This window comes from Kitasatospora sp. NPDC058063 (assembly GCF_042885395.1).
GTDB classification, from domain to species: Bacteria; Actinomycetota; Actinomycetes; order Streptomycetales; family Streptomycetaceae; genus Kitasatospora; species Kitasatospora lactacystinica.
Genome location: NZ_JBHVSD010000007.1, coordinates 184,105 through 283,047, shown reverse-complemented (window position 1 = coordinate 283,047; position 98,943 = coordinate 184,105). Strand labels below are relative to the sequence as shown.

The window sequence follows — 98,943 nt, the reverse complement described above, 5'->3', positions numbered from 1 at the left end:
CTGGCCCAGCAGGAGACCACCCAGCAGCGCGAGACCGCCGAGGCCTACGCCGACCGCGTCCGCACCGAGGCCGAACAGCACGCCACCGACCTCACCGAACGCACCGCGGCCGAGACCGCCGAGGTCCGCGAAGCGGCCGACCAGCACGCCGCCGAGGTCCGCGAGGCGGCCGACCAGCACTCCACCGAGGTCCGCGAGCAGGCCGACACCTACGCCGACGAGCAGCGCACCACCGCCGACACCTACGCCGCGCAGACCCGGACGGAGGCCGAGCAGGCCGCCGCGGAGCTCCGGGCCCTGGCCCAGCAGGAGACCACCCAGCAGCGCGAGACCGCCGAGGCCTACGCCGACCGCGTCCGCACCGAGGCCGAACAGCACGCCACCGACCTCACCAAGCGCACCGCGGCCGAAACCGCCGAGGTCCGCGAAGCCGCCGAGCAGCACTCCACCGAGGTCCGCGAGCAGGCCGACACCTACGCCGACGAGCAGCACACCGCCGCCGACACCTACGCCGCCGACGTCCGCGAGCAGGCCGACGTCTTCGCCGCCGAGCAGCGCACCGCCGCCGAGGAGTCGCTGGAGCGCGCCGAGGCCACCGCCGAGCAGCGCCGCGCCGAGGCCGCCAAGGACGCCAAGGCCACCCGCGAGAAGGCCGCCGCCGAGCTGGCCCTGGCCAACGAGCAGGCCTCGACCGTCCGGGCCGAGGCCGGCCGCGAGCTGTCCGAGGCCCGCGCCACCGCCGACGGCATCCGGGCCGAGGCCACCGCCGAGCTGGAGCAGGCCAAGGCCGACCGCGCCGAGCTGATCTCCGCCGCCAAGGCCGAGGGCGCCGAGCTGGTGGCCGTCGCCGAGGAGGAGGCCGCCGAGGTCCGCCAGGCGGTGGCGGGCATGCACGAGGCCGCCGCCGAGCAGATCGCCGCGCTCAGGGCCGCCGCCGGGCAGGAGGCCGCCGAGGTCCGCGAGGCCGCCGAGCAGGACGCCACCGAGTTGCGCGTCCTCGCCGAGCGGGAGACCACCGAGCAGCGGGAGCTGGCCGAGCGGGAGACCACCGAGCAGCGGGAGTCCGCCGACGCGTACGCCGCCGAGCTGCGCAGCCTGGTGGAGCGCGAGAGCGCCGAGCAGCGCGAGCTCGTCGACCGCGAGACCGCCGACCTGCGGGCCCGTACCGAGGCCGAGACCACCGCCCTGCGCGAGCAGACCGAGCTGGAGCTGGCCGCCGAGCGGGAGGCCACCGAGAACGAGCTCGGCCGGCAGCGCGCCGAGGCCCTGGCCTACGACGACCAGCTGCGCGCGGACGCCGAGGCCGAGCTGCGCGCCGCCCAGGAGGCCGCCGAGCAGCTGCGCGCCGACGCCGGGGCGCAGGCCGCCCGGACGGTGGCCGAGGCCGAGGCCCAGGGTGCCCGCGGCATCGCCGACGCCGAGGAGCTGTCCGCCGGTCTGCGGGCCGAGGCCGAGGAGTACGCCCTCGCCACCCGCACCCTGGCCGACGACTACGACTCCGCCACCCGCTCCCGCGCCGACGACTACGACGCCAAGACCCGGGAGGCCGCCGAGCAGTTCGACAGGGCCACCCGCGAGCACGCCCAGTCCGTCCTGGAGAAGGCCTTCGCGGACGCCGAGGCGCTCGGCGAGGACGCTCAGACCACCGCGCTGGCGACCACCGCCGCCGCGGAGGAGCAGGCGGACGCGATGGTCGCCGCCGCCCGCAAGGAGGCCGGCCGGCTGGTCGCCGCCGGCGAGGCGGCCGGTCAGGCCGAGGTGGAGAAGGGCCGTTCCGACGCGGACGCCCTGCTCGCCGAGGCCCGCCGGGACGCGACGGCGATCCGCGAGCGCGCCGAGGAGCTGCGCGAGCGCACCGACGCCGAGGTCGAGGCCCTGCACGAGCGCGCCCGCAAGGAGAACGCGGCGGCCATGAAGTCGGCCGGCGAGCGGGTGGACGCGCTGGTGACGGCCGCCCAGGAGCAGCTGACCGAGGCCGAGGAGCAGGCGGTGGCCACCGTCGCCGAGGCCGAGGACCGCGCGGCGGCGCTGGTCGCGGCGGCCGAGGACCGCGCGAGCGAGCTGACCTCGGAGGCGTCCGCGGAGGCCAGCAAGGTCCGGCTGTCGGCCGTCCGCAAGGCGGAGGGCCTGCTGAAGGAGGCGGAGACCAAGCTCGCCACCTCCACGGACCGCGCCGAGTCGCTCATCGAGAAGGCCGAGGCGAAGCTGCGGTCGTCCGAGAGCGAGGCCGAGGAGCGGCTGGACCGGGCCTCCACCGAGGCGGAGAAGCGACTGCGGGACGCCGACGAGGCCGCGGACGAGCAGATCGAGCTGGCGAAGGCGGAGGCCGAGCGGCTGCTCGCCGAGGCGACGGCCGAGGCCAAGCGGGTCACCGACGAGGGCCGGCGCGAGCTGGACGAACTGGTGCGCCGCCGCAAGGACATCAACACCGAGATCTCCAGGGTCCAGGACGTGCTGTCCGCCCTGGAGGCGTTCGAGGCGCCGGCGCCGGTCGCCCAGGCCAACGGGGGAAGCAGCACCAAGAAGGACGGGGGCGCCAAGGCCGGTGCCGGAGTTGGCTCCCCCCGGTCGGGTGGCAATCGCTCCAAGAGCGCACCACCCGATTGAGCGGACATTGGCGGTCATTGTCCGTGAGAGAACGGCATATCGCCGTCGACACTCCGGTACCGTGTCAGGATTCCCTCAACCACCTCAGCGGTTTGACGACAGGAAGCCCAGAACCCCATGAGCGACAGTCACTCCCCTCACGGCTTCGACCTGGTGCGCCGTGGGTACGAGCGCGCCCAGGTCGACGAGCGGATCACCAAGCTGGTGGCCGACCGTGACAGTGCCTTGACCCGGATCAGTGCGCTGGAGAAGCGCATCGAGGAGCTCCACCTGGAGACCCAGTCCGCCCAGGCGGCGGTCGTGGAGCAGGAGCCCTCCTACGCCGGTCTCGGCGCCCGGGTCGAGAAGATCCTGCGACTCGCCGAGGAGGAGGCCAAGGACCTGCGCGACGAGGCGCACCGCGCCGCCGAGCAGCACCGCGAGCTGGCCGAGGCCGCCGCCCAGCAGGTCCGCTCCGAAGCCGAGAACTACGCCAAGGACCGCAAGGCCAAGGCGGAGGACGAGGGGATGCGGATCGTCGACAAGTCCAAGAGCGACGCCGCCCAGCTCCGCGCCGAGGCCAACAAGGACGCCCAGAACAAGCGCGAGGAGGCGGACGCCCTCTTCGAGGACACCCGCACCAAGGCCGCCCAGGCCGCGCTGGAGTTCGAGACCAACCTGGCCAAGCGCCGCGAGCAGTCCGAGCGGGACCTGGCCGCCCGTCAGGCCAAGGCCGAGAAGCGCCTGGCCGAGATCGAGCACCGGGCGGAGCAGCTGCGCCTGGAGGCCGAGAAGCTGCGCACCGACGCCGAGCGCCGCGCCCGCCAGACCGTCGAGACGGCCCAGCGCCAGTCCGAGGACATCGTGGCCGACGCCAACGCCAAGGCGGACCGCATCCGCAGCGAATCCGAGCGCGAGCTGGCGGCCCTCACCAACCGCCGCGACAGCATCAACGCCCAGCTGACCAACGTCCGCGAGATGCTGGCGACGCTGACCGGCGCGGCCGTGGCCGCCGCCTCGCTGCCGACCGACGACACCCTGGGCGTGCCCGCCCAGCAGTCGCGCTGACGCACGCAGGCCCCGGCAGCACCGCAGGCCCTCACCCGCCCGGGTGAGGGCCTGTCGGCTTTCGCGCCGTCATCATCCCGGGCGCTTCGGGGCCGGTGGGGCACGGGCCCTCACCTCGGATAGGCGCCGTCCGGCCGCTGGTAGCCGCTGCTGAGCTGGTTGCCCTCGTCGTCGGAGACGGTGCCGAACCAGGAGGTGCACCAGACCGACACCGAGTCCGGCCAGTACTGCACCTCGAAGGGGTGTCCGGGCCCGTAGTCGCCGTACGAGGTGACGATGAAGGTCTCCCCCGGGCGCATCCAGTAGTCCTCGCCGAGCGGTTCCAGGGTGAGCTCGACCAGACCCTCGCCCCGGTTGGTCACGGGCATCCGGCCGGTGACCTCCAGGGCGGAGAAGTCCCAGGCCGCCGCGTCCTGGCTCTCCTGGCTCATCCGGCGGCCACCCGGGCGAGCAGGGTGCGCACGACGGCGTCGAAGGCCTCGGGCGCCTCCAGGGCGCTCAGGTGGCCCACCCCGGGCAGGACGGTCAGCTCGGCGTCCGGCCGGGCCCGCAGCATCGGCTCGGCCTCCTCGGGCGCCACCAGGGCGTCCTGGGCGCCCGCCACGACGGAGACCGGCACCCGCAGGGCGGCCAGGACGTCCAGGGCGTCCGGTCGGGCCGCCATGGCCCGCTGGGCCCAGGCGACGGCGGCCGGCGGCGCGGCGGCGACCATCGCCTGCACCCGCTCCACCAGGTGCTGCGAGTCGGGCCCGAGCTGCCCGGCCGCGACCTGCTCGTCGAGCAGCAGCCGCACGCTGTCCCGCGCGGTGACGGCGGCGGCGATCCGCTCCCGGTTGGCCCGTACCGCGTCGGTGTCGGCGGTGGCCCGGGTGTTGGCCAGCAGCAGGCCGGCCAGCCGGTCGGGGTGGCGGCGGGCGAAGGCCAGCGCCACGTAGCCGCCCATGGAGAGCCCGCCGACCACCGCGCGCTCGATCCCGGCCGCGTCCAGCAGCAGCGCGAGGTCGTCCGCGACCGGGTCCAGCGAGGGCTCGTCGGCGCCCAGCACAGTGCCGCCGAACCCCCGCTGGTCGGGGGCGAGCACGCGCGCTTCGTCCCCGGTCAGGCCGGGCAGCGTGTCCAGTTGGGACGACCACATCGAGGCGTTCAACGGAAAGGCGTGCAGCAGCACGAGTGGTGTTCCGGTACCGCTCTCGCGGACCGACACTGCGGAGGGGAGCTGGGTCATGCGTCCAACCTATTCCGGCACGCCCGGCGGGCCCACTCAGCGGGCCGCGATACCCCCTTTGTCCCAAGGACATGTCCGACAATTCCCGCCGGGTGCGCGGCGTTGGGGCACGCACCTCGCCGCGTTGTCGTCGGTCGCCAATGGCCCCCAGCCTCCGGCCGGGAGGTGCCCCCACCGCAGTGGCTCCCTCCTCCGCCTTGCGATGCACGCACCCCAACGCCGCGCGCTGATCCGCCGCCAATTGTCGGACATGTCCTAGCCTGGCAAGGAACTGAGGGAGCGCGAATGATCGAGTTGCACGACCTGACAAAACGTTACGGCAAGACGCTCGCGGTGGACCGGCTCAGCTTCCAGGTCCCTCGGGGTGTGGTGACCGGCTTCCTCGGCCCGAACGGCGCCGGCAAGTCCACCACCATGCGCATGATCCTCGACCTCGACCGCCCGACCACCGGCCGGGTGACCATCGACGGCAGACGGTACGGCCAGCTCAGCGAGCCGCTCAAGTACATCGGCGCGCTCCTGGAGGCCAAGGCCGTCCACCCCGGCCGCACCGCCCGCGACCACCTGCTCTGGCTCGCCCAGAGCAACCGCATCCCCGTGCGCCGGGTGGACGAGGTGCTCGCCCTGGTCGGCCTCACCCCGGTCGCCCGCAAGCGGGCCCGCGGCTTCTCCCTCGGCATGGGCCAGCGCCTGGGCATCGCCTCCGCCCTGCTCGGCGACCCGGAGATCGTCATGTTCGACGAGCCGGTCAACGGCCTGGACCCGGAGGGCATCCTCTGGATCCGCAACCTGATGAAACGCCTCGCCGCCGAGGGCCGGACGGTCTTCGTCTCCTCCCACCTGATGAGCGAGATGGCCGTCACCGCCGACCACCTGGTGGTCATCGGCCGCGGCCGGCTGCTCGCCGACCTGCCGATGCCGGAGTTCATCCGGCGCAACTCCCGCTCCGCCGTACGGCTGCGCACCCCGGAGCCCGAGCGGCTGCTCGACGTGCTGACCGAGGCCGGCCTGCGGCCCGAACCGGGCCCGGACGGCTCCTACGAGGTGGTCAACGGGGACATCGCGCGGCTCGGCGAGCTGTTCGCCGGGCACGGCGTGGTGCTGCACGAGCTCAGCCCGCAGCAGGCCTCGCTGGAGGAGGCCTTCATGCAGATGACGGCCGACTCGGTGGAGTACCACGCGGGCGACGGACCGGGCCGGGACGCGGCCGGCGCGCCCACCGAGTGGGGCGCCGGCTGGAAGGCGGACGGCGCCCGGCAGACCACCACCGCACGGCAGGAGGAGAACTGAGATGGCGTCCTTCCCGGCGATCCTCCGCTCCGAGTGGACGAAGATCCGCAGCGTCCGCTCGACGGTCTGGACCCTCGCGCTGACCTTCGTCGTCACGGTCGGCATCGGCGCGCTGCTGTCCCTGCTCACCAACAACAACTTCACCGAGTTCCGCCGCGACGACCAGTCCCCGTTCGACGCCACCGGGACGTCCTTCTCCGGCATCATGCTCGGCGAGCTGGCGATCATCGTCTTCGGGGTGCTGGCGATCGGCAACGAGTACAGCAGCGGCATGATCCGGGTCACCCTGGCCGCCGTCCCGCAGCGCGCCACCCTGCTCACCGGAAAGGCGGCGGTGCTCGGCGCCCTCGCCCTCGCGGTCTCGCTGGTGACGGCCTTCGTCACCTTCTTCGTCGGCCAGTCGCTGCTCGGCACGCACTCCACCACGATCGGCGAGCCCAACGTGCTGCGGGCGGTGTTCGGGGCCGCCCTGTACCTGACGATGCTCTGCCTGTTCTCGGCCGGCGTCACCACGATGCTGCACAACCAGACGCTCGCGCTCGGTGTGCTGGTGCCGTTCTTCTTCCTGCTCTCGCCGATCCTCTCGGCGGTGCCGAAGGTCAAGACCCTGGCCCACTACTTCCCCGACTACGCGGGCTCGCGGATGCTGCTGGTGTACGAGCAGCACGGCCAGCCGTACGGGCCGTGGACCGGCTTCCTGATCTGCCTCGCCTGGACGGCCGCGGCGCTGGTCGGCGGTGCGCTGGTGCTCAAGAAGCGCGACGCCTAGCAGGACGCCCGGCGGGCCCCGGCCGGACCCGTCAGTACCGCGGAGCGCCGCGGCCTCGCAGGACGTTGGAGGCCCGGCGCTCCCGCGCTCCCCAGCAGGCGCGGTGCCAGTGCCGCCGGTCGTCCACTCCCGCGCCGTACTGCGGCCAGGCCACCACGTGGCCCACCCCCGGCGGGATCTCCTGGTCGCAGCCCGGGCAGCGGTAGAACCGCCCCGCCGTCCCGGCGACCGTCTGAACCACCCAGTCCTCGCCCTGGTAGCTCTCGGTGCGGCGCAGCGAACCGCCGACCGGGGCGGTCGGCTCTGCGCTCTCGTGCGGGGCGGCGCTCTTGATCCGGTTGCGGCGCGGCGACACGGCGGACTCCCTCTCCTCCTGGGCTCTGGATCGTTCCAGCCTACGGCCGGGCGGGCCCCCCGCACGGCCACTACCACGGCTCCGTCCGGCACTTCGGCGTTTTTGCCGAGATCCACCCGATCATCGGGGAAATCGGGAGTTCCGCGTGCCATTGGCACATGACATCGGATACCCACAAGGGGAGAAGGCGGGGCCCGCAGACCCTGCGCGCACCCGAGGAGGCCCAACGATGAGCAAGACCAGCGCCCGCGCCGAGAGCGGCCGGCCCGTCGGGGTCCGGCCGGTCGCCCCCGGTCCGACGCTGACGTCCGTCCCCCCGGTCACGGCCGTCGTGGGCCGGCCACTGCCGGCGCCCCAGCGCGCGGGCGCGCTGCCGCCGTCCACCGGTCCGGTGCGGGTCGGCCTGTTCCTGCTGTCCGCGCAGTTCCCCGGGCAGAGCCACGGCGAGGCGCTGGAACGCACCGTCGAATCCGCCGTCGGGGCCGAACGCGCCGGGCTGGACAGCGTCTGGCTGGCCGAGCACCACTTCGTGCCGTACGGGGTCTGCCCGGACGCCGCCACGCTCGCCGCGATGCTGCTCGGCCGCACCCGCCGGATCGGCGTCGGCACTGCGGTCAGCGTGCTCTCCACCCGCCACCCGGTGGGGCTCGGCGAGCAGGCCGCGCTGCTGCACCTCACCTCCGGCGGACGGTTCACGCTCGGGGTGGGCCGCGGCGGGCCGTGGATCGACCTGGACGTGTTCGGCGGCGGCGTGGACGCCTTCGAGAAGGGCTTCCCGGAGCGGCTGGACCTGCTGCTGCGCTGGCTGCGCGGCTCCCGGGTGGGCGCGGACGGCCCGCAGTTCGCCTTCCCCGAGGTCGCCGTGGTGCCGCGGGCCACCGAACCGGTGCGGCGGCCGGGCCTGAGCAGCTGGCTGGGCCTCGGCGGGCGGACCGGCCCGGTGCGCTTCCCGCGCCAGCGCCGGGACGACGAGGGCCTCGGCGAGGAGCTCACCGCCTCCGGACGGCCGGTGGCCGGGCCGCCCGTGGTGGTCGCCTGCACCTCGCCGGGCGGGGTGCGGCTGGCCGCCGAGCGCGGCCTGCCGATGCTGCTCGGCATGCACTCCGGGGACGACGACAAGCTGCGGATGCTGGAGCTGTACCGGACCGCCTGGCTGGCCGCCGGACGCGGCGAGGAGCAGCTGCGCCGGATCGGCCGACAGCACGTCGCGGCCGGCGTGGCCCAGGTCGACGACCGCGCCGCGGCGGCCCGGTCCACGCTGCTGAACGCGATGCCCGGCTGGTTCGAGTACGGGCTCGGCGCCCACCGCACCGTGGACGGCCGCGAGCGCAAGATGCGCGATCCGCGCCAGTACACCGAGCTGCTCTGCGACCTGCACGCGGTGGGCACCCCGCGGCAGTGCGCCGACCGGCTGCTGGCCACCGCCGAACGCACCGGCATCCGGCGCTTCGCCCTGCTCGCCGAGGGCAGCGGCGACCAGGAGGCGACCCTGCACAACATCGCCCGGCTCGGCTCGGAGGTGCTGCCGCAGCTGGGCTAGCCGTGCCCGGCGGGGGGACAGGCCCGGCGGGGGGGCGTACCGGACGGGAGGAGGTACCGGGCGGGCGGACGGGCCCGGGCCGCCGCCCCTCCCCCCGCACCGGGGGACGGGGGCGGCCGGCGCCGCAGCGGGCTGCGGCGGGGTCAGCAGTCCCGCAGTTCCTCGGACTGGTTGAGCAGCTGCTCCCGGACCGAGGTGAAGCGGTCGTACCGCGCCTCGTTGGCGTCCGACGGCAGGAACACCGCGACCCGGTGACAGTTCTGGAAGGCCAGCCGAACCCCGAAGTGGCGCTGGAGAGCGCCCCGGATGGCGTCGCTGGCGAGCGCGCGCAGCAGCTGGCCGCGGGCCTGCTCGCTGGGCGGCGGCACCTGGTTGTCGGCGAAGTCGGTGCCGTCGACCTTCGCCTGGGCGACCAGCGAGCTGATCAGGTCCCAGGCATAGGGCAAAGAGACGCGGACGCAGTCGACGAATTCCCGCTCGTCGACCTCGCCCCGCTCGGCCTTCTCCAGCAGGGCCGGTGAGACGTCGAGCGACATGGATTCTCCTCTCGCGGTCCACCCGCGCGGCGCCCGGGTGGTCGTGCGTAGGTCAAGCTCACAGTGAGGGTGGCGGATTCGCATGGGGTGTCCGGAACACCGAGGGACAGGGGTTTCCGGCACCTTCGCGACAGCGGCGGCACCACGGGACGTGACGTCCTGGACACCGAACGCGCTCAGAACAGCGTGGCAGTCAACGGCGCGGCAGGCCGGTCATTCCTGCGGATTGCTTCGGAAATATGTTGCGGTGCACCGGATTGGCCGGATCCCGTCGGATCGTTCATCTGAAGTCTCCATCCCCGTTGACAGCGATCCCGCGAGCGTGCCGTCACACACCGTAGCGACTTGACGGTGGGGGCGCCAGACCTCGACGGGGCGGTGGCGGGACCGCCGGACCTCCATGTTGGCCGGGTTCGCGCTTTCTTCACCCAGCCGTCGCGGAATCGCATCAACTGGCCCCGGTGGGCTAGCGTGGTCGACCGTGCGTCTCGTAATTGCCCGCTGCTCAGTCGACTATGCCGGTCGGCTCTCCGCCCATCTGCCCTCCGCCACCAGGCTGATCCTGGTCAAGGCCGACGGCAGCGTCAGCATCCACGCCGACGACCGCGCCTACAAGCCGCTCAACTGGATGTCCCCGCCGTGCGCCCTCAAGGAGGCCGACGGGGTCTGGACGGTGGAGAACAAGGCCGGCGAGAAGCTCATCATCACGCTGGAGGAGGTGCTGCACGACTCGTCCCACGAGCTCGGGGTCGACCCCGGCCTGATCAAGGACGGCGTGGAGGCACACCTCCAGGAGCTGCTCGCGGACCGGATGGAGGTGCTCGGTGCCGGCTGGTCGCTGATCCGCCGCGAGTACCCCACCGCGATCGGCCCGGTCGACATCCTCTGCCGCGACGCCGACGGCGCCACGGTGGCCGTCGAGATCAAGCGCCGCGGTGAGATCGACGGCGTCGAACAGCTCACCCGCTACCTCGAACTCCTCAACCGGGACCCGCTGCTGGCCCCGGTCAAGGGCATCTTCGCCGCGCAGGAGATCAAGCCGCAGGCCCGCGTCCTGGCCACCGACCGCGGGATCGGCTGCGTGGTGCTGGACTACGACGAGCTGCGCGGCATCGACGACGACAAGCTCAAGCTGTTCTGACCGCTCAGGACGAGCCCGGGTTGGTCGGGCTGGGCGTGCTGCCCGGAGCCGTCGGTGACCCGGACGTGGTCGTCGGCGAGGCCGGGGTCGTCGCCGGGGACGACGGGCCGTGGCTCGTCACCGGCGGCGACGGCTGCCCGGTCTGCTGAGGCGGCTGCGGCTGACCCGGCTGCGGCCCCGGCGGCTGCTGGCCCGGTACGGGCGGCTGCTGCGGGGCCTGCGACCCGCCCGCCCCCGGCGAGGAGCTCGGCCTCCTCGTCGGCGAGGCGCTCGGCGAGTGCGAGGCACTGGCGCTCGCGGACGGCGCCGGGCTGCTCCCCTGCGTCGGCGCACCGCCCGGTCCGGCACCGGCCGTCGTCGGCCCGGCACTGCCGGACTGCTGCGGGAACGGCGGGTCCTGGGTGCCGCCGCCGTCCAGCCGACCGTTGTTGTGCGGGTCCTTCCCCCTGACCTCCTCCGGCCCGCTGAAGCTCATCGCCACCGCCGCGCCGAGGACCCCCAGGGTCAGCACCGCGGTGGAGACCACGGCCGCCCGCCGGCGCCTGCTGGACTTCAGGCGGGCCGGCACCCGGGCCGCGATCTTGCGGATCACCGGGGCGCGGCCGGGCGCCGCGGCGGGCGCGGCGGCCGGCAGCTGCCGGCCCTCGGCGCGCAGCAGGTCGAGCATCCGGCCTGCCGCGGCCACCCCGCGCTGCTCGCCCGCGGCGGCCCGCAGGGTGAGCGCGGTCTCCAGTTCGGCGACGGCCCGGGAGGGCTGCCGGACGCAGATCGCGTGCACGCCCGCCTCGTGGTGGAACCAGGCCTGGTCGACCGCCGAACCGGTGCGGCGGGCCGCCTCCAGACCGAGCTGGAGTACCCGCTCCCAGGCGCCCCAGCGCAGCGACAGCGCCAGCGCGGGCGCCGCCGCCCGGGCGAGCCGGACCACCGCGTCGTGCCGTCCGGCGGTGCGGTCGGCGAGCAGCACGCCGACCATCACCTCGGCCTCGGCGGCGACCTGTTCCAGCGTCACCGAGCTGTGCCCCACCCACCAGGCGAAGTGCTGGGCGGCCCCGTCGACGGAGCCCCGGGCGGGCCAGTGCGGGACGAGCAGGTCGAGCGCGCCGGCGGTCAGCCGGTGGTGCCCGCCGATGGACACCGCCAGTCCGGCGTCGGCGAGTTCGGCGAGGGCGGCCTCGCCCTGCCCGACGTCGATCAGCGCCGGCAGGTGCGGCGCGGTGGGGCACTCGCCGCCGAGCGCGACGGCGAGCCGCAGCACGGCCTGCGCGGGCTCGCTCAGCCCCTCGGCGAGCCGGACCGCGGGCGAGGCGGTCTCCGCCACCGAGGGCAGCGGGACGGTGAGCCGCAGCGCGTTCTCCCGGATCGCCGGGTCCTCGTCGTGGACGGGCTCGTCGACGGCCCCGAAGACGTCCATCCGGTCGTCCTCGGCGGCCACCAGCGCGTCCACCGAGACGTCCCGCTGGCGCAGCAGCGCGGCGGCCTGGACGAAGCGCAGCGGCAGGCCCTCGGACTCGAACCAGAGGTCCACCGCCCAGGCCTTCTCGGTGACGTCCAGCGGCCGCCCGGCCAGCCGGGCGGTGAGGGCCAGGCAGGCGGAGCGGGAGAGCCCGGCCACCAGGTGGTCCTGGAGCCGGGAACCGGGGGGCAGCGGCGGGCCGTCCGGGGCGGCGGAGATCAGGAAGGCGCAGCCGGGGGCGGCGGCGAGCAGCTCCTCCAGCTCGGCGCCGGAGGGCTCGGCGGCGTCGATCACCACGATCGCGCCGACCTCGGCGAGGTGGACGGCCAACTGCCCGGGGTCGGGGCGGTATCCGGGGGCGTGGTGGGTGGCCGCGAAGAGGTCCTGGAGCAGGTCGGCGCCGGTGCGGCGGTGGCCGCAGAGCTGCACCACGCCGCCGGGGGCGAGGTCGGCGGCGGCCTCGGCGACGGCCGACAGCAGCGCGCTGCGGCCCGAGCCGGCCTGGCCGACCAGGCGTATCGAGCGGCCCTCGGCGAGCAGGGCGAGCAGTTCGGCGGTGTCGGTCTCGCGGTCGAGCATCGGCAGATCGGCGGGCCCGGCGCCGAGCGCGAGCGGGCCGACCGCGCGGCCGACGCCGCCGACCGGACCGCGGGCGGGCTCGCTGCGTCCGGTCCGGCGCGGACGGGGCCGCCACTCCTCGGGACAGGTCCTGGCCTCGGAGCCGTCCGGGGCGCCGACGCCCACCAGCAGGGCGCCGGAGACCAGTTCGCCGCCGCGGGTGCGAACGGCCTCCTGCCGGAACTCCCCGGATGGCTGTGCCACGTTCTGCTCCGCATCGTGCTCGGCCGTCGGCGCCCCGCGCCGCCCGGCTGACGTCCCGGTGGCGGCCGCGGCCGGGCTGGAGGCAGCCCCGGCGGCCGTCTTCTGACGGGCAGACTCTTGCACATCCGGCCCCGGCCGTGCAGAGCGGTCCGTGGCCGTCGGCCGGTCCGCGGCGCTGACCAGGGGCGTTGCGCGGACGGACCGGGGGTGCGCAGGCGCACGGTCCCGGCGCGCGGCGCGGTGGGGGCCGTGGGGCCGCGGGAGTTAGAGAGCGACCCCGTGCGCCTCGGCGGCGCCGTCGACGGCCAGGATGCGGTGCAGCTTGGTGGCCACCAGCAGCCGCTGCAGCTGGGCCGGGACGGAGCGCAGCACCAGCCGGCGGCCGATCCGGCCGGCCCGCCGGTGGGTGCCCATGATCACGCCGAGCCCGGTGGCGTCCCAGAACTCCAGCCGGCCGAGGTCGAGTACGAGGTCGCCGAGGCCGCCGTCCACGGCCTGGTGCAGCCGGGACCGCGCGTCGGCGGCGGTGCGCACGTCGAGGCGGCCTTCGATGGCCAGCGCCGTGTGGTCGCCGGTGATGCGCATGCTCTCCTCCTTCGCCTGGACGGCCTGGTGCGGGGCGGGTCCGCCCCGGCCGTGCCGGGAGCGGGAGTGGGGGGTGCATACGGGCGGGCCGAAGCCCCACACCCGGACCCGGGCGGAATGCCGGGTTCCCTCATCTGACGGTGAACCGGCTCCGCAGGTTGCTGGTTTTGGCCAGATCTGAAGCAACTTCACCCGTCCGAGGGAATATACGCAGGTCGGCCCCACACCTACGCTCGATTACCGCCCAAATCACCCGTCTGCGGCACCCGGCGTGAGGAAACTCACCCGGCCCTGCGGGGCGGGCCGTACGATGCTCCGATCGCACGGCCCGGCCGGTCGTTCAGCCCTGCCGGCTCACTTGCCCTCGTACGGGTAGAAGCCGCGGCCGCTCTTGCGGCCCAGGTCACCGGCGGTGACCATGCGGGCCATGATCTCCGGCGCGGCGAACTTCTCGTCCTGGGTCTCGGTGTAGATGTTGCGGGCGGCGTGCAGCAGGATGTCCACGCCGGTCAGGTCGGCGGTCTGGAGCGGGCCCATCGCGTGGCCGAAACCGAGCCGGCAGGCGGTGTCGATGTCCTCGGCGGTGGCCACGCCCGACTCGTACAGACTGGCGGCCTCGACGACCAGCGCGGTGATCAGGCGGGTGGTCACGAAGCCGGCCACGTCGCGGTTGACCACCACGACCTCCTTGCCGACGCCCTCGGCGTAGGCGCGGGCGGTGGCCAGCGTCTCGTCACTGGTCTTGTAGCCGCGGACCAGCTCGACCAGCTTCATCATCGGGACGGGCGAGAAGAAGTGGACGCCGACGACCGACTCCGGGCGCCCGGTGGCGGCGGCGATCCGGGTGATCGGGATGGCGGAGGTGTTGGAGGCCAGTACGGCGCCGTCCTTGGCGAGCTTGTCGAGCTCGCGGAAGACGCCCTCCTTGACCTCCAGCTTCTCGAACACGGCCTCGACCACGATGTCGGCCTCGGAGACGGCGCCCAGGTCGGTGGTGGTGGTGATCCGGCCCAGCGCGGCCTCGGCGTCCTCGGCGCTCAGCCTGCCCTTGGCGACGAACTTCTCGTAGGAGGCGCGGATGCCGGCCAGGCCCCGCTGGAGCGCCTCCTCGGTGACGTCCCGCAGCACCACCGGGTGACCGGCCTGCGCGGACACCTGGGCGATGCCGGCGCCCATCAGGCCGGCACCGATCACGGCGATCTGCTTGCTGGACGCATTGCTCATGGCTGGGTCTCCCGATGCCGTCGCCGCCCCGCGGGCGGGCCCTGAAGGCGGCTCAGGGCAGGGGTCGCCGCCAGAGAGCCGCATCGCTCGTTTTTCCGGGACTCTAATGCCCAAATCCGCCGTGCAATAGCAATCGGGAGTGTGATCTGCAACCGACCTAAAACAGGTGATCAGACGGTCAGTCCGAGGTCCTGCGCCAGGATCGCCGCCTGCACCCGGCTGCGCAGCCGCAGCTTCGCCAGGATCCGGCTGACGTGCGTCTTGGTGGTCGCCTCCGCCATCTCCAGCCGGGCCGCGATCTCCCCGTTGGACATCCCGGCCCCGATGCAGGCCAGCACCTCCCGCTCGCGGCCGGTCAGCGTCCCCACCGCGGCCCGGGCCTCCGGTCCGACCGGCCGCTCGGGGCGGGCGAAGGCCCCGATCAGCCGTCTGGTCACCGAGGGCGCCAGCATCCCGTCCCCGCGCGCCACCGTGCGGATGCCCTCGATCAGGGTGTCCGCCTCCAGGTCCTTGAGCAGGAACCCGGACGCGCCGGCCCGCAGCGCGCCGTAGACGTACTCGTCCAGGTCGAAGGTGGTCAGCACGAGCACCTGGCCGGCCCCGGCGGCGACCACCTCGCGGGTCGCCGAGACGCCGTCCAGCCGGGGCATCTGCACGTCCATCAGCACCACGTCCGGCCGCAGCTCCAGGGCCAGCCGGACGGCCTCCTCGCCGTCCGCGGCCTGCCCGACCACCTCGAACTCCGGCTCGGCGCGCAGGATCATCACCAGCGCCGCCCGTACCGCCGCCTGGTCCTCCGCCACCAGCACCCGGATCGTCATGCCCGCCCCTCGTTCCCCCGGGCGCGCGGCAGCACCGCGCGCACGCTCCAGTACCCGCCCTTCGGCCCGGCCTCGAAGCTGCCGCCGAGCAGCCCGGCCCGTTCCGCCATGCCCACCAACCCGGCCCGGGCGCCGGGCAGTTCACGGCCCGGACCGCCCCGGTACGGGCTGTCGACCGAGATCCGCAGTTCCTCCGGCGCGAACTCCAGCCGCAGGCTGACCAGTCCGGGCCCGGCGTGCTTGAGGGCGTTGGTCAGGGACTCCTGGACGATCCGGTACGCGGCCAGCCCGACCGGCACCGGCACGTCCCCGCGCTCGCCGCGCTCGTCCAGCGCGAAGTCCAGCCCGACGTCCCGGCCGGCCGCCCGGGCCTTGGCCAGCAGGGCGTCCACCGCGGCCAGGTCGGGGGCCGCGTACGACTCGTCCACCTCTCCCCCGCCGCTGTCCCGGAGCAGTCCGATCATGCGACGCATTTCGGCCAATCCCTGGACGCTGTTCTCCCGGATCACCGCCAGCACCTCCACCAGGGGATCGTCCTGGGGCAGGTTCCGGCGCCGGGCCACCGACTGCGCACCGGTGGCGTGGATCGCGATCGCCGACAGGTGGTTGGCCACCACGTCGTGCAACTCCCTTGCCATCCTGGCCCGTTCGGCGCCGATCGCCTCCCGCCGGTCCATCTCCGAGAGCAGCGCGGTCTGTTCCGCCCGCAGCCGCTCGGCCTCCGCCTCCTGCCGGTGCTTGCGCACCACGTCGCCGCTCCACACCGGCCCCAGGAAGACCAGTGTGCTGACCACCACGATCAGCAGCGCCAACGAGGTGCCGCCGTAGACCGCCGCCAGGGTGGACAGCGCCAGCACCGTGGCCCCGCCGGACAGGTGCAGCACCCGGGACATCCGCGGGGTGCCGTAGATCACCGCCGCGTACAGAAGGTCGGTGTACATGATCAGCGTGGCCACCAGGTTGCCGGCGAACACGCTCGCCGCGAAGGCCAGCCCGCCGAGCGACACCGCGAGCACCGGCCTGGTCCGCCGGACCAGCTCCAGCCCGGCCATCACCAGCAGCGTCGGCACCACCGCCCACGGCGGCACCCGGTCGGCCCGGTCGTACACCCCGAAGGCGATCAGCACCGCACCGCCGAGCAGCCCGGCGAGGGCGATCAGCTGGTCCTGTCGGCGTGGGGGGAGCGCGGGGAACGGGAGCGGCACGTCCCCATCTCATCATCCCCGGCGGCCGGCCCGGCTCCGGTCCACGAAGGAGCCCGCTACATCGAAAGGTGCAGGCCGGTACGGCACCGCGCGACGACGACAGCGGCACGCCCCCGCACGAGGCTGGAAGCACCACCGAAACGTCCGGGAGCAGAACGTGATCGTCACCCTCATCGTCGCGGCCGAGATCTCCTTCTGGATCCTGCTCGGCCTCGGACTGACCGCCCGCTACCTGCTCCGGTGGCGCCGCACCAGCACCGCGCTGCTGGTCGGCCTGCCGGTGGTGGACCTCACCCTGTACGCCCTCACCGTCCTCGACCTGCGCGGCGGCGCCACCGCGAGCTGGACGCACGCCCTGGCCGCGAGCTACGCGGGCTTCTCGATCGGCTACGGCCCCTCGCTGGTCCGCTGGGCCGACCGGCACTTCCTGCACCGCTTCGCCGGCGGCCCCAAGCCGCTGCCCTCACCCAAGTACGGGCCGGAGCGGACCAGGTACGAGTGGCAGATCGCCGGCCGGACCGTCGTGTCCGCCGCGGTCACGCTGAGCCTGATCACCCTGCTCGTCCCGCTCTCCGCGGGCTCCGCCCACTTCGGCACCTTCCTCCAGTGGTACCTCAAGCTGGGCATCGCCGCCGTGGTCAACGTGATCGTGGCCGGCTGCTACTCGCTCTGGCCCAAGCAGCCGCCGGCCGGCGTGGTGGTCGAGGACGGTCGGGTGGTCACCGGGAAGACCCTCGCCGGCAGCGCCCCCGACCGCACCCCGGCCGACCGGCCCTGAGCCGTCGAGGGCCCGTCCTCGGACTCCCACGGGGGAGCAGTCCGAGGACGGGACTTCGGCATGTTCCTAGCGGTTCTCGCCCGGGACCCAGAGCACGTCCCCGCGCTCCTTGTTGGCCACCCGGGCCAGGATGAACAGCAGGTCGGACAGCCGGTTGAGGTACTTCGCGGTCAGCGGGTTGACGCTGTCGCCGTGCTCCGCGATCGCCGACCAGGTCGAGCGCTCGGCCCGCCGCACCACCGTGCAGGCCAGGTGCAGGTGGGCCGCCCCGGGCGTACCGCCGGGCAGGATGAAGCTGCGCAGCTTCTCCACCCGGGCCAGGTACTCGTCGCAGTCCGTCTCCAGCCGGTCGATGTAGGACTGCAGCACCCGCAGCGGCGGGTACTTCGGGTCCTCCACCACCGGGGTGGACAGGTCGGCGCCGACGTCGAACAGGTCGTTCTGGACCCGGACGAGCACCGCCGTCATGTCCTGCGGCAGCTCACCGACGGCCAGGGCCACGCCGATCGCGGCGTTGGCCTCGTTGGCGTCCGCGTACGCGACCAGTCTCGGATCGGTCTTGCTGGTCCGGCTCATGTCGCCGAGCGCGGTGGTGCCGTCATCGCCGGTACGGGTGTAGATGCGCGTCAGATTGACCATGCGGCCAGAGTAGCCGCCGGGTTAGGCGCCGTTAACCCCGCCTCGGAAGGTCCCCGGGCGTGTCGGCAGGCCGCTACGCGACGTTGACCCTCCCCCAGCCTCCGGCCGGGGGCACCCCCATCCGAGGGTCCCGTCGCTACGCGACATTGACCCTCTGGCCGGGCGGGGCGGCCTCCAGCCAGGCCAGGAAGCCGGTCAGCGCGTCCTCGCTCATCGCCAGCTCCAGCGGCGCCCCGTTGTGCAGGCACCGCAGCACCACCGAGCCGGACAGCAGCGCCAGCTCCTCCTGGCCCTCCGGGTAGCGCCGGCCGAGCACCTCGATCTCCCGGCGCGGCAGCACCTTGCGCGGACGCGGGGCGTACGAGAAGACCCGGAACCACTCGATCGAGTCACCGCTGTACCGGCCGATACCAAAAACCCACCCCTTGCCGTCGGTCGGGGGGACCGGGGCTGAGGTGGGTTTGCCGTTCTCGTCGAGGTCGGGCTGCGTCGAGGCGTCGGCCGGCATTTTGAGCCGGTAACTGCAGTCGAAGGTGCCGCCGACCCGCTGGATCAGGCGGCGCCGGACGGCGAAGGCCATCAGCCCGATCACACCCAGGGCCACGACCGCCGCACACACCACAAGCGCGAGGACCATGCTCACCCACCTCCTCGCTACCCGCGTTCCCCGTAGCGGTCGTATCAAGCGACCGCGCTGACCTACCAACTACGACGACAGTCCCGGGGTCACGCTCACGCGTCCCCGGGACCGTCGGTCGACCCCGCCAAGCCGGGGTCCGGCGCACTCAGGCGTGGGCCTTGAGGCCGCGCGCCGCGAACAGACGGACCTCGGCGCGCCGCTCGGCGTGCTCGTCCAGGCCCGACTTGGCCTTCTCCAGTGCGCGCTCGGCACGCGCGACATCGATCTCGTCCGCCAGCTCGGCGATCTCCGCGAGCAGAGACAGCTTGTTGTCGGCGAAGGAGATGAAGCCGCCGTGCACCGCGGCGATCACGGTGCCGCCGTCCACCGTGCGGATGGTGACCGGACCGGTCTCCAGCACGCTCAGCACCGGGGTGTGGCCCGGCATGATGCCGGTGTCACCGGAGGCCGTACGGGCGACGACGATGGTGGCCGCACCGGACCACACCTTGCGGTCGGCTGCGACCAGCTCGACGTGCAGCTCAGCCAACGTGGGCTCCTAGGCTCATGCAACGCCCGATTACTCGGGAGTTTCGGTAAGAATAACGGCCCCGCGCCTCCGGCATGAAACCGGCGGCACGGATTTGACCGGAATCACAGCCGATGTGCCGCGAGGGGTGGTCCCCAGGCTCGGGGGCCACCCCTCACGGTCACGCACAGCTGCTACCGGCCGCGATTACTTCTTCGCCAGCTCGGCGGCGTTCTTCTCGAGGTCCTCGATGCCACCGCACATGAAGAAGGCCTGCTCCGGGACGGAGTCGTACTTGCCGTCCGCGATCGAGTTGAAGGCCTCGATGGTCTCGGACAGCGGCACGGTCGAACCCTCGACACCGGTGAACTGCTTCGCCACGTAGGTGTTCTGCGAGAGGAAGCGCTCGATGCGGCGGGCACGGTGCACCGTGACCTTGTCCTCCTCGGACAGCTCGTCGATACCGAGGATCGCGATGATGTCCTGGAGGTCCTTGTACTTCTGCAGGATCCCCTTGATACGGATGGCCGTGTCGTAGTGGGTCTGCGCGATGTACCGCGGGTCGAGGATGCGGGACGTGGAGTCCAGCGGGTCGACGGCCGGGTAGATGCCCTTCTCCGAGATCGGGCGCGACAGAACGGTCGTCGCGTCCAGGTGGGCGAAGGTGGTGGCCGGCGCCGGGTCGGTCAGGTCGTCCGCGGGGACGTAGATCGCCTGCATCGAGGTGATCGAGTGACCGCGGGTCGAGGTGATGCGCTCCTGCAGGAGGCCCATCTCGTCGGCCAGGTTCGGCTGGTAGCCCACCGCGGAGGGCATGCGGCCGAGCAGGGTCGACACCTCGGAACCGGCCTGGGTGAACCGGAAGATGTTGTCGATGAAGAGGAGCACGTCCTGCTTCTCGACGTCACGGAAGTACTCCGCCATGGTCAGCGCGGACAGCGCGACGCGCAGACGGGTGCCCGGCGGCTCGTCCATCTGGCCGAAGACCAGCGCGGTCTTGTCCAGAACGCCCGAGTCGACCATCTCGTCGATGAGGTCGTTGCCCTCACGGGTGCGCTCGCCGACACCGGCGAACACCGACACACCACCGAAGTTCTCGGCGACGCGGTAGATCATCTCCTGGATCAGAACGGTCTTGCCGACACCGGCACCACCGAACAGACCGATCTTGCCACCCGTGACGTACGGGGTGAGCAGGTCGATGACCTTGATGCCGGTCTCGAACATCTCGGTCTTGGACTCGAGGTCCTTGAACTCCGGGGCCTTGCGGTGGATCGGCCACCGGACCTGGACCTGAGACTCGAACTCGTCCTTGTCGACGTTCAGCACGTCACCGAGGGCGTTGAACACCTTGCCCTTGGTGATCTGGCCGACCGGGACGGAGATCGCCGCACCGGTGTCGGAGACCTGCGAACCACGGACCAGGCCGTCGGTCGGCTGCATCGAGATGCCGCGGACCATGCCGTCGCCGAGGTGCTGGGCGACCTCGAGGGTCAGGGTCTTCTTGCCCGTGCCGTCGGGGTTGTCCACCTCGACGTGCAGGGCGTTGTACATGTCCGGAATCGCGTCGACGGGGAACTCCACGTCGACGACCGGGCCGATGACCCGCGCGACGCGGCCCGTCGCCGTGGTCGGCTCAACAGTGGTGGTCATACTCATTCGCTCCCGCGGCTAGCGTCGGCGAGGGCGTTGGCACCGCCGACGATCTCGCTGATTTCCTGGGTGATCTCGGCCTGACGGGCCGAGTTGGCAAGCCGCGTGAGCGACTTGATGAGCTCGCCGGCGTTGTCCGTCGCGCTCTTCATCGCGCGGCGGCGGGCGGCGTGCTCGGAAGCGGCCGACTGCAGCAGCGCGTTGTAGATCCGGCTCTCGACGTACCGCGGCAGCAGGGCGTCCAGGACGCCCTCCGCCGACGGCTCGAAGTCGTACAGCGGGAAGATCTCCGACTTGGCCGGCGTCTGGTCGCTGAGCTGGACCTCGTCCAGCTTCAGCGGCAGCAGCCGCGCCTCGACCGCGTTCTGCGTCAGCATCGACACGAACTCGGTGGAAACCAGGTGGAGTTCGTCCACACCGCCGGTCTCGGCCGTGAAGGCCTCGATCAGGTCGGCCGCCACGGTCTTCGCGTCACCGTACGTCGGCTTGTCCGAGAATCCCGTCCACGAGCCCTCGATCGCCAGACCGCGGAACGTGTAGTACGAGACGCCCTTGCGGCCGATGATGTACGCCACCACGTCCTTGCCCTCGGACTTCAGGCGCTCGGCGAGCACCAGCGAAGCCTTGATGGCGTTGGTCGAGTAGCCGCCGGCCAGGCCGCGGTCCGCCGTGATCAGCAGGACCGCCGCGCGCTTGGCGTTCGGGTTCTCGGTGGTGAGCGGGTGCTTGGCGTTGGACCGGGTGGCCACCGCCGTCACCGCCCGGGTGAGCTCATCGGCGTACGGAGTGGAGGCGGCCACCGCGCGCTGCGCCTTGACGATGCGCGACGCGGAGATCATCTCCATCGCCTTGGTGATCTTCTTCGTCGCGGTGACAGAGCGGATCCGGCGCTTGTAGACCCGAAGCTGTGCTCCCATGGGTCGTTACGTCCTTTCCCTCGCTACCGGACTCAGGCCTGCTCGGAGAGCAGCTTGCCGTCAGCGGTCTGGTACCCCTGCTTGAAGGCCTCGATCGCGCTGGTCAGCGCGTCGACAGTGCCGTCGGCCAGCAGACCGGTCTCGACGATGCCGGCGAGCAGGTCCTTGTGCTGCAGGCGCACGTGGTCCAGGAACTCGCGCTCGAAGCGGCGGATCTCGGCGACCGGGACGTCGTCCAGCTTGCCGTTGGTGCCGGCCCAGATGGAGACGACCTGCTCCTCGACCGGGAACGGCTGGTACTGGCCCTGCTTCAGCAGCTCGACCATGCGCGCACCGCGCTCCAGCTGGGCCTTGGAGGCCGCGTCCAGGTCAGAACCGAAGGCGGCGAAGGCCTCCAGCTCACGGTACTGGGCGAGGTCCAGACGCAGGCGGCCGGCGACCGAGCGCATGGCCTTGATCTGGGCGGAGCCACCGACGCGGGAGACCGAGATACCGACGTTCACGGCCGGGCGGATGCCGGCGTTGAACAGGTCGGACTCCAGGAAGCACTGGCCGTCGGTGATGGAGATGACGTTGGTCGGGATGTACGCCGAGACGTCGTTGGCCTTGGTCTCGATGATCGGCAGACCGGTCATCGAGCCGCCGCCCAGGGCGTCGTTCAGCTTCGCGCAGCGCTCCAGCAGGCGGGAGTGCAGGTAGAAGACGTCGCCCGGGTAGGCCTCGCGGCCCGGCGGGCGGCGCAGCAGCAGGGAGACGGAACGGTAGGCCTCGGCCTGCTTCGACAGGTCGTCGAAGATGATCAGGACGTGCTTGCCGTCGTACATCCACTCCTGGCCGATGGCCGAACCGGTGTACGGGGCGAGGTACTTGAAGCCGGCCGGGTCGGAGGCGGGAGCGGCCACGATGGTGGTGTACTCCAGCGCGCCGGCCTCCTCCAGGGCGCCGCGAACGGACGCGATGGTGGAGCCCTTCTGGCCCACGGCGACGTAGATGCAGCGGACCTGCTTCTCCGGGTCGCCCGAGCGCCAGTTGTCGCGCTGGTTGATGATCGTGTCGACGGCCACCGCGGTCTTGCCGGTCTGGCGGTCGCCGATGATCAGCTGGCGCTGGCCGCGGCCGATCGGGGTCATCGCGTCGATGGCCTTGATACCGGTCTGCAGCGGCTGCTTGACCGACTTGCGGGCCATGACGCCGGGGGCCTGCAGCTCAAGGGCGCGGCGACCGGTGGCGGCGATGTCGCCCAGGCCGTCGATCGGGTTGCCCAGCGGGTCCACGACGCGGCCGAGGTAGCCGTCGCCGACCGGAACCGAGAGGACCTCGCCGGTGCGGCGCACGGTCTGGCCCTCTTCGATGCCGCCGAACTCACCGAGGACGACGACACCGATCTCGCGGGTGTCGAGGTTCAGCGCGAGGCCGAGCGTGCCGTCCTCGAACTTCAGCAGCTCGTTCGCCATGACCGAGGGCAGGCCCTCGACATGCGCGATGCCGTCCGCCGCGTCAGTGACCGTGCCGACCTCTTCCACAGAAGCGGCGTCCGGCTGGTACGACTGGACAAAGTCGGCCAGCGCGTCCCGGATCTCCTCCGGACGGATCGTAAGCTCCGCCATCAGGCTTCCCTGCTCTCCTAGTTTGCGATCCTCGGCCCGCCATTGAGGGCCGCAAGTATTCGACTCTCGGCCGGGTCTTCCGAACCGGCCGTACGATGTGCCGGCTCCTTGGGGAGCCGGTTTCCCGACCGAGGGTCGGATGTGCTGCTTCGGTGCTCAGCCTTCGAGCGACTGGCGAGCGCCTTCGAGGCGGCTCGACACGGTGCCGTTGATGATCTCGTCGCCGATCTGCACCTGGACGCCGCCGACGACCTCGGGGTCGACGTCGATGTTCAGGTGGACCTGGCGGCCGTACATCCGGCCCAGAGCACCGGACAGGCGCTCCTTCTGGGTGTCCGACAGCGGCACCGCGGTGGTGACCAGGGCCACCACGCGGCCACGGCGTGCGGCGGCGAGCTTCGAGTAGGACTCGAGGCCCTGCTCCAGGCTACGGCCACGCGGCGCGTTGACGAGGGCGGTGACCAGCCGGACGGTGCCGGCGTTGGCGCGGCCGCCGAGCAGCTTCTTGATCAGCTCGGCCTTCGCGACGGCTCCGGCCTTCGGCTCGGTCAGCGCGGCGCGCAGCTCGTGCGCGCCGCTCACCACCCGGCCGAAGCGGAAGAGCTCGTCCTCGACGTCGTCCAGGGCGCCGGCCTTGTCCGCGGCGATGATCTCCGCGTACGCGGAGAGCTGCTCGGTCGCGTCCACCAGGTCGCGCGAGCCCGACCAGCGGGAGCGGACCAGGCCGGAGACCAGGTCGACGGCCTCGCCGGAGACCTGGCCGGTCAGCAGCGAGGTGACCAGCTGGGCCTTGTCCTGGCCGGACCGGGACGGGTCCGTCAGGACTCGGCGCAGCGACACCTCACGGTCCAGCACGGCCGTGACGGCGGTGAGCTCCTCGGCGAGCTTGGCCGCGTCCACCGAGGTGGAGTCGGTCAGGCTCTCCAGGTTCTGCCGGCCGGCAGCGAGGGCCTCACGGCTGGCGCCGATCACTTGGCCGCACCCTGAGCAACGGCGGCCTTGGCCTCCAGCTCGTCCAGGAAGCGGTCGATGACGCCGCTCTGCCGGGCGTGGTCCTCCAGGGACTCGCCCACGATGCGGGACGCCAGCTGGGTCGCCAGCGAGCCCACGTCCTGACGCAGGGCGGCAGTGGCCTGCTTCTTGTCCGCCTCGATCTGGGCGTGACCGGCGGCGACGATGGCCTCGCGCTGGCGCTGGCCCTCCTCGCGCATCTCGGCGAGCTGGGCGGCACCCTGCTCGCGAGCCTGCTCGACGATGCGGGCAGCCTCGTGGCGCGCCTCGGCGAGCTCGGCGCGGTACTGCTCAAGCAGGGCCTGGGCCTCCACCTGGGCGGCCTCGGCGCGCTCCATCCCGCCCTCGATCGCGTCCCGGCGCTCCGACAGCACCTTCTCGATGCTGGGGAGGAGCTTCTTGCCGAGCAGACCGAAGACGATGAAGAAGCAGAGCAGGCCGATGATGATCTCGGGCCACGCGGGGAGGAGAGGGTTCATCTTCTCCTCGGCCGCGAGCTGGACGATCGCCATGCTCATATCTGGACCTTCCTCAGAAAGGGTCTACGGCGGGATTACTTGTTGCCGAAGACGAACGGCATGACGATGCCGATGAGGGCGAGCGCCTCGGTCAGCGCGAAGCCGATGAACATGTTGGAACGGATGAGACCGGCGGCCTCGGGCTGACGGGCCATGGCCTGGACACCGTTACCGAAGATGAGACCGACGCCGATGCCGGGGCCGATGGCGGCGAGGCCGTAGCCGATGGAGGCGACGGAACCGTAGACAGTGCCCTCAGCGAGGATGCTCATTGACGTTGTCCTTTGCAGGGTGGTGAACCGGTGGTGATTGGCCACCGGGCGATCCGGGAGGTTGGTTCAGGGTGGGGCCGAGGCCCCCTGGCTCAGTGCGACTCTTCGAGGGCACCGGCGATGTAGCTGCTGGCCAGCATCACGAAGATGTAGGCCTGCAGGAACTGGACCAGCAGCTCGAAGGCGGTCAGCGCGACGGCGACGATGAACGAGGCCGAGCCGTACAGCGCGCCCAGGGTCGGGCTGAGCAGGTACCAGGAGGCGATGGAGAACATCACGATCAGCAGGTGACCGGCGAACATGTTCGCGAAGGCTCGGACCGCGAGCGTGAAGGGGCGCACGAAGATGTTCGAGAAGAACTCGATCGGCACCAGGATGAACATGACCCAGCCGGGGATGCCCGAGGGCCAGCAGAGGTTCTTGAAACCGCCGACGAAGCCGTGCTTCTTGAAGGTCAGCGTCATGTAGGTGACCCACACGACCGCCGCGAGGCCGGCCGGGAACGCGATCGCCGCCGTCACGGGGAACTGGGCGAACGGGATGACCGACATGATGTTCATCAACCAGATGAAGAAGAACATCGAGACCAGCATCGGGACGTACTTCTCGCCCTTTTTGCCGATCGTCTCCAGGACGATGGAGCGCTTGACGAAGTCGTACCCGATCTCACCGACCAGCTGCAGCTTGCCGGGGACCAGGCGCGGCTTGGCGAAAGCGGCCCAGAAGAACACGACGACCAGCAGCGCGACGATGATCGACAGCAGCATCGGCTTGTTGAACTCGATGCTGCCGATCGTGAAGATCGGCTCGAACTGGAACTCGTTCAGGCCCGGGGCCGGGAAGCCGCAACCAGCGTCCCCGAAGTGGCAACTGCCTGAGGCGAGGGACGTGAGTTCAGCACTCACCACGGACTCCTTCGTCGTGACGCATGGATACGGCAACCTCGGTGTGTCGGCGTGGCCTGCGGCCACGGAGCGGCACTGGAACTTGATGGGTTTCTCGCCGACCCCGCGCGCCGGCGCACAGCACCACAGCGGGATCATCGAAGACTGCGCGGATCCGGGGGGCGATCGGTCCGCTGTCCGGACAGACCTGGCCTCTTCCCGTACTCCGTTGTTGCGACGGACGATAGCAGCCCGTCAGCGCGGCATAAACACCGCCCCCCTCGTTGGGGGGACAGTTGGGCCTCGTCACTGTTGACGCCCCTTGTCGGAGGGCTTGTCGCCCTTCTTTTCGGAGGCGTCGGGGTCGACGTAGAAGGTCTTGGCCTTGAGCGCACCACGCACCTGGAAGCCCGTCCAGATCAGGGCGCAGCCGAGCAGGGTGAAGGCGAAGGCCTGCCGGTTGAAGAGATCGGTGTTCTTGAAGACCGCGAGCACGATGCCGACCAGCAGGATCTGCGTGGTGTACACCAGCAGCGCCGCGGCCATCATGATCTGCGGGTTCGACCTGGTCAGCCGGTCGAGCGCGAACTGGCCGGAGGCGAAGAAGGCCATCACGAGCAGCGCGCCGAAGAGGGCACCGAGCAGGCCCTTCCCACCGGCGACGGCGAAGGAGATCGCCATGGCGATGATCCCGGCGGCCGCAGTGGGAATCGCGGCGCCTCGGAGGATCCGGGCGTCGGTGGACGGCATGTCGGCAGCTCCGGCGGCATGTCGATGTGGCGGGGGACGGGCACAGCGGTGGCGGGTGACACCGGACCGAGGCATCGCCGCGGGCCGCCCATCGGAACGGCGGGCCCGGTGAGGGAGACCGACAGGGACGGAAGTCATCCACCTGTCAGGTCTTTCGGCGTGTTCTCGGTACTCGTGAACGGTATCACAAACTATTTGATGAGAGCTTTACCATGAATATGTGGCACCTGTCACACCAACGGCGCAACGGATCCGCCATTCGAGTGAACGCCATCGGATGGACCCTCAACTCCCTTGTCAGTGGCGGCCGGTGGCCTTGTGGTGGGGGCCGACCGCGGTGGAGCCCACGCCGGAGTCCCGGCCGGCTTCACCCAGGAGTTGCTTGTCCTTCGCCGACAGTTCGGCCATCGGACCGCTCTGCTGCCGCCGGTAGCGCGGGGGGACGAAGGACTGCACCGCCCGCGGGGCGCGCGGCCGGAACCGCGGGGTGAGCAGCACCACCAGGCCGACCAGGCAGAGCCCGGCGAGCGTCAGGACGACGGTGCGGCCGGTGTTGGTCACCGAGAAGGCCACCGAACCGAAGGCGATCAGCGCGGCCCAGAAGTACATGATCAGTACGGCGCGGCTGTGCGAGTGACCCACCTGGAGCAGCCGGTGGTGGAGGTGGCGCTTGTCCGCGGCGAACGGGGACTGACCGGCCCAGGTGCGGCGCACCACGGCGAGCAGCAGGTCGGCCAGCGGCAGCGCGATGACCGTCAGCGGCAGCAGCAGCGGGATGTAGATCGGCACCAGGGCGTGCACGGCGGCGGTCTGCGAACCGGTCTCGTTGCTGATCAGGTCCGGGTCGACCCGGCCGGTGATCGAGATCGCGGCGACGGCCAGCATCAGGCCCAGCATCATCGAGCCGGAGTCGCCCATGAAGATCCGCGCGGGGTGCATGTTGTGCGCCAGGAAGCCCAGGCACATGCCGATCAGCAGCACGCTGAACAGCACGGCGGGGGCCGCGTCGGTGATCGTGTAGCCGTACCAGAGCCGGTAGCTGTACAGGAAGAAGGCCATCGCGGCGATGCAGACCATGCCGCCGGCCAGGCCGTCCAGGCCGTCGATGAAGTTCACCGCGTTCACCATGACGACGACCAGGGTGACCGAGATGACCATGCCCTGGGTCGGACTGACCGCGACCGGGCCGACACCGGGCACCGGGAGGGTGATCACCGTGACGCCCTGCCAGACCATCACGCCGGCGGCGATCATCTGGCCGCCGAGCTTCACCAGCGCGTCCACGCCCCACTTGTCGTCGAGGACCCCGAGCAGGAACATGATCCCGGCGCCGGACAGCAGCGCGCGGATGTCCGTGCCCTGGGAGAACACCTTGCTCAGGTTGTCGAGCTGGGAGGCGACCAGGATGCCCGCGCACAGTCCGCCGAACATCGCGATGCCGCCGAGCCGCGGCGTGGGCTCGCGGTGCACGTCGCGGGCGCGCACCGGCGGCATGGCGCCGGCCGCTATGGCGAACTTCCGGACCGGGCCGGTCAGCAGGTAGGTGACGGCGGCGGTGCAGAACAGCACCAGCAGATACTCACGCACCACTGGCCTCCTGCATCACTGTCGAACGGGGAAGTACCGAAGGTACTCCCCTGCCTTCCCGGGGTTCGAGGTGCGTCGCCACGGCACACACCTTATTGAGTCGGACGCCGGGACCGTGCATCGCGGTTCGCCCTCCCGGGTAGGAGATCCCGATACCCGCGGAGAACCTCCGTCAGCCACGGTCGGCGAAGGCCAGCGCCAGCTCCCGGACCCGCGCCGCGGCGGGGGCGACCGCGCCCCCGGCGAGCACCCGGGCGATCAGCCCGGCGATCTCCGTCAGCTCGCTCTCCCCCATCCCCTGGCTGGTCACCGTGCCCGTGCCCAGCCGGATGCCGGAGGCCTCGGCGGCCGGCGCCGGGTCGTACGGCAGCGCGCACTTGCCGAGCAGCAGCCCGGCCGCCGCGCAGCGCCGCTCGGCCTCCGCTCCGGTCACCCCGAGCGGGCTCACGTCGGCGGTCACCAGATGGGTGTCGGTGCCGCCCGTCAGCGGGCGCATCCCGGCCTCCGCGAGCCCGCCGGCGAGCGCCCGGGCCCCGGACACCGCCCGCTGCGCGTACGCCCGGTACGCGGGCCCGGAGGCCTCCGCGAGGGCCACCGCCTTGCCGGCCACCTCGTTCATCGCCGCACCGCCCTGGCTGAACGGGAACACCGCCCGGTCGATCCGCTCGGCCAGCTCCGCGGTGCACAGCAGCAGCCCTCCGCGCGGACCGCGCAGGAGCTTGTGGGTGGCCGCCACGGTGACGTCCGCGTACGGCACCGGGGAGGGCGCCACCCCCGCCGCGATCAGCCCGGTGGTCTGCGCGGCGGAGGCGATCAGATAGGCGTCCACCTCGTCGGCGATCTCCCGGAACGCCGCCCAGTCCGGGTGCCGGGGGTGCGAGATCGAGCCCGCCACGATGGCCTTGGGGCGGTGCTCCCGGGCCAGGTCGCGGACCTGGTCGAGGTCGATCAGCCCGTCGCTCTCGCGCACGCCGTAGCCGGTGAAGGCGAACCAGCGCCCGGAGAAGTTGGCGCGCGAGCCGCAGCTGAGGTGGCCGCCGTGCTCCAGCGACATCGCCAGCACACCGTCGCCGGGCCGCAGCAGCGCCGCGTACGCCGCCAGCATCGCCGAAGTCGCCGACCGCGGCTGGACGTTGGCGTGCGGGGCGGCGAACAGCTCACGGGCCCGGTCGATCGCCAGCAGCTCGGCGGCGTCCGCCAGCGCGCAGCCGGTGTGGTGCCGGCGGCCCGGGTAGCCCTCGGCGTACTTGTCGATCAGCGGGCCGGTGAGCGCCGCCAGGACGGCGGGGGTGGTCAGGTTCTCCCCCGCCAGCAGCTGGATCGTTTCGGCGCGCCGCTCGGCCTCCGCGGCCAGCAGGTCGGCCAGCTGCGGATCGGCCCGGTGCAGCGCCTCGGACACCCAGGGGCGCCCGGTCGTCGTGGTGGGGTCGGTCGCGGCATCGGTGACGGTCATGGCGGGGCTCCCGGGCGCTGCGGGGACTGTGTCACCCAGCGTAGGACCGCCGACCGCGCCCGGCCCGCCGAGCCACGGCCGGACGGCCCCATTCAGCGCCTCGGCGCCCGCCCGCGGGCCGTCGGCGCGGCGCGGGGACGTCAGCGCGGCGCGGGGACGCCGGTGAGCGCGGTGACCACCGGGTCGACCGCGTGGAATATCTCCTCGCCGCAGTTGCGGAACATGCCGATCGGCGCCCCGTACGGGTCGTCCAGCTCGTCCGACTCCGGGGTGGCGGCCAGCAGCCAGCCGCGCAGCGCGGCGGCCGCCCGGACCAGCGCGCGGGCCCGCTCGGTGACGTCGGCGCCGCGCCGGGGATCCGGCAGGGTGCCCGGGTCTATCGTCCGCACCAGGCGGGTGAACTCCTTCAGCGTGAAGGTGCGCAGCCCCGCCTCGTGACCCATCGAGATCACCTGGGCGCGGTGGTCCAGCGTCGCGGTGAGCACCAGGTCGGCCTCGACCACGTGCTCGTCCAGCAGCTCGCGGCCGGTGAAGCCCCCGCTGTCGGCGCCGTACTCGTCGAGCACGGTCGCGGCGTGGTCCTCCATCGGCGCGCCCTCGTGGCCCCAGGTGCCGGCACTCTCGACCAGGATCCGCCCGGCCACCCGGGGGCTCAGCCGGGTGTCCAGCTCACGCCGGGTCAGCCGCTCGGCGATCGGCGAGCGGCAGATGTTCCCGGTGCAGACGAACAGGATCCGGAAGTGGTCCAGCGGCCTGGGGCCCACGCTCAGGTACGGCGCTATGCCCGGCCCGGCGTGGAGCGAGGCGGTGGGCGTCAACTGCCGGCCTCCAGGTCGGGGACGACCTCCCTCAGCTGCTCGACGCTGATCGCGCCGGCCCGCAGCAGGACCGGGACCTTGCCCGTGACGTCGACGATCGACGAGGTGGCGGAGTCCTCGGCCGCCCCGCCGTCCAGGTAGACCGAGATCGCGTCGCCGAGCTGGGCCTGGGCCTCGTCGCAGGTCAGCGGGGGCGTCCCGCCGATCCGGTTGGCGCTGGAGACGGCCAGCGGGCCGGTGGCGTTCAGCAGCTCGATGGCGACCGGGTGCAGCGGCATCCGGACCGCGACGGTGCCGCGGGTGTCGCCGAGGTCCCAGCGCAGCGAGGGCTGGTGCCGGGCGACCAGGGTGAGCCCGCCGGGCCAGAAGGCGTCGACCAGCTCCCAGGCCTGCTCGGAGAAGTCGGTGACCAGGCCGTGCAGGGTGGTCGGCGAGCCGACCAGCACCGGCGAGGGCGTGTTGCGGCCGCGGCCCCGGGCGGCCATCAGCTCGGCGACGGCCTCCGGGGAGAAGGCGTCCGCACCGACCCCGTACAGGGTGTCGGTGGGCAGCACGACGAGTTCGCCGCGGCGGACGGCCGAGGCGGCCTCGCGCAGACCGGTGGCGCGGTCCCCGGCATCGGCACAGTCGTAGCGGCGGCTCATCGGTGCGGTCCCCTTCCGGAGTGGCTCATGGCAGTCACTACGGCCGCCACTGTGGTCACAGCGCGGCCTTGCGCGCTGTCGTACAGCGCTTGGTGTTCACGACCCGACCCTCCGGGCGGTCGTACTGCGCCCGACTGTTCACGACCCGACCCTCCGGGCGGTCGTACTGCGCCCGATTCTTCACGACCCGACCCTCCGGGCGGTCGTGAAGCGCGGCCGGTTGTTCAGGTCGCGGTGGTCGGCGGTGTCCGTCCAGCCGTGTTCCTCGTTGAAGATCCACGGCACCTGGCCGCCCTGCTGGTCGGCGTGCTCGATGACCACCGCGCCGCCCGGGCGCAGCAGTCGGGCCGCGACCCGCTCGATGCCGCGGATGGTGTCCAGGCCGTCCTCGCCGGAGAACAGCGACATCTGCGGGTCGTGGTCGCGGGCCTCCGGCGCGACGTACTCCCACTCGGTGAGCGGGATGTACGGCGGGTTGGAGATGACCAGGTCGAAGCGGCCGTCCCAGGAGCGGTCGTCCTCGAAGGCCCTGGTGGCGTCACCGGCGTGCAGGGTGACCCGGGCGCGGTCCGGGCTGGCCTCGATGTTGCGCCGGGTGTACTCCAGCGCGCCCTCGTCCAGTTCGAAGGCGTGCACGGTCGAGCGCGGCAGCTCCTGGGCCAGGGCGAGGGCGATCGCGCCGGAGCCGGAGCACAGGTCCACCACCAGCGGCTCGGCCACGTCCATGTCGCGCACCGCGTCTATCGCCCACTCGACGACCGTCTCGGTCTCCGGCCGGGGCACGAACACCCCGGGGCCGACCTCCAGTTCGAGGTAGCGGAAGAACGCCCGCCCGGTGATGTGCTGGAGCGGCTCGCGCGCCTCCCGGCGGGAGACGGCCTCCCAGTAGCGGGCGTCGAAGTCGGCGTCCTTCACCGTGTGCAGCTGGCTGCGCTTGACGTTGTGGACGTAGGCGGCGAGCTCCTCCGCGTCGAAGCGCGGCGACGGCACGCCGGCCGCGGCCAACCGCTGGGTGGCCTGGGCCACCTCGGCGAGCAGCAGGTTCATCCGTACGACCTCTTGTTTCTCCGGCTCCGGGCGAAACGCGGGCTGGGGCGCGCCGGTCTCAGTTCTCTTGGGCCGCGGCGAGCTTGGCCGCCGCGTCCTTGTCGACGCAGGACTGGATCACCGCGTTCAGGTCGCCGTCCAGGACCTGGTCCAGGTTGTACGCCTTGAATCCGGTGCGGTGGTCCGAGATGCGGTTCTCGGGGTAGTTGTACGTGCGGATCCGCTCGGAGCGGTCCACGGTGCGGACCTGGCTGCGGCGCGCGTCCGAGGCCTCCCGCTCGGCCTCCTCCTGCGCGGCGGCCAGCAGCCGCGAACGCAGAATGCGCATCGCCTGCTCCTTGTTCTGGAGCTGGCTCTTCTCGTTCTGGCAGGACGCCACGATACCGGTCGGCAGGTGGGTGATCCGGACCGCGGAGTCGGTGGTGTTGACCGACTGGCCGCCGGGGCCGGAGGAGCGGTAGACGTCGATCCGCAGGTCGTTGGCGACGATCTCGACCTCGACCTCCTCCGCCTCCGGGGTGACCAGCACGCCCGCCGCGGAGGTGTGGATGCGGCCCTGCGACTCGGTGGCGGGGACGCGCTGCACGCGGTGCACGCCACCCTCGTACTTCAGCCGGGCCCAGACGCCCTGGCCGGGCTCGGTGCTGCCCTTGGTCTTCACGGCCACCGAGACGTCCTTGTAGCCGCCGAGGTCGGACTCGTTGGAGTCGATGAGCTCGGTCTTCCAGCCGACCCGCTCCGCGAAGCGCAGGTACATCCGGAGCAGGTCGCCGGCGAACAGCGCGGACTCCTCGCCGCCCTCGCCCGCCTTGATCTCCAGGATGACGTCCTTGTCGTCGCTCGGGTCGCGCGGCACCAGCAGCAGCCGCAGCTCCTCGGTGAGCTCGTCCCGGCGCGCCTCGGAGTCCTTCACCTCGGCGAGGAACTCCGGCTCCTCGGCGGCGAGTTCACGCGCGGCCTCGATGTCCTCGCCGGCCTGCCGCCACTGCCGGTAGACCCGGGTGATCGGGGTCAGCTCGGCGTACCGCTTGGCCAGCTTGCGGGCGTTGTTCTGGTCGGCGTGGACGGACGGGTCGGCCAGCCTCGTTTCGAGGTCGGCGTGCTCGACGAGGAGCTCTTCGACTGCCTCGAACATGGGGTGGCCTTCTTCCCGGGGACTCGGAAACATGTGGGGGGTGGGGAACTCGCGGGGGGACGCGAACGGCGCCGGCCCCCAGCGCCCCCGACAACGAGTACGGGGGCACCGGGAACCGGCGCCGAGGGAGCGCTAGGCCTTCGCGCTGTGCTGCTTGCCGAAGCGGGCCTCGAAGCGGGCCACGCGGCCACCGGTGTCGAGGATCTTCTGCTTGCCGGTGTAGAACGGGTGGCACTGCGAGCAGACCTCGGCGCGGATCTCGCCACTGGTCTCGGTCGAGCGGGTGGTGAACTCGGCACCGCAGGTGCAGGTCACGCGCGTGACCACGTACTCGGGGTGAACGTTGGACTTCAAGGGGTTCTCCTAGGTTTCGGGAGGGCACCGGGTCGGCGGCTGGAGCGCCGCACGTGAACCGGGACCGACGGACCAGTCTGCCAGGACCGGCCGCATCTTCCCAAACCGGGTCGCGTTCCGGGATATTCCGGGCGCCCCTCAGTGCGCCGCCCCGGCCTTCGGGGTGGCCTTCCCCGCGTCCCGTGCGGCCGTCGAGGGGGCCGCCGTGGGAGCCGCCTGGGCGGGGTTCTCCGGCTGCGCGGAGACGACCGCCGACGGGAACGCCTGGTCGGCCTTGAGCGCCCCCCAGACCTGCCCGGCCTGCGGCTGCTGCTCGACCACCCGGTTCGGGTCGCTGGGGGCCGTCTCCACCGGCAGGGTGACCATGCTCAGCTGGTCCGGGCCTATCCCCTTCAGCTCCTGGGCGAGCCCGACCAGCGAGTTCACCGAGCCGAGCGCGGAGTCGGTGGTGATGCTCCTGGTCACGGTGTCGCCGATCGACCACAGCTTGACCGGGTTGGTGAGCATCCCGTTCCCCCCGACCTGCTGCAGCAGCGACTTCACCATCTGCTTCTGGAGCTCGATCCGGCCGAGGTCGCTGCCGTCGCCGACGCCGTGCCGGGTGCGCACGAAGGCCAGTGCCTGCCGGCCGTCCAGGTGGTGCTCGCCGGGCGGCAGGTCGAGCCCGCTGTCCTTGTCGTGGATGGCCACCGCGGTGGTCACGGTGGCCCCGCCCATCGCGTCCACGACCCTGGCGAAGCCGGCGAAGTCGATCTGCAGGTAGTGGTCCATCCGCAGCCCGGTGAGCTGCTCGGTGGTCTTGACGGCGCAGACCGCGCCGCCGCTCTCGAAGGCGCTGTTGTACATCGCGCGCTTGGCGCCGGGCACGGTCCGGCCGCTCGGGTCGGTGCAGTCGGGGCGGGTGACCAGGGTGTCGCGCGGGATCGAGACGACCTGGGCGCGGGAGTGGTCCTGGTTGATGTGCACCACCATCGCGGTGTCCGAGCGGGCGGTGTCGCCGGTGTCCCCGCCCGCGATCGAGCCGTTGTCGCCGCCGCGCGAGTCGGAGCCGAGCACCAGGATGTTGAAGGAGCCGTCGGTGGCGGCCGGCGGCCGGGCGTCGCCGAGCCGGGCGTCGATGTCGACGCTCTTGATGTTGCCGTTGAGCCTGAACCAGGCGAAGAGGGCCGCGCCGGCGCCGAGGACGACGAGCGCGACGAACGCGCAGGCGGCCGTCCGCAGGACTCTGCGGCGGCGCCCTGGAACCCTCTTGTGTTCGGCCATACGGTCCAGAGTAAATCGGACAACATGATCCAAACGCCCTCAAGTTGTCCCGACTCTGGAACAAACCGGGCCGGACGCACGGAACCCCGGACCGCTCGCGCGATCCGGGGTTCCGTGCTCGGACAACCGTCCGGCTACGGTCAGTCGTTGGAGCCGGGGGTGGTCTTGGCGATCTGCATCAGGAACTCGGCGTTGCTCTTGGTCTGCTTCATCTTGTCCAGGAGCAGCTCGATCGCCTGCTGCGAGTCGAGCGCGTGCAGCACCCGGCGCAGCTTCCAGACGATGGCCAACTCCTCGCTGCCGAGCAGGATCTCCTCCTTGCGGGTGCTGGAGGCGTCCACGTCGACGGCCGGGAAGATGCGCTTGTCCGAGAGCTTCCGGTCGAGCTTGAGCTCCATGTTGCCGGTGCCCTTGAACTCCTCGAAGATCACCTCGTCCATGCGCGAGCCGGTCTCGACCAGCGCGGTGGCCAGGATGGTCAGCGAGCCGCCGTTCTCGATGTTGCGCGCGGCACCGAAGAACTTCTTCGGCGGGTACAGCGCGGTCGAGTCGACACCACCGGACAGGATGCGGCCGGAGGCCGGCGCGGCCAGGTTGTAGGCGCGGCCGAGACGGGTGATCGAGTCCAGCAGGATGACCACGTCGTGACCCAGCTCCACCAGGCGCTTGGCGCGCTCGATGGCCAGCTCGGCGACGGTGGTGTGGTCCTCGGCCGGGCGGTCGAAGGTCGAGGAGATGACCTCGCCCTTCACCGACCGCTGCATGTCGGTGACCTCTTCCGGACGCTCGTCGACCAGGACGACCATCAGGTGGCACTCGGGGTTGTTGTGGGTGATCGCGTTGGCGACCGCCTGCAGCACCATGGTCTTGCCGGTCTTCGGCGGCGCGACGATCAGACCGCGCTGGCCCTTGCCGATCGGCGACACCAGGTCGATGATCCGGGTGGTCAGCACGCCCGGGTCGGTCTCCAGGCGCAGCCGCTCCTGCGGGTAGAGCGGGGTGAGCTTGTTGAACTCGGGGCGGCCGCGGCCGCTCTCCGGGTCCATGCCGTTGACGGAGTCCAGCCGCACCATGGCGTTGAACTTCTCGCGGCGCTCGCCGTCCTTGGGCTGGCGCACCGCGCCGGTGATGGCGTCGCCCTTGCGCAGGCCGTTCTTGCGGACCTGGGCGAGCGAGACGTAGACGTCGTTCTGGCCCGGCAGGTAGCCGGAGGTGCGCACGAACGCGTAGTTGTCGAGGATGTCGAGGATGCCCGCGACCGGGATCAGGACGTCGTCCTCGCCGATCTGCGGCTCGGCGGGGCCGGCCTCGAAGCCCTCGCGGCCGCGGCGGCCACGGCGGTCGCGGTAGCGCCCGCGCCGGCCACGGCGGCCGTCGCCGAACTCGTCGTCGTCGTAGCCGCCCTGCTGAACCTGCGGCTGCTGGGCCTGCTGGGTCTGGCGGCCCTGCTGCTCGGCCTGGCCGCCCTGCTGCTGGCCGCCGCCCTGCTGGGACTGGCGGTCGGTGCGGTCGGTGCGGTCGGTGCGCTCGCGGCGGTTGCGGCGGTCGCGGCGCGACTCGCGGCCGTCGGCGTCCTGGGCCTCGCCGGCCTCCTGGCGCTCGGTGCGCTCCGTACGCTCGGGACGGTCGCCGCCCTCGCGGCGCTCACGCCGCTCACGGCGGTCGCGACGGCTCTCGCGGCTGTCCTCGCGGCCCTCGAAGCCGCGGGTCTCGGCCGGGCGGGCCTCGGCCTGCTTCGGCTCGGCGACCGCGACGGTGGCGGCCTCGGCCGGGGTCTCCGCGACCGGGGCGGTGGGCGCGCCGGCGGCCGAGGTGGCCCGGCGGCGGGTGCGCTCGGTACGGGCGGGCGCGGCGGTCTCGGCGGCGGCCTGGACCGGGATCTCGATCTGGGCCTGCGGCTCGGCGGCGGCCGGAGCCTCGGCCGCCTTGGCGGCGGCCTTGGTGCGGCGGGCCGGCTTCTCGGCCGGGGCCTCGGCGTCCGCCTTGGCGGCGGTGCGCTTGGCGGCCGGGGCGGTGCCACCGGCGGCGAGCAGCGGGTCCCCGCCGCTCTTCTCCTTGATGGTCTCGATCAGCTGGCTCTTGCGCATGCGTCCGGTACCGGTGATGCCAAGGTCCGCGGCGAGCTTCTGCAGCTCGGCCAGGACCATGCCGTCCAGGCCCGCGGCGGCGCTGCGGCGGCGCCGGGCCGGGGCAGCGGGGGCGGCGGCTGCGTCCGACGCCTCGGCGTCCGGGCGCGCGCCCATCAGATCGGTGGAGTCGCTCACTAAGGGTCCTTCCCTGGAGCGGACGTCGGCCTGTCTGGCTCGGCGACCGGTTGTGCTGTCCTGACCAACGCTCGACTGCGTCGGTCCGAGGCGGTGATCCCTCGAATGGCGGGAGCCCGTCGAGGGAGAGCTACGTACGAGGTGCGGTGCTTGAAGCACGGTGGTGCTGAGTGGCGCGTGGGCCGGTCGTGTGTCGACCTCCCCTGAGGGCGTAACCCCCACGCTCCCTGCGAATCCCGGGCCCCCGTCGCGTGACGGTGGCCCGCGCTCCGCCCGTCCTGGCCTCAAGGTGGGAGGCCGCGGGTGGGAGTCAGGTGCCGTCACGGCTTCGGGATGCGGCCGCGTGTCGCGCAGGCAGGCTGCGTACGCGCTGCGGTGGGCTCCCGGAGAATCGTCGCCCCGTGCATCGCCGGGACTCCACTGCCGTGGAGTGCTGGGATCGGGACGCGGCGCACCTAGCCCCGGAGGGCACCTGGTGCAGCAATGAGGTTAACACTACCGACCCCCTCAGACATTCCCCAGCCTTGCGCTTGCCAATCGTGTCCGCCGGACCCGGCTCGGCAGGGTGCCGGCGCCGGGTCCCGAACGGCCCGTTCGGGCTGCTCAGACGTCCAGCGGGAGCACGACGGCCCCGGTGCGGTCGACGTCCAGCCGGTGCGCGGCGAACGCCGGGTCGCCGCCGTGGCCGTGGTGCCCGGCGAAGGAGAGCACCTTGTCGGCGCCCGCCTCGTCGGTCAGCGCGAGGACGGTCGGGCCGGCCCCGGAGATGACCGCGGGGACGCCCTCGGCGCGCAGCGCGCCGACCAGGGCGGCGCTGTCCGGCATCGCGGAGGCGCGGTAGTCCTGGTGCAGCCGGTCCTCGGTGGCGGCGAGGAGCAGCTCGGGGCGCCTGGTCAGCGCCTCCACCAGCAGCGCGGAGCGGCCGGCGTTGACGGCCGCGTCGGCCAGCGGGACGGTCCTCGGCAGCAGCCCGCGCGCGGTCTCGGTGAGCACTTCGCCGGCCGGTACGAACACCACCGGGACGACCTGCTCGGACGGCTCCAGCGCGACCGCCTTGGCCGACTCCTCGTCGGTCCAGGCGATGGTGAAGTTGCCGCGCAGGCAGGCCGCGACGTTGTCCGGGTGGCCCTCCAGCTCGGAGGCGAGGGCCAGCAGCGCGTCGTCGTCCAGCGCGGACGGGCCGCCGATGGTCACCGCGCGGGCGGCCACGATGCCGGCGCAGATGGCGGCCGAGGAGGAGCCGAGGCCGCGGCCGTGCGGTATCCGGTTGGCGCAGACCACTTCGAGGCCCCGCGGCTGGCCGCCGAGCCGGTCGAAGGCGGCGCGCATCGAACGGACCAGCAGGTGGCGCTCGTCGCGCGGCAGCGTGTCGGAGCCCTCGCCGGCGATGTCGACGGAGAGGCCGGAGTCGGCGACCCGGACGACGACGTCGTCGTACAGACCCAGCGCGAGCCCGAAGGCGTCGAAGCCCGGGCCGAGGTTGGCGCTGGTCGCGGGAACCCTGACCCGGACGGCGGCGGCACGGAACGCAGGACCGGCCATGCGGTGGACTCTCCTGGGGAAATCGGGCGGCGCGGAGCGCGTCGTCGGTGCGAGGGTGGGGAACGGACCGCGGCCCCTCGGGGGGCGGGCGGTCGCGACGGTCGGCGCGGCCCGGACCCGCCGGGCCCGGGGCATGTGCCACACGGCCGAGGCCAGAGTATCGAAGAGAGGTTCCCCAGCGGTACACCCCGTGGGCCTTCGATCTGGTGTGTTGCCGGTTCTGGCCGGAATGCACACCCCCCTCCGTCAAAGGGAGGGGTGGAAACGGATCGCAATGCGCAGCCCAATTGACACAAAAGTGTCAGTCGGGAACTCCGACGGGCCGACCCCCGAAAGGGTCGGCCCGTCGACGTGCCGGTGCCCGTTACCGGTCGAGCAGTCCGAGGCTGCGGGCGGCCGCCTCCGGGTCGATCGGGACGATCTGCGGCTGCGGCGCGCCGGCCACCGCCCAGTCCGGGTCCTTCAGGCCGTTTCCGGTCACGGTGCAGACGATCCGCTGGCCCGGGTCGACCAGGCCGGCCTCCGCCTTGGCCAGCAGACCGGCCACCGAGGCGGCCGAGGCCGGCTCCACGAAGACGCCCTCCTGCGAGGCCAACAGCCGGTAGGCGGACAGGATCTGACGGTCCGTCACCTTGTCGATGAGGCCGCCGGACTCGTCCCGCGCGGCGAGCGCGAAGTCCCAGGAGGCCGGGTTGCCGATCCGGATCGCGGTGGCGATGGTCTGCGGCTTGAGCACCGGCGCGCCGTCCACGATCGGGGCCGAGCCGGAGGCCTGGAAACCCCACATCCGCGGGGTGCGGGTGGCGAGGCCGTCCGCGGCGTACTCGCGGTAGCCCTTCCAGTACGCGGTGATGTTGCCCGCGTTGCCGACCGGCAGGACGTGGATGTCCGGGGCCTCGCCGAGCATGTCGACGATCTCGAAGGCCGCGGTCTTCTGGCCCTCGATCCGCACCGGGTTGACCGAGTTGACCAGCGCCACCGGGTACTTCTCGGACAGTTCGCGCGCGAGGGTGAGGCAGTCGTCGAAGTTCCCGTCGACCTGCAGGATCCTGGCGCCGTGCACCAGCGCCTGGCCCATCTTGCCGAGGGCGATCTTGCCCTGCGGGACGAGCACCGCGGAGACCATCCCGGCCCGCACCGCGTACGCGGCGGCGGAGGCCGAGGTGTTGCCGGTGGACGCGCAGATGACCGCCTGCGCGCCCTCCTCCTTGGCCTTGGAGATGGCCATCGTCATCCCGCGGTCCTTGAAGGAACCGGTCGGGTTGGCGCCCTCGACCTTGAGGTAGACCTCGCAGCCCGTGCGCTCGGAGAGCACCTGGGCGGGGACCAGGGGCGTGCCGCCCTCCAGCAGGGTGACCACCGGGGTGGCCGCGGTGACCGGCAGGCGGTCCCGGTACTCCTCGATCAGGCCGCGCCACTGGTGGGTGTGCGCGCCTCGGACGACGTTCTCGGCAACGGCGTTCATGGCTGGTTCCTTATTCCCCTTCGACCCTCATGATGCTGGCCACGTCCCGCACGCTGTCCAGCGCGCGGAGCTTGTCGACCGTCGCCGACAGCGCGGCGTCGGTGGCACGGTGGGTGACCACGACGAGCGAGGCGTCGCCGTCGCGGCCCTGCTGGCGCACGGTGTCGATGGACACGCCGTGCTCGGCGAAGACGGACGCGACCTGCGCGAGCACGCCCGCGCGGTCGTCCACGTCCAGGCTGACGTGGTAGCGGGTGACCACCTCGTCCATCGGCTTGGCCGGCAGCCGGGTGTACACCGAGTCACCGGGACCGGTGGCGCCGGCCAGCTTGTTGCGACAGACCGCGACCAGGTCGCCGAGCACCGCGGAGGCGGTCGGCGAACCGCCCGCGCCCGGGCCGTAGAACATCAGCCGGCCGGCCGCCTCGGCCTCGACGAACACCGCGTTGTACGCCTCGCGGACGGAGGCCAGCGGGTGCGACAGCGGGATCATCGCCGGGTGGACCCGCGCGGTGACGGACTCGCCGTCCGCGGCCCGCTCGCAGATCGCGAGCAGCTTGACCACGCAGCCCATCTCCTTGGCGGAGGCGATGTCGGCCGCGGTCACCTCGGTGATGCCCTCGCGGTAGACGTCCGCCGCGGTGACCTTGGTGTGGAAGGCGATGCCGGCCAGGATCGCGGCCTTGGCGGCGGCGTCGAAGCCCTCGACGTCGGCCGTCGGGTCGGCCTCGGCGTAGCCCAGCGCGGTGGCCTCCTCCAGCGCCTCCGAGTAACCGGCGCCGGTGGTGTCCATCTTGTCGAGGATGAAGTTGGTGGTGCCGTTGACGATGCCGAGCACCCGGTTGACCTTGTCGCCCGCGAGGGACTCGCGCAGCGGACGCAGCAGCGGGATCGCGCCCGCCACCGCGGCCTCGTAGTACAGGTCCACCCCGGCCCCGGCGGCCGCGGCGTGCAGCTCGGTGCCGTCCTTGGCGAGCAGCGCCTTGTTGGCGCTGACCACCGAGGCGCCCTGCCCGAAGGCGGACAGGATCAGCGATTTGGACGGCTCGATGCCGCCCACCACCTCGACCACCACGTCGATGTCGCCCCGGTTGACCAGGGCCTCGGCGTCGGTGGTGATCAGGTGCTCGGGGACGCCCGGGCGGGTCCGCCCGGCACGGCGGACCGCGATCCCGGCCAGCTCGACCGGAGCACCGATGCGAGCGGCGAGGTCGTCGGCCGTCGTCGTCATGATGCGCGCCACCTCGGAGCCCACCACACCACAACCCAGCAACGCCACCTTCAGCGGGCGCGTACGCATCATCCGACTCCGCTCTGCATTCATCAGCTTCGGTAATTTCCGGCGGGTTTTCCTGGACCGCCGGAAACTTCGGTCCGTACCAGTCTCCGGGACTTTCCGTACGGATCTACGGTCGTTCCATGATCTGAGACAAGGATTTCGTCATCCGATATCCAGACGCAGGAGATCCTCCTCCGTCTCGCGCCGGACGATCACCCGCGCCGCACCGTCCTTGACGGCGAGCACGGGGGGCTTGAGGGCGTGGTTGTAATTGCTCGCCATCGAACGGCAGTAGGCGCCGGTGGCGGGGACCGCGATCAGGTCGCCGGCGGTCAGGTCGGCCGGCAGGAAGGCGTCCCGGACGACGATGTCGCCGGACTCGCAGTGCTTGCCGACCACCCGCACCAGCATCGGCTCGGCGTCGCTGGTGCGCGACACCAGGGCCACCGAGTACTCGGCGTCGTACAGCGCGGTGCGGATGTTGTCGGACATCCCGCCGTCCACGCTGACGTAGGTGCGCAGGCCCTCCAGCGGCTTGACGGTGCCGACCTCGTACAGCGTGAACGCCGTCGGGCCCACGATCGCCCGGCCCGGCTCCACGCTCAGCCGGGGAGTGTCCAGGTTCGCGGCGGCACACTCGCGGCGGACGATGTCGGCCAGCGCGGCCGCGATCTCGGCCGGCTCGCGCGGGTCGTCATCGCTGGTGTACGCGATGCCGAGGCCGCCGCCGAGGTCGATCTCGGGCAGCTCGACGCCGTGCTCGTCGCGGATCCCGGCCAGCAGGCCGACCACCCGGCGGGCGGCCACCTCGAAGCCGGCCATGTCGAAGATCTGCGAGCCGATGTGCGAGTGGATGCCGCGCAGCTCCAGGCTGTCGTGGCCGAGCACCCGGCGCACCGCCTCGGCGGCCGCGCCCCCGGTGAGGGACAGGCCGAACTTCTGGTCCTCGTGCGCGGTGGCGATGAACTCGTGGGTGTGCGCCTCGACGCCGACGGTGATCCGGATCAGCACCTGCTGGCGCACGCCCTGGCGGGCGGCGATCGCGGCCAGGCGCTCGATCTCGTCGTAGGAGTCGACCACGATGTGCCCGACGCCGGTCTTCACCGCGTGTTCGAGCTCGTCCGCCGACTTGTTGTTGCCGTGCAGCGCGATCCGCCGCGGCGGCATCCCGGCGGCCAGCGCGACCGCCAGCTCGCCCGCGCTGCACACGTCGAGGTTGAGGCCCTCCTCGTGCAGCCAGCGCACGACGGCCTTGGAGAGGAACGCCTTGCCGGCGTAGTAGACGTCCGCCCCGGTGCCGAAGGCGTCCCGCCAGGCGCGCGCCCGGGAGCGGAAGTCCTCCTCGTCCAGCACGTAGGCGGGGGTGCCGAACTCGGCCGCCAGCCGCTTGACGTCGACGCCGCCGACGGTGGCCACGCCCTCGGCGTCGCGGGCGACGGTGCGCGACCAGACCTTGGGGTCGAGCGCGTTCAGATCGGCGGGCGGGGCCTGGTAGTGGCCCTCGGGCAGGACGTCGCCGTGGCGGGGGCCTGCCGGGTGTGCGGAGCGGCTCATCTTCGTAGATCCTTCGAGACCTATGGCGAGGGGCGGCGACGGTCCCCGTTGACCGTCAGCCGCCCCCGCTGTGCGCTTGGGGGTGGTGCCTACATCCGCTCGGGCGCCGTCACGCCCAGGAGCGTGAGGCCGTTGGCGAGCACGGTGCGCGTCGCCTCGACCAGCCAGAGGCGGGCGTGCGTGAGGTCCGTGACCTCGTCGTCGCCCTTGGGCAGGACCGGGCAGTTGTCCCAGAACCGGTGGTACGCGCCGGCCAGTTCCTCCAGGAAACGGGCGATCCGGTGCGGCTCGCGCAGCTCGCCGGCGGCGGCGATGACGCGCGGGAACTCACCGAGCTGACCGAGCAGGTCGGTCTCCCACTCGGTCGCCAGCAGCTCCGGTTTGAAGTCCTCGGACCGCGTGATGCCCATGTCCGCCGCCTTGCGCTGCAGCGAGGACATCCGGGCGTGCGCGTACTGGACGTAGAAGACCCGGTTCTCGTTGGTCTGGCTGGTCAGCAGGTTGATGTCCAGCGTGATCGTCGAGTCCGTGGAGGAGCGCGCCAGGGTGTAGCGGGCGGCGTCCACGCCGATCCACTCGACCACGTCGTCGATCGTGATGATGTTGCCGGCCCGCTTGGACATGCGGACCTCTTCGCCGTCGCGAAGCATCTTCACGAACTGGCCGATCTTCACCTCGATGTTGCGGTTCATGTCGTCGCCCGCGCAGGCCGAGATGGCCTTGAGGCGGTTGACGTAGCCGTGGTGGTCGGCGCCCAGCATGTAGAGCGCGACCTCCGCGCCGCGGTCCCGCTTGGACAGGTAGTACGCGGCGTCGGCGGCGAAGTAGGTCTTGTCGCCGTCGGCCTTGACCAGGACGCGGTCCTTGTCGTCACCGAAGTCGGTGGTGCGCAGGAAGACCGCGTCGTCCTGCTCGAAGACGTGGCCCTGCTCGCGCAGCCGGTCGATGGCCTTCTCGACCGCGCCGGAGTCGTGCAGCGTCTTCTCCGAGAACCACACGTCGAAGTGGGTGCCGAACTCGTCCATCGAGCGCTTGATCTCGGACACCATGAGCTTGAGGCCCTCGGTGCGGAAGACCTGGAGCTGCTCCTCCTCGGAGAGGTCGAGCACGCCCGGGATCGCGTCGGTGAGCGCCTTGGCGATGTCGACGATGTACTCGCCGACGTAGCCGTCCTCGGGCGCCGGGCGACCGTTCGCGGCGGCCTGCAGCGAGGCGGCGAACTTGCCGATCTGCACACCGGCGTCGTTGAGGTAGTACTCGGTGGTGACGTCGGCGCCGGAGGCCCGCAGCACGCGCGCCAGCGAGTCGCCGACGGCGGCCCAGCGGACGCCGCCGATGTGGATCGGGCCGGTCGGGTTGGCGGAGACGAACTCCAGGTTGATCTTCAGGCCGCCGAGGGCGTCGTTGCGGCCGTAGGCCTCGCCCGCCTCGACGACGGTGCGCGCCAGCGCACCGGCGGTGGCGGTGTCCAGGGTGATGTTCAGGAAGCCCGGACCGGCGATGTCGACCTTGGCGACGCCGGTGATCCCTCGCAGTCGCTCGACCAGCAGCTCGGCAATGGCTCGCGGCGGCTTGCCGGCCGCCTTGGCGAGCTGGAGGGCCACGTTCGTCGCGTAGTCGCCGTGGTCCCGGTTCTTGGGCCGGTCGACCGTCACGTGCTCGGGCACGGCGACGGCCAGCTCGCCCGCCTCGACGGCGGAGCTCACTGCGGCCTGGATTGCCTGGGAAAGGTCTGCGGGGGTCACGACGCCAAGCGTAGGCGAGACGGGGTGCCCGCCCGCCACTCGGTTTACCGGTTGAGACGCCGGAGTGCCGTCGTTACGGGGTCTCAGCCGCGCTCGGTGCGCTCTGTTCGCTCAGGGCGAACTGCGGCGGCCCCTTCGCCGGCCTGCTCGCCGCCCTGCTCGCCGGCCTCTTCGCCGGGCGGCCCGCCGGGGTGCCCGGTGAGCCGCATCAGGCGTCGCACCAGGGCCACCAGGTCGGCCGGGTCGAAGGGCTTGCCGAGGTAGCCGTCCACCCCGACCGTCTCCCCCAGGTCGAGGTCCGCCGGGGTGCAGGCGCTCACGATCGCGATCGGCAGCCGACTGGTGTCCGGGGTCGCGCGCAGCCGGGCCGCCGTCCGCAGGCCGTCCAGCCGCGGCATCACCACGTCCAGCGTCACCACGTCCGGCTGCACCCGGCGGATGACCTCCAGGCACTCGGCGCCGTCGGCGGCGGTCACCACCTCGAAGCCTTCGAGCTCCAGGTTGATCCTGATCAGCTGGCGGATCACCTCGCTGTCGTCCACCACGAGGACCCGCCCGGACACTCCCGACACCTCACCGAGGGTATCGGCGGCCCCGCCGCCCCGTCCGGCCTTTGGGCACTTCCGCTCCCCCGCCCGCCGGGGCCGCCGCGACGATCTTCGGGGAAACCCGTGCACGGGCCGCGTCCGAAGCCTGGTAGTGTTCTCCACGTCGGAAGCGCGAGCGACCGACAGGCCAACAGGCCCCCGTAGCTCAGGGGATAGAGCACCGCCCTCCGGAGGCGGGTGCGTAGGTTCGAATCCTACCGGGGGCACTCACGCAGTGATTGCGAGAGTGTAATCAGGGCCCAGATCAGTGGAGTTGATCCACGATCTGGGCCTTTGTCGTGTTCCGGGCCCGGTGGGACCGGACCGGACGGGGCCGGGCCCGGCGCGGAACCGGGCCCGACGGATTCAGGAGGCCGCCGCCTCCGCCTGGGCGTACAGGTCCGCGATGGTGTGGTCGAAGTAGGCGCTGTAGGAGACGTCGTCGGTGTCGCCGCCCTGCTGGTAGCCGCCGATCGCGCCGATCACGTCGCCGGTGGCGGTGTTGATCCAGGGGCCGCCGCTGGTGCCGGACGGGTAGGCCGGGCAGTGCACCACCCGCTGGTAGGCGCTCTGCTGTCCGGTGGTGTTGGTGCACAGCAGGGGCGTCTCGGAGTCGGCGGGGTAGCCGTAGAGCCGGACGGTGGCGTCGAACGGCTCGTCGGCGCCCAGCCGGTTGCCGCCGACCACGTCCTCGACGTTGCGGCCGTTGCTGGGGGCCGTCTCCAGGATCGCGAAGTCCTCGTCCGCGTCGCCCTTCTGGGCCCAGCCGGCGGTGGTGTGGATCGCGGTCACCTGCCAGGTGCCGTACGGGGCGGAGCCGTCGCGGTAGCCGGGCACGAAGGTGACGCCGTCGGTGCCGCCGAGGCAGTGCGCGGCGGTCAGCAGCAGGTTGGCGGTGGCGCTGTGCAGCACGCTGGCGGTGCAGAAGTGGTTGCCGGCCGCCAACGCGCCGCCGAACAGCGCGCCGACGGTCCCGGCTTCACGGTCGCCGGCCGGGGACGGGCCGGTGGTGCCGAGGGCGACGTCGGAGGCGGCGGGAGCGGCGGCGTGGGCGGGGGCGGGGGCGGCCGCGGTGGACGGGTCGACCGGCGGCGGGGCGGCGGTCGGGGTCGCGGGCGCGGGCGCGGAGGACGCGGGGGCCGCGACCTGGGTGGCCGCCGCCGGATCGGTGGCCGGGGCGGGCACGGCGGCGGCACGGGTGCTGCGGGCCGCCTTCCCGGCGGCCGTCGCCTCCGACAGGTCCAGCCCGTGCGTCCCGCTCAGCAGGGCGGCGACCGCCACCGCGGACAGCACGGTGAACAGGGACGGGGCCAGGAGTCTGCGGCGGCGCGACCTCTGGCGGCTGTGCTTGCCCATGCCTGTTTCTCCTGCCGGGGCGATCGGGGGCGGCGTTCGGTCAACGACTATGCCGCCTCAGCCTGGTAGGGGCGTGACCGGCTCCTTGGAGCTCGATGAGAAACCCGCCACCCGGCCGCACCCCCAGGCGTCACGGGCCGGCGAGCACCGCATCCAGTGCGGCGGCTCCGACGAAGGCGGTGTGCGTCCCGGCGGCGGTGCAGGCGAAGGCCCCGGCCACCGTACCGGCCCGGGCGCAGTCCAGCGGCGAACGGCCCTGGAACCAGGCGTACAGGAAGCCCGACACGAAGGCGTCCCCGGCGCCGTTGCTGTCCACCACCGGGCGGCCCGGGTCGACGGCCGGCAGGTGGCGCGGCGCGGGGTCGTCCCGGGTGAGCAGGTGGCAGCCCTCGGCGCCGGCGGTGGCGACGACCACCCGCGCGCGCCCCTCCGCGAGGATCGCGCGCATCACCTCCTCGTGCCGGCCGGGGCAGCCGGCCGCGGAGAGGAAGACCAGGTCGGAGCCGAGCGCGTACCCACGGCGGTACGGGTCGACGCCGTCCCAGTCGTGCAGGTCGGTGGAGGTGGTGCGGCCGAGGCGGTGGAGGTCGCCGTACATGTCCCGGTTGACGCCGGTGATGGACAGGTGGACGTGCCGGCTGCGCTCGGCGTACGGCAGGTAGAGGTCGCGCGGCAGCCGCAGGTCGGCGGGGTGGCGGGCGTCGAAGAAGGAGAACCGGCGGCCGGCCGCGTCCACCAGGTTGACCCCGCGCGGGGTGCCGTGCGGGCTCACCAGGTGCGCGAAGTGCAGGCCGTGGCGCGCGTAGTGGGCGCGGATCAGGTCGCCCTGGGCGTCGTCGCCGAGGAAGTCGATGAACGCGGTGCGCAGACCGAGGTGGTGGGCGCCGAGGGCGACGCCGTTGCCGGTGTGGCCGACGTAGTCCCGCACCGGTTCGACGAGCTGCGAGTCGCCGGGCGGGACTTCCAGCCGCTCGACCCGGACGATGGTGTCCACGCCGGCGCCGCCGACGACGAGCAGGTCGAACTCGGGCCGCGCGGCCCCGGACGGCACGTTCTCGGGCGGCACGTTCTCGGACAGCACGGCGGCGCCTCCTTGATCCCTGGACGGTGGCCAGGAGTCAAGCAGGCGCCGGAGGTTGACTGCAAGATGTTGCTGCAAATTTCAGTCGCTCGACGGCCGCTCCGCTCCGGTCTCCGCCCGCCCCTCGCTCGCGGGGCGGACGTTGGCCCTGACATCGGCCGCGGCCGCCGCCCGCAGGTCCGTCGGACGGCCGTCCACGGCCGGTACGGCCTCGGCCTGTGCCTGTGCCGGTGCCTGTGCCGCGGAGGCGCCGCCCTCGACGGCGGTGGCCTCACCGGGCGCCGGCCGGTGGTTGATCATCAGCACCGCGACCAGCGCGGCCGCCAGCAGGACGCCCATCGCCACCCAGGTCGCGATCACGTAGCCGTGCACCGCGCCCTCGGCCCGCACCGCCGGGTCGGAGGCGATCCGGGTGGCCAGGAAGCTCGCGGTCGCACTCGCGGCGATCGTGTTCAGCAGCGCCGTGCCGACCGAGCCGCCCACCTGCTGGGCCGAGTTGATGGTGGCCGAGGCCGCACCGGTCTCGTTCGGGGCGACCCCGAGGGTGGCCAGGCTCATCGCCGGCATGAACACCAGGCCCATGCCGAAGCCGAGCAGCAGCTCGGCGGGCAGCACCATGCCGGCCCACGGGCTGTCCACCCGCATCTGGGTCAGCCAGGCCATCCCGGCCGCGGCGAGCAGCAGCCCCGGGCCGATCAGGTTCCGGGACGGCACCCTGGTCATCATCCGGGCCGCGACGCCCGTCGAACTCAGCACGATGGCGGCCGTCATGGGCAGGAAGGACAGGCCGGACATGATCGGCGAGAAGTGCTTGATGGCCTGCAGGTAGTAGGTCAGGAACAGGAACAGGCCGAACATGCCGACCATCGCCAGGCCCACCGAGAGCGCGCCGCCGCCGCGGTTGCGGTCCGCGACGATGTGCAGCGGCAGCAGCGGGTGCGCGGTGCGCCGTTCGACCAGCACGAACGCCGCGAGCAGTGCCACGCCCAGGACCAGCGAGCCGATCACCAGGCCGTCGCCCCAGCCGCGGCTCACGGCCTCGGAGGTGCCGTAGACGATCGCCAGCAGGCCGCCGCAGCCGAGCAGTGCCCCGGGCAGGTCCAGCGGCATCCGGCGGCCCTTCCCGACGTGGTCGCGCTTCAGCACGTTGAACGCCGCGAAGGCGGTGGCGACGGCGATCGGCACGTTGACGAACAGGCACCAGCGCCAGTTCAGGTACTCGGTCAGCAGTCCGCCGGCGATGAAGCCGATCGCGGAGCCGCCGGCGGCGATCGCCCCGAAGATGCCGAAGGCCGTACTGCGTTCCCGCGGATCGGAGAAGGTGGTGGAGAGCAGCCCCAGCGCGGAGGGCGCGAGCAGGGCGCCGAACGCCCCCTGGAGGGCACGGGCGCCGAAGAGCATGGCCGGGCCGACCGCCGCGCCGCCGAGGGCGGAGGCGAGGGCGAAGCCCAGCAGGCCGACGGTGAAGACGCGCTTGCGGCCGAAGAGGTCGCCCAGCCGGCCGCCGAGCAGCAGCAGGCCGCCGAAGGCGAGCGTGTAGGCGGTGATCACCCACTGCCGGTTGGCGTCCGAGATGCCCAGGTCCCGCTGGGCGGACGGCAGTGCGATGTTCACGATGGTGATGTCGAGCACGATCATGAGCTGGGCGGTGGCGATGACGGCCAGCGCCCACCAGCGGCGGCGGTCCGCGTCCTCATGACCGGTGACGGTTTGCGCAGTCACTGATCGAGCCTTCCGGAGTGGGGCGGAGAGGTCACGCAGTCGCCTTCCAGCCAAACTCCGCTCCGGACGAATGGCAAGGAAAAACCTCACCAAATCGGACTCGGGGGACAAAAGGACCAGGCCCCCGGGACTCCGGACCGAGTCCTGGGGGCCTGGTTCCCAACCCCGCGGCCACCGCCGGCGCCGCGCCGTACCCGACGCGCGCGCCCGACGGAGCACGACCGTCAGAGCGCCGAGAGCTCCTCGACCAGGTCGTCCAGGCCCAGCGAGCCCTGCGAGAGCGCCGCCATGTGCCAGGCCTTGAGGTCGAACTCCTCGCCGCGCGCCTCGTGCGCCGCCTTCGCCGCCGCCCGTCCGCGCAGCCAGGCGCGCTCGCCGAGCTTGTAGCCGATCGCCTGGCCGGGCAGGCCCAGGTAGCGGACCAGCTCGCTGTCCAGGAACTCGGCGGACAGGCCGCAGTACAGGCCGAAGAACTCCCGGGCGTCCTCCGGGGCGACCGGCTCGCCCGGCTTGTACGGGGAGTCCGCCGGGAAGTCCAGGCCCACGTGCATGCCGATGTCGACGATGACCCGCAGCGCGCGCATCATCTGCGCGTTGAGGTAGCCCAGGCGGTGGCCCGGGTCGGTGAGGTAGCCGAGCTCGTCCATCAGGCGCTCGGCGTACAGCGCCCAGCCCTCCAGGTTGGCGCTCACCCCGCCGAGGCTCACCTGGTAGGTGGAGAGCCGGTCGGCGACGTAGTTCCACTGCGCGAGCTGGAGGTGGTGGCCCGGCACGCCCTCGTGGTACCAGGTGGAGACCAGGTCCCAGACCGGGAAGCGGTCCCGGCCGACCAGCGGCAGCCAGGTCCGCCCGGGGCGGCTGAAGTCCAGCGAGGGCGCGGTGTAGTACGGCGCGGCGGCGCTGCCGGCCGGGGCGATCCTCGACTCGACCCGGGTGACCGGCTCGGCCAGGTCGAAGTGGGTGCCCTGGAGGTCCCGGACGGCCTGGTCCATCAGGCCCTGGAGGTACTCCCGGGCGACCTCGGCGCCCTCGATGGCCGGGCCGTCGGACTCCAGCCACTGCATCGCCGCCAGCGGGCCCGCGCCCGGCAGGACCTTCTCGGCCTCGACCTCCATCTGCGCCAGCAGGTCGTGGAACTCGCTCCACGCCCAGGCGTAGGCCTCGTCCAGGTCCAGGTCGGCACCGGTCCAGTAGCGCACCCAGCGGACGTAGCGCTCCCGGCCCGCGGTGTCCGGAGCACCGGCCGCGGCCGGGCCGTACACGTCGCGCAGCCAGTCGCGCAGCTCGGCCAGCGCCTCGGCGGCGGCCACCGCGTGCTTCGACAGCTCGGGGTGCAGGGCCTCCGGCGCCCCCTGGACGAACTGGCCGAACCAGGCACCGGGCACCCGCTCGTCGGCGGGCGTGTCCTCGCCCAGCCACTCGGCGAACTGCCCGAGCACCGTGGTCACCTGGCGCGGGCCGGACAGCAGGCCGCGCTCGACGCCCTCGGCCAGCGTCCGCCGGTACTGCTCGAACGCCACCGGGATCCTCGCCATGCGGCGGCCGACCACCTGCCACTCGGCCTCGGTGTCCGTCCCCATCAGGGTGAAGGACTCCCGCAGGTCGTGCACCGGGGAGCCCAGGTTGCGCAGCGAGCGGAAGCTCTCCCCGGCCTCGTGGACGGCGAGTTCGGCGGACAGCCGCTCGCGCAGCAGCCGGGCGCAGCGGCGCTCGGCCTCGTCCTCGGCCGCGCCGGCCCGCTCGGCCTCGTCGAGCTTCGCCAGGGTGCGGCGGGCGAGGTCGGCCAGGGCCTCGGGGCCGGCCGGGGAGAGGTCGGGCAGCCGGTCGTCATCGAGGTTGAGGCCGAGGTACACCGCGGTCAGCGGGTCGAGCTCGGCCAGTTCGCGGACGTGGTCGTCGGCGATGCGGCGAGGGGTGGCGCCGTCGGCGGTGATCAGTTCTTCACGCATTCCGACATCATTTCGTGGCGCGGCCGCTTTGCAACCCCTTTGCGAGTGGGGTTCGCCTGCGAAAATCCGTTCGGCGCGACAGGACCGGATCGGCCCGGCGCCCATTACGCTTGGCCGCCATGGAAGCCAGCCCCACCTCGGCAGGTCAGGCGCCCGTCCCGGCCGCGTCCGAGCCGCGTCCGCGCCGCACCGGCTACCGACGGCTGCCGGTCCAGCAGCGGCGCGAGCAGCTGATCACGGTCGCCCTGGAGCTGTTCGCCTCCCGGCCGCCCGAGGAGGTGAGCCTGGACGACGTCGCCGAGGCCGCCGAGGCCTCCCGCCCACTGGTGTACCGCTACTTCGCGGGCGGCAAGCAGCAGTTGTACGAGGCCGCGCTGCGCACCGCGGCGGACGAGCTGACCAGCCGCTTCGCGGTGCCGGTCCGCGGGACGCCGTCCGAGCAGCTGTCGGCGGTGCTGGACGGCTACTTCGCCTTCGTGGCCGAGCACGACGCAGGCTACTCGGCGCTGCTGCGCGGCGGTTCGGTGGTGGAGACGGCCCGCACCTCGGCGATCGTGGACGACGTCCGGCGGGCGGCGCTGCGGCGCACGCTGCGGCACCTGGGCGTGCGGGAGGCCGGGCCGCGGCTGACGCTGCTGGTGCGCTCGTGGATCGCGGTGGTCGAGGGCGCGTCGCTGAGCTGGCTGGACGAGGGGCGCGCGCTGCCGGTGACGGAGCTGCGCGACTGGCTGGTGGACCAGTTCACCGCGATGGCCGCGGCGACGGCGCTGCACGACCCGCAGACGGCCGAGGTGCTGGCGGGGGTGCTCGCGCTGGAGGGGCCGCGGCCGCAGCGGGCGGCGGAGCGGCTGCGGGCGGTCCTGGGCGGCGCTTCGTAGCTCGCGGTTCCGGGGCCGGGCGCCCTCTCCGCTCCAGGGCCGCACGGCTTCGGGGCCGCACGACTTCGCGGCCGCGGGTCGCGGCGGCCCTCCCGACCCCCGTGCCAAGGGTCGGGCGGCCACGCCTAGGCCTTGCCGAGCACCTGGCGCTGGCGGCCGAGCCCGTCGATCTCGATCTCGACCACGTCGCCCGGGGCGAGGAACGGCGTGCCGGGTCGGCCCAGGGTGACCCCGGCCGGGGTGCCGGTGATGATCACGTCGCCGGGCTCCAGCACCATGAACCGGCTCGCGTAGCGGACCAGTTCGAGCACCGGGAAGACCATCTCCGCGGTGCTGCCGTGCTGCCGCTGCTCACCGTTGACCCAGAGCCGCAGGGTCAGCGCCTGCGGGTCGGCCACCTCGTCGGCGGTGACCAGCCAGGGCCCGAGCGGGGTGAAGGTCTCCGCCGACTTGCCCTTGTCCCACTGGCCGCCGCGCTCGAACTGGAAGGCCCGCTCGGTGACGTCGTTGGCGATCGTGTAGCCGGCGATCACCCCGGCCGCCTCGGCGTGCGAGTCCAGGTAGCGGGCGGTGCGGCCGATCACGACGGCCAGTTCGGCCTCGTAGTCGGTCTTCTCGCCGCCGCGCGGCACCAGCACCTCGTCGTACGGGCCGACCACGGTGGAGCTCGGCTTGAGGAAGATCACCGGCTCGGCCGGGATCGCGGCCCCGGCCTCGGCCGCGTGGTCGCGGTAGTTGAGCCCGATACCGACCACCTTGCCCGGCCGGGCCACCGGTGCGCCCACCCGCAGGCCGTCGAGGTCCACCACCGGCAGGAGGCCGGAGGCCGCCTCCCGGGCCAGCGCGGCCGGGTCCAGCCCGGCCAGGAAGGCCCCGTCGAGGTCGCGGGCCCGCCCCGAGAGGTCGTACGCGGTGCCGTCCTCGCCCAGGACGACCGGGCGCTCGGCGCCCGCGGGTCCGACGCGCAGGAGCTTCATCGATCCGTCACCAGCCTTTCGTCGCAGCTCACCGGGGCGGCGCGGACGCCGCTCCCGTGTCCGGCAACGAGGTATACCAACGCGTACGGGTCGCGGACCAGACCGTCCCGATGGGCGAAATCCTCCCGGTTCCCGCCCGGGCCGCGGCCCGGGCTCGGCGGCCCGCACGGTTGACACCCGGCGGGCGTCCGGCCCACGGGCCGGCGGTGGCTCCGGGCCGCGCGGGACGCCTCAGTCGCCCGGCGCATCGCCGAGCAGCACCCCCAGGCTCAGCGCCCGCGCCCGGCCCGGGCCGAGCCGGGCGGCCTCCCGCTGCCAGTGCGCGAGGTCGCGCCGCGCGTCCGCCCGGGCCTCCGGGGTGGCGCCGGGCACCTGGGCCAGCTCGTCCAGCAGCGCGACGGCGGCGCCCGGGCTGCCGTCCCGGGCCAGCCAGAGGGCCAGGTCGTGGCAGGTGCGCAGGGTGCGCGGGTCGTCCGGTCCGCAGATCCGGGCGAAGTCGGGCACGAGCGCGGTGAGGATCTCGACCGCCTCCGCCGACTCGCCGGCCTCGCCGTGCCGCCAGGCCCGGTCGGCCCGCCGGCGCAGCTGCTCCGGGCTGGGGTCGTCCGGGCGCAGCATTCCGGGCCGGACGACGCGCAGCCGCTCCAGCACCTCGGCGGCTCCGGCGGGCCGCTGCTCGGGCCGCTTGGCGAGCAGTTCGGCGATCAGCGCGCCCAGCGCGGGGTCCTTGCTGCGGACCCGGGACGGGACCTCCTCCAGGTGCCGGTACATGTACTCGGCGGCCGAGGCGGCGCGGAACGGGCGCGCGCCGGTGCAGACCTCGTACAGCATGATGCCGAGCGCGTAGAGGTCGGCCCGGCCGTCCACCACGCCGCCGGACCAGCACTCGGGCGCCAGGTACGGGACGGTGCCGACCACGTTGCCGGTGGAGGTGAGCCGGACGGTCTGGGTGACCAGTCGGGCGATGCCGAAGTCCAGGACCTTGGCCCGCTCCCCGTCCTGCGCGATCATCACGTTCTCGGGCTTGATGTCCCGGTGGACGATCCCCGAGCGGTGCGCGGCGTCCAGCGCCTTGCACACGTGCCGTATCCAGCGCAGCGCCTGCTTGTGGTCCGGCCGGCCGTCCTTGAGCACCTCGGACAGCGCCCGGCCGCGGACCAGCTCCATCACCAGGTACGGGATCTTCCCGGAGGCGGTCTCCGTCCACCCGTAGTCGTAGACGGTCACGATGTGCGGGTTGTTGAGGCCGCCGGCCGTCCGGGCCTCGCGGACGAACCGGCTGACCGCCTCCCGGTCGGTGGCGTGCTCGGCGAGCAGCACCTTGACCGCGACCTCCCGGTCGATGGTCGTGTCGGTGGCCCGCCAGACCACGCCGAACCCGCCCCTGCCCAGCTTCTGCTCCAGCCGGAAGCGACCGCCGAGCACCTCGCCCTTCTCCATGCCCTCCCCCAACTCGACCGCGCCCGCCCGGCATTCGCCGTCGGGAGGGGGTCACCATAGCGGCGGGCGGGAAAGAACGGGTGAACGTCCCCGGCCGGCCCTCCTACGGCTTGGGCCTGGGCAGCCCGGGCGGGTTGATCTCCGACTTCGGCACGGCCTCGTTGTCCAGGCCCCAGCGCTTGAGCACCTGCCCGTACGTGCCGTTGCGGATCAGTTCGTCGATCGCCCCGTTCAGCGCCTTGACCAGGCCGTTGTCCTTCCGGGTGGTCGCCGCGATCTTGCCGAGGACGTCCGCGCCGCCGCCCGAGTAGGTGCCGACGACCTCGGTCTCACCGGTCTGCACGGCGTGGAAGGCCAGGCTGGGGTTGGGGCCGGTGTAGACCTCGATCCGGCCGGAGGCGAGCGCCAGGTAGTACTCGGTGCCCTGGAAGTACTTGATGTCGATCGGCTTGAGCCCGTTCCTGACGTTCTCCTCGCTCCAGGAGACCAGCAGCTTCTCCTGGTTGGTGCCGGTGGCGACGCCGACCGCCCTGCCCGCGAGGTCCTTGGGGCCGGTGACCTTGAGGCCGCCGCCCTTCTTCGCCTCGAAGCCCAGGACGTCCAGCCGGTAGGTGGCGAAGTCGTACTTCTCCTTGCGCGCCTCGGTGACGGTGATGTTGGAGACGCCGACGTCGTACTTGCCGCTGTCCAGACCGACGAAGATGTTCTCCCAGGAGACCGGGTTGAACTCGACCTTGAGGCCCAGCACGTTGCCGATCAGGGAGGCGAGGTCCGGCTCGACGCCGATGATCGTCCTGTCGTCGTTGGCGTAGAAGTCCAGCGGCGGGGTGGTGCCGATCGAGTCGACGACGGTCAGCGTCCCCTTCTTCCTGATCTCCTCCGGGACCAGCGCGGCGATCGCGTCGACTTTGGGCGTGGTGACCCGGTTCTGGTCCGGCGAGAGGTTCACCACCGTGCCGTCCGGCGCGGTGCTGCCCCTGGCCGGGGCGAGTTCCGCCGACGCGCCCGTGGCGGAGCCGCCGCAGCCGGCCAGGGCGAGGGCGGCGGCGAGCGCGCCGGCGGCGGTCACGAGGGCGCGACGGGGTAGGGACATGGCGGAACTCCTGCTCGGTGAAGGGGGGTTGGGGGGGAGGGAGGGTCAGAGGACCTTGGCCAGGAAGGCCCGGGTGCGCTCGTGCCGGGGCCGGTCCAGGACCTCGGCGGGCGGGCCCTGCTCGACCACCACGCCGCCGTCCATGAAGACCACGGTGTCGGCGACCTCGCGGGCGAAGCCGATCTCGTGGGTGACCACGATCATCGTGGTGCCGCTGCGGGCGAGGTCCTTGATGACGTCCAGCACCTCGCCGACCAGCTCCGGGTCGAGTGCCGAGGTGGGCTCGTCGAACAGCAGCACCTTGGGCTCCAGCGCCAGCGCCCGGGCGATCGCCACCCGCTGCTGCTGCCCGCCGGACAGCTGCCGGGGGTAGGCGGTGGCCTTGTCGGCCAGCCCGACCCGCTCCAGCAGCGCCAGCGCCGCCGCCCTGGCCCCGGCCTTCGGGCGGCGCAGCGCGGCGACCGGCGCCTCGACCAGGTTCTCCAGCACGGTGAGGTGCGGGAACAGGTTGAAGTTCTGGAACACGAAGCCGATGCCGGTGCGCTGGCGCAGCACCTCGCGCTCCTTGAGCTCGTACAGCCGGTCGCCGGAGCGGCGGTAGCCGATCAGCTCGCCGTCGATGGCGACGTGGCCGCGGTCCAGCTTCTCCAGGTGGTTGATCGCCCGCAGCAGGGTGGACTTGCCGGAGCCGGACGGGCCGAGCACCACGGTCACCGAGCCGGCCGGGACGTCCAGGTCGACCCCGCGCAGCACCTCCAGCCGGCCGAAGCTCTTGTGCAGGCCGCGGACCCGCACCATCGGGGCGGCCGGGGCCGGGCCGGGAGGGTTCGGATCGGGCTTCGTCAGCGTGGTCACGACTGTCCTCCGGGGGTACGGGCGGCGGCGGGCCGGGTGCGGTCCGGCAGGTTCCGGGCGAAGGCCCGGACGCGCTGCCACGGGGTGGGCGGCGGGGTGCGCTCGGCGCCGCGGGCGAAGTGGCGCTCGACGTAGTACTGGCCGATCGAGAGGGCGGTGGTCAGCAGCACGTACCAGACGGTGGCGACCATCAGCAGCGGCACCACCCGGCCGGTTCGGCCGTAGACCACCTGGGCCTGGTAGAAGAGTTCGCCGATCGCCATCACGTAGACCACCGAGGTGCCCTTGAGCAGGGAGATCACCTCGTTGGCGGCGGCCGGGAGGATGCCGCGCATCGCCTGCGGCAGCACGATCCGCCGGCCCTGCCGCCAGCGCGGGATGCCGAGCGCGGCGGCGGCCTCCCGCTGGCCGGCGTCCACCGCGATGATGCCGCCGCGGATGATCTCGGCGGCGAACGCGGCCTGGTGCAGCCCCAGGCCGAGCACCGCCGCGCCGAGCGCGCCGAGCACCCCGACCGTCTCGACCTCGCCGAAGGTCGGGCCGAACGGGATGCCGATCCCGAACCGCTTGTACAGGTAGGAGAGGTTGAACCAGAACACCAGCTGGACGATCAGCGGGATCGAGCGGAACACCCACACGTAGGCCCAGGCGATGGAGCGCAGGATCGCGCTGCGGGACAGCCGCATCGCGGCTACCGCAGTGCCCAGCACGAAGCCCAGCACCGTGCCGTAGGCGGTGAGTTCGAGGGTCCGTCCGATCGCCCGGAGGATGGTGTCGGCGGTGAAGTAGAGCCGGAACGTGGCCCAGTCCCAGCCGGGGTTGGTGGCCAGGCCGTGGGCGAACTGGGCGAGCACGACCAGCGCGGCGATCCCGGCGGCCCAGCGCCAGGGGTGGCGGGCGGGCACGGTCCGCAGACCGGCCAGTGCGTCGAGGTCGAGGTCGGGTGCGGGAGCGGAGTCGGCCGGGGGCGGGGCCGGCCGGGTCCCGGTGGTGACGGTGGTGACGGTGGTGGTGACGGTCATCGGAGGTCTCCTCGGTGGCCGGCGCTCAGGCGTGCTCGGGCGGGCTGATCCGCGATTCCTCGATCGCCGACTCGGCGACCCCCCACTTGCGCAGGATCCGCTCGTACGTCCCGTCCTTGATCAGCTGGTTGACCGCCGCCTGGAGGGCCGGGGCGAGCTTCGAGCCCTTCTTCAGGGCGAAGCCGACGTCGAGCCGGTGGAACTCGTTGAGGAAGCGGGTCCCGGAGGCCTCCTGCGCGGCCTGGTGGCGCAGGCCGTTGATGGTGGACATCTCGATGTCCACCCGGCCCTGCTGGAGGCTGGTCAGCAGGGCGCCGCTCTCGCTGAACGCCTTGACCTCGTACGGCTTCTTCCCGGCGTCGGCGCAGACGTTCTTCCGGCTGTTGAGGGTGGTCTCGAAGGTGGTGCCGGCGCCGGTGCCGATGGTCAGTCCGCACAGCTGGACCAGGTCGGTGACCGGCTGGACCGCGGTGTTGTCCTTCCTCACCGCGAAGCCCTGGCCGTCGTCGATGTAGGTGACGAAGTCGATGGTCCTCAGCCGGGCCGCGGTGACCCCGAAGTTGCCGGTGCCGACGTCGTACTTCCCGCTGTCCAGGGCGGGCAGGATGGTCTCGAAGGCGGCCTGCTCGCGCTGCACGGTCAGGCCGAGCAGCCTGGCCACCGCGTCGGTGAAGTCCACGTCGATCCCGGCCGGCTTCCTGTCGGCCTGGTCGGTGTAGAACGCGCTGGGCGGCGCACCGAAGGCCGAGCCGAACTTCAGCGTGCCGGCCCTGCGGACCTCCTCGGGCAGCAGCGCGGCGGCGGACTCCGAGGTCCTGAGGCCGGAGACGAGGTCCTCGGTGGCGGTGGCGGCCGGACCGCCCGCCGCCGCGCCCGCGATCTTCGGGTCCGAACCGCAGGCGGCCAGGGCCAGGACCGGCAGCAGGACGGCGGTCGCGAGCAGGCGGCGGCGGACGGTGGTGGTTCTCACGAGGGGGCCTTTCAGGAGGTCGTGGTCAGAACGGGCAGGTGCTTCTCGAAGGGGAGCGGCCCGATGGTCAGGGGGTCGGCGGAGACGTCGAACAGCGGGGTGTAGCCGGCCGCCAGGTAGAGGTTCCTGGCCTCCGGCTGGCGCGGGCCGGTGGTGAGGTGGAAGCGGGTGTAGCCGGCCGCGGCCGCCGTCCGCTCCAGCTCGGCCAGCACCCGGCGGGCCAGGCCCCGGCGCCGGTGCGCGGAGTGCGTCCACATCCGCTTCACCTCGGCGGTGCGGTCGTCGTAGCGCTTGTACGCGCCGCCGGCCACCGGTTCGCCGTCCTCCAGCAGGAGCAGCAGCACGCCGTGCGGCTCGGCGAAGTCCCCGGCCGGGTAGCGGGTCATCTCCTGGTGCGCCTCGGGGCCGTACCGGGTGACGTACTCGTGGGTGAGCTCGCGCAGCAGCGGCTCGACCAGCGGATCGTCGATCGCGGCCCTGCGGAACTCCCACCCGTCGGCCGGGCCCGCGCCTGCGCTCACGCCTGCACCGCGATCAGCTGGTGGCGGTCGCGCTCGGCCCGCTCGGCCCGCTCGGCCCTGGCGGCGTCCCGCTTGGCGACCTCCTCGCGGACGATCGGGATGACGTACCGGCCGAAGTCGATCGCGTCGTCCAGCAGGTGGTAACCGCGCGCGGAGAGGATGTCCACGCCGAGGTCGTAGTAGTCGAGCAGCGCCTGGGCGACCGTCTCCGGGGTGCCGACCAGCGCGTTGGAGTTGCCCGCCCCGCCGGTGGCCGCGGCGGTCGGGGTCCACAGGGCGCGGTCGTAGCGCTCGCCGGCCTCGGCGATCTCGATCAGCCGCTGGGAGCCGACGTTCTCGGGCGCCGCGGTCCCGCGCGTCCCGGCCCCGCGCGTCCCGGTCGCCGGGTTCGTCCCCGCCCGGTCGGTACCCCGACGGTCCCGGATCGCGGCCACCGTCCGGTGCGCCTTCTCCCAGGCCAGCTCCTCGGTCGGCGCGATGATCGGCCGGAACGCCACCTGGATCCGCGGCACGTCGGTGCGCCCGGCGGCCCGGGCCGCCTCCTTCACCCGCTCGATCTGCTCGGCGGTGCGGGCCAGCGGCTCGCCCCAGAGGCAGTAGACGTCCGCCTCGGCGCCGCCGGCCGCGTAGGCCGCGTCGGAGGAGCCGCCGAAGGAGACCCCCGGGCGCGGCTGCTGCACGGGGAAGACGTCCGAGACGAAGTCGTCGAAGCGGTAGTGCGGGCCCTCGTGGTCGAAGGGCTCCCGGCTGGTCCAGGCCTTCTTGACGATGCCGATGTACTCCCGGGTGCGCTCGTAGCGCTGGTCCTTGGTCAGGAAGTCGCCCTCGCGCCGCTGCTCGTGGTCGTTGCCGCCGGTGATGAAGTGCACGGTCAGCCGGCCGTCGCTGATCCGGTCGAGGGTCGCGAAGGTCTTGGCGGCGAAGGTCGGGTAGGAGACGTTCGGCCGGTGGGCCAGCAGGATCTGGAGGCGCTCCAGGTGCGAGGCGAGGAAGGCCGCCGCGGCCGACGGCTCCGGGGCGCCGGCCCCGTAGGCGAAGAGCACCCGGTCCCAGCCGTGGTCCTCGTGCGCCCGGGCCAGCCGCAGGGTGTAGTCGCGGTCGAAGGCGGCGGTGGTGCGGGCGGTGGTCTCCGAACCGTCGCCGGTGGCGGCGATACCGAGGAATTCGACGGGCATGGCGGAACCTTTCGGGTGGGCGGGACTCCGGTGGACTGCGGGTGGGCAGGGGGTGCCACCCGGCCGGAGGCGGGGGCGCCGGAGGCGGCCGCGGCGGGGCGGCCGTCGAACACGTGACGGTGGACGTGACGGTGGAAACGGCGACGGGAGGGGACTGCCGGAGTGCGGGAGAGCCGGAGTGCGGAAGGGCCGGAGCGCAGTGCGAAGTCGACGGCGGCAGCGAAGGCCTGACGCGTCGCCGGTAGCCGACGACGGATCCGGGCCGCGACGGGGCGAACCGAGGGAGGGCTCCCCGCCGGGAGATCAGGCCGGACGGACGGCCCGCTGCCGGGTCAGCCGCGACACGCCGCGGACCACACCCGACCGAAGTCGATGTGGTCGCGGCTGACCAGGGGCTGCTCGGCGTACATGGCCTCAAGTTGAGCAGTCGGCCGATCGGTACGTCAACCATCCATCATTGCCGCACTGTTGCGATCTCCTGTCGCTTTTCCGACGCGCCCCGGCCGGGCCCTCCGCCGTCCCGATCACCCTTGACAGCCGTCGATCGCGCATGCGTACGATCGGCGCGGAGTGCAGTGCAATGCGCCGGCCGTGTTGAGGGACGCGGGCCGCGCCCCCGTACGTGACCACCGCCGTACACCTCCCCGCCCGCACTCCGCCCAGGAGCCGCCGCCATGGCCACCCCGCAGGACGTCCTGCCCGCCCCCTCCGCACTCGACCGCCCCGCCGCGCCGCCCGCCGCCGAGGCCCGGATCGTCGCCCGCCGCAAGCCCGGCCAGTGGGCCGCCGCCGCCGTCGCCCTGCTGCTGGCCGCGATGGCGGTCAACTCGGTGATCCGCAACAAGGCCTTCCAGTGGAGCGTGGTCGCCGACTGGTTCACCGCCCGGTCCGTGCTCGACGGACTCGCCCTGACCCTCTGGCTGACGGCCGTCACCCTCGCCCTCGGCTTCCTGCTCGGCACCCTCCTCGCCACCATGCGGCTGTCCGCCAACCCGGTGCTGCGCACGCTGAGCTGGGTCTACATCTGGGTGTTCCGCTCCACCCCGCCGCTGGTGCAACTGCTGTTCTTCTTCAACATCGGCGCGCTCTACCCCACCCTCGGCCTCGGCGTCCCGTTCGGCCCCGAGTTCGTCACGGTCAGGACCGTCAACCTGATGGGCCCCACCCTGACCGCCGTCATCGGCCTCACCCTGCTGGAGACCGCGTACGCCGCCGAGGTGATCCGCGGCGGCATCCTGTCCGTCGACCGCGGCCAGCTGGAGGCGGCGTCCGCGCTCGGGCTCGGCCGGTGGCGGGTGCTGCGCCGGATCGTGGTGCCGCAGGCGATGCGGGCGATCGTGCCGACCGCCGGGAACATGCTGATCGGCGCCCTCAAGGGCACCAGCATCGTCAGCGTGCTGGCCGTCTCCGACCTGCTCTACTCGGTGCAGCTGGTCTACCTCCAGTCGTACCGGGTCATCCCGATGCTGATGGTCGCCACCATCTGGTACCTGGTGGTCACCACCCTGCTGTCCGTCGGCCAGTACTACGTGGAACGGCACTTCGCCCGGGGCGCCACCCGCGACGGCCTGCCGCCCACCCCGCTGCAGCGGGCCCGCGCGGCCTTCGTGAAGGTGGTGCGGGCATGACGGCGCTGGTCATCGTCGGCGCCGGCCCGCGCGGCACCGGGCTGCTGGAGCGGATCGCCGCCAACGCGGTCGAACTCCTGCCCGAGGACCGCCCGTTGGCGATCCACCTGGTCGACCCGTACCCGCCGGGCGCGGGCCGGATCTGGCGCCACGACCAGTCCCCGCTGCTGCGGATGAACTCCATGGCCGAGGACGTCACCATGTTCACCGACGAGCGCTCCACCCTCGAAGGGCCGGTCCGCCCCGGCCCCTCGCTCGCCGAATGGGCCGCGCGGCAGGAGGAGTTCGCGCCCTACCGGGAGGTCGCCGACCCGGCCGTCCGGGCCGAGCTGCGCACCCTCGCGCCCGCGGACTTCCCCACCCGCCGGGCCCAGAGCGCCTACCTGGACTGGGTGTTCCGCCGCGCCGTCGCCGAACTGCCGGCGCACATCGCGGTCACCGTCCACCGCGACACCGTCCGGCGGATCGAGGGCCCGGCCGACGGCCCGCAGAGCGTCCACCTCACCGACCGGACGCTCACCGCCGACCACGTCGTGCTCACCCTCGGCCACCTCGACTCGGCCCCGCACCCGCGCTTCGCCGCCGACGCCGCCTTCGCCGCCCGGCACGGCCGCTTCCACCTCCCGCCCGCCCACTCCGCTGACGTGACCGCCGAACTGGCCGCGCTCGCCCCCGGCGAGCAGGTGGTGCTGCGCGGCCTCGGGCTCGCCTCGGTGGACCTGGTCACGCTGCTCACCGAGGGCCGCGGCGGCCGCTTCGAGCCGGTCGGGGACGGGCCCGCGCTGCGCTACCTGCCCTCCGGCCGCGAGCCGGTGCTCCACCTCGGCTCCCGGCGCGGCGTCCCGTACCACTCCAAGACCGGCTACCGGCTCCAGGGGCCGCCCGCCCCGCTCCCCCGGTACTTCGACGAGGCCGCCGTGAACACCGTGCTCGCCACCGGTGGGCAGCTCGAACTGCGGCGCGACTTCTGGCCGTTGATGGCCAAGGAGATCGCCTTCGGGCACTACCACGAGCTGTTCCACGCCCACCCCGGGCGCACCGCCCTGCCCTGGCCGGAGTTCCTCGGCCGCTACGACCGGCACCACTGGTACGGCCCCGAACTCGCCGCCCTGATCGCCGAGGCCGTCCCCGACCCGGCCGACCGGATCGACTTCGAACGGCTCGACCACCCACTGGCCGGGCTCGAACTCGGCACCGACGAGGAGCTCCAGGCACACCTGCGCGGGTACGTCACCGCCGACGCCGACCGCCGCGCCGACCCGGCGCACAGCGCCGATCTCGGCGCCTTCCTCGGCCTGCTCTCGCTGTTCGGCCAGCTCCCCCGGGTGATGGCGAGCGGCCGGCTCACCGCCCGGTCGATCGCCGAGGAGGTGGACGGGTGGTTCTTCGGCTACTTCAGCTTCCTCGCCTCCGGCCCGCCCGGCTTCCGGCTGCGCCAGCTGCTCGCCCTCTCCGAGGCCGGGGTGGTGCGCTTCCTCGGCGCGGACGTGCGGGTCGAACGGGACGAGGCGAGCGGCACCTGGCGGGCCGGCGGCGCCACCGTGCCCGGCCACCGGGTCACCGCGACGGCGCTGGTCGAGGCGTACCTGCCCAAGCACGCGCTGGCCCGCACCCTGGACCCGGTGCTGCGCGACCTGCACCGCACCGGGCGGATCGTCGAGGAGGTGGTCACCGACCCCGACTACACCCACCGCTCCGGCCTGGTCACCATCACCCCCGCGAACAGCCGGCTGCTCGACCCGGCCCTCGGCGGCGCCCCGCACCCCCGCCGCACCGCCCTCGGCCCGCACACCAGCCTGCGCGCGGCCGCCGCCTTCGCCCGCCCGCGCACCAACGCCCCGGGCTTCCGGCAGAACGACTCCGCCGCCCGCGCCCTGCTCCACGCCCTGGCCGCCCTCCCGGCGCCGGCCCTGGCGGGCTGAGCGCCGTGGCGACGGCGCTCAGGCCCCGAAGATCTCCTCCACCAGGTCCTCGTCCGAGACGTGGTCCGGTGCGTCGAACACCACGTCCGCGACGCCCTTCAGGCCGATCCCCCGGTCCAGCGCGTCCATGCAGGCCCGGGCCTCCTCGTCGGTGGCGAAGTCCCACAGCCGCAGCCGCCGCACCAGCACCAGCGCCTCCACCGGGCTCATCCGCGGCGTGCGGCGGCGCTGCCCCGGCCCCTTGCGGCCGGCCTGGGCCAGCTGCTGCTGGTAGCCGGCCAGGTCCCGCCAGGCCTGCACGGTGCTCGGGTGGTGCTCGCCCAGCACCCGGGCGAGGTCCGGCAGCAGCCCGTGCAACTGGAGCACCGCGCCCTGCGGGTCGCCCCGGTTGGCCCGGTGCAGCGCGAGGTCGTGCCGGGCCTTCAGGACCCGCGGGTCGTACGGGCCCCAGGCGGCGTGCAGGTCGGGCAGCAGCTCGTTCATCAGCCGGATCGCGGTGACCGGCGCACCGCTCTCGCCGACGCACCAGACCAGGTGGTAGCGGGCGCCGAGGGTGTCCGGGTCGACCGCGCCGAGCGCCGCGCGCATGTCGTCCACCAGGGCGGTCAGCAGCCGGACCGCGCCGTTCAGGTCCCCGGTCCGGCTGAGGTACCAGGCGAAGTCCCGCCAGGTGCACAGGGTGTCCCGGTCGCTCCGGCCGAGCACCGTCACGCACTCCTGGGCGAGCGTCTGCAGCAGCATCGCCGACTCGCCGGCCGTCGCCGCCCGGTACGCGGCGGACCGGCGCTCGCGCAGTGCGGCCCGGACGGACTCGGCCGGCGGCGTGGCCGTCACCGGCGGCGTGGTCAGCGGGGGCAGCACCGACGGGACGGCGGGCGGCGCGACGGGCGCGGGCAGCACGGCAGGCGCGGGCAGCACGGCGGGCGCGGGCGGCAGCGCGGGCGCGGGGACGACCGGCGGGGCGCTCGGCGGCGGTGGCACCACCGGCCCCGGGCGCTCCACCACGGTCGGCGCCGGCTGCCGCGCCGAGGCCTCCCGGCCGCCCGGCCAGTCGGCCAGCTCGGCGAGCCGCCGCTCGACCGTACGGGCGTCGGCCGGCCGGTCCGCCGGATCCTTCGCCAGCAGCTCCGCGACCAGCCCGGCCACCTGCGGCGGCAGCCCGAACTGCGCCGGGTCCAGCGGCGGCGGCGCCTCGTTGAGGTGCTGGTACATCAGCACCGGAGTCGAGTCCCCGCCGAACGGCCGTGCCCCGGTGAAGAGTTCGATCAGGACGCAGCCCAGCGCGTAGAGGTCGGCCCGCCCGTCCACCCGGCCGCCGGTCCAGCGCTCCGGCGCCATGTACGCCGGGCTGCCGACGATCGTCCCGGTGGTGGTCAGCCCGCCCGCGCCGGTGTCCAGCTGGGCGATGCCGAAGTCCAGCACCTTCAGCTGCCCGGCGTCGGTGATCATCACGTTGTCCGGCTTGATGTCCCGGTGCACCATGCCCGCGTCGTGCGCGGCAGCCAGCGCTCCGCCGATCTGCCGCCCCCAGCGCAGGCTGAGCGCGGGCTCGGGCACCCCCGCCCGCAGCACCTCGGTGAGGGTGCGGCCGGTGAGCAGCTCCATCACCAGGTAGGTGACCTCCTCGCCGCCGAGCTCGCACTGCCCCAGGTCGTGCACCGTGACGATGTGCGGGTGCGAGAGGTTGCCGGCCGCACCGGCCTCCCGGACGAACCGCAGCGCGGCCTTCGCCCGGTCACCGCCGTGGTGCCCGATGACCTTGACCGCCACCGGCCGCCCCATCCGGGTGTCCCGGGCCCGCCACACCACCCCGAACCCGCCTTGCCCGAGCTTCTCCACCAGCTCGTACCGGCCGTCCAGGACGTCCCCGACTCGCACGCGCCCTCCCCTCCCGCCATGACGCCCAGACTCTACCGACGCCGTCCACCGCCCTTCCCCCCGCCGTCGCCCCTCCCCTCCTCCTCTCCCCCGGGCCCCGGCCAGATGGAAGGATGCAGTCGAATCCCCGCGCGAACGCGGCGGTGCGAACCCAGCAGAGCCCGAGGAGCGGCCATGGCCAAGCAGGCCCCGCAGAGCGACCCGGCGCAGGACGCCCCCGAGGTGTCCGCGCCCCAGCACGCGGCCGCCGGACTGCCCGCCGTCGGCCACAGCCTGCGGATGGCCGCCGAGCAGATGGGCGCCCGCCGCACCCTGGCCACCCTGCGCAAGGTCAACCAGCAGAACGGCTTCGACTGCCCCGGCTGCGCCTGGCCGGAGCCGGACAAGCCGCACACCGCCGAGTTCTGCGAGAACGGCGCCAAGGCCGTCGCCGAGGAGGCCACCGAGCGGCGCGTCCACGCCGACTTCTTCGCCGCCCACCCGGTCGCCGACCTGGCCGAGCGCTCCGGCTACTGGCTGGGCCAGCAGGGCCGGCTCACCGCGCCGATGCTGCTCGACGAGGGCGCCACCCACTACACGCCGGTCTCCTGGGACGACGCCTTCGCGCTGATCGCCGAGGAGCTGAAGGCCCTGGACACCCCGGACGGCGCCGCCTTCTACACCTCCGGCCGGACCAGCAACGAGGCCGCCTTCGCCTACCAGCTGTTCGCCCGCCGGCTCGGCACCAACAACATGCCGGACTGCTCGAACATGTGCCACGAGTCCTCCGGCTCGGCGCTCACCGAGACGCTCGGCGTCGGCAAGGGCAGCGTCGGCCTGAAGGACCTCTACCAGGCCGACCTGATCATCGTGGCCGGCCAGAACCCGGGCACCAACCACCCCCGGATGCTCTCCGCGCTGGAGCGCGCCAAGCGGGCCGGCGCCACGATCGTCAGCGTCAACCCGCTGCCGGAGGCGGGCCTGGAGCGGTTCAAGAACCCCCAGCACGCGCGCGGGCTGGTCGGCCACGGCACCAAGCTGACCGACCTCTTCCTGCAGATCCGCCTCGGCGGCGACCTCGCGCTGTTCCGCGCGCTGAACCGGATCGTCCTGGAGCGGGACGGCGTCGACCACGACTTCGTCGCCGAACACTGCTACGGCTTCGAGGAGTTCGAGGCCCAGGCGCGCGGGACCGACCGCGACGAGGTGCTCGCCGCGACCGGGCTGCCCTGGGAGCAGATAGCAGAGCTCGGCGAGCTGGTGCTGAAGTCCGAGAAGATCATCGTCTGCTGGGCGATGGGCCTCACCCAGCACAAGCACGCCGTGCCGACCATCCGCGAGGTCGTCAACTTCCTGCTGCTGCGCGGCAACGTCGGCCGCCCCGGCGCCGGGGTCTGCCCGGTGCGCGGGCACAGCAACGTCCAGGGCGACCGGACGATGGGCATCTTCGAACGCCCCACCGCCGCCTTCCTGGACGCGCTGGGCGAGGAGTTCCGCTTCGAGCCGCCGCGCGAGCACGGCCTCGACTCGGTGGACACCATCCGCGCGATGCGCGACGGCAGGGTCGGGGTCTTCTTCGCGATGGGCGGCAACTTCGTCGCGGCCACCCCGGACACCGAGGTCACCGAGGCCGCGATGCGCCGCTGCCGGCTGACCGTCCACGTCTCCACCAAGCTCAACCGCTCGCACGTGGTCACCGGCGCCCGCGCCCTGATCCTGCCCACCCTGGGCCGCACCGACCGGGACGTCACCGCGCGCGGCGCCCAGTTCGTCAGCGTCGAGGACTCGATGGGCCAGGTGCACGCCTCGCGCGGCGGCCTGCGGCCGCCCGCCCCCGGGCTGCTCTCCGAGACCGCGATCGTCTGCCGGCTCGCCCGCGCCGTGCTCGGGCCGCAGGACACCGTGCCGTGGGAGGACTTCGCCGCCGACTACGACACCCTGCGGGACCGGATCGCCCGCGTCGTGCCGGGCTTCGAGGACTACAACGAGAAGGTCCGCCGCCCCGGCGGCTTCACCCTGCCGCACGGCCCCCGGGACACCCGTACCTTCCCGACCGCGACCGGCAGGGCCAACTTCTCCGTCAACCCGCTGACCGCCCCCGAGGTCCCGCCGGGCCGGCTGCTGCTCCAGACCCTGCGCTCGCACGACCAGTACAACACCACGATCTACGGCCTCGACGACCGCTACCGCGGCATCAAGGGCGGCCGCCGGGTGGTCCTGGTCAACCCCGCGGACGCCGACGAGCTCGGGCTCACCGACGGCGGGTACGTCGACCTGGTCGGCGAGTGGAGCGACGGCGTGGAGCGCCGCGCCCCGCACTTCCGGGTCGTCCACTACCCCGTCGCCCGCGGCGGCGCGGCGGCCTACTATCCCGAGACCAACGTCCTGGTGCCGCTCGACTCCACCGCCGACATCAGCAACACGCCGACCTCCAAGGCCGTCGTGATCCGCTTCGCCCCCGACAGCGGCGCGTAGCCGCAGGCCGCCCCACGTCCGATGACGTGGGGCGGCCCTCGGTGTCGGTGCCGCGGTGTCAGTGCGTCGGCGTGCCCAGCGGCAGCGTGGCCGTCGCGCTGCCCGGGGCCGAGGCGGTCGCCGAGCCGGTGCCGCTCGGGCTCCCCGTCGGGGTGCCCGTCCCGGTCGGGGTGGGCGTGCCGGTCCCGCTCGGGGTGCCCGTCCCCGTCGGGGTGCTCGGGCCGGTCGGCGTGCCGGTCGGGGTCGAGGTGGGCGTGCCGCCGGACGGCGTCCCCGGGTCGGTCGGCGTACCGGTGCCGCCCGGCGTGGTCGGCGTCCCGCCCGGCGTCTGCGGCACGGTCGGCGGCGTCACCTCGCCGCCGGGGGCCGGCGTGGCCGGCAGCTGGTGGGCCGGGCTCGGCGCTATCGGCGTGACGGCGTCCCAGCCCGACGGGAGGTCGGGCACCTTCCAGGCGCCGCCGGCGTCGTCCGCCGCGCCGGACGGGTCGGGACGGACGGCCCCGAGGATCGGCATCGAGCCGATCGGCGAGATCTTGATGAACGCGCCGGGCCGCGGCGCCTGCACGATCAGCCCGCCGCCGATGTACATCCCGATGTGCGAGGCGTCCTGGAAGTACACCACCAGGTCGCCGGGCCGCAGCTGGTTGAGCGCCACGTGCGGCAGCTGCGCCCACTGCTCCTGGCTGGTGCGCGGGATCGGCTTGCCCGCGTGCAGCCAGGCCTGCGAGGTGAGGCCCGAGCAGTCGTAGGCGTCCGGGCCGGTGCCGCCCCACAGGTACGGCTTGCTCACCTGCGCCAGCGCGAAGGCGATGGCCGCGCGCCCCTGCTGGGAGGGCGTGCGCTCGCCCTTGCCGAGCGCCCCGGAGGCGAGGAAGGCGAGCTGCGCCTCGTCCGCCTTGGCCTTCTCCAGCTGCTCCAGCTCGGTCCGCTGGGCACCGGTCAGCGAGGAGACCATCTGCTCGACCGCCGTGAGGTCGGCGGACGCCTTGGCCTTGGCCGCGTCCTGCTGGACGACCAGCGTCCGGGCGGTCGCCAGCGCCTCCTCGGTCTGCTTCTTCAGCCCGTCCAGCGCGTCCCGGTCGCTCTTCAGCTTGTCCAGGAACTCCGACTGCGAGCGGCTGGCCGAGGCGAGCAGCTCGGCGATGACGACCGCCTCGTACGGGTCCTTGGAGAGCAGCAGCTCCGCGTAGGCCGACGCGGCCCCGTTGCGGTACTGCGCGGCGGCGAGCTGCGAGGCGATGTCGGTGCCCGCGTCGACCTGCTTCTGCTGGCGGTCCAGCCGGCTCTGGAGGTCGGTGAGCGCGGTCTGCTGGTCCGCCGCCTTGGCGACGGCGCCGTTGTACTGCTCGGTGGCGGCCTCGGCGCTCTGGTAGAGCCCGTGCAGCCGGTCGAGCAGCGGGCCGAGGGTGGCCTTGGCGGCGGCGAGCGGGTCGGCGTCGGCGGCGATCTGGCCGGCTCCCGGGTCGGGCGCGGCCCAGGCGGCCTGGGCGCCCACCGGCAGTGCGAGCGCCGCGGCCGCGAGGACGGCTCCGCAGCGCAGCGCCGCCCGCACCCAGGGCCGTACGCCTGCCGTCTCCGCTCTCTGTCCCGCCCCGCCCATGGCCTGGTCCTCCCCGCCGCGCACTGCCCCTGTCCCGGCTTTCCGGATCCCGCAGATCCTCCCACGGGTTACTCGCCGGAAACAGGGCGCATGCGGACCGGGAGGTTAATTCTCGATGGACCTGTGAGACAGCTCTCAGCAAACCGGGTCGAACCGGCGCGTTCTTCGCTAATGTCCAGTTCAGCGCGCCGTATGTCACCTCGATGAAATCCAGTGGTCACTGCGAGTCAACCATCGGAACCACGATTCCCGGCCCAGTTCACCTTCCGTTTACCAAGCAGACCTACGGTCGCGACGTCACCAACGTCCGTGCGACAACTACGACGATTGTTTGGGTATGGAACACATCTCGTTCCTGGTAGCCGTTGTGATCATCACGGCGCTCGCCTTCGACTTCACCAACGGGTTCCACGACACCGCCAACGCGGCCGCCACCGCGATCGCGACCGGGGCTCTTCGTCCGAAGGTCGCGGTCACCATCGCGGCCCTGCTCAACTTCGCGGGCGCGTTCCTGTCCGTGAAGGTCGCCACCACCATCTCCGGCGGCATCGTCAACGAGAAGGCCGGCGTCCATCCCGAGATCATCTTCGCGGCCCTGGCCGGCGCCATCCTCTGGAACCTGCTGACCTGGCTGCGCGGACTGCCGTCCAGTTCCTCGCACGCGCTGTACGGCGGCCTGATCGGCGCCACGATCGTCGGCGTCGGCATGAACGGCGTCAACTTCGACACCGTGGTGACCAAGATCCTCATCCCCGCGGTCGCCTCCCCGTTCGTCGCCGGCCTGGCCTCCTGGGGCGCCACCAAGCTGGCGTACGTGATCACCCGCAAGGGCGACTCCGCGACCACCGAGAAGGGCTTCAAGACCGGCCAGATCTTCTCCTCCTCGCTGATCTCGCTCGCGCACGGCACCAACGACGCCCAGAAGACGATGGGCATCATCACCCTGACCCTGGTCTCGGTCGGCGCCCTGCCGCACGGCGCGCTGCCGCCCACCTGGGTGATCGTCTCCGCCGGCGCCGCGATCGCGCTCGGCACCTACATGGGCGGCTGGCGGATCATCCGCTCGATGGGCAAGGGCCTGGCGGACATCCGCCCGCCGCAGGGCTTCGCCTCCGAGTCGGCCGCCGCGACCGTCATCCTGACCTCCTCGCACATGGGCTTCGGCCTCTCCACCACCCAGGTCTGCTCCGGCGGCATCATGGGCGCCGGCCTCGGCGGCCCGAAGGGCGAGCTGCGCTGGAGCCTGGTCCGCCGCATGGTCTACACCTGGGGCCTGACCCTGCCGGCCGCCGCCGTGGTCTCCGGCGGCGCTGCCCTGCTGGCCGAGCAGGGCAGCTGGGGCGTCGCCCTGGTCGGCGTCGTGCTGGTGGCCGGCGCGGGCGCGATGTGGGTGATCTCCCGCCGCCAGCCGGTCGGCGCGGACAACGTCAACGACGTCGACGTCACCCCGGTCGAGGTCGCACCGGCCGGCGCCGCCGCGAACACCCCCACCCCCGCCTCGACCACGGTCGCGGCCTGAGCGCCCCGGAGCACTCACCATGCACATCAAGTGGAACGCCCTGGCCCAGACCGCCGGATTCAGCTTCGGCATCACCGTCGCCGTCGTCTGCGTCTTCGCGCTCGGCATCCTGGCGCTGTCCCGCCGCGAGTCCGCCCTGGTCGCCGCCCGTGAGGGCGGGGGCGCCGGGGCCGCGGGCGGCGGCAGGCTCGCCCTGGCCGGCGCCTGCGTCTGCTTCGCGCTGTGCGGCGGGGCCGTCCTCTACGGGCTGTCGCTGATCGCCGGCAAGTAGCCGCACCCGGCACGACGGGCCGGGGAGTGCCTTCGCACTCCCCGGCCCGTTCGCGTATCCCGACGGCCGGTCAGCTCTCCTGGGTGGTGGTCCGCAGCGCGGTCTCCCGGATGAACAGCACGGTGACGAAGGCCAGCGCCGCGAACGGGGCGGCGCACAGGAAGATGGTGCCGACGCCGTGGCCGAAGGCGTCCGTCACCAGCGGCACGATCGGGGCGGGCAGCTTGGCCAGGTCCGGGATGCCGCCGCCGGAGGCCGCGGGCGACGCCGGGACGTGCGCCGCGGCCAGGTTCTCGGCCAGGTAGTGGGAGACCTTGTTGGACATCAGCGCGCCGAGCGCGGAGACGCCCATCGCACCGCCCATGGTGCGGAAGAAGGTGACCACCGAGCTGGCCGCGCCGAGCTCGTTGCGGGGCACCGTGTTCTGCACCGCGAGCACCAGGTTCTGGCTGGTCAGGCCGAGGCCGACGCCGGTGATCGCCATGTAGACGGAGAGCAGCACGTAGCTGGTGTCGGCCCGGGCGGTGCCGAGCAGCGCGAAGCCGACGGCGAGCAGCGCGGTGCCGGAGACCAGGTAGGCCTTCCACTTGCCGTACTTGGTGATCAGCCGGCCGACCACCGCGGAGGAGACGGCCAGGCCGAGGATCATCGGCAGGGTCATCAGGCCGGCCATGGTCGGGGACTTGGCGCGGGCCAGCTGGAAGTACTGGCTGAGGAAGGTGGTCGCGCCGTACATCCCGACGCCGACCAGCACGCTGGCCAGCGCGGCCAGGGTGACGGTGCGGTGCTTGAAGAGGCTCGGCGGGATGATCGGCTCGGCGGCGCGGCGCTCGATCACGACGGCCAGGGCGCCCAGCAGCACGCCGCCGCCGACCATGGCCGCGGTCTGCCAGGAGAGCCAGGCGTAGTTCTTGCCGGCCAGGGTGATCCAGATCATCAGCAGGCTGACCGAGCCGGTGATGACCAGGGCGCCCAGGTAGTCGATCTTCGCCTTGCGCTTGACCACCGGGAGCTTGAGGGTGCGCTGCACCACCAGGATCGCGACCAGCGCGAACGGGATGCCGACGTAGAAGCACCAGCGCCAGCCGAGCCAGGAGGTGTCCACGATGACGCCGCCGATCAGCGGTCCGCCGATGGTGGCGAGGGCGAAGACCGCGCCGAAGTAGCCGCTGTAGCGGCCGCGCTCGCGCGCCGGGACCATCGCGGCCAGGCAGATCTGGCCGAGCGCCACCACACCGCCGGCGCCGATGCCCTGGAGCGCGCGGCAGGCGATCAGCTCGCCGGTGTTCTGCGAGAGGCCGGCCAGCGCCGAGGTGCCGATGTAGATCAGCAGGGCGATCTGGAGCAGCAGCTTCTTGCTGACGAGGTCGGAGAGCTTGCCCCAGATCGGGGTGGAGGCGGTGAGGGTGAGCAGGGCCGCCGTGATCACCCAGGTGTAGGCGGACTGGCCGCCGTGCAGGTCGGCGAGGATGTGCGGCAGGGCGTTGGAGACGACGGTCGAGGAGAGCACGGCCACGAAGAGGCCGAGCAGCAGGCCGGAGAGCGCCTCCATCACCTGCCGGTGCGTCATCTGTTGACTGTCGGCCGCTGCGGCGGTTCCGCTCGCGGCCTCGGTGGTCACGGTCATCTGGGTCCTTCGGCGAGCGTGCGGGATACGCGGATCATGAAATTTCGTTGCCGTAAGCAACCATAAGACTGGATGGTTGAATTAGGCAACTTTCTTCAAGGGAAAGTAAAGCCCGCGCCCACGGACCCCGGAGGCCCGCGCGACCGCCGCCGGATCACTCGGCCGGCGGCTCCCCCAGCACGTCGTTGAAGCGGTGCAGCAGCTCCGCGAAACGGGTCACGTCCTCCGGCGACCAGTCGTCCATCACCTCGCGCACCCGCCGCATCCGGACGCCCTGCGCGGCCAGGTAGCGCCGCCGCCCGTCCTCGGTGAGCGAGACCAGCGCGGACCGGCGGTCCAGCGGGTCCGTCTCCCGGGCCACCAGGCCCAGCTCCTCCAGCGTCCGGATCTGCCGGCTCACCGTCGCCTTGCCGACCGAGAAGTGCACGCCGACGTCGGTCACCCGCACCGGCCCGGCCTGCTCGACGTAGCCGAGCAGGCTGTACGCCATCCCCTCCAGTCCGGGGTGCACCCGCCGTGAGAGTTCCGCCACTCTGGCCCGGCCCCGCCGGAACATCAGCGCGACCTCGCGCTCCACCGCCACCAGGGCATCCTCGTCGCTCACCGCGCCAGTATCGCGCAGTGGCACCGGCCGCGGCCCGGCGCGTGCGGTGCGACAAGCCAACTACTTCATGGTATGAAGTATCGGTTCTGGAAGTACCGTTTTTCCCCGTTACGCAAGGAGATGTGGATGGCAGCCCCGGGGCAGGGTTTCCTCGCCGAACTGAAGAGTGCGGTCACCCCGCGCGCGGCACTGCTCGTGATCGGCGTGCTGCTGCTCCAGCTCGGCTTCATCACCTCGTACATCGGGGCGCTGCACAAGCCGGCCCCGCAGAACCTCTCCATCGCGGTGGTCGCCCCGCCGCAGGTCGCCCCCAAGCTGGTCGGCGCGCTGGAGTCGGTGCCGAACGACGCCGTCAAGGCCCTCACCGCGCCGGACGCCGAGACGGCGACCCAGCAGATCAAGGACCAGAAGATCTACGCGGCGCTGGTCGTGGACCCGACCGGCACCCAGGACACCCTGCTGGTCGGCGGCGCCCGCGGCCCGTCCGCGGCCAAGGCCGCCGAGACCATCACCACCGCGATCGACCAGAGCCAGGGCCGCACCGTGAAGGTCCAGGACGTGGTGCCGCTCGCCAAGGGCGACACCAACGGCCTCTCCGCCTTCTACCTGGTGATCGGCTGGTGCGTCGGCGGCTACCTGGTCGCCTCCATCCTGGGCATCAGCGCGGGCTCCAAGCCGGCCAACGTCCACCGCCTGGTGATCCGCCTCGGCGTGCTCGCGCTGTACTCGATCGGCGCCGGCGTGCTCGGCACGGTGATCGCCGGGCCGGTGCTGGACGCGCTGCCGGGCTCGATCCTCGGCCTGAGCGCCGTCGGTGCGCTGGTGGTGTTCTCGGTCGGCGCCTTCACCATGGCGCTCCAGTGCCTGTTCGACGTCATCGGCATCGGCATCGCGGTGCTGATCTTCGTGGTGCTCGGCAACCCGAGCGCGGGCGGGGTCTACCCGGCGCCGATGATGCCGCCGTTCTGGCGGGCGATCAGCTCGTGGATCCCGAACGGCGCCGGCACCAGCGCGGCCAAGTCGGTCGCCTACTTCGACTCCACCAACCTGGGGCTGCCGATCCTGGTCCTGGTGGTCTGGGCGCTGATCGGCATCGGCGTCGCCCTGCTGGCCGTCCTGCGCGGCCCGCGCTCCGGCGGCCGCGCGCTGGTCCCCACCGAGGACTGAGCCGCCCGCTCCCGACCCGTCACCGGGCCCCCGGCCACCGCGGCCGGGGGCCCGGCGCGTGTTCCGGGGCCGGCGCGCCCCGCGGGTCCGGCCGGGTCGGCCGGGGCGGCCACGAGGCCAGGTCGGCCACGACGACCCGGACGCCTCTCACCCCGCCGCGAGCGGCCCCGGGTCGGCCACGATGGCCCGGACGACCCGCACCGCCGCGCCCAGCAGCGGGCCCCGGCGACCCAGCCGGGAGACCGTCAGCCGGTCCTCCGACCAGGGCCGCACCGTCACCCGGGCGGCCAGTTCGGCCCGCATCGCGGGCAGCAGCCAGGGCGCCAGCCGGGCGTAGCCGCCGCCCAGCACCACCTCGGCCGGGTCCAGCAGGTTGACCGCGCCGGCGGCCGCGGTGCCGAGCGCGGCACCGGCCCCGGCCAGCGCCGCGAGGGCGGCCCGCTCCCCGGCCCCGGCCCGGTCGGCGAGCAGCGCCACCCAGTCGCCCCGGGCGCCGGTCAGACCGGCCGCCCGCAGTACCGCCGCCTCGCCCGCGTACTGCTCCAGGCAGCCGTGCGCCCCGCAGGCGCAGCGCGGCCCGTCGGGGTGGACCGGCACGTGGCCGAACTCGCCGGCGAAGCCGCCGGCCCCGCGCAGCAGCCGGCCGCCGACCACGATCGCCGCGCCCACCCCGGCCTCGGCGGAGACGTACAGGAAGTCGTCCGGGCCCGCGCCCAGCCAGCGCTCGGCCAGTCCGCCGAGGTTGGCCTCGTTGTCGGCCTCGATCGGCAGCCCGGCCAGGCCGCCGCCGGCCGTGCGCAGCGCCGGGCGCAGCGCGGCGGCCAGCGGGACGTCCTGCCAGCCCAGGTTGGCGGCCCGCCGGAGCACCCCGCCGGAGTCGCCGACCAGCCCGGGCACGGCCAGGGTGAGCCCGGCCGGGCGCAGCCCCGACTCGGTGACGGCCTCGTGCAGCAGGTGGGCGAGGTCGGCCATCACGGCGGCGGGCTCGCGCCCGTGGTTGGAGACCTCCCGGCGCCGCCAGGCGCGGACCTCCCCGCGCAGGTCCACCACGCAGGCGCCCAGGTGGCGCACCCCGATCTCGGCGCCGAGGCCGCCGGGCCCGTCCGGGTTGAGGCCGAGCGCGGTGCCGGGGCGGCCGACCTTGCCGCTGGGCGCGGCGGGGCCCTCCTCGACCACCAGGCCGGCGGCGATCAGCTGCTCGGCGAGCGAGGAGACGGCGGCCCTGGTCAGGCCGGTCCCGGCGGCCACCTCCGCGCGCGAGCGCGGTCCGCCCGCGATCGTCCCGAGCACCAGGGCCAGGTTGGCCCGGCGCATCCCCTGCTGGCTGGCGGGCCCGGTCCGGACCGGGTCCGGCTCACGCATAAGGCTCACCTCGCCCCTTTACGGCACATCCGGTGGCATCCCGGGTGCAGCGTAGTCGGGTTCCGGGGGCACCGCCGTCGGCACCGGGACGGGCTCGGCCCGGGTCCGCCCGGCGGGCGGGACGAAGACCCACCGCCGCATCGCCCGGTAGCGGAACAGCATCGCCACGAAGGTGCCGACGACCATCCCGCTGAGGAAGTCCGCGACCTCCTGCTCGAAGGGCCCGATGTACGGCTCGCGCAGGTCCAGGAGGTACCGGGAGACCACCAGCGGCATGTCATTGACGGCGATCGCCACGGCGCTGACCAGGACAAACATCAGCACCTCGCGCTTGCGGCCGGCGGCCCGGAAGGCCCAGCGGCGGTTCAGCACGTACGAGACGACGGTGCCGATCACGGTCGCGACGGTCAGCGCGACCACCGGTTTGCGCTCCAGCACCGTGAACTTGAGCTCGAAGTTGATCACCGTGGTGAGCACGAAGCAGCCGCTCCCGACCAGCAGGAACTTCACCAGCCGGCGGTGGCGCACCAGGAAGGGACGCAGCCGGTCGGGCACCCGGGCCAGGGCGCGCTGCGTGGGGGACGGCATCTCCGCAGTCTCGCACGCGGGGGTACCGCCGGCCGTTCAGATCGCCGGTGGCCCCTTCGGGTCGCCGGCGGCCGTCGGACCGGCGGCTCCCGGAGCGCCGGCGCGTGGCCCGGGCCGCCGGTGCGGGCGGCCCGGGCCGGCGGTCAGGCGGCCACCAGCACCGTGGCCCCGGCCGGCTCCAGCGCCAGCTCCAGCACCTCCCGCACGTCCGCCACCGGGTGGACGGTGAGCCGCTCCAGCACCTCGGCCGGGACGTCGTCCAGGTCGGCCTCGTTGCGCCTGGGGATGATCACCGTGGTGACCCCGGCCCGGTCGGCGGCGAGCAGTTTCTGCTTCACCCCGCCGATCGGCAGCACCCGCCCGGTCAGCGACACCTCGCCGGTCATCGCCACGTCGGTGCGCACCCTGCGGCCCGAGAGCAGCGAGGCCAGCGCCGTGGTCATGGTGATGCCCGCGCTCGGCCCGTCCTTGGGGACGGCCCCGGCCGGGATGTGCAGGTGCACGCCGCGGTCCCGCAGCGAGGTGACCGGCAGCTCCAGCTCGGCGCCGCGCGAGCGCAGGTAGGAGAGCGCGATGTGCGCGGACTCCTTCATCACGTCGCCCAGCTGTCCGGTGAGGGTCAGCCCGGTGCCGCCGGTCTCGGCGTCGGCCAGCGAGGCCTCGATGTAGAGGACGTCGCCGCCGGCGCCGGTCACCGCGAGGCCGGTGGCCACGCCGGGGACGGCGGTGCGGCGCTCGGCCGGCTCCTGGGCGGACTCCGGCACGTGGTGCGGCCGGCCGATCAGGGCGCGCAGGTCCTGCGGGCCGACCTGGGCGGGCAGCTCGCGTTCGCCCAGTTCGGCCTGCGCGGCGATCCTGCGCAGCACCCGGGCGATCGAGCGCTCCAGGGTGCGCACGCCCGCCTCCCGGGTGTACTCCCCGGCGAGGCTGCGCAGCGCCGCCTCGTCCACGGTGACCTGCCCGCCGCCGAGACCGGCCTTCTCCAGCTGGCGCGGGAGCAGGTGGTCGCGGGCGATGGCGACCTTCTCGTCCTCGGTGTAGCCATCCAGCCGGACCAGCTCCATCCGGTCGAGCAGCGGCCCGGGGATGGCGTCCAGCACGTTGGCGGTGGCGAGGAAGACGACGTCGGAGAGGTCGAGCTCGACCTCCAGGTAGTGGTCCCGGAAGGTGTGGTTCTGCGCCGGGTCCAGCACCTCCAGCAGGGCGGCGGCCGGGTCGCCCCGGTAGTCGGAGCCGACCTTGTCGATCTCGTCGAGCAGGACGACCGGGTTCATCGAGCCGGCCTCCTTGATCGCCCGCACCAGCCGGCCGGGCAGCGCGCCGACGTAGGTGCGCCGGTGGCCGCGGATCTCCGCCTCGTCCCGGACGCCGCCGAGGGCGACCCGGACGAACTTGCGGCCCATGGCGCGGGCCACCGACTCGCCGAGCGAGGTCTTGCCGACGCCGGGCGGGCCGACCAGGGCCAGCACCGCGCCGCCCGCCCGTCGCCCGCCGGTGCCGCTGGTGGGAAGCGCTCCGCGCTGCCCCTCCCGAGGGCCGCCGGCCGGCCCGAGCCCCTGGTCGGCCCGGCGCTTGCGGACGGCCAGGTACTCGACGATGCGGTCCTTCACGTCGTCGAGGCCGGTGTGGTCGGCGTCCAGCACCGCGCGGGCGCCGGCGATGTCGTACTCGTCCTCGGTGCGCTCGCTCCAGGGCAGTTCCAGGACGGTGTCCAGCCAGGTCCGGATCCAGGAGCCCTCGGGCGACTGGTCGGAGGAGCGCTCCAGCTTGTCGACCTCCTTGAGCGCGGCCTCGCGGACCTTCCCGGGCAGGTCGGCGGCCTCGACCCGGGCGCGGTAGTCGCCCTCCTCGTCGGCCGCCCCGCCGTTCAGCTCGGCCAGCTCCTTGCGGACGGCCTCCAGCTGGCGGCGGAGCAGGAACTCCTTCTGCTGCTTGGCCACGCCCTCCTCGACGTCCTTGCGGATGGTGTCGTTGACCTCCTCCTCGGCGAGGTGGTCGCGCAGCAGGGTGAGCGCGTACTCCAGTCGGGCGACCTGGTCGGCCTCCAGCAGCACCTTGAGCTTCTGCTCGGCGGTGGCGAAGGGCGCGTAGCCGATGTTGTCGGCGAGCTCGCCGACGCCCTCGATCTGCGCCACCCGGTCGACGATCTGCCAGGCGCCGCGCCTGCGCAGCCACTGGGTGGACAGCGCCTTGTACTCCTTGACCAGCTCGGCGGCCCGGCCGGCCACCGGGGTGCCCACCGAGGACTCCCGGAACGGCGTGGTCTCCACCCAGAGGGCGGCGCCGGGGCCGGTGGTGCCGGCCCCGATCCGGACCCGGCGCACGGCGCGCACCAGCGCCGCCGGATCGCCGTCCGCGAGCCGTCCGACCTGCTCCACGGTGGCCAGGGTGCCGGCCGCCGCGTACGAGCCGTCCACCCGCGGGACCAGCAGGACCTGCGGCTTGCCGGTGCCGGTGGCGGCGGCCCGGGCGGCCTCGACCGCGGCGCGCACCTCGGCGTCCTTCAGGTCCAGCGGCACGACCATGCCCGGCAGGACGACCTCGTCGTCGAGCGGCAGCACGGGCAGGGTGAGCGGTGTGGACGTCGATGCCATGATCTCTCCCCAGTCAGCGAACTTGAGTCGACCTGACTAAGGCTTGGCGGCCGCCGGATGTTCCCGGCGCTCTGTTCGCCGTGAGCGAACACGAATCGGGCCGGGAAGCCCGCGCCCGACTCCGTCAAGAGAGGGGTGGGCGCACCTCGGGGAACCCCGGCAGGAGGCCCCCGGGGCCCGGACGGCCCCGGCCGGACGACGGCGTCAACGCGCCGTCCACACCCGCGCGGACGCACCGCCGGCGGCCGTCGCGACGGCCGGACGCGGCCGGGGCGGGCGCCGCTCCACCCGGCGCAGCCAGCGCCACAGCGCGACCCCGGTGAGCACCGCGGCCGGGTGCCCCACCCCCGTGATCACGTCCTTGTCGGTGGCGATCTGCTGGGCGATCATCAGCCCCGCACCGCCCAGCGCGAGCAGCCGCCCGCGCCAGGAGAGCAGCCCGGCCACCGCGCCCAGGCAGGCGAGCACGCCGTAGCTGACCCCGATGTCCAGGTAGTCCATCGCCTCGGGCGCCATCCGCCCGGTCTCCACCGCGGTGATCACCACCCCCTGGGAGAGCAGCGTGGCCGCGACGTGCCCGACCGCGAACACCGCCGCCGCCCGGGCCGGACCGACCCTGCGCTCCAGCGGGGCGAGGGTGAGCGCGAATCCCCACAGGTAGGGCATCCACACCTCGCCGGCCACCCAGAATCCGCTCAGCACAAGAGCGCGCAAAGGATGCTGGAGCAGGTTGTGCCCGTCCGAGCTGGAGGCCTCCTGCAGCCGCTGGACGAGTTCCGGGTCGGCGAGCCTGGCGAAGGTCGTGGTGGCGCCCACGACGGCGAGGTACCCGAGCGTGAAGGGCGTGCTCCGGGGTGTCGGCACCCGCTCCAGCAGCCACTGGAGGACGCCGGCGCGCAGCCCGAGGCGGAGCATTCCGTAGGGCGCCCCCGCGCCCCCGCACCCGTCGGCACTCCGTCCGAGTCCCGCCATGACGCCTCCGCTCCACGCCGCAGCCACCGGCTCCCCGCCCGGGCCCAACGTACCGGCGCGCACCGCGGGTTCCGCCCGGTCGGGTGTTGTCGTGGCCACGGTACGTCGAGGTTCTGAGAGGCACCTGGGAAAAGCCCGTGAAGAACACCGCCGTAGCGGACGGCGGGATTCCCGACATTGGTCCAGACCTTCTCCCCCGCAACGCGGCAGTAGGGCCTCTGACCGGCGACTTGGCGTCAACTGAACTGCATACGTACCGTTACGCAGTGAAAATTCGCCGGGTAAGGTATCGGCCCGTGCCCACTCGTGCAGTGGGTCCGAGGGCGGCCCGACAGCCGGCCCACGGGCCGGAAACGTCCGGTCCACCTGCCGGGAAGCATCCGCTGTCCGTACGCTGCGAAGTGCGCGGGAGACGTGGGCGGCCGACCATCCGTCCTCGGCTCCCGATCGCGCGGCGGGACGGCGGACCCGGCACAGTCCACGACGGAACAAGACTACGAGCGGAGCCCGCCATCCCCACAGGTGGCCGGCCCGCAGCCCTGGGGGCGGTGGCGTGACCGTGACAGAAATTCAGCAGGACAACCACAACACCGGTGGCACTGTGAGCAGCCAGCGCAGAGTCCTGGTGGTGGAGGACGAGCCCACGATCGCCGAGTCGATCGCCGCCCGGCTGGGCGCCGAGGGCTTCAAGGTCGCCGTGGCCCACGACGGCCCCGGCGCGGTCGACGGCTTCCACACCTGGCAGCCGGACCTGGTGGTCCTCGACATCATGCTGCCCGGCTTCGACGGGCTGGAGGTGTGCCGCCGGATCCAGGCCCAGCGCCCGGTGCCGGTGCTGATGCTGACCGCCCGCGACGACGAGACGGACCTGCTGGTCGGCCTCGGCGTGGGCGCGGACGACTACATGACCAAGCCGTTCTCGATGCGCGAACTGGCCGCCCGCGTCAACGTCCTGCTGCGCCGCGTCGAGCGCGCCCAGCAGGCCGCCCGCACGCCCGCGCTGGGCAGCCTGCGGTTCGGCGAGCTGGAGATCGACCACGTGCAGCGCCGGGTCCGGCTGGCCTCGGGCGACGTCCACCTGACGCCGACCGAGTTCGACCTGCTCGCCTGCCTGGCCGCCCAGCCGCGCGCCGTGCTCACCCGCGAGCAGCTGCTGGCCGAGGTCTGGGACTGGACCGACGCGTCCGGCACCCGCACGGTGGACAGCCACGTCAAGGCGCTGCGCCGGAAGATCGGCGCCAGCTGGATCCGCACCGTCCACGGTGTCGGCTACGCCCTGGAGGCCCCGCTCTCCTGACGGCATTGACCGGGCGACGGGCCACCGGGGGGCCCGTGTCCGGACGACGCCGTGCCACCACGCGGGGGGACGACGCGGGGACCACAGGGGACAATGACCTTTCCACAGCAACGCAACGGGGAATCCGACGGCACGCGGCAGCAGAACCTGGCCGCCCGCGCCGCCCGCCGGGTCTGGGCCGACATCCGGCCGCTCGATCCGGTCCGCTCGATCAAGGGCAAACTCACCCTGCTCGTGATCGTCTCCGTGTTCCTGGCCACCGGGATGGTGGTCGTGGCGATCCGGTCCGAGACCCAGATCCGGATCATCATGGTCTTCTCCATGATCGCCTCGCTGCTCTTCATGCAGTTCCTCGCGCACGGGCTCACCGCCCCCCTGCGCGAGATGACGGCCGCCGCCCGCGCGATGGCCTCCGGGGACTACACCCGCCGGGTCGAGGCGGGCTCGCGCGACGAGATCGGCGAGCTGGCGGCCGCCTTCAACGCCATGGCCGCCGACCTCCAGGCCGCCGACCGGCACCGCCGCGAGCTGGTCGCCAACGTCTCGCACGAACTGCGCACGCCGATCGCCGCGCTGCGCGCCGTCCTGGAGAACGTGGTGGACGGCGTCGTCCAGCCCAATCCGGCCACCCTGGGAGCGGCGCTGGAGCAGACCGAGCGGCTCGGCCGGCTGGTCACCCACCTGCTCGACCTCTCCAAGATCGACGACGGCGTGGTCGCCCTGGACGCCCGCCCCTTCGAGGTGCGCGAGTTCCTGGACGGCGTGCTGCGCGGGGTCACCGTGGACGGCGCCACGGCCGGCGGCGCCTTCTCCCGGCGCGGGGACGTCCGGCTGGCCCTGGAGGTCAGCCCCACCGGCCTGACCGGCGTGGCGGACCCGGAACGGCTCCACCAGGTCGTCGCCAACCTGGTCGACAACGCCTGCAAGCACTCCCCGCCCGGCGGCACCGTGACGGTGCGGGCGAGACCGGAGGGCGAGGAGGGCGGCCTGCTGCTGGAGGTCGAGGACGAGGGCCCCGGCATCCCGCCGGCCGACCGCACCCGGGTCTTCGACCGGTTCAGCCGCAGCGGCACCGCGACCGCCGCCGGACCGGGGGCGGACGGCGGTACCGGCCTGGGTCTGGCCATCGCCCGCTGGGCGGTGGACCTGCACGGCGGGCGGATCGCGGTGGCCGAGTCCCCGCGCGGCTGCCGGATCGAGGTCCGGCTGCCCGGACCGCGCCCAGGTGACGGTCGGGACATTTGTCACAGATCCGACACAGAGGCATACGAAGATCGTTAGAGGATTCGACCGAGTTTTTGTCCGGTTTGGTCCTGGTATGCCCACTGATCGGCACCGATCGGTTCCCCTCAGATGCGGCTTTCTAACGCACTTTTTCAGCCAAAGTGCAGGTCAGCACTGTGATCTGGGCGACGCCTGGGCCCCGGGGACTGCGCGATCACTGGTCAGGGGCGTAGCCTTAATCCCCGCTGTCCAAACATCCCAAAAGGAAGCGGAAGAGGGCGGTTGCCGCCGTGTCGCCACAGTCCCCTGAAACCCCCAACAGCTCGGCAAGCTCCACTGGCTTCGGCCCCAATGAGTGGCTCGTCGACGAGATCTACCAGCAGTACCTCCAGGACCCGAACTCGGTCGACCGAGCCTGGTGGGACTTTTTCGCCGACTACAAGCCCGGTACCGAGGTGACCCCAGTGACCCAGGCCGCGACCCAGGCCGGCTCCGCGCCGACCCCTGCCGCTGCCCCCGCGCCCGCTGCTGCTCCGGCCGCGCCCGCCGCGGCTGCTGCTCCGGCCGCGCCCGCCGCCGCCCCGGCTGCTCCGGCCGCCCCGGCCCCGGCCGCCGCTCCGGCTCCGCTCGCCGCCGCGCCCGCCGCGCCCCCGGCTCCCAAGGCCGCCGCCCCGGCGCCGGCCGCGGCCGCCGCCACCGCCGGCCCCGAGCTGATCCAGCTGCGCGGCCCGGCGAAGGCCGTCGCCACCAACATGGACGCCTCGCTGGAGGTGCCGACCGCGACCTCGGTCCGCGCCGTGCCGGCGAAGCTGTTGATCGACAACCGCATCGTCATCAACAACCACCTGCAGCGCGCCCGCGGCGGCAAGGTCTCGTTCACCCACCTGATCGGCTACGCCCTGGTCCAGGCCATCAAGGCCGCCCCGGGCATGAACTACAGCTACAAGGTGGAGAACGGCAAGGCCTTCCTGGTCAAGCCGGAGCACGTCAACCTCGGTCTGGCCATCGACCTGGTCAAGCCGAACGGCGACCGCCAGCTGGTCGTCGCGGCCATCAAGAAGGCCGAGACGCTCGACTTCTTCGGCTTCTGGCAGGCCTACGAGGACATCGTCCGCCGGGCCCGCGCCAACAAGCTGACCATGGACGACTTCACCGGCGTCACGGTCTCGCTGACCAACCCCGGCGGCATCGGCACCGTGCACTCCGTGCCGCGCCTGATGCAGAACCAGGGCACCATCGTCGGCGTCGGCGCCATGGAGTACCCGGCCGAGTTCCAGGGCTCCGCCCCGGAGACCCTGTCCCGCCTGGGCGTCTCCAAGATCATGACGCTGACCTCGACCTACGACCACCGCGTCATCCAGGGCGCGGCGTCCGGCGAGTTCCTGCGCGAGATCCACCGCCTGCTGCTCGGCGAGAACGGCTTCTACGACGAGATCTTCGAGTCGCTGCGGATCCCGTACGAGCCGGTCCGCTGGGCGACCGACGTCGCCACCACCCACGACGACGAGGTCAACAAGACCGCCCGCGTCATGGAGCTGATCCACTCCTACCGGGTCCGCGGCCACCTGATGGCCGACACCGACCCGCTGGAGTACAAGCAGCGCAAGCACCCCGACCTGGACGTCACCACCCACGGCCTCACCCTGTGGGACCTGGAGCGCGAGTTCGCGGTCGGCGGTTTCGGCAGCCAGAAGATGATGAAGCTCCGCGACATCCTCGGCCTGCTGCGCAACACCTACTGCCGCACCGTCGGCATCGAGTACATGCACATCCAGGACCCGAAGCAGCGCAAGTGGCTGCAGGAGCGCCTGGAGAAGCCGTACGCGAAGCCCGAGCGCGAGGAGCAGCTGCGGATCCTTCGCCGGCTGAACTCGGCCGAGGCCTTCGAGACCTTCCTGCAGACCAAGTACGTCGGGCAGAAGCGCTTCTCGCTGGAGGGCGGTGAGTCGCTGATCGCGCTGCTGGACGCGACCATCGACGCCGCCGCCGAACACCGCCTCGACGAGGCCGTCATCGGCATGGCCCACCGCGGCCGCCTGAACGTGCTCGCCAACATCGTCGGCAAGCCGTACGGCAAGATCTTCGGTGAGTTCGAGGGCAACCTCGACCCGAAGTCGATGCACGGCTCCGGTGACGTCAAGTACCACCTGGGCTCCGAGGGCACCTTCACCGGCCTGGACGGCGAGACCATCAAGGTCTCGCTCGCCGCGAACCCCTCCCACCTGGAGACGGTCGACCCGGTCGTCGAGGGCATCGCCCGCGCCAAGCAGGACATCCTGGACCAGGGCGGCACCACCTTCCCGGTGCTGCCGATCCAGATCCACGGCGACGCGGCCTTCGCCGGCCAGGGCGTCGTCGCGGAGACCCTGAACATGTCGCAGCTGCGCGGCTACCGCACCGGCGGCACCGTGCACGTCGTGGTGAACAACCAGGTCGGCTTCACCGCCGCCCCGGCGTCCTCGCGCTCCTCGATGTACTGCACCGACGTGGCGCGCATGATCGAGGCCCCGATCTTCCACGTGAACGGCGACGACCCGGAGGCCGTGGTCCGCGTCGCGCGGCTCGCCTTCGAGTTCCGCCAGGAGTTCCACAAGGACGTGGTGATCGACCTCATCTGCTACCGCCGCCGCGGTCACAACGAGGCCGACAACCCGTCGTTCACCCAGCCGCTGATGTACGACCTGATCGACAAGAAGCGCTCGGTGCGCAAGCTGTACACCGAGGGCCTGATCGGTCGCGGCGACATCACCATGGAAGAGGCGGAGCAGGCGCTCCAGGACTTCCAGGGCCAGCTGGAGAAGGTCTTCGCCGAGGTCCGCGACGCGGCCCAGGCCCCGGCCGACACCACCACGGGCAAGCCGGTCGCCGACTTCCCGGTCTCCATCCGGACCGGCATCTCCCAGGAGATGGTCAAGCGGATCGCCGCCTCCCAGGTCAACCACCCGGACTGGCTGACCGTCCACCCGCGCCTGCTGCCGCAGCTGCAGCGCCGCGCCGGCTCGGTCGAGGACAACACCATCGACTGGGCGATGGGCGAGACCCTCGCCATCGGCTCGCTGCTGATGGAGGGCCACCCGGTCCGCCTGGCCGGCCAGGACAGCCGCCGCGGCACCTTCGGCCAGCGGCACGCCGTCCTGATCGACCGCAAGACCGGCGAGGACTACACCCCGCTGCAGTACCTCACCGAGGACCAGGCCCGCTACACCGTCTACGACAGCCTGCTGTCGGAGTACGCGGCCATGGGCTTCGAGTACGGCTACTCGCTGACCCGCCCGAACGCGCTGGTCATGTGGGAGGCGCAGTTCGGCGACTTCGTCAACGGCGCGCAGACCGTGGTGGACGAGTACATCGCCTCCGCCGAGCAGAAGTGGGGCCAGCACTCCGGCGTCACCCTGCTGCTGCCGCACGGCTACGAGGGCCAGGGCCCGGACCACTCGTCCGCCCGCCCGGAGCGCTTCCTCCAGCTGTGCGCGCAGAACAACATGACGGTCGCCATGCCGACCCTGCCGTCGAACTACTTCCACCTGCTGCGCTGGCAGGCGCACAACCCGCACCACAAGCCGCTGGTCGTCTTCACCCCGAAGTCGATGCTGCGTCTGAAGGCCGCGGCGAGTGCGACCGAGGAGTTCCTGTCCGGCTCGTTCCGCCCGGTCATCGGCGACTCCACCGTCGACCCGGCGCAGGTCCGCAAGGTGGTCATCACCGCCGGCAAGTTCTACTACGACCTGGCGGCCGCCCGCACCGAGCGCGGCGTCACCGACACCGCGATCGTCCGGGTCGAGCGGCTCTACCCGCTGCCGGTGGCCGAGCTCCAGGAGGAGCTGGCCCGCTACGGCGACAACGTCCAGTTCGTCTGGGCGCAGGAGGAGCCGGCCAACCAGGGCGCCTGGCCGTTCATCGCGATGAACCTGGTGGACCACCTCCAGGTCGTCATCGGCCGCACCGGCGGCGACGCCCGGCTGCGCCGGGTCGCCCGCACGGCGGCCTCGTCCCCGGCGGTCGGCTCGGCCAAGCGGCACGCCGCCGAGCAGCAGGCACTGGTCGAGGAGGTCTTCGCGCTCTGACGCGCCGAAGCCCCGCGGTCCGAACGCCCGTGGCCCCGTCCTCCCCATCGGGAGGGCGGGGCCACGGGCGTCGGTGCCCGCCGCCCGTTCGGTTCCAGCTCTGCAACCAATCCGGAACCGCCGTGCGCGGACTCCTGACGGATCGATAGGTTATGGCTCGCCGTCCGGCGACCAGGCGCCCGTCCACGCGCCCGGCCGCCGCGGCCGTACCGCCTCACCGCTCTCCCAGGGGGATCACCGCATGACCGCCGACACGCCTCGGGACGCCGGAAAACTTCCTCCGGTCTTCCAGCCGCTCCTCCCGGACGACCCCCGGGAGGTCGGCGGCTACCGGCTGTTCGCCCGGCTGGGCGCCGGCGGCATGGGCCGGGTCTACCTCTCCTACACCCCGGGCGGGCGCCCGGTGGCACTCAAGGTGGTGCGCCCGGAGTTCGCCGAGGACGGCGAGTTCCGCCGCCGCTTCGCCCAGGAGGTCAGCAGCGCCCAGCGCATCCACGGGCTCTACACCGCGCAGGTGATCGACTCCGGCGGCCTGGACGGCGACGCCCCCTGGCTGGTCACCGCGTACGTCCCGGGCCCGTCCCTGCAGCAGGTGGTGCGCGAGAACGGCGCCCTGCCGGTGCGCACCGTGCTGCTGCTGATGGGCGGCATCGCCGAGGCCCTCCAGGCGATCCACAGCGTCGAGGTGGTCCACCGCGACCTCAAGCCCGCCAATGTGCTGGTCGCCGGGGACGGCCCGCGGGTGATCGACTTCGGCATCGCCCGGGCCGCCGACGCCACCGCGCTGACCGGCACCGGCTACCGGATCGGCTCCCCCGCCTTCATGTCCCCCGAGCAGGCCCAGGGCCGCCCGGTCACCCCGGCCACCGACGTCTTCGCGCTCGGCGCCCTGGCCGCGTACGTGGCCGGCGGCACCGCGCCGTTCGGCGACGGCCCGGACACCGCGGTGCTCTACCGGGTGGTGCACGAGGAGGCGGACCTCACCGCCGTCCCGGCGGACCTGCGCGAACTGATCCAGCGCTGCCTGGCGAAGTCCCCGGAGGACCGCCCCACGCCCGCCGAGATCATCCAGGCCGCCCGCAACCACCCGGAGGTCGGCGGCCAGCTGCGGTTCGGCGACGACTGGCTGCCGCGCGAGGTCAGCACCGAGATCACCCGCCGCTCGGACCTCCCCAGGACCCCGCCGACCCCGCTGCCGGCCGCACCCGCCACCCCGCCGACCCCGCTGCCCGCGATGCCGGCCGTTCCCCCGCCGCCCGCCGGCGCGCCGGCCCACCCGGCCACCGCGGCCCACCCGCCGCAGCAGCCGGCGACGCCCCCGTCCGGCTTCGCGCCGCCGCCGGTCGGCTCGTACGGCGCCCCGCAGCCGCCCACCGAGTCGCCGACCGCACCGGTGCTGCCCACCCCGCCGACCGTCGGGTTCCACCAGCCGGAGCCGCCGTCCCACGACACCCCGCCGCCCGGCCCGGCGGTGACCGCCGCCCCGGAGCCCGCGCCCGGGCGCAAGGGCGGGGTGTCCTGGAAGGTGCTGCTCACCGTCGCCCTGGTGATGGCGGTCGGCGGCACCGCGGGCGGCGTGGTGCTGATGAAGAAGCTGGACGACGGCAAGGGGTCGGCGGCCGGGCCGGCCCCCGAGGTCACCGTCACCAGGACCTCCGACCCGCTGCCGCCCGCGACCACCCCGGCGGCCCCCCAGAGCCAGAAGCCGAGCGCGGCCCCGACCACCCCCACGCCCACGCAGCCGTCCGCCCCCACGGCCTCCGGGACCCCGCTGCCCGGCGGCGCCTACGTCGCGGTCTACACCGACCGGGAGCTCGGCTCGCCCGGCCACGACTACGGCTTCGAACTCGCGGCCGGCAAGGTGGGCCCGTCCGGAGGCTCGGCCACCTTCATGGACCCGGACAGCTCCGGCCCCCGGGTGGACACCGACTTCGACCGGTTCATCAGCCGGGACGGCTCGCTCACCCCCGAGCAGTGCTCCTCGGCCATCGACCAGAACCCCACCGCCAAGCTCACCTGGGCGGACGTCCCGCCGGGGCGGGTGTTCTGCGTGCGCAACCGCAAGGACCGCAGCGTCGCGATCGTCAAGATGATCAGCCACGAGACGGGCACCGACGCGGTCCGCATCGCGCTGAGCTACTACCGCTACAACGGCTGATCGGCCCCGGACTATCCTGACCAGGTCAATCCCCATCGGACCGGAGCGAACCGTGTACTTCACCGACCGAGGCATCGAGGAACTGGAGAACCGGCGCGGCGAGGAGGAGGTCACCCTGGGGTGGCTGGCCGAGCAGCTGCGCGCGTTCGTCGACCTCAACCCGGACTTCGAGGTCCCGGTCGAGCGGCTGGCCACCTGGCTGGCGCGGCTCGACGACGAGGACGACGAGTGACCCGGTGACGGCCGCCGCGAGGCCCGGGAGGCAACCGCCTCCCGGGCCTCGCGCGTGTTCGGGTACGGAGCCCCGCCGTCCCCGTAGGGGAGGTCTCGGGGACGGATCGGGGTCGGGATCGGGGTCCGGCACGCTTGACTCTGCCAGCACGCGATATATCGTCTTTAAAAGAGAACGCGATACATCGCGATCCGCGACGGGAGGCGGCAGAGATGAGCCAGTGGACGGTCGAGGACACCGAGAGGATCACCTTCGACGAGTCGGTGCGCACGCTGCACGTGCGGACCATCGAGGGCACGGTGAACGTGGTCGCGGCCGAGGGCCCGGCCCGCCTGGAGGTCACCGAGCTGGTCGGCGACCCCCTGCACGTGACCCTGGTGGACGGCGTCCTGACGGTCACCTACAAGGACATCAACAGCTGGGGCGAGTTCGGCGACTGGCTGAAGTCGGTCGGCTCGGTGAAGAACTTCTTCGGCTCCTTCAAGCGCAAGCGGATCGCCGGCGTGACCGTGACCGTCCCGGCCGACGTCGAGGTCAAGGTCGGCACCGTGTCGGCGCACGCCACCGTCAGCGGCGTCAGCGGGCACGTCTCGGTGCAGAGCGCCAACGGCGACACCACCCTCGCCGGGGTTACCGGCCGGATCGAGGCCAGCACCGTCACCGGCGACGTGGACGCCCAGGCGGTCGGCGGCCGGCTCAAGGTCAACACCGTCTCCGGGCAGCTCACCGTGATCGCCGGCACCGCCGACCGGATCCAGGCCAACACCGTCACCGGGGCCGTCACCCTGGACCTCGACGTGGCGGGTGAGACCGACGTCAAGGTCAACACCGTCAGCGGCGCGGTCGTGGTCCGGATCCCCTCGCTGGCCGACGCCACCGTCGAGGCCGGCTCCACCAGCGGCGACGTCTCCAGCACCTTCGAGGAACTCCAGATGAGCAGCACCTGGGGCGCCAAGAAGATCTCCGGCCGGCTCGGCGAGGGCCGCGGCAGCCTCCACGTCACCACCGTCTCCGGCGCGGTCACCGTGCTGCGCCGCCCCGACTCGGAGGAGGAGGGCCCGGTGGTGGTCAAGGAGCTCCCGGCCGGCCCCGGCACCCCGAACCTCACCAAGGAGGCCTGAGATGACCCCGGTGTTCGGCCACGGCCGGCTCCGCCTCTACCTGCTGAAGCTGCTGGACGAGGCCCCGCGGCACGGCTACGAGGTCATCCGGCTGCTGGAGGAGCGGTTCCAGGGCCTGTACGCCCCTTCGGCCGGGACGGTCTACCCGCGGCTGGCCAAGCTGGAGCAGGAGGGCCTGGTCGCCCACAGCACCGAGGGCGGCCGCAAGGTGTACCGGCTGACCGACGCCGGACGCGCCGAACTCGAAGCCCGTCAGGTCGAGTTGGAGGAGCTGGAGGTGGAGATCCACGACTCCGTGGCCCAGCTCGCCGGGGCGATCCGCGAGGACGTCCGGGACAGCGCCAAGGACCTGCGCGAGGAGCTGTGGAACGCCGCGAAGCAGGCGCCCCGGCCGGAGCGCACCGAGGGCGGGGACCCGTGGGCCGGGCCCTGGGGGGACAACGAGTCCTGGCAGCGCGCCAAGGAGGAGTTCGCCCAGTTCAAGCAGCAGGCCAAGGAGCAGGCCAAGCGCGCCCGGGAGCAGGAGAAGGCCGCCAAGGCCAAGGCGAAGGCCGCCGAGGCGGAGGCCCGCCGGCTGCGCGAGCAGGCCAAGGCCTCCCGCACCGCCGCGCAGCAGGAGGCGCTGCGGATCAAGCGGCGGGTCGAGCAGCAGGTGCGCGAGCACGCCGCGAAGGGCGACTGGCCGACCGGGCTGGCCGAGGGCCTCTCGGAGCTGACCAAGGGCCTGGCCGGGCTGGCCGACGCGGCCCGCTGGGGCCACGGTGCGCAGGAGGAGCCCGCCGGGTCCGCCGAGCGGATCACCGTGTCCCGGATCGACCTGGACAAGGACGGGCCCGCCGCGGACGCCGCGGCCGACCTGCCGCCGTGGGCCCGCACCGACCCGGCCGGGGACCCGGCCCGCGAGCTGGAGCGGCTGCTCGACCGCTTCCGCGACCAGGTCCGCGACGCGGCCCGGGACGGCGGGGTGAGCGCGGACAAGCTGGCCGAGGCCCGTACGGTGCTGGGCGCCGCGGGCGAGCGGCTGAAGCGGCTGCTCGGCTGAGCCGGCGGTCCGGAGGGTGACGGCCCGGTGCCCCCGTTCGGGGGCGCCGGGCCGCCGCGGCGTCAGGGGGTGAGGACGATCTTCCCGAAGACGTCGCCCCCGGCCAGCCGGGCGAAGCCGTCCCGGGCCTCGGCCAGCGGCAGCACCGAGTCGATCACCGGCCGGACGCCGGTGTTGGCGCAGAACGCGAGCAGCCCGGCCAGCTCCTCCTTGGTGCCCATGGTCGAGCCGACCACCTTGAGTTCCAGGAAGAAGATCCGGTTCAGCTCGGTGGAGCTCGGGTTGGGGCCGGAGGTGGCGCCGGAGATGACCACGGTGCCGCCCGGGCGCAGCGACTTCACCGAGTGCGACCAGGTCGCGGCGCCGACCGTCTCCAGCACCGCGTCCACCCGCTCGGGCAGCCGGGCGCCGCTCTCGAAGGCCGCGTCGGCACCGAGCTCCACCGCCCGGGCGCGCTTGGCCTCGTCCCGTCCGGTGACCCAGACCCGCAGGCCGGCCGCCTTGCCGAGGACGATCAGCGCGGTCGCCACTCCGCCGCCCGCGCCCTGCACCAGGACGGTGTCCCCGGGCTTGACCCCGGCGTTGGTGAACAGCATCCGGTAGGCCGTCAGCCAGGCGGTGGGCAGGCAGGCGGCCTCTTCGAAGCTCAGCCCGGCGGGCTTGGGCAGCAGGTTCCAGGTGGGCACCGCGACCCGCTGGGCGAAGGTGCCCTGGTAGCGCTCGGTCAGGATGGAGCGCGGCTCGTCCGGGCCGACCCCGTGGCCGCTCTGGCCGATCACCGAGTGCAGGACCACCTCGTTGCCGTGCTCGTCGACGCCGGCGGCGTCGCAGCCGAGGATCATCGGCAGCTTCTCGGCGGGCAGGCCGACCCCGCGCAGCGACCACAGGTCGTGGTGGTTGAGGCTGGCGGCCCGGACCGTGACCACGCTCCACCCGGGACGGGCCTGCGGCTCGGGGAGGTCGCCCAGTTCCAGCCCGCTCAGCGGGTCGGCGGCGTCGATACGTGCGGCGTAGGCAGCGAACATGCCCCGGACGATAGCCGCGACGGCCGGGGCCGGGAACCACGCGGAGGTGTGACGCGTGTCCCGGCCCCGGGCCGTTCGGCGGATGTCCGGTCGGATCGTCAGATCCGTGCCACGCCCTCCGCCCGGGCGGCCTCGGCGACGGCCTTGGTGACCGCCGGCGCGACGCGCTCGTCGAACGGCGAGGGGATGACCTTCTGCGGCGTCAGCTCGTCGGCCACGACGCCGGCCAGCGCCTTGGCGGCGGCGAGCTTCATGCCCTCGGTGATCCGGGAGGCACGGACCTGGAGGGCGCCCGCGAAGATGCCCGGGAAGGCCAGCACGTTGTTGATCTGGTTCGGGAAGTCGCTGCGGCCGGTGGCGACCACGGCGGCGTACTTGTGCGCGACCTCGGGGTGGATCTCCGGAGTGGGGTTGGCCATCGCGAAGACGAACGCGCCCTCGGCCATGGTCGCGACGACCTCCTCCGGCACGGTCCCGCCGGAGACGCCGATGAACACGTCGGCGCCGGCCAGCGCGTCGGCCAGCGAGCCCTTGAGGCCGGTGCGGTTGGTCCGCCCGGCGATCTCGGCCTTGACGTCGGTGAGGTCGCCGCGGCCCTCGTGGACGACGCCCTTGCGGTCGCAGACCGCCACGTCGCCGATGCCGGCCGCGACCAGCATCTTGGCGATGGCGATGCCAGCCGCGCCGGCACCGGAGATGACGGCCCGCAGCGAGCCGATCTCACGGCCGGTCACCTTGGCGGCGTTCCACAGGGCGGCGGTGGTGACGATCGCGGTGCCGTGCTGGTCGTCGTGGAAGACCGGGATGTCCAGGGCCTCCTGGAGCCGGCGCTCGATCTCGAAGCAGCGGGGCGCGGAGATGTCCTCCAGGTTGACGCCGCCGAACGAGGGCGCCAGCCGGACCACGGTCTCGACGATCTCGTCGACTCCGGTGCAGGCGAGCGCGATCGGCACCGCGTCCACGCCGCCGAACTGCTTGAACAGGATCGCCTTGCCCTCCATCACGGGCAGCGAGGCCTGCGGGCCGATGTCGCCGAGGCCCAGCACCGCGGTGCCGTCGGTGACCACCGCGACGGTGTTGGCCTTCCAGGTGTAGTCGTTGACCAGCTCCGGCTGCTCGGCGATGGCCGTGCAGACCCGGGCGACACCGGGGGTGTAGGCGAGGGACAGGTCGTCCGCGTCGCGCACCGGGACGGTCGCCCGGATCTCCATCTTGCCGCCGCGGTGGAGCGCGAAAACCGCGTCGACCGGATCGTCGGTGTCCTGGGTGCTGCTGATGATCTCCGCTGCCACGATGACCTCTTCGTCATTGATCTGGCGAGGACGCGCGGCCGACGGGCAGGACGACCCGGCCGGAAACCGGAAACCGGGTACGCCGAAGCGGACCCGGGGTCAGGGTCGGGGCGCTGCCGTCGGGCGGCGCCCTCGGATGAGGGTTTTATGGGGTCTTGTGTTGTCCGCGTTGTGCTTTCCGGGCCGAGCGTAGGTCGGAGAAAGGCATCGCACCTATGCCTTTTCGTCCTCGTCACGTGCGGTTCATCGCCGTGCCGTCGCGTCACAGGGCCCGGCGTCGGAAGCGCCGGGCACCGGCGGCGGCAACGGCATGAGCGCACGCGCACCCGCAGGAGTGAACGCAGATCCGAAGGGGAGTCGGCGCCCCGGATACGGAGCCGCGTGAGGACTTCCGTTCCCGGGCACCCCGAGCCTGTCGGGGCTCGTCGGTCTGGTTCGAGCGTTCGGGGGTCACCCGGTAACGAATTCTGACACACCCGCCGCCGGGCCCGGCAGGCCGGGATGGCAGGATCGCTTGTCCGCCATTTCGCGTACACCCGCGCGACACCGTGGCGGCCGCTCGTCCCTCCCACAGGAGCCTCCCTCATGCTTCACGTCCGCCATGCCCGTCGTCCGATACCGGCGGCCGCCGCCCTGGCCACCGCCGGCGCCCTGCTGCTGACCGGCTGCGGCGGCGGGCAGGCCGCCTCGGACGACCCGGTCAAGGACCTCCGCGGCAAGCTGCCGAACGCCCAGCGGACGGCCGGGGCGCTGCGGGTCGGCATGGACGTCAACTACGCCCCGGTGGAGTACCGCGGCCCGGACGGCAAGCCGGCCGGCCTCGACCCGGAGCTCGCCGCCGCCCTGGGCCGGATCCTCGACGTGCGGGTCGAGTTCGTCGACACCCCCTTCGACAAGCTGGTGCCGAACCTCCAGGCCAAGCAGTACGACGTGGCGATGTCGGCACTCAGCGACACCCGCCAGCGCCGCGACGCCCTGGACGAGAACGGCAAGCAGACCGGCCCCGGCGTGGACTTCGTGGACTACTTCATCGCCGGCACCTCGATCGTCGTCCCGAAGGGCAACCCCAAGGGGATCAAGGGCCTGGACGACCTGTGCGGCAGGACCGTCTCGCTCCAGCAGGGCACCACCCAGGACGAGATCGTCACCCGCCAGGTGGCCGTCTGCGCCCGGGCCGGCCGCCCGCTGACCCCCCACAAGCTGGACACCGACGCCAAGGCGCTGGCCGAGGTCGCCTCCGGCGCCGCCGCGGCCGGCCTGAACGACTTCCCGGTGGCCGCCTACGCGGCGAAGACCACCGACGGCGGCGGCCGCTTCGAGGTGACCGGCGGGCAGTCCACCTCCAACCCGTACGGGATCGCGGTGCGCAAGGACGACGGGCAGCTGCGCGACGTGCTGGCCAAGGCGATCGACCAGCTGATCCGCAGCGGCGAGTACGACAAGATCCTGGCCAAGTGGAACGTGAGCGCCGGCGCGGCGCAGAACGCGGTGGTCAACGGGGGCATCTGATCCGGCGGGGGTCGGGCGCCGGGTGCGGCACGGACCGGTCTGCATACGTATGCGCAGGGTGACAGGGGCACGGAATAAGTCCGAATAGCGGACAGTGCGACCCCTCGTTATCCGATTTTGATCTGGATGAGGGCCACCTGACTGTCATCAGATGGCAGGATTCCCCCCATCTCGGATCGAGCCGGCCACTGGTCGAGGCCGTCCGGTCAACGTCCACCTCGGCGGAGGGTGGCGGAAGCAGTACCGCGTACGACCCCGGGCGGCTCCCCCCGCGCCCGGGCAACTGCACGACCCGGCCTGCACGTACGACGACGTACGGCGACACGCACCCGTACCGAGCCGCGCGGCTCGCCGGTCCGGTGCGCCGCTCCCGCGGCGCGCTCCGCCCGACCTCTCTCCCCCAGGATGGAGATCCCCCTCATGACCACCCGTACCCAGCGCAGCCGGCTCCTCGCAGCCGGTGTGGTCGCCGCGTCGGTCTCCCTCGTGCTGACCGGTTGCAGCAGCAGCAAGAGCGACGGCGGCGGCGCCCCCAACGCCTCCGCCACCGTCAACGAGGTCAAGGCCGACCCCAAGCTGGCCTCGCTCGTCCCGGAGGACGTCAAGTCCGCCGGCAAGATCGTCGTGGGCGCGGACGCCTCGTACGCCCCGGACGAGTTCAAGGACGACAGCGGCAAGATCATCGGCATGGACGTCGACCTGGCCAACGCCATCGCCGCCAAGCTCGGGCTGAAGGCCGAGGTCCAGGACTCCGGCTTCACCGCGATCATCCCCGGCATCCAGTCGAACAAGTTCCAGCTCGGCATGTCGTCCTTCACGGACAACAAGGAGCGCGAGCAGATCGTCGACATGGTCACCTACTTCAACTCCGGCAGCGCCGTCGCGGTGAAGAAGGGCAACCCGGAGAAGGTCGACCCGAAGGACCTCTGCGGCAAGAAGATCGCCGTCCAGACCGGCACCACCCAGGCCGACGAGATCAAGGACACCCGCGACCCGGACTGCGCCAAGGCCGGCAAGCCGGGCATCCCGAACGGGGGCGACAAGTTCGACCTCCAGACGGACGTCACCAACGCCGTGGTGTCCGGGCGCGACCAGGCGATGATGGCCGACTCCCAGGTGATCGACTACGCGATCAAGCAGTCCGGCGGCCAGCTGGAGAAGGTCGGCGAGACCTACGGCACGGCCCCCTACGGTGTCGCCCTGGCCAAGGGCTCCAAGCTGACCCCGGCCGTTCAGGGCGCCGTCCAGTCGCTGATCGACGACGGCACCTACAAGCAGATCCTCACCAAGTGGGGCGTCGAGGCCGGCGCCATCTCCACGTCGGCCGTCAACGGTGCCGTCAGCTGACCCTCGTACGCTCCATCTTCTCCCCCGAGGCCACACCGTGAACTCTTTGGACAAGGGGACGGCGGAGAAGGGGCGGCCTGACATCATCAAGGCCGTCCCCGTCCGCCACCCCGGACGCTGGGCGGGCGCCGTCGTCATCGCCCTGCTCGCGGCGATGCTGCTGAGCGCCCTCCTCACCAACCCCGCTTTCAAGTGGGACATCGTCGGTCAGTACCTGTTCCACGACAGCATCATGCACGGCCTGCTGGTGACGCTGGAACTGACCGTGCTCGCCATGCTCATGGGTGTGGTCGGCGGCATCATCCTCGCGGTGATGCGCCTGTCCCCGAACCCGCTGCTGGCCGGCGTCGCGTGGGTCTACATCTGGATCTTCCGCGGCACCCCGGTGCTGGTGCAGCTGGTGTTCTGGAACTTCCTCGGCCTGATCTGGGCCAAGCTGTCGATCGGCGTCCCGTGGGGGCCCGAGTTCTGGTCCGAGCAGACCAACGTGCTGATCCCGACCTTCGTCGCCGCACTGCTGGGCCTCGGCCTCAACGAGGCCGCCTACATGGCGGAGATCGTCCGCGGCGGCATCCAGTCGGTGGACGAGGGCCAGAGCGAGGCCGCGCACGCGCTCGGCATGAGCCGGTTCCAGACCATGCGCCGGATCGTCCTGCCGCAGGCCATGCGGGTGATCATCCCGCCGACCGGCAACGAGACCATCTCGATGCTCAAGACCACCTCGCTGGTCTCCGTGATCTCCCTGGAGGAGATCTTCCGGGCCGGCCAGGTCATCTACTCCCGGAACTACCAGAACATCCCGCTGCTGATCGTGGTCAGCCTCTGGTACCTGTTCTTCACCTCGGTGCTGACCATCGGCCAGTACTACATCGAGCGCCACTACGCCCGAGGCTCCAACCGCACCCTCCCGCCCACCCCGCTGCAGCGACTGCGGGGCCTGTTCGCCGGGAAGCCCGCCCCGAGGACGACCGCCGACGTCGTCCCGGGGATCGAGGGAGGTGGTCACGTATGACCGATCTGACCAAGACCCCCGCCGACGCCGCGGCCACGGCCGAGCCCATGGTCCGCGCCGAGAACGTGCACAAGTCCTACGGCCCGGTCGAGGTGCTCAAGGGCATCGACCTGGAGGTGGCGAAGGGCGAGGTGTTCTGCCTGATCGGCCCCTCCGGCTCCGGCAAGTCGACCTTCCTGCGGTGCATCAACCACCTGGAGAAGATCAACGGCGGCCGCCTCTGGGTGGACGGCGAGCTGGTCGGCTACCAGCAGAAGGGCGACCGGCTGTACGAGCTCAAGGACCGCGAGGTCGCCCTCAAGCGGCGCGACATCGGCATGGTCTTCCAGCGCTTCAACCTGTTCCCGCACATGACCGCCGTCGAGAACGTCATGGAGGCGCCGGTCCAGGTCAAGGGCGAGAGCAGGGCCGACGCCCGCGAGCGCGGCATGGCCCTGCTGGAGCGGGTCGGCCTCGCCGACAAGGCGAAGAACTACCCCTCGCAGCTCTCCGGCGGCCAGCAGCAGCGCGTGGCGATCGCCCGCGCGCTGGCCATGAAGCCCAAGCTGATGCTCTTCGACGAGCCGACCTCCGCGCTCGACCCGGAGCTGGTCGGCGACGTCCTGGACGTCATGCGCGGCCTCGCCGAGGAGGGCATGACCATGGTGGTCGTCACCCACGAGATGGGTTTCGCCCGCGAGGTCGGCGACGCGCTGGTGTTCATGGACGGCGGTGTGGTGGTCGAGTCCGGCAACCCCCGCGAGGTGCTCACCAACCCCCAGCACGAGCGCACCAGGGCCTTCCTGTCCAAGGTGCTCTGAGCCCGTACCGTCGGGGGCCCGCCGGCCCCACCAGCCCGGCGCCCCCCCCCCCCCCCCCCGC

General features: G+C 72.8%; 81 protein-coding genes, 1 tRNA gene and 1 pseudogene. 26 read left to right on the top strand and 57 right to left on the bottom strand.

Features of this window, described 5'->3' with window-relative positions; genetic code table 11:
• Nucleotides 1-2,607: pseudogene (locus ACFVUY_RS14830) on the top strand (hypothetical protein); the annotation flags it as partial.
• Nucleotides 2,608-2,724: 117 nt separating this feature from the next.
• Nucleotides 2,725-3,654 carry a cellulose-binding protein gene (locus tag ACFVUY_RS14825; RefSeq protein ID WP_359899925.1) on the top strand — a complete coding sequence of 310 codons (930 nt, stop codon included), beginning with the start codon at nucleotides 2,725-2,727 and terminating at the stop codon, nucleotides 3,652-3,654.
• Between the two features lie 110 nt (nucleotides 3,655-3,764).
• Here the strand turns inward: ACFVUY_RS14825 and ACFVUY_RS14820 are convergent, their stop codons facing one another.
• Both ACFVUY_RS14820 and ACFVUY_RS14815 read right to left on the bottom strand, forming a co-directional pair.
• A complete protein-coding gene (locus ACFVUY_RS14820; RefSeq protein WP_224283203.1) occupies nucleotides 3,765-4,085 on the bottom strand; it encodes a hypothetical protein in 321 nt (106 codons plus the stop codon).
• Nucleotides 4,082-4,879 (bottom strand): alpha/beta fold hydrolase, encoded by a 798-nt coding sequence (locus tag ACFVUY_RS14815; RefSeq protein WP_387729987.1) that lies wholly within the window; start codon nucleotides 4,877-4,879, stop codon nucleotides 4,082-4,084. Before ACFVUY_RS14815 ends, ACFVUY_RS14820 begins: the two co-directional genes overlap by 4 nt.
• Nucleotides 4,880-5,164: 285 nt before the next feature.
• Here ACFVUY_RS14815 and ACFVUY_RS14810 point away from each other — a divergent pair, with 285 nt between their 5' ends.
• Entirely contained in the window at nucleotides 5,165-6,169 is a 1,005-nt protein-coding gene (locus ACFVUY_RS14810) for an ABC transporter ATP-binding protein (protein WP_387690874.1), read from the top strand.
• A 1-nt stretch (nucleotide 6,170) separates the two neighbouring features.
• Nucleotides 6,171-6,938, top strand: a complete 768-nt coding sequence (locus ACFVUY_RS14805; protein WP_387690876.1) for an ABC transporter permease subunit — start codon at nucleotides 6,171-6,173, stop codon at nucleotides 6,936-6,938.
• A 31-nt stretch (nucleotides 6,939-6,969) separates the two neighbouring features.
• Here ACFVUY_RS14805 and ACFVUY_RS14800 read toward each other — a convergent pair whose 3' ends face one another.
• Nucleotides 6,970-7,293, bottom strand: coding sequence for an ATP/GTP-binding protein (locus tag ACFVUY_RS14800; RefSeq protein ID WP_359899933.1), 324 nt, complete (start codon nucleotides 7,291-7,293; stop codon nucleotides 6,970-6,972).
• A gap of 391 nt (nucleotides 7,294-7,684) precedes the next feature.
• Between ACFVUY_RS14800 and ACFVUY_RS14795 the strand changes: the two genes are divergently transcribed.
• The gene (locus tag ACFVUY_RS14795) at nucleotides 7,685-8,833 is read left to right on the top strand and encodes an LLM class flavin-dependent oxidoreductase (protein ID WP_387690940.1); all 1,149 of its coding nucleotides are present in this window, start codon (nucleotides 7,685-7,687) and stop codon (nucleotides 8,831-8,833) included.
• A 143-nt stretch (nucleotides 8,834-8,976) separates the two neighbouring features.
• Here ACFVUY_RS14795 and ACFVUY_RS14790 read toward each other — a convergent pair whose 3' ends face one another.
• Nucleotides 8,977-9,369, bottom strand: a complete 393-nt coding sequence (locus tag ACFVUY_RS14790; protein WP_359828614.1) for an SCO5389 family protein — start codon at nucleotides 9,367-9,369, stop codon at nucleotides 8,977-8,979.
• 481 nt (nucleotides 9,370-9,850) lie between these two features.
• Between ACFVUY_RS14790 and nucS the strand changes: the two genes are divergently transcribed.
• Nucleotides 9,851-10,510, top strand: a complete 660-nt coding sequence (gene nucS / locus ACFVUY_RS14785; RefSeq protein WP_359899935.1) for an endonuclease NucS — start codon at nucleotides 9,851-9,853, stop codon at nucleotides 10,508-10,510.
• Nucleotides 10,511-10,514: 4 nt separating this feature from the next.
• On the opposite strand, the gene ACFVUY_RS14780 is transcribed toward nucS, so the two are convergent.
• From ACFVUY_RS14780 to ACFVUY_RS14760, 5 genes are all read right to left on the bottom strand, one after another.
• Nucleotides 10,515-12,785: an ATP-binding protein gene (locus ACFVUY_RS14780; protein WP_387729985.1), complete on the bottom strand. Its 2,271-nt coding sequence runs from the start codon at nucleotides 12,783-12,785 to the stop codon at nucleotides 10,515-10,517.
• A 264-nt stretch (nucleotides 12,786-13,049) separates the two neighbouring features.
• The gene (locus ACFVUY_RS14775) at nucleotides 13,050-13,370 is read right to left on the bottom strand and encodes an STAS domain-containing protein (protein WP_387690880.1); all 321 of its coding nucleotides are present in this window, start codon (nucleotides 13,368-13,370) and stop codon (nucleotides 13,050-13,052) included.
• 354 nt (nucleotides 13,371-13,724) lie between these two features.
• Nucleotides 13,725-14,594, bottom strand: a complete 870-nt coding sequence (locus tag ACFVUY_RS14770) for a 3-hydroxyacyl-CoA dehydrogenase family protein (protein WP_387729983.1) — start codon at nucleotides 14,592-14,594, stop codon at nucleotides 13,725-13,727.
• Nucleotides 14,595-14,764: 170 nt separating this feature from the next.
• Nucleotides 14,765-15,415, bottom strand: coding sequence for a response regulator (locus ACFVUY_RS14765; protein ID WP_380538219.1), 651 nt, complete (start codon nucleotides 15,413-15,415; stop codon nucleotides 14,765-14,767).
• Nucleotides 15,412-16,620 carry a sensor histidine kinase gene (locus ACFVUY_RS14760; RefSeq protein WP_387729981.1) on the bottom strand — a complete coding sequence of 403 codons (1,209 nt, stop codon included), beginning with the start codon at nucleotides 16,618-16,620 and terminating at the stop codon, nucleotides 15,412-15,414. The genes ACFVUY_RS14765 and ACFVUY_RS14760 overlap by 4 nt, the downstream gene beginning before the upstream one ends.
• Before the next feature lie 157 nt (nucleotides 16,621-16,777).
• On the opposite strand from ACFVUY_RS14760, the gene ACFVUY_RS14755 reads away from it, so the two are divergent.
• Entirely contained in the window at nucleotides 16,778-17,398 is a 621-nt protein-coding gene (locus tag ACFVUY_RS14755; RefSeq protein ID WP_380630924.1) for a hypothetical protein, read from the top strand.
• A 66-nt stretch (nucleotides 17,399-17,464) separates the two neighbouring features.
• Here the strand turns inward: ACFVUY_RS14755 and ACFVUY_RS14750 are convergent, their stop codons facing one another.
• The 26 genes from ACFVUY_RS14750 to ACFVUY_RS14625 all read right to left on the bottom strand — a co-directional run bounded on the left by ACFVUY_RS14750 (nucleotide 17,465) and on the right by ACFVUY_RS14625 (nucleotide 45,519).
• The gene (locus ACFVUY_RS14750; protein WP_359899948.1) at nucleotides 17,465-18,037 is read right to left on the bottom strand and encodes a cob(I)yrinic acid a,c-diamide adenosyltransferase; all 573 of its coding nucleotides are present in this window, start codon (nucleotides 18,035-18,037) and stop codon (nucleotides 17,465-17,467) included.
• Between the two features lie 136 nt (nucleotides 18,038-18,173).
• Nucleotides 18,174-18,674, bottom strand: a complete 501-nt coding sequence (locus ACFVUY_RS14745; protein WP_030057523.1) for a DUF2550 domain-containing protein — start codon at nucleotides 18,672-18,674, stop codon at nucleotides 18,174-18,176.
• Between the two features lie 148 nt (nucleotides 18,675-18,822).
• On the bottom strand, nucleotides 18,823-19,206 hold the full coding sequence (locus ACFVUY_RS14740; RefSeq protein WP_030235805.1) for a F0F1 ATP synthase subunit epsilon: 384 nt from the start codon (nucleotides 19,204-19,206) through the stop codon (nucleotides 18,823-18,825).
• A gap of 186 nt (nucleotides 19,207-19,392) precedes the next feature.
• Nucleotides 19,393-20,838: a F0F1 ATP synthase subunit beta gene (gene atpD, locus ACFVUY_RS14735; RefSeq protein ID WP_359899952.1), complete on the bottom strand. Its 1,446-nt coding sequence runs from the start codon at nucleotides 20,836-20,838 to the stop codon at nucleotides 19,393-19,395.
• Between the two features lie 2 nt (nucleotides 20,839-20,840).
• Nucleotides 20,841-21,755, bottom strand: coding sequence for a F0F1 ATP synthase subunit gamma (locus ACFVUY_RS14730; protein WP_387690889.1), 915 nt, complete (start codon nucleotides 21,753-21,755; stop codon nucleotides 20,841-20,843).
• A gap of 32 nt (nucleotides 21,756-21,787) precedes the next feature.
• Entirely contained in the window at nucleotides 21,788-23,362 is a 1,575-nt protein-coding gene (atpA, locus tag ACFVUY_RS14725) for a F0F1 ATP synthase subunit alpha (RefSeq protein WP_359899956.1), read from the bottom strand.
• Between the two features lie 156 nt (nucleotides 23,363-23,518).
• Nucleotides 23,519-24,334, bottom strand: coding sequence for a F0F1 ATP synthase subunit delta (locus ACFVUY_RS14720; protein ID WP_380538225.1), 816 nt, complete (start codon nucleotides 24,332-24,334; stop codon nucleotides 23,519-23,521).
• Nucleotides 24,331-24,891: a F0F1 ATP synthase subunit B gene (locus tag ACFVUY_RS14715; RefSeq protein WP_387729979.1), complete on the bottom strand. Its 561-nt coding sequence runs from the start codon at nucleotides 24,889-24,891 to the stop codon at nucleotides 24,331-24,333. The genes ACFVUY_RS14720 and ACFVUY_RS14715 overlap by 4 nt, the downstream gene beginning before the upstream one ends.
• A gap of 35 nt (nucleotides 24,892-24,926) precedes the next feature.
• Nucleotides 24,927-25,163, bottom strand: coding sequence for an ATP synthase F0 subunit C (gene atpE, locus ACFVUY_RS14710; protein ID WP_030282059.1), 237 nt, complete (start codon nucleotides 25,161-25,163; stop codon nucleotides 24,927-24,929).
• A 92-nt stretch (nucleotides 25,164-25,255) separates the two neighbouring features.
• A complete protein-coding gene (atpB, locus tag ACFVUY_RS14705; RefSeq protein WP_387729977.1) occupies nucleotides 25,256-26,068 on the bottom strand; it encodes a F0F1 ATP synthase subunit A in 813 nt (270 codons plus the stop codon).
• Nucleotides 26,069-26,353: 285 nt separating this feature from the next.
• Entirely contained in the window at nucleotides 26,354-26,797 is a 444-nt protein-coding gene (locus ACFVUY_RS14700) for a hypothetical protein (RefSeq protein WP_359899964.1), read from the bottom strand.
• Nucleotides 26,798-27,094: 297 nt separating this feature from the next.
• On the bottom strand, nucleotides 27,095-28,384 hold the full coding sequence (locus ACFVUY_RS14695) for an MraY family glycosyltransferase (protein WP_359899966.1): 1,290 nt from the start codon (nucleotides 28,382-28,384) through the stop codon (nucleotides 27,095-27,097).
• A gap of 172 nt (nucleotides 28,385-28,556) precedes the next feature.
• Nucleotides 28,557-29,837: a serine hydroxymethyltransferase gene (glyA, locus tag ACFVUY_RS14690; protein ID WP_387729975.1), complete on the bottom strand. Its 1,281-nt coding sequence runs from the start codon at nucleotides 29,835-29,837 to the stop codon at nucleotides 28,557-28,559.
• A gap of 140 nt (nucleotides 29,838-29,977) precedes the next feature.
• Nucleotides 29,978-30,619: a protein-tyrosine-phosphatase gene (locus tag ACFVUY_RS14685; RefSeq protein ID WP_355252781.1), complete on the bottom strand. Its 642-nt coding sequence runs from the start codon at nucleotides 30,617-30,619 to the stop codon at nucleotides 29,978-29,980.
• A gap of 32 nt (nucleotides 30,620-30,651) precedes the next feature.
• Entirely contained in the window at nucleotides 30,652-31,299 is a 648-nt protein-coding gene (locus tag ACFVUY_RS14680) for an L-threonylcarbamoyladenylate synthase (RefSeq protein WP_359899969.1), read from the bottom strand.
• Nucleotides 31,300-31,479: 180 nt separating this feature from the next.
• Nucleotides 31,480-32,346, bottom strand: a complete 867-nt coding sequence (prmC, locus tag ACFVUY_RS14675; RefSeq protein ID WP_359899971.1) for a peptide chain release factor N(5)-glutamine methyltransferase — start codon at nucleotides 32,344-32,346, stop codon at nucleotides 31,480-31,482.
• 58 nt (nucleotides 32,347-32,404) lie between these two features.
• Nucleotides 32,405-33,481 carry a peptide chain release factor 1 gene (prfA, locus tag ACFVUY_RS14670; protein ID WP_387690898.1) on the bottom strand — a complete coding sequence of 359 codons (1,077 nt, stop codon included), beginning with the start codon at nucleotides 33,479-33,481 and terminating at the stop codon, nucleotides 32,405-32,407.
• A gap of 132 nt (nucleotides 33,482-33,613) precedes the next feature.
• Nucleotides 33,614-33,835: a 50S ribosomal protein L31 gene (gene rpmE / locus ACFVUY_RS14665; protein WP_030235761.1), complete on the bottom strand. Its 222-nt coding sequence runs from the start codon at nucleotides 33,833-33,835 to the stop codon at nucleotides 33,614-33,616.
• A 138-nt stretch (nucleotides 33,836-33,973) separates the two neighbouring features.
• Complete coding sequence (locus ACFVUY_RS14660; RefSeq protein WP_387729972.1) at nucleotides 33,974-35,098, bottom strand: LCP family protein; 1,125 nt, start codon at nucleotides 35,096-35,098, stop codon at nucleotides 33,974-33,976.
• A gap of 140 nt (nucleotides 35,099-35,238) precedes the next feature.
• Complete coding sequence (gene rho, locus ACFVUY_RS14655) at nucleotides 35,239-37,362, bottom strand: transcription termination factor Rho (protein ID WP_387729970.1); 2,124 nt, start codon at nucleotides 37,360-37,362, stop codon at nucleotides 35,239-35,241.
• A 603-nt stretch (nucleotides 37,363-37,965) separates the two neighbouring features.
• Nucleotides 37,966-38,904 (bottom strand): homoserine kinase, encoded by a 939-nt coding sequence (thrB, locus tag ACFVUY_RS14650; RefSeq protein WP_359899979.1) that lies wholly within the window; start codon nucleotides 38,902-38,904, stop codon nucleotides 37,966-37,968.
• Between the two features lie 364 nt (nucleotides 38,905-39,268).
• Complete coding sequence (thrC, locus tag ACFVUY_RS14645; RefSeq protein WP_387690904.1) at nucleotides 39,269-40,369, bottom strand: threonine synthase; 1,101 nt, start codon at nucleotides 40,367-40,369, stop codon at nucleotides 39,269-39,271.
• 10 nt (nucleotides 40,370-40,379) lie between these two features.
• The gene (locus ACFVUY_RS14640; RefSeq protein WP_359899981.1) at nucleotides 40,380-41,672 is read right to left on the bottom strand and encodes a homoserine dehydrogenase; all 1,293 of its coding nucleotides are present in this window, start codon (nucleotides 41,670-41,672) and stop codon (nucleotides 40,380-40,382) included.
• A gap of 138 nt (nucleotides 41,673-41,810) precedes the next feature.
• A complete protein-coding gene (gene lysA / locus ACFVUY_RS14635) occupies nucleotides 41,811-43,202 on the bottom strand; it encodes a diaminopimelate decarboxylase (protein ID WP_387729968.1) in 1,392 nt (463 codons plus the stop codon).
• A gap of 89 nt (nucleotides 43,203-43,291) precedes the next feature.
• Nucleotides 43,292-44,947 (bottom strand): arginine--tRNA ligase, encoded by a 1,656-nt coding sequence (argS, locus tag ACFVUY_RS14630; protein WP_387729966.1) that lies wholly within the window; start codon nucleotides 44,945-44,947, stop codon nucleotides 43,292-43,294.
• Between the two features lie 83 nt (nucleotides 44,948-45,030).
• Nucleotides 45,031-45,519 (bottom strand): response regulator, encoded by a 489-nt coding sequence (locus ACFVUY_RS14625; RefSeq protein WP_387729964.1) that lies wholly within the window; start codon nucleotides 45,517-45,519, stop codon nucleotides 45,031-45,033.
• 170 nt (nucleotides 45,520-45,689) lie between these two features.
• On the opposite strand from ACFVUY_RS14625, the gene ACFVUY_RS14620 reads away from it, so the two are divergent.
• Nucleotides 45,690-45,761, top strand: a tRNA-Arg gene (locus ACFVUY_RS14620).
• A gap of 139 nt (nucleotides 45,762-45,900) precedes the next feature.
• On the opposite strand, the gene ACFVUY_RS14615 is transcribed toward ACFVUY_RS14620, so the two are convergent.
• From ACFVUY_RS14615 to ACFVUY_RS14600, 4 genes are all read right to left on the bottom strand, one after another.
• Nucleotides 45,901-46,890: a trypsin-like serine peptidase gene (locus ACFVUY_RS14615; RefSeq protein WP_387729962.1), complete on the bottom strand. Its 990-nt coding sequence runs from the start codon at nucleotides 46,888-46,890 to the stop codon at nucleotides 45,901-45,903.
• A 130-nt stretch (nucleotides 46,891-47,020) separates the two neighbouring features.
• On the bottom strand, nucleotides 47,021-47,971 hold the full coding sequence (locus tag ACFVUY_RS14610; RefSeq protein WP_387729960.1) for a carbohydrate kinase family protein: 951 nt from the start codon (nucleotides 47,969-47,971) through the stop codon (nucleotides 47,021-47,023).
• 81 nt (nucleotides 47,972-48,052) lie between these two features.
• Nucleotides 48,053-49,693: an MFS transporter gene (locus ACFVUY_RS14605; protein ID WP_387729958.1), complete on the bottom strand. Its 1,641-nt coding sequence runs from the start codon at nucleotides 49,691-49,693 to the stop codon at nucleotides 48,053-48,055.
• A gap of 224 nt (nucleotides 49,694-49,917) precedes the next feature.
• Entirely contained in the window at nucleotides 49,918-51,642 is a 1,725-nt protein-coding gene (locus tag ACFVUY_RS14600; RefSeq protein WP_387729956.1) for a DUF885 domain-containing protein, read from the bottom strand.
• Between the two features lie 119 nt (nucleotides 51,643-51,761).
• On the opposite strand from ACFVUY_RS14600, the gene ACFVUY_RS14595 reads away from it, so the two are divergent.
• Nucleotides 51,762-52,520 (top strand): TetR/AcrR family transcriptional regulator, encoded by a 759-nt coding sequence (locus tag ACFVUY_RS14595; RefSeq protein ID WP_387729954.1) that lies wholly within the window; start codon nucleotides 51,762-51,764, stop codon nucleotides 52,518-52,520.
• Nucleotides 52,521-52,645: 125 nt separating this feature from the next.
• Here ACFVUY_RS14595 and ACFVUY_RS14590 read toward each other — a convergent pair whose 3' ends face one another.
• From ACFVUY_RS14590 to ACFVUY_RS14555, 8 genes are all read right to left on the bottom strand, one after another.
• Nucleotides 52,646-53,497: a fumarylacetoacetate hydrolase family protein gene (locus tag ACFVUY_RS14590; protein ID WP_359899997.1), complete on the bottom strand. Its 852-nt coding sequence runs from the start codon at nucleotides 53,495-53,497 to the stop codon at nucleotides 52,646-52,648.
• 231 nt (nucleotides 53,498-53,728) lie between these two features.
• On the bottom strand, nucleotides 53,729-54,937 hold the full coding sequence (locus ACFVUY_RS14585) for a protein kinase (RefSeq protein WP_387690919.1): 1,209 nt from the start codon (nucleotides 54,935-54,937) through the stop codon (nucleotides 53,729-53,731).
• Between the two features lie 103 nt (nucleotides 54,938-55,040).
• Entirely contained in the window at nucleotides 55,041-56,030 is a 990-nt protein-coding gene (locus ACFVUY_RS14580; protein WP_387690921.1) for an ABC transporter substrate-binding protein, read from the bottom strand.
• Nucleotides 56,031-56,075: 45 nt separating this feature from the next.
• A complete protein-coding gene (locus ACFVUY_RS14575) occupies nucleotides 56,076-56,828 on the bottom strand; it encodes an amino acid ABC transporter ATP-binding protein (protein WP_387730071.1) in 753 nt (250 codons plus the stop codon).
• A 53-nt stretch (nucleotides 56,829-56,881) separates the two neighbouring features.
• Nucleotides 56,882-57,907 (bottom strand): amino acid ABC transporter permease, encoded by a 1,026-nt coding sequence (locus ACFVUY_RS14570; RefSeq protein ID WP_387729951.1) that lies wholly within the window; start codon nucleotides 57,905-57,907, stop codon nucleotides 56,882-56,884.
• A gap of 25 nt (nucleotides 57,908-57,932) precedes the next feature.
• Nucleotides 57,933-58,877, bottom strand: coding sequence for an ABC transporter substrate-binding protein (locus ACFVUY_RS14565; protein WP_387729949.1), 945 nt, complete (start codon nucleotides 58,875-58,877; stop codon nucleotides 57,933-57,935).
• An 11-nt stretch (nucleotides 58,878-58,888) separates the two neighbouring features.
• On the bottom strand, nucleotides 58,889-59,398 hold the full coding sequence (locus tag ACFVUY_RS14560) for a GNAT family N-acetyltransferase (RefSeq protein WP_387690926.1): 510 nt from the start codon (nucleotides 59,396-59,398) through the stop codon (nucleotides 58,889-58,891).
• Entirely contained in the window at nucleotides 59,395-60,573 is a 1,179-nt protein-coding gene (locus tag ACFVUY_RS14555) for an LLM class flavin-dependent oxidoreductase (RefSeq protein ID WP_387729947.1), read from the bottom strand. The genes ACFVUY_RS14560 and ACFVUY_RS14555 overlap by 4 nt, the downstream gene beginning before the upstream one ends.
• A 674-nt stretch (nucleotides 60,574-61,247) precedes the next feature.
• Between ACFVUY_RS14555 and ACFVUY_RS14550 the strand changes: the two genes are divergently transcribed.
• A complete protein-coding gene (locus ACFVUY_RS14550; RefSeq protein WP_387729945.1) occupies nucleotides 61,248-62,201 on the top strand; it encodes an amino acid ABC transporter permease in 954 nt (317 codons plus the stop codon).
• The gene (locus ACFVUY_RS14545; protein ID WP_387729943.1) at nucleotides 62,198-64,123 is read left to right on the top strand and encodes an FAD/NAD(P)-binding protein; all 1,926 of its coding nucleotides are present in this window, start codon (nucleotides 62,198-62,200) and stop codon (nucleotides 64,121-64,123) included. The genes ACFVUY_RS14550 and ACFVUY_RS14545 overlap by 4 nt, the downstream gene beginning before the upstream one ends.
• 18 nt (nucleotides 64,124-64,141) lie before the next feature.
• Here the strand turns inward: ACFVUY_RS14545 and ACFVUY_RS14540 are convergent, their stop codons facing one another.
• The gene (locus ACFVUY_RS14540; protein ID WP_387729940.1) at nucleotides 64,142-66,001 is read right to left on the bottom strand and encodes a protein kinase; all 1,860 of its coding nucleotides are present in this window, start codon (nucleotides 65,999-66,001) and stop codon (nucleotides 64,142-64,144) included.
• A gap of 174 nt (nucleotides 66,002-66,175) precedes the next feature.
• Between ACFVUY_RS14540 and ACFVUY_RS14535 the strand changes: the two genes are divergently transcribed.
• Nucleotides 66,176-68,455 carry an FdhF/YdeP family oxidoreductase gene (locus ACFVUY_RS14535; protein WP_387729937.1) on the top strand — a complete coding sequence of 760 codons (2,280 nt, stop codon included), beginning with the start codon at nucleotides 66,176-66,178 and terminating at the stop codon, nucleotides 68,453-68,455.
• Between the two features lie 58 nt (nucleotides 68,456-68,513).
• On the opposite strand, the gene ACFVUY_RS14530 is transcribed toward ACFVUY_RS14535, so the two are convergent.
• Complete coding sequence (locus ACFVUY_RS14530) at nucleotides 68,514-70,055, bottom strand: C40 family peptidase (RefSeq protein WP_387729934.1); 1,542 nt, start codon at nucleotides 70,053-70,055, stop codon at nucleotides 68,514-68,516.
• Nucleotides 70,056-70,392: 337 nt separating this feature from the next.
• On the opposite strand from ACFVUY_RS14530, the gene ACFVUY_RS14525 reads away from it, so the two are divergent.
• Entirely contained in the window at nucleotides 70,393-71,574 is a 1,182-nt protein-coding gene (locus tag ACFVUY_RS14525; RefSeq protein ID WP_359904449.1) for an inorganic phosphate transporter, read from the top strand.
• Between the two features lie 19 nt (nucleotides 71,575-71,593).
• Nucleotides 71,594-71,845, top strand: coding sequence for a hypothetical protein (locus ACFVUY_RS14520; protein WP_387729932.1), 252 nt, complete (start codon nucleotides 71,594-71,596; stop codon nucleotides 71,843-71,845).
• Nucleotides 71,846-71,915: 70 nt separating this feature from the next.
• On the opposite strand, the gene ACFVUY_RS14515 is transcribed toward ACFVUY_RS14520, so the two are convergent.
• Nucleotides 71,916-73,472 carry an MDR family MFS transporter gene (locus ACFVUY_RS14515; RefSeq protein ID WP_359904454.1) on the bottom strand — a complete coding sequence of 519 codons (1,557 nt, stop codon included), beginning with the start codon at nucleotides 73,470-73,472 and terminating at the stop codon, nucleotides 71,916-71,918.
• Nucleotides 73,473-73,626: 154 nt separating this feature from the next.
• Nucleotides 73,627-74,076, bottom strand: a complete 450-nt coding sequence (locus ACFVUY_RS14510; protein WP_387729930.1) for a MarR family winged helix-turn-helix transcriptional regulator — start codon at nucleotides 74,074-74,076, stop codon at nucleotides 73,627-73,629.
• 126 nt (nucleotides 74,077-74,202) lie between these two features.
• Here ACFVUY_RS14510 and ACFVUY_RS14505 point away from each other — a divergent pair, with 126 nt between their 5' ends.
• A complete protein-coding gene (locus tag ACFVUY_RS14505; protein ID WP_387695794.1) occupies nucleotides 74,203-75,243 on the top strand; it encodes a DUF3533 domain-containing protein in 1,041 nt (346 codons plus the stop codon).
• A 147-nt stretch (nucleotides 75,244-75,390) separates the two neighbouring features.
• Here ACFVUY_RS14505 and ACFVUY_RS14500 read toward each other — a convergent pair whose 3' ends face one another.
• The 4 genes from ACFVUY_RS14500 to ACFVUY_RS14485 all read right to left on the bottom strand — a co-directional run bounded on the left by ACFVUY_RS14500 (nucleotide 75,391) and on the right by ACFVUY_RS14485 (nucleotide 80,702).
• Complete coding sequence (locus ACFVUY_RS14500; RefSeq protein WP_387695793.1) at nucleotides 75,391-76,605, bottom strand: ROK family protein; 1,215 nt, start codon at nucleotides 76,603-76,605, stop codon at nucleotides 75,391-75,393.
• A gap of 18 nt (nucleotides 76,606-76,623) precedes the next feature.
• Nucleotides 76,624-77,193 (bottom strand): GtrA family protein, encoded by a 570-nt coding sequence (locus ACFVUY_RS14495; RefSeq protein ID WP_387695791.1) that lies wholly within the window; start codon nucleotides 77,191-77,193, stop codon nucleotides 76,624-76,626.
• A 143-nt stretch (nucleotides 77,194-77,336) separates the two neighbouring features.
• Nucleotides 77,337-79,787 carry an endopeptidase La gene (gene lon, locus ACFVUY_RS14490; RefSeq protein ID WP_387729928.1) on the bottom strand — a complete coding sequence of 817 codons (2,451 nt, stop codon included), beginning with the start codon at nucleotides 79,785-79,787 and terminating at the stop codon, nucleotides 77,337-77,339.
• A 204-nt stretch (nucleotides 79,788-79,991) separates the two neighbouring features.
• Complete coding sequence (locus tag ACFVUY_RS14485) at nucleotides 79,992-80,702, bottom strand: rhomboid-like protein (protein WP_387729926.1); 711 nt, start codon at nucleotides 80,700-80,702, stop codon at nucleotides 79,992-79,994.
• A gap of 616 nt (nucleotides 80,703-81,318) precedes the next feature.
• Here ACFVUY_RS14485 and ACFVUY_RS14480 point away from each other — a divergent pair.
• From ACFVUY_RS14480 to ACFVUY_RS14450, 7 genes are all read left to right on the top strand, one after another.
• On the top strand, nucleotides 81,319-82,056 hold the full coding sequence (locus tag ACFVUY_RS14480) for a response regulator transcription factor (RefSeq protein ID WP_030057574.1): 738 nt from the start codon (nucleotides 81,319-81,321) through the stop codon (nucleotides 82,054-82,056).
• 93 nt (nucleotides 82,057-82,149) lie between these two features.
• Nucleotides 82,150-83,337, top strand: coding sequence for a sensor histidine kinase (locus tag ACFVUY_RS14475; RefSeq protein WP_387729924.1), 1,188 nt, complete (start codon nucleotides 82,150-82,152; stop codon nucleotides 83,335-83,337).
• A gap of 233 nt (nucleotides 83,338-83,570) precedes the next feature.
• Complete coding sequence (locus ACFVUY_RS14470; RefSeq protein WP_387729922.1) at nucleotides 83,571-87,344, top strand: multifunctional oxoglutarate decarboxylase/oxoglutarate dehydrogenase thiamine pyrophosphate-binding subunit/dihydrolipoyllysine-residue succinyltransferase subunit; 3,774 nt, start codon at nucleotides 83,571-83,573, stop codon at nucleotides 87,342-87,344.
• 241 nt (nucleotides 87,345-87,585) lie between these two features.
• On the top strand, nucleotides 87,586-89,502 hold the full coding sequence (locus ACFVUY_RS14465) for a protein kinase (RefSeq protein WP_387729919.1): 1,917 nt from the start codon (nucleotides 87,586-87,588) through the stop codon (nucleotides 89,500-89,502).
• A gap of 52 nt (nucleotides 89,503-89,554) precedes the next feature.
• Nucleotides 89,555-89,734, top strand: a complete 180-nt coding sequence (locus ACFVUY_RS14460; RefSeq protein WP_387695218.1) for a DUF6104 family protein — start codon at nucleotides 89,555-89,557, stop codon at nucleotides 89,732-89,734.
• A gap of 212 nt (nucleotides 89,735-89,946) precedes the next feature.
• Nucleotides 89,947-90,855: a DUF4097 family beta strand repeat-containing protein gene (locus tag ACFVUY_RS14455; RefSeq protein ID WP_359904481.1), complete on the top strand. Its 909-nt coding sequence runs from the start codon at nucleotides 89,947-89,949 to the stop codon at nucleotides 90,853-90,855.
• Nucleotide 90,856: 1 nt separating this feature from the next.
• A complete protein-coding gene (locus ACFVUY_RS14450; protein WP_380550089.1) occupies nucleotides 90,857-91,897 on the top strand; it encodes a PadR family transcriptional regulator in 1,041 nt (346 codons plus the stop codon).
• A gap of 62 nt (nucleotides 91,898-91,959) precedes the next feature.
• On the opposite strand, the gene ACFVUY_RS14445 is transcribed toward ACFVUY_RS14450, so the two are convergent.
• Together ACFVUY_RS14445 and ACFVUY_RS14440 are read right to left on the bottom strand one after the other, a co-directional pair.
• Nucleotides 91,960-92,922, bottom strand: a complete 963-nt coding sequence (locus ACFVUY_RS14445; protein ID WP_387695216.1) for a zinc-binding dehydrogenase — start codon at nucleotides 92,920-92,922, stop codon at nucleotides 91,960-91,962.
• A gap of 98 nt (nucleotides 92,923-93,020) precedes the next feature.
• Nucleotides 93,021-94,214 carry an NADP-dependent malic enzyme gene (locus tag ACFVUY_RS14440; protein WP_380358323.1) on the bottom strand — a complete coding sequence of 398 codons (1,194 nt, stop codon included), beginning with the start codon at nucleotides 94,212-94,214 and terminating at the stop codon, nucleotides 93,021-93,023.
• A 585-nt stretch (nucleotides 94,215-94,799) separates the two neighbouring features.
• On the opposite strand from ACFVUY_RS14440, the gene ACFVUY_RS14435 reads away from it, so the two are divergent.
• From ACFVUY_RS14435 to ACFVUY_RS14420, 4 genes are all read left to right on the top strand, one after another.
• Nucleotides 94,800-95,723, top strand: a complete 924-nt coding sequence (locus ACFVUY_RS14435) for an ABC transporter substrate-binding protein (RefSeq protein ID WP_387695215.1) — start codon at nucleotides 94,800-94,802, stop codon at nucleotides 95,721-95,723.
• A gap of 420 nt (nucleotides 95,724-96,143) precedes the next feature.
• Nucleotides 96,144-97,070 (top strand): ABC transporter substrate-binding protein, encoded by a 927-nt coding sequence (locus ACFVUY_RS14430; RefSeq protein ID WP_359904494.1) that lies wholly within the window; start codon nucleotides 96,144-96,146, stop codon nucleotides 97,068-97,070.
• Nucleotides 97,071-97,107: 37 nt separating this feature from the next.
• Nucleotides 97,108-98,082, top strand: a complete 975-nt coding sequence (locus tag ACFVUY_RS14425; protein ID WP_380550074.1) for an amino acid ABC transporter permease — start codon at nucleotides 97,108-97,110, stop codon at nucleotides 98,080-98,082.
• The gene (locus ACFVUY_RS14420; RefSeq protein WP_387729915.1) at nucleotides 98,079-98,882 is read left to right on the top strand and encodes an amino acid ABC transporter ATP-binding protein; all 804 of its coding nucleotides are present in this window, start codon (nucleotides 98,079-98,081) and stop codon (nucleotides 98,880-98,882) included. The genes ACFVUY_RS14425 and ACFVUY_RS14420 overlap by 4 nt, the downstream gene beginning before the upstream one ends.
• The last annotated feature ends 61 nt before the right edge of the window (nucleotides 98,883-98,943 follow it).

Coding starts and splice junctions, on each gene's coding strand:
- ACFVUY_RS14825 (WP_359899925.1), top strand. CDS start 2,725: ATGAGCGACAGTCACTCCCCTCACGGCTTCGACCTGGTGCGCCGTGGG.
- ACFVUY_RS14820 (WP_224283203.1), bottom strand. CDS start 4,085: ATGAGCCAGGAGAGCCAGGACGCGGCGGCCTGGGACTTCTCCGCCCTG.
- ACFVUY_RS14815 (WP_387729987.1), bottom strand. CDS start 4,879: ATGACCCAGCTCCCCTCCGCAGTGTCGGTCCGCGAGAGCGGTACCGGA.
- ACFVUY_RS14810 (WP_387690874.1), top strand. CDS start 5,165: ATGATCGAGTTGCACGACCTGACAAAACGTTACGGCAAGACGCTCGCG.
- ACFVUY_RS14805 (WP_387690876.1), top strand. CDS start 6,171: ATGGCGTCCTTCCCGGCGATCCTCCGCTCCGAGTGGACGAAGATCCGC.
- ACFVUY_RS14790 (WP_359828614.1), bottom strand. CDS start 9,369: ATGTCGCTCGACGTCTCACCGGCCCTGCTGGAGAAGGCCGAGCGGGGC.
- ACFVUY_RS14775 (WP_387690880.1), bottom strand. CDS start 13,370: ATGCGCATCACCGGCGACCACACGGCGCTGGCCATCGAAGGCCGCCTC.
- ACFVUY_RS14770 (WP_387729983.1), bottom strand. CDS start 14,594: ATGAGCAATGCGTCCAGCAAGCAGATCGCCGTGATCGGTGCCGGCCTG.
- ACFVUY_RS14765 (WP_380538219.1), bottom strand. CDS start 15,415: ATGACGATCCGGGTGCTGGTGGCGGAGGACCAGGCGGCGGTACGGGCG.
- ACFVUY_RS14750 (WP_359899948.1), bottom strand. CDS start 18,037: ATGGTCAATCTGACGCGCATCTACACCCGTACCGGCGATGACGGCACC.
- ACFVUY_RS14745 (WP_030057523.1), bottom strand. CDS start 18,674: ATGGTCCTCGCGCTTGTGGTGTGTGCGGCGGTCGTGGCCCTGGGTGTG.
- atpD (WP_359899952.1), bottom strand. CDS start 20,838: ATGACCACCACTGTTGAGCCGACCACGGCGACGGGCCGCGTCGCGCGG.
- ACFVUY_RS14730 (WP_387690889.1), bottom strand. CDS start 21,755: ATGGGAGCACAGCTTCGGGTCTACAAGCGCCGGATCCGCTCTGTCACC.
- atpA (WP_359899956.1), bottom strand. CDS start 23,362: ATGGCGGAGCTTACGATCCGTCCGGAGGAGATCCGGGACGCGCTGGCC.
- ACFVUY_RS14715 (WP_387729979.1), bottom strand. CDS start 24,891: ATGAGCATGGCGATCGTCCAGCTCGCGGCCGAGGAGAAGATGAACCCT.
- atpE (WP_030282059.1), bottom strand. CDS start 25,163: ATGAGCATCCTCGCTGAGGGCACTGTCTACGGTTCCGTCGCCTCCATC.
- ACFVUY_RS14700 (WP_359899964.1), bottom strand. CDS start 26,797: ATGCCGTCCACCGACGCCCGGATCCTCCGAGGCGCCGCGATTCCCACT.
- glyA (WP_387729975.1), bottom strand. CDS start 29,837: ATGACCGTCACCGATGCCGCGACCGACCCCACCACGACGACCGGGCGC.
- ACFVUY_RS14680 (WP_359899969.1), bottom strand. CDS start 31,299: ATGAGCCGCCGCTACGACTGTGCCGATGCCGGGGACCGCGCCACCGGT.
- prmC (WP_359899971.1), bottom strand. CDS start 32,346: ATGAACCTGCTGCTCGCCGAGGTGGCCCAGGCCACCCAGCGGTTGGCC.
- prfA (WP_387690898.1), bottom strand. CDS start 33,481: ATGTTCGAGGCAGTCGAAGAGCTCCTCGTCGAGCACGCCGACCTCGAA.
- ACFVUY_RS14660 (WP_387729972.1), bottom strand. CDS start 35,098: ATGGCCGAACACAAGAGGGTTCCAGGGCGCCGCCGCAGAGTCCTGCGG.
- thrB (WP_359899979.1), bottom strand. CDS start 38,904: ATGGCCGGTCCTGCGTTCCGTGCCGCCGCCGTCCGGGTCAGGGTTCCC.
- thrC (WP_387690904.1), bottom strand. CDS start 40,369: ATGAACGCCGTTGCCGAGAACGTCGTCCGAGGCGCGCACACCCACCAG.
- ACFVUY_RS14640 (WP_359899981.1), bottom strand. CDS start 41,672: ATGATGCGTACGCGCCCGCTGAAGGTGGCGTTGCTGGGTTGTGGTGTG.
- lysA (WP_387729968.1), bottom strand. CDS start 43,202: ATGAGCCGCTCCGCACACCCGGCAGGCCCCCGCCACGGCGACGTCCTG.
- ACFVUY_RS14615 (WP_387729962.1), bottom strand. CDS start 46,890: ATGGGCAAGCACAGCCGCCAGAGGTCGCGCCGCCGCAGACTCCTGGCC.
- ACFVUY_RS14600 (WP_387729956.1), bottom strand. CDS start 51,642: ATGCGTGAAGAACTGATCACCGCCGACGGCGCCACCCCTCGCCGCATC.
- ACFVUY_RS14595 (WP_387729954.1), top strand. CDS start 51,762: ATGGAAGCCAGCCCCACCTCGGCAGGTCAGGCGCCCGTCCCGGCCGCG.
- ACFVUY_RS14590 (WP_359899997.1), bottom strand. CDS start 53,497: ATGAAGCTCCTGCGCGTCGGACCCGCGGGCGCCGAGCGCCCGGTCGTC.
- ACFVUY_RS14585 (WP_387690919.1), bottom strand. CDS start 54,937: ATGGAGAAGGGCGAGGTGCTCGGCGGTCGCTTCCGGCTGGAGCAGAAG.
- ACFVUY_RS14580 (WP_387690921.1), bottom strand. CDS start 56,030: ATGTCCCTACCCCGTCGCGCCCTCGTGACCGCCGCCGGCGCGCTCGCC.
- ACFVUY_RS14575 (WP_387730071.1), bottom strand. CDS start 56,828: ATGGTGCGGGTCCGCGGCCTGCACAAGAGCTTCGGCCGGCTGGAGGTG.
- ACFVUY_RS14570 (WP_387729951.1), bottom strand. CDS start 57,907: ATGACCGTCACCACCACCGTCACCACCGTCACCACCGGGACCCGGCCG.
- ACFVUY_RS14555 (WP_387729947.1), bottom strand. CDS start 60,573: ATGCCCGTCGAATTCCTCGGTATCGCCGCCACCGGCGACGGTTCGGAG.
- ACFVUY_RS14550 (WP_387729945.1), top strand. CDS start 61,248: ATGGCCACCCCGCAGGACGTCCTGCCCGCCCCCTCCGCACTCGACCGC.
- ACFVUY_RS14545 (WP_387729943.1), top strand. CDS start 62,198: ATGACGGCGCTGGTCATCGTCGGCGCCGGCCCGCGCGGCACCGGGCTG.
- ACFVUY_RS14535 (WP_387729937.1), top strand. CDS start 66,176: ATGGCCAAGCAGGCCCCGCAGAGCGACCCGGCGCAGGACGCCCCCGAG.
- ACFVUY_RS14530 (WP_387729934.1), bottom strand. CDS start 70,055: ATGGGCGGGGCGGGACAGAGAGCGGAGACGGCAGGCGTACGGCCCTGG.
- ACFVUY_RS14525 (WP_359904449.1), top strand. CDS start 70,393: ATGGAACACATCTCGTTCCTGGTAGCCGTTGTGATCATCACGGCGCTC.
- ACFVUY_RS14520 (WP_387729932.1), top strand. CDS start 71,594: ATGCACATCAAGTGGAACGCCCTGGCCCAGACCGCCGGATTCAGCTTC.
- ACFVUY_RS14515 (WP_359904454.1), bottom strand. CDS start 73,472: ATGACCGTGACCACCGAGGCCGCGAGCGGAACCGCCGCAGCGGCCGAC.
- ACFVUY_RS14505 (WP_387695794.1), top strand. CDS start 74,203: ATGGCAGCCCCGGGGCAGGGTTTCCTCGCCGAACTGAAGAGTGCGGTC.
- ACFVUY_RS14500 (WP_387695793.1), bottom strand. CDS start 76,605: ATGCGTGAGCCGGACCCGGTCCGGACCGGGCCCGCCAGCCAGCAGGGG.
- ACFVUY_RS14495 (WP_387695791.1), bottom strand. CDS start 77,193: ATGCCGTCCCCCACGCAGCGCGCCCTGGCCCGGGTGCCCGACCGGCTG.
- lon (WP_387729928.1), bottom strand. CDS start 79,787: ATGGCATCGACGTCCACACCGCTCACCCTGCCCGTGCTGCCGCTCGAC.
- ACFVUY_RS14485 (WP_387729926.1), bottom strand. CDS start 80,702: ATGCTCCGCCTCGGGCTGCGCGCCGGCGTCCTCCAGTGGCTGCTGGAG.
- ACFVUY_RS14475 (WP_387729924.1), top strand. CDS start 82,150: ATGACCTTTCCACAGCAACGCAACGGGGAATCCGACGGCACGCGGCAG.
- ACFVUY_RS14465 (WP_387729919.1), top strand. CDS start 87,586: ATGACCGCCGACACGCCTCGGGACGCCGGAAAACTTCCTCCGGTCTTC.
- ACFVUY_RS14455 (WP_359904481.1), top strand. CDS start 89,947: ATGAGCCAGTGGACGGTCGAGGACACCGAGAGGATCACCTTCGACGAG.
- ACFVUY_RS14450 (WP_380550089.1), top strand. CDS start 90,857: ATGACCCCGGTGTTCGGCCACGGCCGGCTCCGCCTCTACCTGCTGAAG.
- ACFVUY_RS14445 (WP_387695216.1), bottom strand. CDS start 92,922: ATGTTCGCTGCCTACGCCGCACGTATCGACGCCGCCGACCCGCTGAGC.
- ACFVUY_RS14435 (WP_387695215.1), top strand. CDS start 94,800: ATGCTTCACGTCCGCCATGCCCGTCGTCCGATACCGGCGGCCGCCGCC.
- ACFVUY_RS14430 (WP_359904494.1), top strand. CDS start 96,144: ATGACCACCCGTACCCAGCGCAGCCGGCTCCTCGCAGCCGGTGTGGTC.
- ACFVUY_RS14420 (WP_387729915.1), top strand. CDS start 98,079: ATGACCGATCTGACCAAGACCCCCGCCGACGCCGCGGCCACGGCCGAG.